Origin of the sequence: Bacillus sp. FJAT-49736, assembly GCF_018343615.1 — a bacterium.
Classification (GTDB): domain Bacteria; phylum Bacillota; class Bacilli; order Bacillales; family Bacillaceae_C; genus Margalitia.
In genome coordinates this window covers 1-115343 of record NZ_JAGYPI010000005.1, presented here as the reverse complement: position 1 = coordinate 115343, position 115343 = coordinate 1, and the positions used below count along the sequence as shown (strand labels likewise).

The window sequence follows — 115343 nt, the reverse complement described above, 5'->3', positions numbered from 1 at the left end:
TCGGTCCGGAAAAGAGGTAATAAAAGCGGTCGATATTTCTAAAAGCTATGGAGATAAAGTGATTTTAAGGAACGCCAATTTAATGATTCATTATGGTGAAAGAGTGGGGCTAATCGGTCCGAATGGCTGTGGGAAAACTACCTTTTTGAAAATACTCTTAGGGGAAGAAGTACCTGATACTGGCATCGTAGAACTTGGCGCTAATGTAATGTCAGCCTATTTACCACAGAAGATCACCTTTAAAAATGAGGAACTCACGGTGTTGGAAACGTTTAGAGAGGATATTTCCATGTTAGAAGGTAAAGCACGGGAATATCTTGCAAAATTTATGTTTTATAAAGGTAGCGTCTTTAAAAAAGTAAAGCAATTATCAGGGGGTGAAAGGATTAGGCTTAAGCTTGGAATGCTTTTATACCATGATATAAATTTATTAATTTTGGATGAGCCGACTAATCATTTAGATATTGATTCCATAGAAACATTGGAAGCAGCTCTGGAAGAGTTTAAAGGAACGATTTTTTTTATCTCTCATGACAGATATTTCATTAATAAAATGGGAGAAAGAGTAATTGCGGTCGAGGATCACTCTTTTAAAAGCTATACAGGAAATTATGACTACTATAAAAATTTACAAATAGAGCAATTTCCGCAAAATACGAAGACTATCCAACAAACTGCTAGACCACCACAGGAGCAACATATGAAAAAAGAAAACTTGGGGCTAGAAAACGAAAAAGCGAAGGCGCTCAAAAGGATTGAACGCCTTGAAAATGAAATAAAAGAGATAGATATAGCGATGTCTACAGAGGAAACCGATTATGAGGAACTAAATAAGCTTTATTCTATGAAACTAGACTTGAACAAGGAATTGGATTCTGTTATGGAATGGTGGCTAAGTATGGCTAATTAATTTCAGTTTCATGCTACTTAGACGTGAAAGCTACAGAACTATTAATATTTTTGAGGTGAATAGGATGGGCGACAAACAAATAGATATTAATTCTTTAACTTATCTTGATAATTATACGAATGATATTTCCAAGCGGGAGAGGTTATATCCGCTGTTTGAAAGAGTTTTTGGTATTCATACTAGTACTCTAAGAGATTTTTCTAATAAGGGATTGTGGAATGATAAGTATATTCCTTTTACTTTTTTTGATGGTGATCGGGCGGTAGCGAATGTATCTGCTTTTCCGCTTTCTATGAATATAAATGGGAAGTTTATCAACTGCTACGGAATTCAATCGGTGATGACAGACCAGGACTATCGAAGCAAGGGTTTGATGAAAAGATTGTTCCAAATGATGCTGGATGAGATGAATAGCCTTTATGAAGGTGCGATTTTATTTACAAATAGCCCGGAGCTTTATACGCCATATGGATTTAAAACAATTAAACAGTATTACTTTAAAAAGAAGCTAAAATTAAACAAGTTTAAACCTGAATCATCCTTATTGAAGCTAGACCCATTAATAGAACTGGAACATTTAGAAATAATCAATAAGGTTTTTGATAAAAAGCAACCATTATCCAATGTATTTGCTCCAATTTCTTATTTAAAGTGCTTATACTTTAATTTTTATAATCCTTGGATTTATGAAAAACTTTTCTTTATTGAGGAGATAGAAACAATCCTTGTATTTGAAGTATCAGATGGGATATTAAAGATTTTCGATGTTATGGGTGAAAATATGCCATCGCTTGAAATTTTGTGTTCCTATATACCATACGATTTCCATTCAATCGAATTTTATTTTCATCCGGATATGTTTGATGTGGTTGATGGAGAGGTAATCGAATATCAGACTCAAAATAAATTAATGGTAAGAGGATCCTTTGATCTAGAAAACCAACGATTGATGATGCCGTTAACTGCTGAATTTTAAGGTAAAAAGGACATAACTTAGTTTCTATTTAATAAGTTTTTGCGATACGGTTTCTATGCTGTTAACATAATAATGTGGAATGAAAAAACACGATTCGGTTGGTAGTCCGAATGCATCGTATATAGTAGGATGTCAGTAACCTTCCCCTCCTCGGGATGTCCTTCATTCCATGATTTCAAAATAGAGGGGGGAATCGTCATGAAATTGACGATTTATTATGATGGCCAATTTTGGGTTGGCGTCATTGAAATTCAAGAAAAGAGAAGATTAAAGGTTTACCGCTATGTCTTCGGATCGGAGCCAAAGGATGTTGATGTTTTAGAATTTGTTAACTGTCGGTTGCTCGCTATTCTCCACAATGGAATGCAGCGTGGAGTTGAAACTGGCAAAAAGCAAAGGAAAGCAATTAATCCAAAACGCCTTCAGCGGAAGGTAGCCAAAGAATTAAAGCAAAAAGGCATTTCGACAAAGGCTCAAGAAGCAATAAAAGAAGAAATAGAACAGCGGAAAGTGCAAGCGAAAAAGTTAAGGAAACAACGAAATGATGCTTGCAAACAAAAGAAGTGGGAGCAAAAACAGCAAAAGGCTAAACAAAAACATAAGGGACGATAATTCCTTAATCCAAAATTTTTGGACCGGTGTTCAATGGAACGCGGTCTTTTTTATTTGTAAATGTCGTAAAGGAATAAAAACAAATTTTAAGAAGGGGATTGAAAAGGAATTTTTATGAGGGTGAAAAAACGAACGTGTGTTCTTTTTGTGGGTTCTGCAAATAGGAAAGTTATTTACCTTATTTTCCATATTAATAGTATAAAAGAAAACAAAATATAAGTCTATATTTAATTGAAAAAATATTCTATATTTTATTAACCGGCCGGTAATCGTGATTAATTTAAGAAAAGGGGTAAAAGGATGAATGTAGTTAAAGCGAAACAAAGGGATAGTGGAGCTACATTTTTTCAACTTTTTAAACAGTCGCCACAGTTTACTGCTTTATTATTAGGACAGATGTTTTCTTTGTTAGGGAGTTCGATTACGAATGTGATTTTGCCGATTATCGTTTTGCGTGAATCAAAATCAGCAGCCATGATGGGAACGGTTATGGCCATTTATATGGTGCCATTTATTTTCCTCTTGCCTTTTTCAGGAGTACTGGTAGATAAAATGAATAAAGTGAGAGTGATGATTTTTGCTGACCTGGTAAGATTCGGCTTAATGCTAACCCTAGCTTTGATTACTTTTTTTGATCAATTTCATATGCTCACTATATTTATTATCATGTTTTTCATGGGGATTATGGAGAGCTTTTTTCAACCAGCTTATTCAGGCGTTAGAGCAAAAGTTTTTATAAAAGAGATTCGTAATGCAGCAAATTCCATTACACAAGTGATGATGCAGAGCTTGAAATTACTTGGTCCCATTATAGGTGGTATTATTGTCTCTGTATTCTCGGCATCCTGGGGATTTGGGATAGATGCTGTTACTTATATTATTTCATTTATTTTTTTGTTAACACTGAGAAGCATAAGTTTTCAGCGGGATAGTAACCAAACACAAGCTAAGAGCTCAATAAGAAAAGATTTTCGTGAAGGAATCGAGGTCATCAAGCAACAGTCATGGCTTTGGATAACCATTCTTGTCTTTTCGTTTATTAACATTTTTTGGGGAGGTATTATCAAGGTATTACTTCCTTGGTTGATTAATATCCATTACAAATTTGAACCTACCGTGTTTGGTCTCGTTATTTCTGCTTCTGGCGCTGGAGCGGTTGTCTGCGGGGTTATTTTCGGCATACGGAAAAAGTGGAACAACAGAGGAATTCTTACTTATACTACTGTCGCTATAACCGGCTTATCTCTCCTCCTTTTACCTGCTTTTGCGAGTGTTCCTTTCATCATGCTGTTGATGTTTATAAATGGAGCCTCCAATATGCTTGGTGGTCTCATATGGGAAACAAGTCTCCAAGAGCTTGTACCGGAAGAGAAATTTGGTAGAGTCGCAAGCTTAGATATGTTAGGTACCGTTGCATTGTTGCCAGCTGGATATCTTTTAACCGGATGGATAGCGGAAGGTATTGGGGAAATTACGACATTAATTGCTTTTAGTTCGGCCATTGCCATGATTGGAGTAGTGGTTCTTCTCAATAAAAGTATTCGGGCGTTTGATTAATGGTTTAAGGTAGAAAAACAGTGAGTAACATACTGTAAAATAAACATGTTTTTATCCAAGGAATACGGGTATAAGAATAGAAAGTCAGAAGAGGAAAGGAAGCTAAAAAATGTATAAGCATATCCTTGTTGGTTTTGATGATTCACAGGATAGCATGAAGGCATTAGAAAGAGCTGCCCAAATATATTCCGTGAACTCTGACTGCAAGATTACAGTAGTACATGTTATTCAACAACATACGAATGAACTTACTTTTGATCATTATCATTTAAATTACCCAATCGGTCCAAGACCGGACGGAGGTGTCTATCCTGCTCGAATGATATTGAGAGAAGATGAGCTCCCCCATAATGTACCGGAGCATATACATGACCCTAATGAGGATGTTATGGGTCACGCGAGAGTATTTTTAAATCATCGAAATGTTACTGCTGAATACAAAACATTGGATGGAAAGCCTAGTATTGATTTATGTGAATTTGCTTTAGACCATCAGGTTGATTTAATTATTGTCGGGAATAGCGGAAAAGGGCTGTTAAAAAAACTAGTTGAAGGCAGTGTAAGTGAAACAATCATGAAAAATGCTGAGATGGATGTTCTTGTTGTAAAATAAGCATCTGCTTTTCGGAATATCCCATAATAGTAGACAACGGATCTACTATTATGGGATATTTTTGTGTTTAACTTTTAATTATGTCTTGTGTGGGTCCTTGTAAGTAAATTAAGAAGGATTACATGCTTTTCAGTAGAAAAATATTAAGTGAATGGAAGTTTATTTAGTCTCGGGCTTTTTCCTTGTAGAAGTGATTATGTTATGACTATGGATGAATACTTGCCTCACTAAAAAGATATAAAATTAAAAATTCCCTCCAATTAATATTCTTCTTAAAAAATTATTTCCGGCAATGGAACGAATTAAAAATTTTTAATGTCTAATAAGTGTAAAGACAATATCCTATATTTTAAAAAGTTAGTTGAAATTTCCTTAAAGGGGGGAGAAGTTATGGAAATCTTTCAATCTTTTCATAATGCTTCAGAGGATAATTCCTTTGACAAACTAATCCGGGCAGAACAAGAGAAACTTTACAGAGTTGCATACTCCTACGTTAAAAACGAACAAGACGCTCTTGATATAGTGCAAGACACAATTATTAAGAGCTATAAATCTTTTCATAAATTAAGCGAAATAGAATATTTTTCAACTTGGATTACTCGAATATTAATAAATACAGCTCTGGACCATTTGAAAAAAAATAAAAATGTTATTCCATTAGACCTGGCCCCTTTTATTTCTGGATACAATGAGGAGGATTTTTCCATTACCAAAATGGATATTTCAAGTATATTTGAAAAGCTTAAACCTCAACAAAAAACGCTAATAATACTTCGATTTTATTACGGTTATTCTATACAAGAAATATCGGAGCTTATGGATAAGCCAGAAGGAACCATAAAGTCACAATTGCATCGTACTCTGAAGAAGTTTGGAGATTTTTTAGGAGAAGGAGGAGATTTATATGGAGAAGCTCCAACAAGATATTAAAAATATGATAGACAATATATCAGTGCCTATGGATGAACTTAATAAAACAGTTGAGAGAGCGATATTTATAGGGCATAAACACCGACATAGAAACAACCATAAATGGAAGAGGAAATTAACTACAGCCTGTATTTCTGTTGGGTTAACTGCAGCCACACTATTCGGTCTTTCCTTTACAACATTTGCAAAAGACATTCCCATTTTGAGCAGCATATTTAATTTTTTCAATGGCGACGGACTTTATGAAAATTACCATGAAAACGCTAAGAATCTTGGGATAACGCAAGAAGATAATGGAATAAAAGTAACGGTTAAGGAAGCCGTTTTTGACGGACAAAACATATTCATTACCTATGATATTGAGAGTCAAAAAGATTTGGGGAAATCTCCGTTTTTATCTGGCATACCACAAATTAAAGGTGCCTTTTCGCAAGTGGAATCTACTACCCATAAAATTATTAAAAAAGATAAAAATCATTACGTTGGAATTACCATTGGCCATCTTTATTCTGATGAAGAAAAGGGTCATTTCGAGTTTAATTTGGAGGGCTTTATGCTGCATCCGGAAACACACAAAGTAGATATAACTGGTAACTGGAATTTTAAATTTGATTTGAAGGCTACAAAAAATAGTAATCAAGTTGTGAATCAAAAAACCGAGAAGAAGGGTGTTACGGTTGCTGTTAGGAACATAACTTATACCCCGATGTCCTTTAATATTTATTGCGATGGATTTGTATCCAATGAGATATATGGCAAGTGGGATTTTGTATTTGTAGGTATTGAAGTGAAAGATAATTTAGGAAATATTTATAGAAACAATTTTTATGGCGGAGATACCAATTCAGACATATTTATTCAGCCTTCCAATTCTTTTGAAAAATTGAACCCAAAAGCAACCAGTTTAATTATCACTCCAGTAGTACGGCTATTGGATGCTAATAAGGGATCTAAAGGGCGATCACGAGATAGCAATGCTCCAAAGGAAGAGTTTAAGTTAAAAGAGATTGTCGTTAAAATTAAAAAATAACAAAAGCTACTTAATTTGTAGCACAATATAATGACACCCTTCCGTTAGGATAGGCACGAAGGGTGTCAAATTCTTTTAGTTCTTTACAAATAATGACCGTAATTCCTCCGGAACATCCCGGCTTTTTCGTGTTTTGGCATCCATTGCAACACTTGTTACAAGTGCATCGGCACATTTTTCTCCATGTTGATTATAAATTTCCTGACGCAAAACATAACTGCTTCCACCAACCTTTTCAGGCTTCGTATGTATCGAAAGGCGGTCATTCTGACGACATTCTTTCCGGTAATTAATATTAATGTTAACCGTTACTGTCTGAATGCCCATCTCAAGAAAACGGTCATAAGGCAGGACGGCATTCTCATACCAATTTTCCCGTCCCCATTCGAGGTATTCCAAATACTTTGCATTGTTCACATGTCCGTTTACATCTATTTCAGTGGAGCGGACAATGATTTCTAAGATATCTTCCATTATACGGTTCCTCGTTTCCATTCATTTTCTTTATTGATCACTACTGCTCATTTATTCTTATCCGTATTATACAATACTATTTCTATTACAGTTGTAATGTTGTTACGAAGTAATGGAACTGCCTTCCAAAGAATTCGGGTAGGGAATGTAGTTGCAAATGTGTAAAACATCCTCCATTATCTTTGACATTTTTTTTAGTTGTTGAACTCCTGAAATTGCTAATAATAGCGGTTGAAGTAGTTTTTAATCAAACGTTTGATTAAGAACATCTTTAGTTGTATAAAGTCGATAATTGAAATATCTTGTTCTTTTTTTGTGTGAGTCGTTCACTTAACCAATCACTTCTTATTCACCATTTTTTTATGTTCCATTATCACTAACTAATTAGGTAATTACTCAACTTTTATGGTGTATAAAACGTATTTCTTTTTAAGTGAATCCAACGGTGTAAGGGTCCAATGTATAACTAGAAGTTAGGCAGTCAATAACATAATATTTTTTAAAACCAGGGGCGGTTCTCTTGATTCCAAATAGGAAACAAGAGAACCGTTCTTATGTTTCTGTATATGTTTCTGAATAGCAAAGGAGCAGCCAACTCAAAATAACATTAGGATAAAATTTATATGAGAATAAAGGTGAAGCAATGGCTGAAAATGTGAAAAAGTGGGCTAGGTTTAAAAAAAAATCTGAAAGAAGACTGAAAAAGGAGGATATTACCATTGTTGATGCAGATACTGCAAAAAAAGCGGTGTTTGCTACTGCCCTAGGTAATGCGATGGAGTGGTTTGATTTTGGAATTTACTCTTATTTGGCTGTGACGATAGGAAAGGTGTTTTTTTCTGGCGTTACCGGACCGCTTCAATTAGTGTTTTCGTTTGCTACCTTTGCTGTGGCTTTTCTTGTTCGTCCTTTTGGCGGGATGTTTTTTGGGATGTTGGGTGATAAGTTAGGGAGAAAAAAGATATTAACCATTACTTTAGTATTAATGTCGCTTGCTACTTTAAGTATGGGGTTAATACCGAGCTATGCAAGGATTGGAAATCTGGCTCCAATACTTTTGCTGTTAGCAAGATTGATTCAGGGATTTTCTGCAGGCGGTGAATATTCAGGCGCCATGACTTTCATCGTGGAATCTTCACCTGATAAAAAAAGAGGGTTTCTATCGAGTGGGTTGGAAGTAGGAACATTAGTTGGTTATATTGCTGGATCTGGTATCGTGACGATTCTCAATTATATGCTTGGACCAGATAAAATGCTAGATTGGGGATGGCGTATACCGTTTTTCATTGCTGCCCCGATAGGTCTAATTGGTCTTTATTTGAGGAATAATCTCGAGGAGACTCCTGTCTTTGAAGCAATGAATGAAGAGAAACAGAAAGAAAATGAAAAAGGGCTAATAAAAAAAGTTTTTGTCTTTCATTGGCCACAACTGCTTAAAGGCATGGTTTTAGTTTTATTTTTTAATGTTGTGGATTACATGCTGTTATCGTATATGCCATCTTATTTAAATGTTGTCCTAGGTTATGGAGAAACGAAAGGCCTTTTGTTCATTCTCATTGTTATGTTTATCATGATTCCAATTGTTTTACTTATGGGTTATCTTAGTGATCGAATTGGAAATAAACGCCTTATTTTAGGAGGCTTGATTGGAATAATTCTCCTGTCCATCCCTTCATTCAAAATGATTGGAAATGGGAGTAATGTAATGGTTTTTTTGGGCCTTATGATATTAGCTATTCTATTGGCCACCTTCGAAGCAACGATGCCATCTATGCTACCTTCCTTGTTTTTTACGGAAGTACGATATGTAGCGCTGGCGATTACTTTTAATATTTCAGTTTCCATATTTGGCGGAACAACTCCGTTGGTTTTGTCGTGGCTTATAGAAGTGACAGATAATAAGATGGTTCCCGCCTATTATATAATGGCAGCGTGTTTAATTGGCGTTATCACAATGATTTTTGTAAAGGAGACCACTGGGAAAGCACTGCGGGGATCTGCGCCAGCAGTAGAGGAAAAAAATGAAGTTGCAGAGATTTTAGAGAACCCTCAAGAGGCAATTTGGTGGAAAGAAGAAAAAATAAATATAGATGAAAAAATCGCCGAGTCAGAAAATGAATAAAACACAAGGGGACGGATCCCGGTTTCCTAAAAAGGAAACGAGAACCGTCTCTCTTGTTCAGTAAACATAAAGATATAAAGGTTAATTCTTTTTTAAACGCAAATCTTAGAAGATGTTTGCTTTATAATTTGCAGTTGTATATCCAATAGGCTTTAGGGATTTATCATAAAAAATAACCAAATTATAATAAGTGTTCTTTTTCCATTGCCATTGTTCATCTACAGTTAAATATCCTGTTGGAATCAATGAAGTACTGTAATTGCCATAAGGAAATATATCAGCATTCATATTCAATGCTTCCTTTACACCAAATGGTGATAGACTAGTATGATAACTCCAATAAGCAGCTTTTATTTTTTGCTTAAATGGGGTGAATACGATATTTCTTTCTAATTTATTCTCCTTCATCACTTTGTTAGTCAGTTTTTTTACTGGCTGGAATGGAATAATTAATTTTTTTACAGTTATCTTTTGCTGTTGATAGGCAAAAGCTCGTTTTTTCTTATCAAAATAGACAATGGTTGCATATACATCCTTCGCAAGCTCATTATCCTCGAAGCTAATCCCCCAACCAGCTTTTTTTCGAGTGCCTCTATAGTAAATTAAATTATTATCATCTTTTTTTATTTGGTTAATAGGTTTGTCAGAAACGTTAAACATGAAGTACCAAACCTTCTTATCTAGTCCATCACCTAGTTCATGATTCGGTTTCTTATTTTCGAACTGAATATATCCACCATTTAATTTTCCAATAGTACTACTTATTTTCATCCAAGAAACTTTCTCCCTGAGATTATGGACCGTCTCTGCTGATGATGTATGACTGAAACAAACAGAAAATAGAAGAACCGTTAGTATTGTCAATGTCCTATATTTATATTCTCTCATTTGCATCCCCCGATAGTGAAATTGATAAGTAATATAGAGCAAAAATATCATAAATTTATTCACTTGAATAATTTTTTCTTGAATATTTTTTTGCGCAGAAGGATTGTTTTAGAAAATTAGAAAGCTTTTTAAATATAACCGTTAATTTTTTCTGAAATTTCGAATATTGTCGAAGGAATTATTACTAGGTCTGTAGAACTATTGGTTATAAATAATTTATTTAGCTTAAGGGAGTTGGCAAATGTGCAAAACAATTTAAAGGTTTTAATTTGTGATGATTCCACTTTAATAAGAAAAAAATTAAAGGATATTTTAAAAAGGTGTAAATGCGAAGAAGTATTTGAATCCGAAAATGGGAATAAGGCAGTCGAAATGGCGAAATTATATAGCCCTGATATCGTGTTTATGGATATTATTATGCCTGAAAAGGATGGGATCGAAGCTTTAAAAGAAATTAGAGAATGGAACCCAGATGTAAAAGTTGTAATGGTATCGTCCGTTGGAACAAATCAGCATCTTAAAAGGGCACTTGAAAATGGCGCGATAGATTTTATCCAGAAGCCCGTTACCTTAGAGGCGGTTACAAATGTACTGACAAAGGTGCTTGAGGAGGGTAATGTGAATGTTTAATCAGTACTTCGGCCAGTATTTACTTAATCGAGCATTTATTACAAGAGAACAACTAATGGATGCTTTGGATTTGCAAAATAAGGTTTATGTCAAGTTTGGAGTTCTGGCAGTCGATGAAGGATATATGACTTCATTTCAAGTCGAAGAGGTTCACGAGAAACAAAAGCAAGTAGACAAACGCTTTGGTGAAGTTGCTGTTGATTGTGGCTATTTAACGAATGAACAAGTAGAAGTACTTGTTTCGAAGCAAAAGCAAAACCATTTATTTTTAGCTCAAGCACTTGTGGATCGTGGATACATGACGATAGAACAATTTGAATTAGCTCTGCGTGATTATAAAAAGGAAAATAGCTTAACAGATACTCAAATGGAAGCGATGAAAAGCGGCAACGTTGAAGAGTTAGTAAACCATATCGTCGACGTGCAGGATGAACGAATCCGAGCCGAATATGGAAAGTATGTTTCGCTCTTTGTGAAAAATATGATTCGTTTTATTGATCATCAAGTTTATATTGATGCCTCATCACCAGAGGTGTCCGAACAAGGTAAATGGTTAGTATATCAGGAGATTACTGGGGAACATCCACTTTTTACGGCAATGAATGTAAGTGATGATGTTTTTGTATTCCTCGCATCTAAGTATGCTGAGGAAGAATTAGCTGTGGTGGATGAACTCGCCAAGTCATCAGTCAGTGAGTTTTTGAACCTGCAAAATGGTATATATTTAGTAAATATGTCTAATTCTGGAATGGAATTAGAAATGAAGCCACAGGAGGTATTAGAAAATGCCGTAGTAACAGGGGAATCCTTCCGCGTTACAGTTCATACCTCTAAGGGCCCTTTTCAGCTAATTCTTTCCACGCAGCCTGTAAATATTTCTTTTGAAGTTAAAAACAAAAGTAATCAGGGAGCAGCTTTAAGATAAACGAAAAGATGCTAAAAGAAAATTAGTCCAATCCCTTTCAAATATGCTAATTTTTCTTTATGATTAGAGAAATGGTGTAATTGGGGGATTAGGATTTCATGTTATCGAAGTTGCGTATCTGGCTGGAAAAACGGTCTCCATTTCAAGTAATAGCAGGTTATTATTTACTAGCAATTATGGTTTCCATTATTTTATTTAGTCTTCCGGCAGTTCATCGTCCGGGAGTTAAGGTGAGTTTTATGGATACTGTTTTTACTGCTGTCAGTGTGGTTAGCGACACCGGTTTGACTGTGTTTAATGTTTCGGAGACATACAGCCACTTCGGTTATTTTATTATAATGATTGTTTTGCAATTCGGCGGAATTGGCATTATGGGAATGAGTACATTTTTCTGGCTGATTTTAGGTAGAAGAATTGGTTTGCGTGAACGCCGTTTAATAATGGTTGATAATAATCAATTTGCTTTGTCCGGTCTTGTTAAACTGGTAAGGGAGATATTAAAAATCATTCTCTTAACGGAGCTGTTAGGAGCAGTAATTTTTGGATTTCATTTCTTAAAGTATTTTCCGACATGGAAAGAAGCGTTTCTACAGGGGCTTTTTGCATCCGTAAGTGCAACAACAAATGCCGGAATGGATATTACGGGTGAATCCCTTGCGCCTTTTGCGGGAGATTATGTTGTTCAATTAATAACCATTATTCTTATTATCTTTGGTGCTATTGGCTTTCCTGTATTAATCGAAGTGAAGGAATATCTATCTAGGAAAAAGAAAAGACCTGCGCAGCCTTTCCGTTTTTCATTATTTACGAAGCTAACAACATTGACTTATGGAATACTATTTATTATAGGAACAATCCTAATTTTGATATTAGAATGGCAGCATTATTTTAAAAATATATCATGGCATCAAAGCTTTTTCTACGCGCTTTTTCAAGCAGCTACAACTCGAAGTGCAGGGCTTACCACAATGGACATTACGGAGTTTTCAATACCAACATTATTGGTGATGAGTGTTTTTATGTTTATTGGAGGATCACCTAATTCTGTCGGGGGCGGAATTAGAACGACAACCTTTGCGTTAAATATGCTATTTCTTTATCATTTTGCAAAAGGAAATCGTGAAATTAAAGTCTTTCATCGCGAGCTTCACCAGGATGATGTTATGAAATCAATGGCCGTAACATTATTGGCCATTATTATGTGCTGCATATCGGTTGTAGTGATAAGCATTACGGATAAACAGCAGGAACTAATCGCAATCTTATTTGAGGTTTGTTCTGCCTTTGGGACTGTAGGATTATCCTTCGGTATTACTCCGGATCTCAGTATTCAGGCTAAGTGCATTCTAATGTTGTTGATGTTTGTTGGTAGAATCGGTTTGGCTTCCTTCTTATATATTATGGGAGGCGGAAGCCATAAAACAGCAAAATATCATTATCCAACGGAAAGGGTAATGACCGGTTGACGGTAAAGGGACGTTTCTTTCGCTTAAATAGAAGCAATCGAAACGTCCTTTGCTTTTTCGTAAAAAGAACAGAAGGTAAAAGCATGTTGCTAGGCGCCAATCGAGAGGGGCAGCCCTTTACTATTAAGGAAATTTTCTTGTTAGTTTTAAATTCTAAATACAAACATATTCAAGTGAAAATTCATGTGATATTATTTTATTGGAACATACCTACTTTTGAGGGGTATCATGGAATTATTTAAACATTTATCCATCTTGAATTAATAACCTGTGGTAGATTAGGAGATATATATGCACGTTTTCAAACAATTAAAATCAAGAAAGTATCGTGAAATATTTCTTTTTCTTGTTCTTGCTGGTTTAATCGTATTTAGTTCAAGCAACAAGTTAACGGTTGTTTATGGAATTACTTTTTCTTTTACTAGTATCTTCTTATTTTTGATGTTTCGGATATTTGGGATGCGAATGGCCATATTTTTCGGGATAGCGTCACTATTCTTTGTTCCGGAAAGTTTTACAAGCATAGGCTATGGATGTCTTTCTATAATAGAGGTACTGTTTGTTGGGGCTTTTTTCTTCAAAGGAAGAAAAGCAAAAATGTTTTACGTGGATGCTCTATTTTGGGTTTCTGTCGGTATAGCGGGCCTATTATTCCTTAATTGGAGTTCCCTATCAGGTAATGCATTATATTTTCAAGTATCGAAGGACATGATCAATGGGTCTTTTAATGTTCTATTAGCGGACATGCTACTCGCATATTTCCCTTTTTATAGAATGTGCAGAGTGAATAAAAACAATGTTTCCTTCCATCAATTCTTATCTCATATTACATTCATCTCCATTCTTGTTCCCTTTTTCTTAAATATTGCTACGAATGCATGGAATGTGCATGATTTTACCATTGAGAATGCAGAAAATCTGGCTAGAAACAGCGTGAATCGAGTGGAAAAGGACATAGTTTTGTGGAATAAAGATGATATTCATAAGTTGTATGATCCTGTTCAAATTAGTCATTTAAATGAGACTGTAATGAAGAATAAGGAGCAGGAGTACGATTTAATTATTACAGATAATCGTCAGCACGTGGTTGCTTCCAGCACAGATAGGATTAAAGCAGATCAAATATACGATTTGCAGAGAAATTTTTATTTAAACGAAATATCCGACCATTTATACGAGGCATTGCCAAAGGGGCATAGCGGGGTATTGCCTATTATTCAATGGGGTGGCGGATATTATGTTTATATGGAAAACATAGATGATCTATCGATGAAGATTTTGATTCAATTTCCCATTTTACAGTATCAGGAAAAAATATACAGAAACTTTATAGACCAATTGAAATATTCAATGCTCTTTGCAGTTTGTATAGTGGTACTTGTACAGGTTGTAAGCAGAATTTTTATGAATAATTTAAAACAATTAATTATAGCTACAACAGGGCTTCCTCAGAAGATTCATCATTTCGAACAGATTAAATGGCCACAAAGCTATGTGTCTGAGCTTCGGTTGCTGACACTAAATTTAAGAAAGATGGCGGATAAGATAAGAGAATTATTCAGGGAAAGCCATGATATGAATGAGAAGTTAACAGAGCAGACGGTAAAATTGAAGGAGTCGGAGGATCGCCTTCATCAATTGGCCTTCTTCGATGTTTTGACAGGTTTGCCTAATAGGCTTCATTTTCAAGCACATGTAAGAAATGAAATTAAAAGTAATCCGACGGGCAAAATAGCCGTAATATTTATTGATATTAATCAATTCAAGCAGATTAATGATACATTGGGACATGATGCCGGAGATGCATTGCTTCAATTAGTTGGAACGAAATTAGGACGTTTGCAAAATGATTCAATAGAAATCTTTCGTCTGAGCGGTGATGAATTTGTAGTTGTCCAAAATGTGAGTGATAAAGGATTACAAAATACAATCAAGCAAATACTACATACTTTTTCCCACCCATTCCCAATCATGGGGCATATGTTTTATGTTTCGGCAAGTGTTGGTGTCAGTATGTATCCTGAGGACGGTGAGGATCTGGATACGCTTGTTAAATGTGCAGACATTGCTATGTACATTTCGAAGGAAAATGGGGGAAATAAAGTTCAATTTTTTAATGAGACAATGAGAAATAAATTTCAAGAGCGCCTAATGATAGAAAATGCGTTGCGAAATGTAGTGGACAATGGCGGTTTCGAGCTCTATTACCAGCCTAAAACCTGTTTAGATGAAGTAACAAGTATGGAAGCATTATTGCGTTGGAAGGATCCGAAGCTTGGATTTGTTTCTCCGGCAACTTTTATTCCAATTGCAGAGGAAATCGGGTTGATTTTTCAAATTGATGAGTGGTCCTTAATTGAGGCTTGTAAGCAAAATCAGAGATGGCAAGAGGAAGGTTTGCTGAAGGTGCCAATTTCCGTTAATATTTCGGCAATACACTTTCAACAGGATTCATTAATCCCTTTAGTGAAAAAGGCACTAGAAATATCGGGCATGGAACCGAAATATTTAAAGCTTGAAATAACAGAAAGTGTGTTTATTAAAAATCCAATACAAGTGGCTGAGGTCATTTATAAATTAAAAAAATTAGGAGTACTCATCTCGATTGATGATTTTGGAACGGGTTATTCCTCCATGTATCAATTATTGCAGTTGCCATTTGATGAGGTTAAGATTGATCGTCAATTTGTGATTGATATTCATCAAGATGAGAAGAAAGCCCTTTTAGTGAAATCGATTCTTGATATAGCCCACGGACTTCAATTAAATGTTGTGGCAGAAGGAGTAGAAACCACAACAGAAAGGGACTTATTGATGAAGATGGGTTGCGACGAGATCCAAGGATATTTATTCAGTCCTCCTGTAAACAAAGAGGCAATGAGAAAGTTCCTTGCCGCTAAGGGAGAAGAATTTGCTTTAAGTGAATAATCTGATGTGTAAATTCGATGGTGCTTGGCACCATTAGGTGAGGAATCCTTTGTGGATTAATAAGGATATCTTGAATATAAGCTTGCCTGATCTTTGATTGCGGTTTTTGTATGACTGCATCGAGGCTCAGGCATTTTTAATTATATTAGTATTAAATAGAATTGTATTCTGAAAAAGTATAATATAATTCCAAAAGGTATATCTGTATTTTCTGAATTTAACAAAGTGGCTGAGATGTGCTCGAGATAAACATATTGCATGAAGGGGGAAGGGAATGGGCAAATTAAAAATCGTCATTTGGTTTATTTGTTTATTGATTACAGTGGGTACATTCTACATTATGATTGTAGGAACAGCGTCTCCAGATAAAGCGAATGGAAATGGGAATCCTGCATTATTTGTCCTGTTTACAGCTTATCCGGCAATGATTAGTTTCTATTATTTAACCATTAACATTGGCGTTAGATTGATCTTAAAAACAAAAAATAAGAGATTAGCTTGGATCCTTTGCTCGACTAGTTTGATAGTTTGTGTAGCACTATATTTTCCTATAAGGTCGAATGCTGAAGCTGTAAAATTAGGATTAGAAAAATCTATAAATAAAGATTATAGTAAAGGCTGGAATCAATTCACAAACACTATATACTTCAATACTTACACATTCCTACTCGCCCTCTTCTTATGCATAGTAATAGCAACCGTTATTTCCAATATAAAAATCACAAAGGAAATGAGAAATTAACTGGTGCCAGGCACCATTCGAAAAACAAAGAGGAGGATAAAAAAATTCCTCCGTTCATTTAAAAGTATTTTCTTAACTTCTCGTACGTTTCTTGGCTGAATTCTTTATATGGTGTTCGCGGTAGATTGGTGAAGTTGTCCATTGCTGTTTTTGCAAAATAGTGTGCTTCGTTTTTGTGCCCTAATTCCCAATAACATAATGCAATGTAGCAATCCTTAACATAATACAATGACAAATCAAAGGGATGATGGACAGTAGATGGAATTTCCGCTTTTTCAAAACTGTTAATTGCTTCTTCATAATGACAAAGCCCAAATAGTGCTTTTCCACGCTCAAGAAAATATAAGTTATTTAAAATTTTGTTCTTATCTGAGGAGGAAAAATACCTCTCAATTTTATCAAGTGCTTTAATATAGTCATGTTTATCAGAAATGAGAGACATAACATCATTCAATTCGTATATTTTGAGTGACAGTGAATCATCGGCGAATTCACCATATTGTTTTAATTTATTTAAATAAAAGGACTTCTCATCGTCATTTTTATCCATCATTGCTTGGCCGGCAGCTAGTCTATATAAATCATCAATAAGGTAAAAAATTCTCTGTTCTTTTGAAAATTGAATTGCATTATTCATAACAAATTTAGCAGAGTTGTTATCACCAACGGCGAAATGCAAAATAGCTTCATGATAATCAAGATTTAATCGTGACATAGGATCAATATAAGCATGCTTTTTTTCAATTTCTTTTCTCTCCTGCAGAAATATGCCTAATGCATGTGCATAATTATGCTCTTTAAATTTAACATTGGAGCGGAAAATTCCGATGTTTGCACGATTTGCTGTAAGGTTTATTTGATCGTATAAATCTGCTGCACGATCTAAATAATACTGCCAATCTGTCCCTTTGTTGTAATAAAGTGCACGGCTGTATATGTCTAATAGTCGAGCAGACTCATATCCTTGTTTAAGGTTATCAATATATGGGCTAATAAGGGCTATTAACTGTTCATACTGATTTGTTCTTTCTTTCTCGCTCATATTATAAAGATTTTCAGCTCTCTCTAAAATCTCCCTTAATTCTTGAGAACTTACTTCCTCTAACAGATCTGTAATATCCACCTCAAGTTGCTTAGCAATGAAAGCCAAACTTTCCATCGAAGGCTGGGCCTTATTATTTTCAATTAAGCTTAGCATTCCTTTAGTAAGTTCATTTCCTGCGAGTGTTTCCAAAGTCATTTTCTTTTGTTTTCGTAATTTGCGTATTCGTTCTCCAAGCATTTTTGCACACACACTCCTAAATTTAGCGGATAGTTAAATTATATTAAACTTTTTCTTGTAGTCAAAGTAATTCCATGTTATGATTTGTTTAATAAAATTAAACTTTTGGGGTGAAGGATTAACATGGATAGTGAATTAAAGTTGAAAAAGGCCACTTATCATCTTTGGACCTTTACAATTAGTAAACTTATTGGTTCCTTTGGTGCACAAGTATATTCTTTTGCCATCAGTTTTTATATTTTACAATTAACCGGATCTGCCACTAATTTTGCAGCAAATCTTCTATGTAGTATCCTGCCTCGTACACTGGCAGGTCCTTTTGCAGGATATGTTTCCGATAATTTCCCCAGAAAGACAATTGCTATCACTTCCCAGATTGTTCAGACGGTGGCGATCGGTGTTCTACTTACAGTGTGTTTAACCTCGGATCTTTCTTTAATTGCTATTTATATTACTACTTGTGTTTTATCCTTAACATCAACGTTTTCCGGAGTGAATTTCACTTCCTCTATTACTGGACTAATTGATGAGGCAAGAATACAGAAAGCAATGTCTTTAAATCAAATGTCTATTTCATTTGCAGCCATTGGAAGCCCAGTTGTAGGAGGATTGTTGTATGGTATTGTGTCTATGCCGGTATTTCTGATTATATACATGATAGCATCGGGCATTGCAGTAATTCTCGAGTCAACAATGAATTTTAAGCTATTTGCAAATCGAAAAACAAATGGAGAAGGAAAAAAGAAGGAACCAATCTGGCAGAGCATGAAATCCGGAATTGCGTATTTAAAATTGAATCCGCTTATTACCACGGTTATATGGATAGCTTTATTAGTGAATTTCTTCTTCGGTGCACATCAGGTAGGATATTCATTCATACTGATTGATAGGTTAAAAATAGACTCACAGCATTTCGGATTAACAGAAGGGGCGTTTGCAATTGGAATGCTGATACTATCTTTCTATTTTTCATTCCGTAAAGAGGTGAAGTATCCACTCCTATTATCAAAACGCGGCATAATTGCCTTAGGAATTTTAATGTCCGGGATAGCCTTGCCACTTATTATAAAGATGTCCTACTCTTGGCTGATCATTTTCTATATGGTACTGATGATAGGGTTTGGCGCATTAATTATTTTAATAAACACACCAATGCAAGTAATGCTTCAGAAGCAAATCGATGATGATTATAAAGGACGAGTTTTTTCTATAATAGAAACAATGGCGCAAGCACTTTCACCACTAGCAATGGTTTTATATGGCTTCCTATACGATTTCATCCCTGCTCAATGGATACTCATGGTCTCCGCACTTTTCCTAATAGGTGTAGTAATGATACTTGCTAGACCATCCGTTATTCGCAAGGCACATCCTGAATGGGGAGAGAATGGCATTATTAAGGAAAAAGCTCCTGCTATCCATTAAGGGGGATCTAAAAATTTCGATTGCTAATTTATGACTGAAAATGGACAGTTGAAGCTACCTTGTTTAAAGGAGCTTCAATTTTTTATGTCACTTTTAGGGACTGACACCATCATTTTGGAATATTCGTTATGCAACTTCATTTTTGGATTTTATTTGTGAAGAAATTTGCAAATACTAGTTCAGAAAGAGCTTATTGTTTGGGAAGAGAGTGGTATTAACCTGTAGCTTAAACAAGGATATTGATTTTAAAACTCCATAAATAGACAGGCTATTAAATGAATTTTATGGATTAGTAAGAGATTCATCTTTTGAACGGTAACTCTCATTAAACTTTGATCCTTACTTTGGTTAAGTATCAAAAATCATCTTAAGAAAAGATGCCTCTTGCAAGACTATATTAGGATGGAAATCTATAAACGAAAAACAACCAATTAAAATCGGCTTTTAGAATTTAACAATATGTGCGAAAACAGCTATTAATAAAAGGGAGATGAATGAATATGTCTAAAAAAAACTGTGACTTTTCTCCAATGAAACAGAAGTTGATAGTCGAAATTCAACATTTAATTGCTCATCTTCAATCAAATGTTGCAAAGCTTGATGGGGAAGACTACTGCCTCCTAAACTGTTTGGAAGAGGCTAAAAATCAATTGGTGGATATTGAAGCCATGGCCGCATCCTTTTATTTAAACTGTTATTTATCCACATTTACAGATACCTATGAGGATTTATCTGCATCTGTACAGCATCTATCTAAACAAAGACACGGTGCATTGATTGTGGTAGAACGAAGTCAATCTATAGATTCCATTATACAAAAAGGAACCCCAATGGAGGCAGTCGTTACTTCCAAATTATTAGAGGCGATCTTTTATCCCGGAAATCCTCTTCATGATGGCGCTGTTGTTATTAGGGGTAATATTGTAGTTTCAGCGTCGAATGTTCTTCCTCTAACAAAAAGAAAAATAGGAAAAGAAAAAGTTGGAACCAGGCATCGGGCAGCTCTTGGTGTAACGGAGCTAAGTGATGCACTTGCTCTTGTCGTTTCAGAGGAAACGGGGAAAATTTCTTTTGCACTGGAAGGTAATTTATATCCAATTAATATGTTCGATTCAGTTGCTGTGGATGAGCGCTAAATATTTGTTAGAGAGTAGTTAAAAAATATTTTACAGAAACCAAAGTATATTCATGTAAAAAAATATTTATTAGGGATGTCCCTCCTACCCTTCATCGTATATATATTAGTGTTTACTAGTGTACGGGAGGGGAATAAGATGTTTATTCATATAGTTCGACAGGGAGATTCATTATTTAAGATTAGCAGGATGTACCATACTTCACTTAACAGATTAAGATTGGCGAATGGTTTGGGTGACTCTAATCTTGTACTTGGCCAAGCGATACTGGTTCCAAGTTATACCTATATTGTGCAACCAGGGGATTCCTTTTTTGAAATTGCCAAAAAGGCAATGGTAAGTATGGACGAATTAAGAAAAGCAAATCCCTCTATTAATCCTGCTTCCATTCATCCGGGTATGGAAATTAAAATACCCGATATATCCAACTATATTGCTGGTACTTTGCAATATTATCAAGTTCGAAGTCCTGAGCAAGATGCTCAATTAATTAGTCAATTTGCCCCCTATTCTTCTTCCATTGCGATCTTCGAATATCATTTTGGTGATAACGGTGATATTATTAACGTTCTAAATGATGAAGTGGCCATTCGTACTACTTGGCAGCATCGAGTAATACCCCTTGTCACAATAACAAACATAACCTCCCAAGGATTTAGCTCCGATCTTGTAAGTAACGTATTAAATAATCCGACAGCACGCACTAATTTAGTAAACAATATAGTTTATTTGGTGAAAAGAAATGGCTACGGTGGCGTTAATATTGATTTTGAACGTGTGAAAGCTGGGGATAGGGATTTATTTACTGGGTTTTTAAGAGAATTAAAGGATCGCTTAAGACCGGATAGGTTGCCGGTAACCATCGCGGTTCCTGCCAAAACAAGTGAAGATATTCCATGGTTGAGGGGATATGATTATGGAGGAATTGGAGCAGTCGTGGATTAATTGTTCATTATGGCATATGATTGGCATCATGCTGGGAGTGAAGCAGGTCCCGTAGCTCCAATAACGGAGGTAAGAAAATCCATAGAATTTGCCCTTCATACCGTTCCCAGCAAAAAAATTATTTTAGGCGTACCTTTATATGGATATAATTGGATTATCCCATATAACCCAGGAAGAATAGCACCAGGTATATCTAACCAAGATGCAATAGAAACAGCCATGCGTTATCAATCTCCTGTCCAATACTCGGAAGAATACCAGTCACCTTATTTCCGATATATGGATGAACAAGGACAGACACATGAAGTTTGGTTTGAAGACGTAAGAAGTATGAGTGCAAAAATGCAATTAGTTCGCAGCTATAACCTACAATCTATCGGTGCATGGCAGTTATCACTTGGGTTTGCACCAGGCGTTTGGTTATTGAGGAAATTTTTTACAATTAGGAAGTTCTAGGGCGAATAAAGGGCAGTTTTTCTATGAAACTGTCTTATTTTATTTGAATAATTAAACCTTTTGACAAAAATCAACAATTTTCGTAGATTGATAGCGTATTCAATAAATTGTGCTATAATGAAAATAAAAAACCAACAACTAAGGAGTAATAGTGATGTTGAAAGATTTTTTTATGGGCTTATCCAAAAACCAATTTCTTAATACAGCAGCAAAAAAATACGGCCTTAAATTAGGTGCGCAAAATGTTGTAGCTGGAACAAATATTGAAGAAACAATCCAAAGTATAAAAGAGCTTAACTCTCATGGAATTTCCTGTACGGTAGATAATTTGGGAGAGTTTGTTTATAAAGAAGAAGAGGCTACTGAGGCAAAGGATCAAATCCTTGCTGTTATTGAAGCTATTCATGAAAATGGCGTTGATGCTCATATATCCTTAAAGCCTACACAGCTTGGCTTGGATATTGATTATACATTCTGTTTAAATAATTTGCGTGAAATTGTAGACACTGCAAGCCGTTACGATATTTTCGTTAATATTGATATGGAAGATTACGGCCATCTGCAGCCTTCCTTTGATATTTTAGATGATCTTTCACTAGAATATGATAATGTTGGAACTGTTATTCAGGCTTATTTCTACAATGCTCAAGAAAACCTTGAAAAATATAAAAACTATCGTTTACGTATTGTAAAAGGTGCATATAAAGAACCGAAGGAATATGCATTCCAAGAGAAAAAAGAAATCGATGCCAACTTTATTAAACTAATTGAATGGCATTTGTTAAACGGAAAATTCACATCAATTGCAACTCATGACCACCATGTCATAAATCATGTGAAGAAATTTGTAAAAGCACATAATATACCAAATGATAAATTTGAATTCCAAATGCTTTACGGATTCAGAAGAGATATGCAGCTTGCTCTAGCGAAAGAGGGCTATAACTTCTGTACGTACGTACCTTTCGGGAAAGATTGGTATGGATATTTTATGAGACGTCTTGCAGAAAGACCACAAAACGTAAATCTTGTAGTTAAGCAAGTATTTAATAAAAAAACCAATACAATGATTGGTTTAGCTGCAGGGGCATTCGTATTAGGTAGAATGTCCAAGAGAAATAAGGATAAATAATAGATTTTTAGCAGGAACCTTAGCTTGTTCCTGCTTTTTATATTAATTTAGTAAATTTGTACATATATACATAATTCTAGTTTATTTTATTGCAAGTATTTAGATAGTAATGTTAAAATAAGGGTGGCTAATGTCTTGCAGTCATTAGTTTTTTATTCAGATTAGATAATAATTAATAGTACATATATATTCGCTCATCGTATATAGTTTGGTAAATGGAAGAAACTATGAATATAGTCGTCTTAACCGTGGCCTAACTTCTTTTTAGAAGTTAGGCCTTTTTATTTTTTTGAGAGGAGATATGAATGACTAGATCGATTCAAGAGGAACTGCTTTTATTTAAGCAGAGGAATTTCGTAAACAGCATATGCCAAGTAATAATAAATTGGATAAAGGGGAAGTTTTTAAAACCATTACAGGCTACATAATTGATGGCGACGAGAGAACGGTAGTGTGCATACACTATATTGGACTTTAAGGATGAGGAGTGGGGAAAATGAAATTAAACCGCCTTGTGTTTTTCTTTCGATACTATCCAACCAGGAATTATAAAAGCTATTTGGGCGTTCTCTTAGGAATAGCAGGTGCAATTATTGGTTTCTGCATTTGGCAAGCACTGTATTTTCCGTACTCCGAAGAATATAAGAATAATATAAAGCTTGAAATTACAATATTTCTTTTTATTCCGGCTTCGATAGCATTTATTGCAGCTATTTGCCAAAGGTCATATATCATGTGGATCGCTTTTTTAATAAGCTTACCTGTATTTCACTACCTATTTTTGAATGTGCAAAAGGATCTTTCTATTTCCAACTTTGTTTATGTACCCTCCATTTGTTTTTTTTTATCTGCCCTTTTTATCCATCAAACATCCTTAAGCAGAAAGGAAAAAGTGGAGCTGGAGAAACTGATTTTAGAAGAAGTGAAGTTTATTGAGAAAGAAGTAAATAAACGTTGGAAGGATATTACTTTAGGGGAAGAGCCAATTTTAAATAAAGATAAAAAGGAGTTAAACACATTCTTAATTGCGAGAACCTATCAGCTTAACATTCGTTTTGCAAAAGAACTAAAAAGAAATTATGAAAAGTATGTAGAATCTAAAGGTCATGCTTTTGCCAATACGTATAGGCTAGGAGTATTTTACTATATTACAAGATCGTATGGAATATGGGACTTAAAGAGAATTATCGGGGATAATACCGTCTATATTTTTCAAGGCAGGGAAAAAAACGGTGAGTATATTGGCAACCATCATTTCGGGTATATGGGGGCAGCAGCAGGATTCAGCTGCAAGGTCCTTAGAATCTCGGCCGGAATGTATCAAGTATATTCAGGAACGTCTAATTGGAAATATCTGTTCTCTTATTTTGACAATCCCGATGATTCAAATGCAATAGCTGATGGATGGACGGATTATCATAATGGGTATCGGTTTTAACGGATGATTTCTAACCTTCCATTCTTTAACAAGGGCTCGCGATAAAAATGAACAGCGGGAAAAATAAACGTCCATGGCATACTCGTTTCAGGTTTAATGGGTACAGGGAGAGTGAAGGGATGAGCAGCGGTGATTTCCTCGTTCTCCCGGTATTGAAGCAATTTATTGTGAAAAGTAAGTTCCTCGCTGTCAAAGTTATGTATAAGAACGGTCACGAGTAATGCCCCTTTATGATTTATTGCTTCCCATAATCGGGTGAACTCCAGTTGTGAATTGTGAGGAATACTTGTTTTGTGGAAAGCTTCACGAATTCGCTCTCGGTCTTTTTCGGAAATAGTTTTATCCCATGCTGATTCAAAATACAGTTTTTGCATTGGTGACACACTCCTTCTTACACTTCATTCTATCATAATTTGCGGAAAAGCTCTCTTCATGTAATATAAGAAGGAGAAAAACCGTTTTTGAGGTGAATGACCAATGGAGTTGCCAAAAGAATTCCTTAACAAGATGCAAGAGCTACTGCAAGATGAATATACTGATTTTCTAAAGAGTTATGATGAACCGAAAAATCAAGGCTTACGTGTGAATACGTTGAAAGTACCTATAGATGAGTTTTTAACCATAAATCCTTATCACCTAGAAAAAATACCATGGGTGAAAGAGGGGTATTTCTATAAAGAGGATGACCGGCCAGGAAAGCATCCATATCATGAAGCTGGCCTGTATTATATACAGGAGCCGAGTGCAATGGCTGCTAGTGAGCTAGTAGATCCGAAGCCGGGAGAGAAGGTATTGGACCTGTGTGCAGCCCCGGGAGGAAAAACCACTCATATGGCAGCGAGGATGAACCAGCAGGGGCTTTTAATAGCAAATGAGCTCTATCCCGCACGGGCAAAAATTCTATCGCAAAATATTGAGCGAATGGGGATTAAAAACGCCGTTGTAACAAATGAAGCACCAGGCCGATTAGCCGATCGTTTTCCAAGCTTCTTCGATCGTATTTTGGTAGATGCACCATGCTCCGGTGAAGGGATGTTTCGAAAGGATCCAGAGGCACGAGAGGAGTGGAGTGTGGAGAATGTAGCAGTGTGTGCGGAAAGGCAATTGGATATTCTAAAGCACGCAGCACAAATGCTTCGGCATGGAGGGAGACTTGTGTATTCAACATGCACCTTCTCACCAGAAGAAAATGAAGGGGTTATCAGTGCATTTTTACATCAAGATGATCGTTTTGAAATAGAAGATATTCATGTGTACGAGGGATTTAGCAAAGGGCGGAAGGATTGGGTATCTGCAGGAGCAGAAAATATCGACAAGACCATCCGAATCTGGCCGCACAAAGTGCCAGGTGAAGGGCATTACATAGCCGTTTTAAAAAAAGTGGGCGAGGAAGATGCTCTGAAATGGAAATATGCAGAAACCTTAAAGGAACAAAAGCAATTGAAGGATTTTCTTGAATTTGCGAAAGAAACCTTATATGAGATTCCTAAAGGTAATTATGTGATATTTGGCGACCAATTATATATTATTCCAAATGAAATGCTATCATTGAAAAATTTAAAGGTTATTCGTCCAGGATGGCATTTAGGCACTTTGAAGAAAAATCGTTTTGAACCATCCCATGCATTAGCTCTATCTTTAAAAGGGCGTGAAGTAAAGAATAAATGGAACCTAGATAAAAATTCTCCTGATATTATTGCCTATTTAAAAGGTGAATCATTAAAAGCGGATGGTCCAAAAGGCTGGTATCTTATTCAAGTGGATGGGTTTTCGATTGGATGGGGAAAGCTTGCCAACGGTATGTTGAAAAATCATTTTCCAAAAGGTCTACGTTGGATGGGGAATATACAGTAGAGTTTATCTAATCAGATAGACTTGTAAATGATTGACACACTTTAAGATAATATGTTATTAAATAAATTGTTAGCACTCAATGCGGGGGAGTGCTAAAATTATGAATATACTCTAGTAAAAAATGTACAGTCGAAAGGGGATATCATAATGGCTAAAAAAGAATTTAAGGCCGAATCCAAAAGATTGTTGGAAATGATGATTAACTCTATTTATTCTCAAAAGGAAATATTTTTGCGAGAGTTGATCTCTAACTCCAGCGATGCAATCGATAAAATTTATTACAAAGCATTGACGGATGATTCATTAACATTTAATAAAGATGATTACTATATAAAAATCGAAGCAGATAAGAATAATCGATTATTGAAAATTTCCGATACCGGCATCGGGATGACGAAGGAAGAGTTGGAAAATAATCTTGGTACCATTGCAAAAAGCGGTTCCCTTGCTTTCAAAAATGAAAATGAATTAAAGGATGGCCATGATATCATCGGTCAATTCGGAGTTGGTTTTTATTCTGCATTTATGGTAGCGGATGTTGTTACGGTTATAAGCAAAGCCTTAGGAAGTGATGTAGCGTACAAGTGGGAGTCAACTGGAGCCGACGGATACAGCATTGACCCTTGCGAAAAGGAAACAGTTGGTACTGAAATCTTTCTAAAAATAAAAGAAAATACCGAAGATGAATCTTATGACGAGTATTTAGAAGAATATCGTTTAAAATCCATCATTAAAAAATACTCTGATTTCATTCGCTATCCGATCAAAATGGAGGTTACTGGCAGAAGACCGAAAGAGGGCAGTGAAAACGAATTCGAGGATTACAAAGAGGAACAAGTGATTAATAGTATGGTTCCGATTTGGAGAAAAAATAAAAGTGAGTTAACCGACGTGGATTACGAAAACTTCTACCAAGAAAAGCGTTACGGATTTGATAAGCCGCTTAAACATATTCATATTAGCGTAGACGGTACAGTGCGCTATAATGCGATTCTTTTTATCCCTGAGAATATTCCGTTCGATTACTATTCAAAGGAATTTGAAAAGGGATTAGAGTTGTATTCCAGCGGTGTTTTAATTATGGAAAAGTGCGCGGATCTGCTTCCGGACTATTTCAGTTTTGTGAAGGGTATGGTGGATTCAGAAGACCTATCCTTAAACATCTCTAGGGAGATTCTGCAACAGGATAAGCAATTAAAATTTATCGCAAAAAACATTAAAAATAAAATTAAGCGCGAATTAGAAGGTTTGCTTAAAAATAATCGCGAAAAATATGAAGTTTTCTTTAACTCTTTTGGCAGACAATTAAAATTCGGTGTATACAATGATTTTGGCCAAGATAAAGACGTATTGCAGGATTTGTTGATGTTCTATTCATCGAAAGAAAAGAAATTGGTTACATTAGATGAGTATGTATCCAGAATGCCGGAAGAGCAAAAATATATTTATTATGCTACCGGTGAATCTATTGAAAGAATTGAAAAGCTTCCGCAAACGGAGTTAGTAGCGGACAAAGGTTATGAAATTCTTTACCTTACAGACGATATCGATGAGTTCGCGATAAAAATGCTGATGAATTATAAGGAAAAGGAATTTAAATCAGTATCCAGCGGTGATCTTGGTATTGAAGAAGAAAACAAAGACAGCGCAGATTCCGAAGAGAAGGACAACAAAGAGCTGTTTGATTTTATGAAGGAAGCTTTAGCAGGAAAGGTGAAGGATGTAAAAGTTTCTAAGCGACTTAAATCCCATCCTGTTTGTTTGACAGCTGAAGGTGAGTTGTCTATTGAAATGGAAAAGGTACTCAATATGATGCCAAATAACCAAAATGTTAAAGCGGAGAAAGTACTGGAAATTAACGTTAACCATGATGTATTCCAATCCTTGAAGAATGCATTCGAAAACGATAAAGATAAGTTGAAATTGTATACAAACCTACTATATAATCAAGCATTATTAATTGAAGGCTTGCCAATCGGCGACCCTGTTGAGTTTACCAACGATATTTGTAAAGTGATGGTATGAAGATGATGTGACACTCGATTTATTCGGGTGTCTTTTTAATAGCTCTTTTTTTAAACTTTGTTGCTAATATATAAGGAAACTTTGGCAATAATCCTAATGAATTAAGAAAAGATGCCATGAAACCTAGCCTACTTAGATTTTATAACTAATGATGAAAAGCAATAATCAATACGAAAACGACCTTTTAAAAGGAGAGCCCCTTATGAAGGACAAATATTTTGATGCACTATTGAATATAAAAACAAGGGAAGAGCAAAAAGGGTTTTTAAAGTCTATGCATTATCATCGTTATGAGCCTACTCCTTATGAAGCTCTAGAGACTTTATTTCAAGAATATGAGCTAACAAGCAAGGATAGGATTGTTGATTTCGGCTGTGGTAAAGGAAGGCTGAATTTTTACATACACCATTTCTTTCATGCAGCAGTGACAGGTATTGAAATGAACGAGCGTTTCATTCGCGATGCGATGGCTAATCGGGAGAGCTATTTGAAAAGGAATCTACATGGATCGAATAAAATTCATTTTCATTGTTGCCTTGCCGAAGACTATGAAATAAACCCCAGGGATAATCGCTTTTATTTCTTTAATCCGTTTTCCGTGCAAATATTTATGAAGGTGGTTAACCATATACTTCAATCTGTAGAAAAGATGCAGCGGGTGGTCGATCTGATTTTATATTATCCGTCAAATGAATACGTGTATTTTTTAGAAAACCAAACCTCCTTTACCTTATTACAGGAGGTATTATTACCAGACTTATTTGAGCAAAATCCGAATGAGAGATTTTTAATCTACCGATTAGACTGGTGACCGCGTATGCATTATTATCTATATATAGATAATATTTTGAATAGGAGTCAGGATGATGAGCGAAAAAAATTCTTTACTAGAAGCTTTTAAACGAACAAACTTTCAGGTTGCCGGGAATGGAAAAAGAAATGTTCAGGTGATGAAAGACTTATTATCCGAAGTAGACGGAGCACTTGAAAGTGATATATATGGAAAGGGGGCTGTAATCGAGGATTTTCAAGCGAAGATGGCAGCGTTTTTAGGAAAGGAAACGGCTGTATTTTTTCCGAGTGGAACAATGGCTCAACAAATTGCATTAAGAATTTGGTGTGATGAGAAAGGGCTAAAAAAGGTGGCTTATCATCCGTTATGCCATTTGGAAATACATGAGGAGGACGGCCTGAAGGAATTACACCATATAGAGCCTATATTACTCGCGGATAAAAATAGAGTAATAGAATTAGAAGATGTTGTGAACATCAATGAAAAGATTGCTTGTTTGTTACTAGAGTTGCCACAACGGGAAATTGGGGGGCAATTACCTAGTTATGATACCCTGCTGTCGATTTCCTCATACTGCCGTAAAAAAGGGATTAAGCTCCATCTAGATGGTGCACGGCTTTTTGAAATTCTCCCCTATTATCAAAAGACAGCTGCAGAAGTTTGCGCTTTGTTTGATAGCGTGTATGTTTCCTTCTATAAAGGAATTGGGGGAATCGCAGGAGCAATCCTGGCCGGCGATAAGGATTTTACCGAGAAATCGAAGGTTTGGAAAAGACGTCACGGTGGAGATCTAATTAGCCTATATCCTTATATTATAAGCTCCGATTATTATTTCAATCAGAGGATTCCTAAAATGGAGCAATACTATAATGATGCGAAGGAGCTTGCTGCGTTTTATAATCAGTGCAATTCTGTGGAGACAAAGCCAATGGTGCCGGTATCGAATATGTTCCATGCTCATTTTAACGTAGCAAAAGAACAACTCGAGCCAATTTTAATAGAAATATATAATGAAACAGGTGTTGGTTTAACTAGTTATTTACGGGAAACGGGTGAAACGTCCTGTTATTTTGAGGTAAGTATTGGGGATCAATACGAAAAAGTCCCGAAAGATACACTTAGGAAAGTATTTGATCTCTTAAATGAAAAAATAATTAGTATGAAGTGAAACATATGAATACAGGGTACTTATGTGAAACAACGCTCAAGCAAATAATGCTTTGAGCGTTGTTTTGTCTTAGGAGGACATAGAATCTGCTATTTTGTATAAATAACCTGATTTTCATGGCTAAGCGGACCAGAGTACGTTATCTACTAAAATTCATAGGGAATTCACCGTATTTTTACTGAATAACGGAACCCTGTCGGCAAACATAAGGAAATAACACATCTTGTTACACATAACGAACCTTGTGTCCATTTACACTAATCATTTATCTATTTCTCCTGGAAACGGTACCTTACGGGAAAATAAAATGTTTGAATTTTCTCACATGTGCGTATAAAATAACCCTAATTACACGAATTTGCCGGAGTGATGTCATGATTGTCATTAATCAAAATCAAGTCGAAGAGTTATTGCCAATGGATACTTGTATTAAGGTAATAGAAAATGTACTAAAGGATTTAGCTGCAGGAGAAGCAATACAGCACCTGCGGTCGGTTATACCGATCGAACAGGAAAATTTAATGGGTCTCATGCCGGGATATTTGCGCAGAGAAGAAGTAATAGGGGCGAAGGTGATTACTATTTATCCTAAAAACCATAAGCAGGGTTTGCCTTCTCATCAAGGGGTGGTTCTATTAAATGATGCTAATGATGGGAGTATAAAAGCGATTATCGACGGCACGAAGATTACAGCACTTCGAACCGCTGCAGTAAGTGCGGTTGCAACAAAAGTATTATCAACAAAGGATTCCAAGATTCTCAGTTTATTAGGTTCGGGTGAACAAGCGAGAACTCATTTAGAGGCAATTGCTGCAGTTCGTCCAATTACAAAGGTACATATTTGGAGCAGAAATGTAGAAAAAGCAACAGTATTTAAAGAGGAAATGGAACGAAGAATTTCTATTCCGATTCAAGTTTTTGAAGAAGCAGAAGATGCTGTGTGTGAAGCGGATATTATATGTACATTAACTGCAGCGACAGAACCAATTTTACATAGGGAGTGGGTAAAAGAAGGAGCCCATATCAATGCAGTAGGTGCTTGTAAAGCAACAGATCGGGAATTAGACTCAGACATTGTGAAAAGATCGCTGTTCTATGTTGATAGAGTGGAATCGGCTGTTAATGAGTCCGGAGATTATCTTATCCCACTTAAAGAAGGGAAAATCGGTCCAAATCATATTATAGGGGAACTTGGTGAAGTTTTGACTAGAAAAGTCCCTGGTCGGCAATCCAATTCGGAAATTACTATTTTTGAATCACTTGGATTAGCTATAGAGGATTTGGCTGCAGCTAATTTTATCTATCAAGAAGCTGTCAAACAAAAAAAGGGGACCGTAATTCCGATGTAAGGCTCTTTTCTTGAAATTTGTTTTTTCGAACTATAACCTTTGCTGCAACCTAATTTTAGGTAATGTGTGAATAGATTTCTTAAGAAAAGATGCCCCAAGGTAAGACTATATAAGGATTTATAATAATTTATGAAAAACAACAATCTAGACGAAAACAGCCTATTGTAAAAGGGGAGAGGCGTTATGAACAGTTATTTAAATCAAACTATTTTCCATTATTATTGCGCTGGAGTATATGAAGGGAAAATCCAATTTAAAGAAAAACAAATTATGCATAGCAAAGTTGATAGCCGCAGGAGAACACAAATGCAGGAAAATGTCCTTGCGGCAGATATAAAGGCAAATATTCCTTTCCACAAAATCCATGAAAATCTTTCCGTGTATTCCAATCAAAAATGGACAGAGAATGAGGTGTACCTCGAAAATGGCGATTATTATCAAAAGCATCTGCAGTATCAAGCCGAGGTTGATGGAAAACACCTTACTTCACAAGTTTGGGCTTATCGAAATGATACGGCTCTAGATATAGTCACCGTGGAAGGGGAAGTGATTGCTTTTGTCTGCCCAAATCGCAATGGAATGGAGGTCATTGTGAGGGAAGGCTATGAAAAGCTTACTCCACTTGTGGTATATGATGATCCGCTTCTTTCTAAATCAGAATATGGCATCAATGATCTAGGGACCTATTTAATCCCGATGAGAGATGGTGTTAAATTAGCTACGGATGTATTTTTACCGGAGGGGATGGAGAAGGGTCAAAAGGTACCAACGGTTTTAGTGAGGAGTTGTTATGATCGGAATCGGAAAAAGGAGTCTCTTATCAAATGGGTGAATAAGGGATACGCCGTTGTATCCCAGGATGTAAGAGGCAGGGCGGATTCAGAAGGAGAATTGGTTCCCTTTTATTATGAAAGAGATGATGGATATGACACCATTGATTGGATTATTTCACAAGAATGGTCAGATGGGAACGTTGGCATGTGGGGAGCTTCCTATTTAGGATATGTTGTTGTTGCGGCTGCCACAAGCGGACATCCCAATTTAAAAGCGGTTGTAGATGAAGTAAATGTTGGCTCTCCATTTGTTGATACGGTGAGAAGAGGGGGAACCGTTTGTTCTTGGCCACTGCTAAGCTGGACCCTCGCCCAGTCTGTTGGCACCCGTACCGATTTTGATATTTTTGCTGGGTTAACTGTAAGCGTAGAAGAAGCGGTGGATGCTAGGCCGATCAAAAAGATACCTCAGAAAATAATTGGCAGGGAATCAGGGCCTTGGACTCTGTGGAGTCAGCATCCGGAATATGATGATTTCTGGAAAAATTGTACCTTTTCTGAGCGGGGAAGTAATGTAAAGGCACCAATGTTTGTGATTTCCGGCTGGTATGATGGCGATAGTCCTGGTGTATCGGAAACGTGGCGTATGTTGACCGACCATGATGTTCCTAATCGGAAAATTTGGCTAGGGCCATGGGAGCATAATCCGAATCGAGCTAGGGATTTTCAAGGGGTAAGCTTTAGCAATGACTCTGTTGTATATGATTATGATGTGAAAATATTGCAATGGTTCGATCGCTTTCTTAAAAATATCCCCAATGGAATTGACGAGGAACCGAGGGCAACGTACTACCTTGTAGGAGAAAACAAGTGGAAAACTTCCGCTGATTGGACGCCAAGTGAAGCAACTGTTACGAACTTTTACCTAGGTAGTAATGGATATGCAAACTCAAGTAATGGGAATGGTGCTTTGCAGCGTGAAGCGGATGAAATTTCGCCTAATGATTCCTTTATTTATAATCCAGATGAACCATTTCATTTTAGCGGGGAAAGGGAACCGGAGAATCTCCGAAAGCATGAATTGAGAAATGACATTCTTGTTTATACGAGTGATGTATTGCAGGGGGATATAGGTATTGCGGGAGAGCTTTCTGCAGAAATATACGCCGCAAGTAGCGGGCTTGATACAGATTGGGTTGTCTCTTTAAGTGATGTAGATGAAAAAGGCAATTCCTATTTGTTATCCAATTACATAATGCGGGCAAAATATCGGAATGGGTACGATACACCTGAATTGCTCGTTCCAGGAAAAATAGAAAAGTACTCCATATTCATGCAAAATCTTGCGCATACTTTTCGGAAAGGGCATCGGATTCGTTTTTCGATTACATCCTCCAGCAAATTTGTAGCCTTTCCAAATACAAATACCGGAGCTAATCCGTATGAAGAAACAGAGTCAGTCATTGTAACCCAAAGCATTTATCATGATAAGAAGTATCCTAGCCATCTAAAATTACCTGTTTTATATGGGGAAATTTAGATTTCTTTTGCATATTCTTTTTATAAGGGAATTATTAAGAGTGCTTAGTTATTAATCGATTAGGAGAGATTCAACATGACTCATCCTTATTTAACAGAAGACCATGATATTTTTCGAAAATCATTGCGGAAATTCTTGGAGAAGGAGGCTTACCCATATTACGAAAAATGGGAAAGGGACCGCATGATTCCGCGGAGCTTTTGGAGAAAGATGGGAGAGCAGGGGTTTCTTTGTCCGGATGTTGATGAAAAGTACGGGGGCTTTGGTGCTGATTGGGGCTTTTCCGTAGTAATAAATGAAGAACTGGAACGGGTAGGATCAAGCATGATTGGCATTGGGCTGCATAATGATATTGTAGTTCCCTATGTACATTCTTATGGTACAGAGGAGCAGAAGCAAAAATGGCTGCCAAAATGTGCAACAGGGGAAATTATTACAGCAATAGCTATGACGGAGCCTGGCACTGGATCAGACCTTTCTAATATTCAGACGACAGCCAAGCTTGAAGGGGATTATTATCTTTTAAATGGACAAAAGACGTTTATTACAAATGGAATTCACGCAGACTTAGTAGTAGTTGCGTGTAAAACGAATCCCCTGGCTGTTCCAAAACATAGAGGTATTAGTCTCCTTGTAGTAGAACGAGATACACCTGGTTTTATTCGGGGAAGAAAACTGGATAAGGTTGGGCTGCATGCGCAGGATACAGCAGAGCTGATTTTTGAAGATTGCAAGGTTTCAAAGGAAAATCTGTTAGGTGAGGAAGGAAAAGGTTTTGTTTACTTAATGGAAAAACTACAGCAGGAAAGGCTGATTGTGGCGATTGCAGCCCAAATTGCATCAGAAGAAATGTTGCGAATGACGATAGAATATGTGCAGAGCAGGCAAGCGTTTGGACAGCCGATTAGCTCCTTTCAAAATACCCAGTTCAAAATCGTAGAAATGGCTACGGAGATTGAAATGGGGCGGAGCTTTTTGGACCAACTGATAGCCGATCATCTGCATGGAGAAAATATTGTGACAAAGGTTTCCATGGCTAAATGGAAATTAACTGATATAGCAAGGAAAATCGCAACAGAATGTATGCAATTACATGGCGGTTACGGTTATATGGAAGAATACGAGATTGCGAGACGCTATCGCGATATACCGGTTGCCAGCATTTACGCCGGAACAAATGAAATTATGAAAACAATCATTGCAAAAAGCATGGGCCTTTAATAGGAAAGGATGAATGTCATGAGGGATGTTGTCATAGTAGAAGCAGTGCGGACCGCTGTCGGAAAACGAAATGGATATCTAAAGGATTTTCGTCCTGATGATTTGGCAGGAGCAGTACTAAAAGAGCTTGTAAAACGAGCAGGACTGAATCCATCCTTCATCGAGGATGTAATACTTGGATGTGTATCACAAATTGGGGAGCAATCAGGTGATATTGCAAGACTTGCAGCTTTAATTGCCGGATATCCAATAGAGGTGCCGGGAGTAACGATTGATCGCCAATGCGGCTCTAGCCAACAGGCAATTCATTTTGCCTCACAAGCTATTCTTGCAGGAGACATGGATATTGTAGTAGCTGGCGGGGTGGAGAATATGTCCCGTATACCGATTGGTTCCAGCTATCAAGGTGTACCTTATAGCGATCGACTGAAGGAACAATATGAAATCATTCATCAAGGCCAATCAGCAGAAAGAATCGCCGAAAAATATGGTTTTACACGAGAGGAATTGGACCGCTTTTCATTAGAAAGCCACCAAAAGGCAGTGCAAGCTCAAGATAGTGGTTATTTTTCAAAGGAAATAATGCCCCTTGAAGTACAACTAGAGGATGGGAGCCACGTAATCTTTAAAGAGGACTCAGGTCCGCGAAAGGATTCAAGCCTTGAAGCATTAGGAAAATTAAAACCAGCCTTTCAGGAAAATGGAGTTATCCATGCAGGGAATTCTAGTCAAATTAGTGATGGTGCGGCTGCCTTATTACTTATGTCGAGTTCAAAGGCGATGGAGCTTGGTTACAAGCCTAAATTTCGGATACATACTCGTGTTGTTATCGGTTCGGACCCTACCCTAATGTTGACTGGACCGATTGCTGCAACAGAAAAGGCCTTGAAAAAAGCAGGACTTACGATAGATGATATAGATTCTTTCGAGGTGAATGAAGCCTTTGCATCTATTCCGCTAGCATGGTTAAAAGAGACGGGAGCAGATCCTAGAAAGCTTAACCCTAACGGAGGAGCTATTGCATTAGGACATCCATTAGGGGGCAGCGGTGCTCGGCTTATGGTAACTATGCTACATGAACTCGAGCGAACGGGCGGAAGATACGGTTTGCAGACAATGTGTGAAGGTTATGGCATGGCAAATGCGACGATTATTGAGAGAATAGCAGAGTAGATTGGGGTTTTAAGAAAAACATAATAATATAGATGCAGTAATGTAATGATATTATAGGATGGTTATTTTTCAAGTAACCATTCTGTTTTTCTTTTCCTCATAAAAATAATATACTTCTTTTAAGAGTGGATGGGGAGGAACAAGTATGGGACAAGCAAGCGCAAGATGGGGAATGATTGCCACGTGGGTTATGTCATTTGATGGCGTCAGAAAGGCCACAGAGGGCTTGAAAAATAACATGAGCGCCGCGGATGCATTAGAGAAGGCGATAATAGAGGTAGAAAATCATCCATTCTATAAATCTGTTGGTTTCGGAGGCTTGCCGAATGAGCACGGAATTGTTGAATTGGATGCCGCCTTTATGGATGGAGATAATTTTAATATTGGGGCTGTAGCGGGAATTCAGGATGTAAAGAATCCGATTTCGGTTGCCCGCAAATTGAGTGAACAACAATTTAATCGTTTTCTCGTTGGAAATGGAGCTACAGCATATGCACAAAAAATGGCTTCGAAAGAATGAATATGCTGACTGAAGTGGCAAAATCAATATGGGAGAAACGCTTGGATGAAGTGAAAAACAGAGATTTAAGTCCATATGATGGCCATGATACCGTAGGGGCTGTATGTCTTGATGTAAATGGATCCATGACATCTGGGACATCGTCGTCTGGGTTATTTATGAAAATGCCAGGTCGTGTAGGGGATTCTCCTTTATCAGGATCGGGATTTTATGTGGACAGTGAAATTGGAGGCGCAGCCGCAACTGGCTTAGGGGAGGATTTAATGAAAGGCTGCCTGAGCTACGAAATTGTCCGTTTGATGGGAGAGGGAATCTCGCCGCAGGCAGCAGTGGATAAAGCAGTATATGCATTTCATGATAAATTAATCAAAAAAAAGGGAAAAGCAGGTGCCATGTCCCTAATTTGCATGAATGTGAAGGGAGAATGGGGGGTTGCTACAAATGTAGAATTTCCATTTGTTGTTGCCACCGATACAGAAGAGGCAAAAATTTATGTTGCAAAAAAGGGGGAAGGCCATTCTACTATAATAGAAGAAGCAACAACCGAATGGCTCGATAATCACGAGGAATAGGAATAATACTGACTCCTCCAATAGCAGGTGATGATATGTTAAAAGAAGTTTGTGTTGAAAATTTCACGTCCATTCCAAATGCGATTGAAAAAGGAGCAGATCGTATTGAATTATGCGATAATCTCTCTGTTGGCGGTACAACGGTTAGCCACGGTGTTGCGTTGAAATCCATTCACTACTGCAAAAGCAAAAATATTAAGGTAATGGCTATTATTAGGCCAAGAGGCGGAAATTTTATCTATAGTAATGATGAATTGAATATTATGTGTGAGGATATTCTCCATCTTAAAGAGTTGCAGGTCGATGGGGTTGTTATGGGCTGCCTGAACAATGACGGCTGGATAGATACAAAAGCAATGTCTGTTTTAATGGAGGCGGCTAATGGACTAGATATCACCTTTCATATGGCATTCGACCACATCAAGCAAGAGCTCCATTATGACGCGATGGATTGGCTGATTGAACATGGAGTGAGCCGAATTCTGACTCACGGGGGACCTTTGGAAACTCCCATTGAAGAAAACCTACTAGTACTGCAAAAATACATGGAATACGCAGATGATCGTATTATTGTAATGCCCGGTGGGGGAATTACAAATAAAAATATAGATTTTCTCGCTGGAAATTTAAAATTAAGAGAAGTACATGGAACACGTATTTTAGGAGCGATTAGTTAAATGGAGTGAATTAGTCGCTTTGTTATAAATAGACTATAGGAAAAGGCACCGGTATTGGTGCCTTAAGAATGAAAAAGCATTGTGAGCAGATTTCTTTTTTTATGTTTTTGATTTACTTCTATATTCATGGCTTTAAAGGGATAATCAGATTGCCAATCTACACCATTAACTGAAAGCTTTTCTTCTAATAACTCTATTTTTTCATGAAGTCGCTTTATTTCACTCTCTAATTCCTCTATATCTTTACGATGGGTTAATAATTGGTAGGAGACAACTTTATCGGCCTTTTCATTTATTCTTTTTTCCAATGCATCTATTTTTTGAAGAAATGTCTCAGTAGTGGTTGTTTTTCCTTTGCGGACTTTACTTTTGGAAATGACAATATCTTGAAGAAAGGTACCATTGTGAATTTGCTTTTGAATTTTTTTTAGAATAGTAATATCCTCCTCGTTGAAATCAAAATGCCCCAGTTCATTACGATTCACATCAAGATCCAATTCTTTGATCCAACGCTTTAAGGTGCTTTGTGAAACACCAAGTAAATTAGCGACGGTACTTGAGTTCAAAAAAATCCCTCCTTTAATAATTATTTGAAAAGCAATGTAAATTTGGGCTATAAAAGAGTATTCTTCTTTTAATTCCAGACTCCTTTCCGTATGACAAAACAAGTATCGCTTCGGCAAAGAAAGTGCGAATCTTACGTTATTTTTGTATATTTGTCGAAAAGGGTATTTGTATACATGGAATGCAAGGCATTGAAGTTGGATAGAGTATAAAAGATTAGCTTGAATAGGGGAAAGTGCAATTGATTTCTTTTCTGACATATTGACTGATTATTGCTAAAATGAAATAATAGAAAATACAGAAAATATTACTTTTTTCGACAAAATTCATTGGAGTTATACTCCACTAATTGTTAATGAAGGAGAAATTCATGATGTATCCTTTTAGCAATAAGGGAAAGCAAACTATAGACAAACACTCGCAACATTCTAATAATGATTGGCTTCATAATTTAGATAATACATATAAATCGCTTTTGGATAACCATCCTGATCTTGTGTTTACTTTAGACCTTTCAGGTAATATCATCTCTTTTAACCATATTGCCACTAATTCATTTGGTTATTCGGCTAATGAACTGACAGGATCATTTAAGAAATTTGTTGCGGAAGACTATATAGAGCGTGCCATTCATTATTTTCACCAAATTTGTAATGGTAAGCCTGATAATTATGATCTTTGTTTACTACATAAAAACGGGAAACGAGTAGAGGTTAATATTACAGGTATTCCAATTGTTGTAGATGGAATCGTAACGGGCTTTTTCGGAATTGCAAAAGATATGAGCTTAATGAAGGAAAAAGAAGAAGCATTAAAAAAGGTTCAAAAAAATTTAAATGATGCTCAGCGGATTGCTAATATTGGTAGCTGGGACTATGACTTTTTGAAAGATGAGGTCTTTTGGTCCGACCAGATTTATCGGATTTTCGCTATCGAAAAACAGAGGGGTTTTATACCGACATTTCAAAAGGTCTTAGACATTATTCATCCAAAGGACAGATATTTATATCGGAAAATAGTGGGACAAGCTGTGGAAAAGTATGAGGATTATTCTGTTGAGTATCGGATTATACGTCCGAATGGGGATGAACGTACTGTTTTTGAACGAGGTACTATTATTCTTGATGAAAACGAATATCCTATGAGATTGATTGGTACCATTCAAGATATCACGGAAAGAAAGCGTATAGAAAAAAAACTGAAGGAAAATGAGCAGCAATTTCAAACCATCTACAATAACCTTGAAGTGTGTATTTGGTCTCTAGATATTAAGACTAAGAAGATACTATTTATTTCAGAAGGAATATCCGATATATCTGGATATTCAAAAGAGGATGTAATTAACCGTATCATTTCATGGAAAGACTTGATTTTAAAAGAAGACCTTACCAATTATGAGAAAAAAAGAAGCAAGGTATTAAAAGGTCAGACAATTAATCATCAATATCGAATCTGCCATAAAGATGGCAGTATCCGCTGGGTACAAGAACAAACACTTCCGTTTAAAAATGAGGAAGGTCAAATTAAACGGCTTGACGGAATTATCACAGATATTACGGAACAAAAAAGCGCTGAGGAAAAGATTACCTATCTTGCTTATCATGATTATTTGACAGGTTTGCCAAATAGAGTGAAATTCGAAAAAGTCCTCAAAGAATTAATTGAATTCTCAAAAGAAAATAGTAAATCATTTACGGTCATTTTTTTAGATATGGATCGATTTAAACATATTAATGATTCATTAGGTCATGGGATTGGTCATAAACTATTGGTTCAAGTTGCAGATAGATTGAAGGAGATAATTCCGAATAGTAGGCTCATTTCCAGAATTGGAGGCGACGAATTTGGGATTCTGCTAACAGAACATTACAATCAGAAGGATTTAGCTGAAATAGGTGAGAAAATTAATCTGGGAATTCGGAAGCCTTTTATTGTAAATGATTATGAGCTTTATATAACAGCCAGCATTGGTATCTGTCAATATCCTTTCGATGGTGAGGATGCGGATACACTTTTACAAAATACAGATAGGGCCTTATACAGGGCCAAGGATCTTGGGAAAGATAATTTTCAAATTTTTTCACTTTCAAAAAGCAATGATTCTTCTAGATCATTTCTTCTCGAAAAAGATCTCCGAAAGGCTTTGGCTGAAGATGAATTTTGTATTCACTACCAACCACGTATAGATGTAAAAACAAGGAAAATGATCAGTGCAGAGGCATTAATTCGGTGGGAACATCCTGAATGGGGGCTAATTTATCCTGGAGACTTTATTCCGTTAGCAGAGGAATCAGGATTAATTATCGATATTGGAGATTGGGTCGTCCGGAATGTATGTCAACAATTAAAAAGGTGGCAAAAGAACGCCTTGCAGGTTGTTCCAATATCGGTTAACATCTCACCAAAAAGCTTTTTAAGAAGTAATTGGAGTAAATCTATATCCGTTATTTTACAACAAACGGCTGTTGATCCTTCTTATCTTGAATTTGAGATTACAGAGAATATATTAATGCAAAATGAAAAAGTGGTAATTGATTCGATAAAAAGTTTTAAAGAACGTGGCATTAAATTTGCATTAGACGATTTTGGAACAGGGTATGCCTCCATTACGTATCTAAAAATGTTTCAATTTGAATATGTGAAAATTGATCGCTCCTTCATCCAAAATCTTGAAATTGGTTCGGTGGATGCTGCAATTGCCAAAGCAATTATTGATTTGGCCCATGGATTAAACATGAAAGTGGTTGCGGAAGGAATAGAGACAACAAAGCAACTGGATATTATTAGAAAATTTAATTGCGATGAAGTTCAAGGATTTTTATTTAGTAAACCCGTAGATAAGAATCAATTTGAATCCTTCTTAATTAAGGGAGCACTTCCTTTTTCATCTTAACCATTATAGTCCTTTAGTTAATGACTGTTGCATGCTACGAAATATGCAGCAAGACATGAAGAAAGTCTATGCTATACTTAAATAAAAATTGTCCGCAATGTTTTTGAGAAAGAGGGAAGTAAGTTGAAGGAAGATGTACTGCAAATGATTGAGTATGAAATAGCCCTTCTTGTTCGGCTGACTACAGCACATAGCCCGCGGCTCGGAAGTCTGGATCGATCAGAATATCTATTGTTAAGTGAACTGGAAATATCAAGCCCGTTAGCAATAAATGCACTTGCAGATAAATTGCTCTTGAATCTTTCCACAGCTAGCAGACAAGTGGCTGCACTGGAAACAAAAAAATATATTAAACGATTCCCGGATTCGCAAAATGGGAGAATAAGTCTTGTAGAATTGACAGACAAAGGGAGAGAAATCCTACATAAGGTTCAGCAGGCACGCTATGAGGCATATGCGGAAATGCTGCATGAATGGTCACCTGAGCAGTTGACACAATTAGAGGGAAACTTGACTAGATTAAATCAAGATTTTAAGAAATGGAGAAAATGATGTGAAATGCTGTCTAATTTGAATGGGACAGCATTTGCTGTTTAGAGAAATTATTCGCTTGGAAAAAAGGCTTTCTTACAAGGATAAAGCCAGTTTGTAAGAATATACTTGGATATTCCCAAAAGTTCAATTAGAAAACTCTAAAATAGGAATTAAAGGAAATTGAAAAGAAAGGATTGCTATTTTGTATTTAAGTTGTATAATACATATTGCATAATACAACTTAATACACAGTACTTGAATTTCCTATTTGGAAATTCTTTTTATTTGAGAAAGAAACTTTTGGAAAGAAAGGAGGAACTTATTTGAGTCAGGAAAAAACGGAAAAATCCAAAGGGATTATGAAAATTCCTGGATTTTTAATCATTTCCTTTTTGACCATTTTTGCCATTGGGCCGCAATACTTTGCTAATCTTTCCTATACTATGAATCAAGAAATTGTGCAAAATGGCCTAAGCTTAGGATCAGAGCATTTGCAATTTCCATCGACCCTTTCCAATATAGCATTTGCTTTAGGTGTTCCACTCGGCCCGGTTTTTACAAGGATATTAGGTGTTAGAAAGAATTATTTAACTTTTATAGCTTTATTTTTATGTGGGTCTATTATTAATCTTTTTGCACCGAGTTTAGTCATTCTTATCATAGGCAGAGTTATTCAGAGTGTAAGTGCGGGGGTTCTGTTTTTAACGATGCTGCCAGTTAGTTTGAAATCATTTCCAAATAAAATACGCAATACTTATTTATTTTTTATCATTACTGGGTTATTCGGAGCAACAGCAGCAGGCGCATTCTTCGGTTCCTTATCTTTAAGCGTGGATTCATGGCGCTGGTTGTTTATATTAAATATTATCTCAGCTGTCCTATGCTTGATAATTGGAGCTATTGAATTGCCAAAGATAAAGGAAGAACATGAGCATCAGCCGATTGATAAAACGGGATTGTTTTTGTTAATCCTTCTAATGGTAGTGATAAGTATACCTCTTTGCAATTTAATGGAGAAAGGATTTACTTCTTATCTAGTTTGGCCGTTTTTAGTTGTTGGACTTATTGTTTTAATTTTATTTGTATTAGTTGATTTAAATGCAGAAACACCAATAGTGGCATTCCGAACATTGAAAGCTGCAAAACCAATATCGGGAACCGTTATGGCGGTGGCGTCGCATGTTTTACTAGTATTAGCCTTAGCGGGGATAAATGGTTTTCTAAGGCATAATAAAGATTTGCCATTTCACTATTTATTAATCTTCTACTGCTGGTTTTTTGTTGGAATTGTGTTTACGGCTATTTTTAAAACACTATTGTATGGCGCCTTAGGAGCTGGTAAATTAGGAATTATTGGATCCGTGGCTGTTATGTATGTCAGCTGGAATTGGAGAACAATGACACCGGATGTATCATTGCCTGTGCTGTACTTTGAAATAGCTCTTCTAGGAGCGGGGGTAAGTATGGTGCTCGTTAGCGGTGCCTTGGGAACCGCATTTGCAGGCAATCTACATTTTGCCTCCATGCGTTCGGGTACATTGCACTCTATCCGTAATTTTACTGGGGCAGTTATTACCCCAATTGTAGCCTGGTCTATCTCCACACAAAATAATATTCAATATGAAAAAATTAGAGATCATTTAGGTGAATTTGATCCAGAAGCAAAGCTGGAGCTTGCTGATTTGACCAGAAAATTCGTGAGTATGGGGTTACCTGCCAAGGATGCTCAAAGCATGACCTCCTATGAATTAATTGTTAATACGAAAAAAGCAGCAATCCTAATGGCATATCATAATCTATTTACGGTTATGTTTGGAGTCGGTGTGGTTATGTTAGCTGCGTCGATTGTAAAAGCGACAACTGGTAAAGGGATTGGCCTTGTGAAAAAGGAGAAGAAAGTTAAAGTGGCTCCCTGAGAAAGCTGTGGAGCAAATTATTTAATAGAAGAAAAAAGATAATCTTTGAGAGGAGAACTGTTATGGCGCGTCGTTTAATATTTGCCAATATTATTGGGGTTATTATTGTATTTCTATTAGTTGCTGCATGTGCATATTTCTATTATGAGCATGAGCACTATGTAAAAACGGATGATGCAATCGTTTCGGCTGATATGATGCCAGTTATTGCATTAAAATCAGGTGTATTAAGCGCTTGGTCTGGATCAATTGGAGAGGATGTAACTAATGGAGACAATATCGGAAATATCTTTGACGGTAAAAAGCTTACACCAGTAAGTGCAAGAATGGATGGAAAAATAATAAAAAACGAAGCAAGAAAGAATCAAATGGTACAAGCAGGTCAAGTTCTTGCTCAAGAAGCAGATATGGATCATTTGTACATTATCGCAAACATTAAAGAAACAGATTTAAAAGATATTGAGAAAGGTGACAGTGTGGATGTTACCGTAGATGGAGATTCCGATACGGTATTTGATGGTACTGTGGAAGAAATAGGATATGCTACAAATTCTATATTCTCAGTCCTTCCATCAAGCTCGTCTGGAAATTATACAAAGGTAACCCAAAAAGTACCCGTAAAAATTTCCGTTGAACACCCCTCCTCCAAAGTGTTACCGGGCATGAACGCGGAAGTGAAAATCAGGAAATAATAAAAATGGTACTAGACATCCTATTTGCAGTGTCTGGTACCATTTTTTTAGCTATTATTTTCCTGTATTAATGCAGCGTGTCTATTTCTGAAGGAGTGGTTTGTCCGTACGATATACTGCTGCCATTTGCTAACTATGATGATCGCCGGCAAGGCAATTTGTGGTGATGATAATGGAAAATCCAAAATGCCGGTCAAGCCTAGAATAGGTAAGGAAAAGAGAAACCAGTCAAAAATACTTTTACTGCGATTATATTTTAACAACTTAAGAAAATGAAACATGAATACAGCTGTAATGCCGGCAAATATTACCCCTGCTAGCACTCCGAAGTCTGTAAAGAATGCTAGAAAGATATTGTGGGCATGGGCTGCATGATGTCCTGTTTGGTTAAGATATTCAGCAGGAAACCCAAGCGGTGTTAAACCGAATCTAGGATATTCCTTCACTAAATTAATGCTGTTTTTCCATATGAAAATGCGAGTCTCAAAATTTTTCATAATATCATAGTTTCTTGGAACAAAACGATATAGCCAAAAACCATTTGCCAAAACAAAAGCAGAGAGGAAAAGCATCCATTTCCAACTAATTCTAAATAAAAAAATCCCGAACAAGATAATCATAACTCCAAATCCTGATCGTGAACCGGTCGCAATAATACCTGCCACAATGAAGATTAATAAGGCACAATAGAGCAAAATCCGTCTGTAGTTTTTCATTTTCACTGCCTTTAAGAATTCAGCCAATAAAAATCCCATTGCAAAAACTAATAAAAAGGCGGAATAATTTGGATTATAGGCAGAACCATATAGGCGTTGATGGCTAAGAAAGCCCAATAACTCGCTCCCTGTTAAATAACCAAAAAGTTTGTTGCTCCATCCTGAATGAAACAAAAGCAGGCTAATGCTTCCAAATAAATATTGATAAACTCCTCCGAAAATAATAACCCAACTAAAGTATTTCATTTGCGTCATTTTGTTTTGATTCATACTATATAAATAAACTCCATAAAAAACAACTATGCTTAAAGATACAGAAAGATAACTCCACTGCTGCTGCTGAATTGCTGCCCCAATTGTAGAAATGAAAAGAATCAAAAACAGAACACTGATGATATCGAAAGGAATATCTTTCTTCCCTTTTAATACCCTTATAATTTCCCTTGCTCCGAGAATGAACATATATAAAATGCCAACCGGCGGAAAGACAATTAATAACGATAAAGCAACTGCCAATGGTTGCTCTTGAAAGGAATGGAATATAAATTCCCTTAATTTTTTCATAGATATCCCCTTTCCGTTAACCATGTTACTCTATCCTCTCATACTTAATTTTCGCTTAAGGAATTATTAGAAATAGATTAGAAATGGAATTAGAGAATTTGAAAAATTGGTACTGAAAGTGTATGTGTAAAAACAGTATCCTTTTTTTCTAGATTAAAATCCTTTATTCTAAAAATACATGACATCCAGTACAAATGAGGGATAAATAATGAAGCAAGTATACAGTGAAATAATTCAATTTCGCGGTTCCCATTATGATTTTGGTTATATGCAGGGAGAAAAGTTAATAGATTCTTTTGCGATTAAAAACCGCGAAAATCAATGGAAGGTTAGGAAGCCGAGATTCACTATAGATGTCGGAGAAGTTAAACACGCCATATTGAGATTTGCACCAGGAATTTGGGATGAACTGCTTGGGTTGCAAGAAGCGCTTAAGTGGCCAATGGAAAGGGTACTGCGGGAATTTGGAGGCTACCGTTTGGATTATGTCCGGTCGGGCTGTTCGATATTAACGGGAGATTACTATTTAATTCGAAACTATGACTACCATCCAAAAACCTATGAAGGACGCTATGTGTTTTTTCAACCAACAGACCAAGGATACGCGATGGTTGGTCCAAGCCAACGGGTGACGGGTAGAATGGATGGTATGAATGAACATGGATTGGCGATAGGATATAACTTTATGCATCGGAAAAATCCAGGTAATGGATTTATTTGCTGTATGATTGGAAGAATTATTTTAGAATCTTGCGCGAGTGTAGAAGAAGCAGTTGTTATGTTAAAAGAAATACCTCATCGTCATTCCTTTAGCTATGTTGTCTATGATCGGAGCGGGGAAACGTTTATCGTTGAGGCATCTCCGCGAAGGGTTAAAGTTCGTAAGGCCACTGCGTGTACAAACCATTTTGAGATTATGAAACATGAAAATCGCAATCATTTGGAGGACTCAAAACGGCGTTTGGACATTTTAGTGGAACACGGAAGCGGTATAAAAGATGCATTTGAAGCCTTTCGCTTATTAAATAGTTCTGAAAAAGGTGTATTCTCCAATTTATACAGCAGCTGGGCCGGAACTATCCACACATCTGCTTATCTGCCGAGGGATATGAAGGCTTGGTTTACTTTAGGAAGTGACAGTGATCCAATCCAGTTTGACTTCAGCCTTTGGCTAATGGGGGAAAATATAGAAGCTGAAAAAATAACAGGAGAAATTGATACAGAGCTTCCATTTCTTCACATGGATCCTGGAGCAGATTGGTTCCGTAAATAAAATGTTGGTGCCAGGAAGAATTTATCACTTTTAAACCTGAGCTGAATATGATGGAGAAAAAGTTGTAAATCCTTTATTAAGAAGGAGGTTAATGATTATCTTTTGCCTTTTTAATAAAGGATTTTTTTGGATTATATTTTGTCTCACTATCAAAATGTTTCCTTAGGGAAAAATTATTTACACAGAAAAAATTACGTGTTATCATCTTTATATATAAAGGAACGCCTAAATTTTTTTGTATTATTTTTTGCCCTGAGGAAAATTAATTTCCCTTGTACAATAAAAAGGAGGATGACTTATGAGTGTTCAACTTGAACGCACAAATGAAGAAAGTGGCTGGTTAAAAAGAAGCTCAAATGTAAGTTTGGAAGAAGTGAACAATTCCGTTAAGATTCCTAACAAAGCTGGGACCTTACGGAAATTCCTTGCATTTGCAGGACCAGGATCATTGGTAGCGGTTGGTTATGTGGATCCGGGGAATTGGGCTACTTCCATTGCTGGAGGCGCACGTTTTGGATACATGCTATTGTCTGTCATATTAATATCTAATTTGATAGCAATATTGCTTCAAGCTTTATCAGCAAAGTTAGGAGTGGTAACAGGAAGAGATCTAGCACAGGCAACAAGGGATGCAACAGGGAAAAAAACAGCATTTTGTCTTTGGATTTTATCTGAGCTTGCCATTATTGCAACGGATTTAGCAGAAGTAATTGGATCGGCGATTGCCTTAAATTTATTATTTGGCATTCCATTATTAATCGGAATATTAATTACAACTCTTGATGTAGTGCTATTATTGTTGCTGCAACAAAAAGGATTTCGAATTATTGAATCCATTGTAATAGTCTTAATGACAATAATCTTTGCTGTTTTTGCCTATGAAGTGATTATTTCAAAACCGGAAATATCCGCTTTATTAGGAGGATATGTGCCAAAGCCTGAGATTGTAATGAATCCTGAAATGCTATTTATATCATTAGGAATTTTAGGGGCGACGGTTATGCCACATAATCTCTATTTGCATTCTTCCATTGTGCAAACGAGGCAGTATAAACGCAATAGAGAAGGAAAACGGGAGGCTCTAAAATTTTCATTATGGGATTCTGCTCTATCATTGACTGTAGCGTTTTTGATTAACTCTGCTATTTTAATTTTAGGGGCAGCTGCGTTTCACGGAACTGGATTGGATGTATCTGAAATTGAAGCTGCTTATGAAATGCTGAGCCCAACATTAGGTGTTGGGATTGCGAGTACATTATTTGCTGTTGCATTACTTGCTTCCGGTCAAAATTCAACCATTACTGGAACATTGTCAGGACAAATCGTGATGGAAGGGTTTATGAATCTAAGAATCAAGCCATGGCTGCGCCGTCTAGTTACTCGCTTAATAGCTGTTGTACCTGCCTTTATTGTTACATGGATAGCAGGTTCTAAAGGAACTGGGGAACTTCTTTTATGGAGTCAGGTTATTCTAAGCTTGCAGCTCCCATTTGCGGTTGTACCATTAGTCGTATTTACAAGTGACAAAAAGAAAATGGGCGAATTTGCAAATAAAAAGTGGTTACAAGTATTAGCATGGCTCTGTACGGGTATCATTATTGTTTTGAATGTTTTCTTGGTAGGCTATATCTTCATAACTGGTCATGATTTAGGGTAACAAATAAAAGTGTCATGTAACATCAATTAATAGATGTGTGCATGACACTTTTCTTTATAAAAATAAATGAAAAACAAGGTATTTTTCACTAGAAAATAAATTAGGTTAAAATAAAGGTAATCATCTATTATTTTAGGGTTTTGTATAGATTGTTGCTTTAGCTAATCCCATAACTCTTATTTTTCTTATAACAAAAATAAGGTCGTTTATTAGGTTCAAGAATGTAACAGAGTTTAACAAAATAGCCTTTGGAAAAGAGGGATTCTATGAGTTTTTCTGGCAAAGTTGTTGTAGTAACAGGTGCAGGTAATGGAATTGGAAAAGCAATCGCCGTGACATTTGCAAAAAAAGGTTCGAAGGTAGTGATTGCGGAGATTGATCAAGCAGCAGGTCAACAAACCGCCAATCAAATTATTCAAAATGGCGGGGACGCTCTTTTTATCGAAACGGATGTAAGAAATCCTGAAGAGATTGAAAATCTATTTTCGCTCGTTAAGGAGAAATTCGGAATTATTGACATCGTCATCAATAATGCTGGTATATCAAGATGGAAGGATCCTCTTGAATTAACGGTGGAAGAATGGGATGACATTATTCATACTAACCTTCGAAGTGTGTTCCTATGTACGAGAGAAGCTGCAAAATGGATGCAAAATGGTGGAGCGATTGTCAATATGGCGTCAACTAGAGCGTTGATGTCAGAGCCCCATTCTGAAGGATATGCAGCTAGTAAAGGAGGCATAGTGGCATTAACACATGCCTTGGCCGTTTCACTTGGGGAAAAAAGAATTCGGGTTAATGCCATTAGTCCAGGATGGATAGAAACAAAGAACTATGCTTTGCTCAGCGAAGCAGACCACGCTCAGCACCCAGCTCAGCGTGTCGGAAAACCGGAAGATATTGCCCGGGCTTGTCTGTACTTAACAGACCCCGACAATGATTTTATTACAGGACAAAACATAGTCATTGATGGAGGCATGACCGTGAAAATGATTTATGAAGAATAATGATGAAATAGAACAATGTTGAAAAGTAATATGTGAATTATTGCACAAAAGATTCCCAACAATGTCAATGATGGAACAACACTGTATGGTGCCAGGCAGCATGTTCACTTTGTGAATGATGGGTGAGGATTTGAGAAACAATAGGTTTGTCAAGGGTCATGCGACAAAGTTAGTTTTCTTCTTTGTTGAATGCGGTTTCATTGTCGCTTACCATTAGTATTGTAGAATCTTAACGAAAGGATGAGAGCGAATGGCTCAATCAAATATAAAAGTAGCGGTTCAGAAATTCGGTAACTTTTTGAGCTCGATGGTCATGCCGAATATCTCGGCCTTTATTGCATGGGGTTTGATTACTGCATTTTTTATACCTACTGGCTTTACTCCCAATGCAAAACTTGCCGCGATGGTTGGCCCAATACTTACCTATTTGCTGCCGATTTTAATTGGTTATACAGGTGGTAAGCTCGTACATGATCAGCGTGGTGCTGTTGTTGGTGCAATTGCAACGATGGGGGTAATCGTTGGAGAGCCAACTGTTCCAATGTTCCTTGGCGCGATGATCATGGGACCACTTGGTGGTTATGTAATTAAACAATTTGATAAGTGGGTAGAAGGAAAAATCAAAGCCGGTTTTGAAATGCTTGTTAATAATTTCTCCGGTGGTATTTTAGGAGGGGCACTGGCCATCCTTGCGTTCTTGGCAATTGGTCCAGCTGTCAAAGTATTAACTGGCTGGCTTGTGCATGGTGTAGATTGGCTAGTAGCGACAAATTTATTGCCACTGACAAGCATCATTATCGAACCTGCAAAAATCTTGTTCCTTAATAATGCAATTAACCATGGTGTATTGTCACCAATAGGTATTGAGCAAGCAAAAACTGCAGGTAAATCGATTCTATTCTTACTCGAAGCAAATCCTGGCCCAGGTATAGGATTATTACTTGCTTATTGTATTTTTGGAAAAGGTACAGCAAGACGCTCAGCACCAGGTGCTGCCCTAATCCAATTCTTTGGTGGTATTCACGAAATATATTTTCCATATGTGTTAATGCGTCCAATGTTGTTTATCGCTGTAATCCTTGGTGGTATGAGTGGTGTATTTACATTGGTGCTTCTAGGCGGAGGGTTACTTGCTCCAGCATCACCGGGCAGTATTATCGCTGTTATAGCGGTTACCCCACACCATGCTAGTTCTTATATAGCAAATATTGCTGGGGTACTGGTTGCAGCAATTGTATCCTTTGTTGTTTCTTCCTTCATATTAAAAACAGGTAAGCAACAGGATGAAAATATTGAAGAGGCTGCAAGAAAAATGCAAGAAATGAAAGGGAAGAAAAGCTCAGTTGCAGATGTATTTAAGGCAGATCAAGGGAAAATGCCTGAACAAGTAAGCAAAATTGTATTTGCCTGCGATGCAGGAATGGGCTCTAGTGCTATGGGAGCATCCCTTCTTCGCAAAAAGGTAAAAGAAGCGGGATTAGATATTTCTGTAACGAACACAGCAATCAGCAATCTACCTCCCGATGCACAAATTGTCGTAACACAGGAAGAGCTGACACCAAGAGCAAGGAATAAGGTTCCGAATGCTTATCATATTTCAGTAGATAATTTCTTATCTAGTCCAGAATATGATAAATTAATGGATCAGCTGAAAAATGGTGATACAAATGAGCTTCAGGAAGTTGTGGAGGATGCAGAATCCAATGCTCCAAGACCTGAAGATACACAACAGGCAAATGATGGATTATTATTGGAAAAGAATATTTTCCTCAATAAACAATTCGTTAATAAAGAAGAAGCAATTCGCTTTGCGGGAAGAGCATTAGTCGAGTCTGGATATGTAAAAGAAAGCTATATCGACGCAATGATTGCCCGTGATGAAATGACCTCAACCTATATGGGTAACGATGTGGCGATCCCTCACGGAACGGAGGAAGCGAAGAAGGATGTACTTCAGTCCGGCTTTACAGTGATTCAGGTACCAAATGGAGTAGATTTTGACGGCCAGAAGGTCCGCTTAATCTTCGGAATCGCCGGCAAAGACGGCACACATCTTGAAATCCTGTCCGGTATCGCTGTAACATGCTCTGATATGGAGAACATTGAGAAATTGGTTGCTGCTAAAACAGCACAAGAGGTTATGGATATTATTAACGATAAAAAATAAGCTGTATTCTGAATAGAAAAGCGATCCTTTCGCTTTTCTATTCGCTATTTACTGGGCCTACTTCCACTATACTTTGTCCAATCGGACAAAGAAGGAGAGTCCTTTTATAAATTTCCTGAAATGAGATGATAGCATGTTTATTACCTCAAGGGAAAAAGCCATCATCGAGTTAATTATTAAAACATCCGGGAAGCATACCGCTTTTTCTATTGGTACATTTTTAAATGTAAGCGTACGAACGATTCAACGTGATTTAAAAGCAGTTGAAAAAATCTTAGAGCAATATCACCTTCGTTTAGAACGAAATACGAATGATGGTTTAATAATTGAAGGAAAGAATGAGCAAATTTTTCGCTTGGTTCAACAATTGACAAGCAGTCAGCCAGTAGATCAAACACCTCAAGAGCGAAAGCTGCTGCTGCTTCTAACATTATTGAAAGATGTAGAGTCGTTTAAAATTCAAGCTCTAGCAATGCATTTAGGGGTTAGCATTAGCACACTTACTACATATCTTGATGAACTGACAGAATGGCTTGGGAATTTCGATCTACAGCTCACTCGAAAAAGAGGGGTAGGAGTAGAATTTCATGGAAATGAAGAAAATAAGCGTAAAGCATTGGCAAGTTACTTTTTGCTTTATTTTAGTGAAGAACTAATCGAAAGCTTATTTTTGCTGGAAAAGGAAAAAGCCTCACAAGATAAAATATTGCATTATTTTAATCCTGATTATTTACTGGAAATCGATCGGACGGTAAATGATCCATTTATTTATCGACATTCACAGCTTGCGGACAGTGACTATATTGGTCTAATTGTTCAAATATATATCACTATTCAAAGGTTACAAGCAGGTTTTTATCTAGAGACCGGTGGAGAGTATGAAAAGGCATCAGAAGAATACTTGCTTATGGAAAAAATCTGCAACAGATTAGAAAACACCCTATCTGTTCGATTTACAGATGCGGATAGAAGCTTTTTAACAGCTATTTTAAAAGGGTCCAAGCTTCAAGCAGTGGAAACTGTCTCATATGACAGCATATTGCTCGGTCAAATGATAAAAAATATGATCCAATATGTCTCTACGCAACTGCATGTAGATTTGACGAAGGATTTTTCCTTATTTCAAGGGCTTCTTTCCCATATGGAGCCATCTATCTTTCGTATAAAACAGAAAATGAGGCTGTTCAATCCATTAACGGATGAGATCAAAAGGAAATACCCAGTTCTTTTTCTGACTGTTAAAAATAGTGTAGAGAAGGAATTTAAAGATATAGATCACTTTCCTGAGGATGAAATCGCTTTTATCGTACTTCATTTCGGCTCAGCACTAGTCATGCGGGAGGAAGAAATGAATATTCAGGCATTAGTCGTTTGTCCGACAGGTATTGGTACATCGAAAATGCTCGCGAGCAGAATAAAAAAAGAAATAGCAGAAATTGATTCGGTTGAAATAAAATCCATTAAAGAAATTCAGCGGTTAGAGAGCTTGAATAAATTCGATATCATCCTATCTACCGTCCGTCTTCCGTTTATTCGTTCGGAATATATACTGGTCAATCCACTTCTTAGTGATGATGATATAAAAGTGATTAGAAGCTTTTTACAAAAAAACATCGGTAATTTCACGAAGGATAAGAAATATCAAATAAAAACGGAACCGAAGGTATCAAGAAAAACACAGCCTACGCTTAAAGGTATGCTACAAGAACTAAAGGATATGGAACAAGGGATCGAATGGATTATTCAGCATTTCCGTGTATATCGAAATCTCCGATTGAATGGATATGAAGAAACAATTATAGAAATGCTAAGAATTGCAGAGAGAGAGAGCTTAATTTCTAATGCTAATGATGTAATGGAAACACTGAAGGATCGCGAACGAAAAGGTGGCCTTGGCATCCCTGGTACTGGGATGGCTCTATTTCATTGCAGAAGTGAAAATGTACATGGGCTTATCTTCCAAATAGCTCATTTGGATAAACCATTCTTTGTAAAAGGAATGGACGGTAACGAAATGCTTATGAAAAACTTGCTGCTTATGCTTGCCCCAGAAAATTTAAGTGCCAGAGAGCAAGAAATCATTAGTTTGCTTAGTACAAGTTTAATTGAAACGAATGAATCCATTATGATTTTTTCGTCTGCGAACGAGGCGGCTATTCGTTCAAAATTAGAATCCATCTTCTTAGAATATCTTCAAACTAATATAGTAAAGGAATGATTGACATGAAACAGGCAGTTCATTTTGGTGCAGGAAATATAGGGAGAGGTTTTATAGGTGCTCTCTTTTCCCAATCAGACTATCATGTAACCTTTGTAGATATTGCAGATCAAATTATTGATCAGTTAAACAGGGATAAACAATATCAGGTAAAATTGGCTACTGATCAACAGGAGTCTATGACAATAAAAAATGTCTCTGGTCTAAACAATATGAAGCAGGAAAACGAAGTAGTGGAAGCTATTAAAAATGCAACTTATTTAACCACTGCAATTGGTCCAACTATTCTTCCGCGTATTGCTCCATTAATTGCAAAAGGGCTAACGGAAAGAGTGAAGGAAAGCAGTGAAAAATTATATGTAATTGCTTGTGAAAACCAAATTTCAGCAACAGATTTATTAAAGGGCTACATATTTGAACATCTTGATGAAGATACGAAAGCTAATATAACAGATAAGGTTTACTTTTTTAATTCAGCAGTAGACCGCATTGTTCCGATTCAAAATAATAATGGTTCGCTTGATGTTTTAGTAGAGCCTTACTATGAATGGGTTGTGGAAACGACAGAGGATATCCCGCATGTGGAAGGAATGAAAATTGTTGCAGATTTAGCTCCTTATATTGAAAGAAAGCTATTTACCGTCAATACAGGTCACGCTGTTATAGCTTATCTTGGGTATTTAGAGAATAAACCAACCATTGATCAAACATTAGCAGATGACTCAATCGAAAAGCAGGTTCAGAATACACTCGGCGAAACAGGAGCTTACTTAATCAATCAATATGGATTAAATTCAGATGAACATCAGCAATATATACAGAAAATCATACGACGATTTAAAAATGCCTATTTAAATGATGCTGTAACAAGAGTAGGACGTTCTCCTATACGTAAGTTAGGTCCAAATGATCGACTGGTACGTCCGGCAGTTGAAGCAAATAAGGCTGGATTACCCTATACAAATCTTGCAAAGGCAATTGCTTCCGCCCTGCTATTTGATTATAAAGAGGATGAAGAGGCAGTAAAATTACAGGAAATGATACATCTACAAGGGGTTAAGCATGTTTTAAAGGAAATTAGTGGACTAGATGAAAATAGTGAAATAACTTCAGAGGTACTACGGCATTACGAGGATCTAAGGAAGTAACTTTTTATGCACATGAAGATTTTCCCGGTCTTCATGTGTTTTATTTTCAAGAATCATTCAAGATACTCCGCTATTATCCGACTTAAAAATAATTATCCATTCAACCCCATTCGGTTCCTTTTCATCTCAAAATGATATCAATTACATGTTAATTATATATTGTTCATATGATTAATTACATATATTATAGTAAAATAGAAATAAAAGCCCTTTCATAAATTAAAATATACAAATAATAAGCAAAGGAGAATGACAACATGAAGAAAATCAGCTTAGGATGGCAAATTCTGATTGGACTTGCCCTTGGTATACTGGTTGGCGCGATATTTTTTGAAAACCCTGTTTTACCGCAAATTTTAAAGCCGATTGGGGATATTTTTCTGAGATTAATTAAAATGATTGTCGTACCAATTGTTTTATCAAGTCTGATTATCGGAGTATCTGGCGTTGGAGATATGAAGTCTCTTGGAAAAATTGGCGGCAAAACCATTCTCTATTTTGAAATAATAACGACGATTGCAATTATTGTGGGTCTTTTTGCAGCTAACTTGTTTCACCCTGGTACAGGAATCGATCGGTCCCATTTGGTAAAAACCGATATCTCAAGCTATGTAACCACAACGGAATCAACAAAAAGTCACTCATTTGTAGATACTATCGTTAATATTGTTCCGACGAATCCTATTCAGGCATTAGCAAATGGGGATATGCTTGCAATCATATTCTTCTCCGTTTTGTTTGGATTAGGAGTAGCAGCAATTGGGGAAAGAGGAAAACCAGTAATCGGATTCTTTAAAGGTGTAGCAGATACCATGTTCTACGTTACAAATCAAATAATGAAGGTAGCGCCAATTGGTGTATTTGCCTTGATTGGTGTAACCGTTTCTACGTTTGGAGTGTCATCCCTATTTCCACTCATTAAATTAGTAACTGTGGTATATGGTGCAATGGTCTTCTTTATCATTGTCATACTGGGGATCGTTGCTAAAATTGCAAAAGTTAACATTTTTAAACTGCTTCGCTATTTAAAAGACGAGCTATTATTAGGATATTCCACATCCAGCTCTGAAACAGTACTTCCAAGAATAATGGAGAAAATGGAGAGAATTGGATGCCCGAAGGCCATTACTTCATTTGTTATCCCTGCAGGATATTCCTTTAATTTGGACGGATCTACCCTATATCAATCCATTGCTGCGCTATTTATCGCTCAGATTTATGGTATTCATATGAGTATTGGACATCAAATTACACTTGTTTTAGTTTTAATGATTACCTCAAAAGGAATTGCAGGAGTTCCGGGAGTTTCATTTGTAGTGCTTCTTGCAACTTTAGGAAGTGTTGGTCTTCCGGTAGAAGGCCTGGCTTTAATTGCAGGAATTGACCGAATCCTTGATATGGCACGTACTGCAGTCAACATCGTAGGAAATTCTTTAGCGGCAATTGTCGTTTCTAAATGGGAAGGGCATAAGGTAAGAGACGAATTAGAAAATCAGACTGTATAGAAAAAATTCACTTGAATAATGAGTAACCTAATGTGAACGCTTGGAGCATTTTATCATCCAGGCGTCTTTTTTTCTTTTTTTAACTTTTATCTAAACCTGGAAAAGGAACTATAAAAACTATTTGAGAGTATAACAGCGTACCTATAGGGATAATAGAATTAGTGAACTTCGATTTAAGTCCGAATTTTTCTTTTATTATTCTGCTTTTGTGTAGTATAGTACTACTAATCTATTTTTCAAGGAAGTGGTATTAATGTTTTTGAAAATTACTAAGGAACAAAGACAACAAATGATAACAGAAATTCAGGAATTTTTTTTGCATGAGAGGGATGAGGAGATAACGGAATTTGCCGCAGAAAGTGTTTTAAACTTTTTTAAGGAATCATTGGCACCGCATTTTTATAATACAGCCCTTCAAGATGCAAAGCACCTAGTCGAACAGCAGATCCTATCATTAGAAGAGGAAATTGCTGCTTTGGAACGCCCGGTTAAAAAATAATATTATTTTTTATACAAAGATGAAGGACATTTAGGTAAAAAAACGAATAGAAGTACTCGTTATATGTAGCTTATAGACCACTTGACAGGAAAGAATATCCCGATGTCTTCATTATGATGAATAGGGAATTTTTGTTTGGGGGAGACAAAGGTATGGAATATATTTTGAAAAGTGGAGAAGTAATTAAGTTCCGACTATATAAGGATGAAGATTTTGTACAAGTCCATCAATTAAATATACAAGAAGAATGGAATAATCTTGTAGAAAAAAAGGAAGATGCACGACAAGCATGGGTGAATTCAAATGTAAAGTTTGTTGCTATTCTCAATGAAAAAATTATAGGTTATATTAGGGGAATTACAGATGAGAATATAACCTTGTTTGTTTGTGAATTATTGATAGGCAGCGATTATCGCGGACTCGGGATAGGAACAAGTTTATTAAAATTTGCGCATCAAAAATTTCCAAAAACGAGAATGGAACTATTGGGGTCTAACACTTCCTATACCTACTATGAAAATCTTAAATTTAGAAACTTTCAAGGCTTTAGGAAAACGCTTGTGGAATGGTAATGAACAAGGGAGAGTGTCCTAAAATGAAAAAGATAGTATTAGTCCCGCATCTAGAAGAATATGCGAAAAAAATGTCTAGTTTATCCTCTATGCCGGAAGTGAAAGACGCACTCGGGTTAAGTGATGAACAAACATCTGTTGCGGGAACAATCGATTTCATTCGTTATATTCAGGAAGAAGAAAGATTAGGAAAACAATATTCCAGAGTAATTATGAATGAAGAAGAGAAATTGGTAGGGGTTATCACACTAAAGGAATTAGATTTTGACAATAAAACATGTCATATCGGAACTTGGATCGGTTACCCTTATTGGGGAAAAGGGTACAATCAACTGGCGAAAGCAGAAATGTTAAATATTGCATTTCGTGATTTAAATTTAGATTATGTTTTTGCGGGAGCCAGAAAAATAAACCTGCGCTCCCAACAGGCTCAGATAAAGCTTCCGTATATGAGTATTGGGGTAGAAGAAGAGTTTCCGGAAGAACATCAAAAACTGGAGAGGCAAGAGGGAATGCCGTGTGTATTAAATGTGGTAAGGAAGGAACAGTTTGTGGAGTGGTATGTACGTTTCTGCTCGTAAGTGGTCTATATACGTTTTGGATGAAGGTAATTAGAATTTTATGTTGAATTTTTATAAAGAAACATACATGGGGAATGTTAGATAACGGTAGTAGGGGGTACATGATATGAATAAAATGACAGTAACAGGGTTAATGGGGACAGGAAATTGGCTAGGTATACTTTCAACAATATTTATTGTATTAAGCTTTTATTTTGGTCTTTCTTTTTTTCAATACTTAAAATTAGGTGATGAACGACTCATTAAACAGTCTAAAATTGCAGCAGTCATTTGCCTTGCATTCGGACTGTTGATTCCAGTGTTTTATGGGTTGTACCTATATAATCAAATGATGAAATAACATCATTTATGAACGGAAAATTGGAAAATCACCTATAGAAAACGGAGATGACGTGTAGTCATCTCCGTTTATTTAGTATTAGCCTATATCAAAAAAGGTGAGCAATAATTTCATTCGATCCGAGTATACTTAGAATGAATTACTTTCCCTCCAGCAAGGAAGCTCCTGCAATACCAGGATGCGTCATTTCGTATGGATCCAAGATTAGATTTAGCTCTTCTTCTGTCAATACATCATATTTCAAGCATAGCTCGCGAATTGGTGCACCAGTTAAAATGGCTTCTCTTGCAATTCGAGCTGCAACTTCATATCCAATGTGAGGATTTACCGCGGTAATAACTCCAACACTTTTCTCAACATATTCCTTTAATCTATCTTCATTTGCTTTTATATCTTTTAAGCAGTGATCTGTAAAAGTACGGAAAGCATTATTCATAATGCTGATCGACTGCAATAAATTAAATACCAGCACTGGCTCCATTACATTTAATTCTAATTGGCCTGCTTCGGAAGCAAGACAAATCGTATGATCATTACCAATAACTTGGAATGCTACCTGATTGATTACCTCTGCCATCACTGGATTCACTTTTCCAGGCATAATGGAGGATCCAGGCTGCCTTGCTGGTAGTGTAATTTCTCCTAAACCAGCTCTTGGGCCAGAAGCCATTAGTCGCAAATCATTTGCAATTTTGGACATATTGATCATACAAATTTTGAGAGCGCCTGACACTTCCGTATAAGCATCTGTATTTTGAGTTGCATCGACAAGATGTTCAGCACCTACAAGAGGAAGGCCGCTGATGTCTGCAAGATGCTTCAGCACTAATTCAATATAACGTGGGTCAGCATTTAATCCAGTTCCAACTGCAGTTGCCCCCATGTTTAATTCATATAGATGCTGGCGTGATTGTTTAATCCGTTTGATGTCACGTTCCACTACCCGGCTATATGCTTCAAACTCTTGTCCAAGTCGAATTGGGACAGCATCCTGAAGATGAGTACGCCCCATTTTAATAACATTATTAAATTCTTGAGCCTTTTGATGAAAAACAAGATGCATTTCTTCCATTGTTCCAAGCAATTTTTCTAAAAGTCTAAGCACGGCAATATGAATAGCAGTAGGAAAGGCGTCGTTAGTAGATTGAGACATATTAACATGAGTATTTGGACTGCAGTGAAAATAGTCGCCTTTTTCCTCTCCAAGTAATTCAATGGCACGGTTAGCAATAACTTCATTGATATTCATATTAATGGAAGTTCCAGCTCCGCCTTGGATAGGATCAACAATAATTTGATCATGCATTTTTCCTTCCAACAATTCATCGGCAGCCTTAACAATCGCCTCTCCAATACCTGAATAAAGACGTTTTACTTCCATATTAGCAAGAGCAGCGGCTTTTTTAACAATCGCCATTGCATTTATTAATTCTTCATGAATTCGGTATCCTGTGATTGGAAAATTTTCAACAGCACGAAGCGTTTGAACTCCGTAATAGGCATCAGCAGGAACTTCCTTTGATCCTAAAAAATCCTTCTCTGTACGCATTTGGCTTTTGGTGATAGTCATAATTATTTGCTCTCCTCTATATGCGAAATTATATTAACTAGTCTAATTTAATATCCTGGAACAAGTTCTTTTTTTCTCAACCTTAAGCAAAAAATATTCTTCCAATATTATTTTCTAAAAAGAAAAAATAGTATTTTCCTCAAAAAACGTACTTTCATAGTTATTATAGAACGTAGTAATAAAAAAGCAATATATAGTATTCAAATCTAGTACATTTTTCTAATATAGATTAATGGAGTTTGAGTGTTATTTTGCCAAAATGAAGAAATAAGGTGAAAGGTATCCGTCCAGGACGGATAAATATGTTATCCTTATAAAAAATCATGCTGCCTGGGGTGAATAACATGAGTGGGATCGTTGGATATATAGGAAATGCTTCGGCTGAGTCCGTTCTTTTAGATTGCTTGACCCATTTAGACTATCGTGGCTACGATTCTGCAGGGATTGCAATTTCCGACTATGAAAACATCGAAATTCGTAAGGAAACAGGAAGAATTGAAGATTTAATAGCACTTTTGGAGATGGAGCCAATAAAAGCCGGCCATCTAGGGATTGGCCATACAAGATGGGCTTCACACGGATCCCCCACAATCTCCAATGCTCACCCTTTGTGTGATGATCAAGGACAATTTTTTGTTGTTCATAACGGAATAATTGAAAATTACCGGCAGTTGAAAAATGCCTTAATAGAACAGGGGCATCAATTCAGTACAGATACGGATACTGAGGTGATTCCTCATCTACTTGTCCAATATGATACTGGAAACTTTGAAGAAACAGTTCGTAAAGTTCTGCCTTTGTTAAAAGGCTCTTTTGCACTTGCGATTATGTCCAAAAATCAGCCGGATACAATTATAGGGATCTCACAGGAAAACCCATTGATTATCGGATTTGGACAAAAAGAAGCTTTTTTGTCCTCCGATATTTCAGCTCTCCTTTCCTATACAAAGGAAATATATCCGATTAAAAATGGGGAAATTGCTGTTTTAAAAACAGATGGAATAAAGGTACAAACGATTCAAGGAGAAACCATTCATCCGGAGAAAAAAATTATCGAATGGACGGAGGATGATTTTAGCCTTCATGGATATGAGCATTATATGCTAAAGGAAATAATGGAACAGCCGAGGGCGATTAAAAATACACTTGAAGGGCGATTAACTGGAGAAGGGGTTAAAATTTTTGAGCTGGAGGCTTTCTTAAATAAAGTATTTGATTATCGAAAAATTGATATTGTTGCTAACGGAACCTCCCATCATTCAGGAATGATTGGGAAAAAAGTGATGGAAACGTTGCTTGATATTCCCGTAGAGGTCTCGATTTCTTCTGAATTTCGATATGAACATGGACCTCTTAACGAAAAAAATCTGGTTATCGTAATTAGCCAGTCCGGTGAAACTGCCGATACTTTATCCGCCTTAAAGGAAGCGAAGCTGCATGGCTGTACCACCATTGCGATTACTAATAAGAGAAGGAGCAATATTGCCAGGAAAGCAGATTATACTATTTGCACAAATGCGGGACCGGAGTTGGCCGTTCCGGCTACGAAAGCATATACAACGCAAATTATTGCATTATATCTGTTAGCGATTGTTTTAACAGAAAAATCAAATGGCCATGGAAAAGATCGAATTCCGGAAATGCTAAAAGAGCTGCACCAGCTTCCGGAAGAAGTAGAAAAAACACTTATTATGACCCAGGATGCGATCGATCAATTTGCGCAAGTGACCGAAGACCAGGATAGCCTTTTTCTGATTGGCCGTGGTCTTGATTATGTTCTCGCTTTAGAGGGGGCACTTAAGCTCCAAGAAGTAGCATACCTACATGCGGATGCTTATGCAGCAGGAGAAATGAAGCACGGAACAATGGCGCTCATTACACCAGGGGTCCCTGTGATCGCACTCTCTACTCAAAAGCACCTACGTGATAAAACAATAAGCAACATTAAGGAAATCAAAGCCCGAGATGCTTTTGTGGTTGGTGTTACTACCATTGGGGATGATGATGTTGGTGAAATTGTAGATGAAGTAATGTATATACCAGAGGTTCATCCGTTCCTAATGCCAATAATTGCAGCAATCCCTCTGCAATTATTAGCGTACTATGCTGGAACCGTTCGCGGATATAATGTTGACAGACCAAGGAATCTGGCAAAAAGCTTAACAGTGGAATGAATGTTTATTCCACTGTTTTTTTTGTGTAGTTTTTATAAAAAAGATTGATCATTTAAAACAAAGTTCGATTATTTAAAATAAAGATTAATAATTTATAATAAAGTTTGATTAAAATCCTGCTTTTACAGGATTTCTTTCTTTAACTATACGGGCAGGTTCACTAAAGAAGGTATTCTTTTATATGAATAGAATAAATGATAATAGTGAATCTATTTAAGTGTTGATGTTCCTATATAACAATCACTATGTTTTTATATGCTACTAGATCTATTAAATGGAGGATTATTAAGATGGACATAATGAGTGTTACATTTATTATTTGTATTATAGTCTTTGGACTATTAGTTATTAGTTGGGTTATTGAATCTGCAGTAAAAAGAGGTATAAACAATTCATTAGTTGGTCAATATCCCGAAGAGAAAGGTTATAAAGTTCATACAAAGGAACATAAGAGGAAATCTTTTTAGACAGTGATTTAGATAATGACAGATGAAATAAACGCTTAAAAGTTAGACCTAATATGGGTAAGAGTTAAAGCTTAATCTGCGAGTTTGGTGGCTTTTTCTTATTCAGCTAAAGGGGGAGTATAATTCAATAAAGTTTATAGTCCCTTATGGTAAAATAATATAAAACTTGTGCTGATAATTAGGGGGAAGTTATGTCTTATAATGCTGTTTTGATAGCAATTGTTGCAGGGGTTTTTACATATATTATTATGAGTACACCAATAAACCCAATATTAATAACAAATATATTATTAGGGCTTATAGCAGGACTACTGATAGACAGAAAGAAATCTTAAACCTTTGGGTGCGTTAATCGAAGAAAGATTAACGCCTTTTTTGTTGAAGTTATTGTGCTAAAGGGGCAGCATAGTTCAACAAATAAATGGGATATTTGATAAAATATCGTTCGAGGAAGGGATAGTTTTGAAAGAAAAAAACCAGCTCTGTATTTCAATATGTTTTTGGGTACAATCGGAGCCTTGCTCATTGCTTTAGCCGGAATGAGGTATCTGGTTAAAGTAAATGATAATATAGGGCATGCATTTATACTTTTTGGTTTTATATCTATGAATGGATATATCAATTACTTAGAAAAAAGAGCAGGAATAAGTAACAAATTAACTTGGATTAAATTTATTGTAGTTTTAATTTTGTTTATTTCTTTTTCATATTTCTTATATTTCTAGTTACTTCTTTTATAAGTAACGAGTGCTTTACTTCAATAGGGGTAAGGTATTATTCTTGTTCAACTAACGGGATCCTTGTCCCAACCAGCCTGAAACATGTTTATACAAGTAGGGGGTGAACAGTTTAGTTGACGGGATCGAGTCCCACGGGTGCGACATTCTACCCCGACTACCGTTATAATAAGACCATATAGAAAAAGGTCAACCAGAAATATCTGGCTAACCTTATATTACGAACGGTGGCTTTAGTTGAAGAGGAAATAATCAAACTTTATTATAAAAATTAAACTTTAATCAAACAGTAAACGGTCATTTTGATCAATCTCATTTCAAAATAACAGTTTTCTATTTGCTATTGTATATGGGAGAGAAGAGAGTTTTTTATCAATCTTTATTTTAAACCTACATTTTGTGGTCATTTTTGGAGAAGTCGAAACTTAATTGATTAAAAAGCCCTAATGAGTGGTTAAAGTTTACCAAAGGGGTAGTTCTAGATTTTCGTATGCTGTCTTGCGAACTGACTGGTTAGCATAAGAAGGTAAATTTTCATTTAAAGAGAATTTAAAAGTAAACCAGATTTTCCAGTTGGGGGAAGGAGAGATTAGGTATCGTTATAGGGTCAAAAAATAATAATCTATTTACAAGGAATAGAAGAGATGGGACAAAAGATGCAGGTTAATTAAAAAACTATTATTAATTTGTGGATTTTCAACTTTTCAAAGGAAAGTGCAAAGAGAATAGAGGGGGAGTGAAGAAAATTTACGAGGCAAGTAACCATATCATTCAGATTAAGCCTTGGGAGGATAATGATCTTGATTTACTTTTTCGTATAAATGCTCCAGAAATGATGCAACATCTAGGAGGTCCAGAAAGTAAAGAGCAGATCTTAAAACGACATAAACGCTATCTTGGGCTTGGAAATAGAGGACGCATGTTCAGCATCATTTTGTTGCCAGATTTAGAACCAGTAGGTTCTGTGGGGTATTGGCAAACTACTTGGAATAATGAAAGTGTATATGAAACTGGATGGAGCGTTCTACCATCCTATCAAGGGAAAGGAATAGCTACAAAAGCAGTAAGGCTAGCAATAGAAGAAGCTTCTAATGAGAAAAAATATAAATACATTCACGCTTTCCCGTCGGTCGATAACCCTGCTTCTAATGCGATTTGTCGGAAGCTTGATTTTCAGTTTATCTCCGAATGTGAATTTGAATATCCTCTGGGGAACATTATGCGGTGTAATAATTGGCGGTATAGCATAATTGGACAGTAGCTAACTTTTCTAAGCACAAAACAGTTATCAAAATGTATGAAGAAATGATCTAAAATGGGAACGTTTACTTAAAAGGCAGCTGAATGATTAATGTATTAAAGGAAAAAGTACTATAATCAGGGGATATGAGTGAGAATCCAAAAAATCGAATGGCTAATTTCTAATTTTGAACAAACAGTGCAATTTTATGAACAAATTCTACAATTCAAGATTTTATCAGCTGATAATTTGAAATAGGCTAGAGTGTACTGGAATTTATCAAAGATGATAATGAAAATTATCATTATTATCATTTTGCTTTTAATATCCATTCTAATATGTTTAAAAAGGCAAAAGAATGGCTATCTAAGAGAGTTGTGTTATCAATGGAAGATGGCATGGACGAAAATGATTTTGATGGACGAACTCAAGCAAACGCTTGTTATTTTGAAGTCCCAGCCGGCAATATAGTGGAGTATATTGCTTGAAGAGAAACTTCACCTATTTCTGGAATAATTCTCTAGCAAAAATGTCTTATCTATAAGTGAAATAGGCTTATCCACAAATAATTTTGTTGAAGAAGAAAAAAAGCATTTGTAGTACCATTAAATGTGGGTTATTTACGAAAATAATTATCACAATTCTTTGGGGAGTTCAAAACATGATAGAATTAAAAACCACTTTAAATAAAGAAATACATAAGAAATTGGCAATAGATTTATTTAATCATACATGGGACTTAATAGAGAAAACGGACAGAAGTGAATTAGATGATGAAACCATGATGAATTCAGCGCATGCCTCACGTTTTCATTGGGGGTTGGTAGGTACACCATTGCATTTTGCAAGAGGTGAATGGCAAATTTCACGTGTATATTCGCTTTTAGGTAGAGCAGAACCTGCATTATTCCATGCAAAAAAATCTTTGGAACTTTGTCTGAACAACAATCTTGGGAATTTTGATTTGGGCTTTGCATATGAAGCATTGGCACGTGCATATGCCACGATGGGGGACATGATGCAACGTGACGAAAATATGAAACTTGCCAAACTGTCAGCAGAACAAGTACAAAAAGAAAACGATAAGGTATGGTTACTGAAAAATGTTAATACAGTTATCTCACTTTCTCTTCCAAAGTGGGAGTAACAGCTATACTAATAGGTGCTTTAGCTGTACGATTTCAAAAATAAACGACCCACTAAAAAAAGAGCATGCTTTGATCAGGTTTTAATCAAAACACGCTCTTTATATTTTATGCTTGGAAAAACTGTAGATAAATTAAACTTCAATTCAAACATACAATTTGGATGAATTTAGGCACCTAAATTTATTATTTCTTTCGCAACTTTTCCATTCGTTTGCCCCATTCTTCCACTTTTTTTCGTATTTTGGCAAGTTCTCGATCCTCTTCCTCATTTTTTGATTGCGCCAATTTTTTCATTTCCTCTACTACATTTTGTTGATGGTCCCCCACCAATTTCCTTAGCTGCTCAAGCTTTTCATTGGAAAGCAGATTATTCGAGCTCATCAAATCAATGGCTTGAGATAACCTATCTTTTTCATTATAGCTTGCATATAGTATACGATCTGCAAGGGCGCTTCGTTCTGTTAAGTTGGTCCAAGTTCTTCCCCAATTTTTCAGGAGTGAGTTATGCTTTTCCATCACATCATATATGCTAGGCACCCATTTCTTTGTTATGGAATGATCTAAATCATCCGATGTATTTGCAGGAATGTACTCACCATTTCCTGCCTTCGCTACTTTTTTTAGCTGACTTTCCGACTTTTGATCTACATCAAATCCAATAATATTTACCTTGCGATGATTATTTTCTTCAGCGAATTTCTTTGCTTCTTTGACTGGGTCTCCACCACATGTCTCTGCTCCATCGCTAACAATATACAATGTGATTGATCCATCTATTGCTGCAGTCTTTTCACGCGCAGTCTTTATCGCTCCTGCTAAAGGAGTCCATCCTTTCGCTTGAATTCCTTCTACCGCATTAGAAAAACGTTTCGCATCATAGTGCTGAAGTGGGTAGACTTCCTCGATGGATGAACAGGACAATATTTTATCCTCATCTGCTTGTGTTCCTTTGTGTCCGTATACATATAAAGAAATTTCATTTTGTTGGCCGATTGTACTAGCGAATCGTCCAACGGCTGTTTTAGCAATTTTCATTTTTTGCTTACCATCCACATTCAGAAGCATACTAGAGCTCGCATCAAGCAAAATCAATGCCTTGCTAGGAGTAGATGGATGGTTACTATTTGTCTTAATATCATTAGGGTCAGGCAGATACGGTTCATATAGCCCACCTTTATAATCTCTTAATGTCTCGATAGATTGAGGGTAGCTGTTACTTCCTAAATAATATAGCATGCCTTTAAAAATGGTCTCGACATCATCTGTTTCTGCTGTAAGGGCCTTTAATTTTTCTACGGTGGCATCTTTGTAATCGCCCATATCAAAATTGCCCCATACTTGTGAAGTCTCTTTTTCGTATGGGACATCCTTGGATAATAAGCCTGGAGGCATTTTCATGAGGTCTTCTAATGTTTTTGGTATAGTATAAGCCTTGATTTTCTCGAAGTCACTGTATGTGGCTAGAGTGTCTTCGTTTTTATTTTCATGAACTTTTTGACTTGGTGGTGTTTTATCTATTGTTCCTGCCTTTTGTTTCGTTGCATCTTTTGTTCCTGAACAACCTGCCATTAAGAGTAAAACGAAACAAACGATCATGGAAATCCGTTTGTACATCCACTCACTCTCCAATCTGAAAACGTAATTTCTTCCAATCAACACCATCATAACATGGTTGCAGTCCCTTATAATATCATACCTTTGTCCTATTAAGGATTTTATTAAACAGATATTAAATTAGAGGAAATACAAAGGATTTCAATCATAATTATGGAATTATTAGTATAACGGAAAAAAATCATTTATAGGGGGAAAAGAGTGAGAAGCGAGAAGGAAATGTTTGATCTGTTATTAGGAATAGCAAGGGAAGATGAACGAATTCGTGCTGTGTATATGAATGGTTCCAGAACCAATCCCAATGTTCCAAGGGATATTTTTCAAGATTACGATATTGTCTATGTAGTGACGGAAACGGGCTCTTTTATAAATGATGCAAACTGGATTCAAATTTTTGGAGAGTTGCTGATCATTCAAGAGCCAGATAAAAATGATAAGCTATTAGGAAGGAATACGAATTTTGATAAGTCTTACGGTTATTTAATGCTCTTCACAGACGGAAATCGTATTGACCTTCATATTGAAACAAAGGAATCCATGCTGGAGGGATATACTAAAGACAAACTCACTGTACCGCTATTAGATAAGGACGACATTCTACCTCCCATACCTGCACCCAGTGATATAGACTATCATGTAAAAAAACCAATAGAGCCTATGTTTCTGGGCAGCTGTAATGAATTTTGGTGGTGTCTGCAAAACGTTGCGAAAGGGATTTGGCGTGACGAATTGCCGTATGCTAAGCAAATGTTTGAATATATCATACGTGGTGAATTAGACAAGATGGTTTCTTGGTGGATTGGCACAAAAACGGACTTTCAGGTTTCTGCAGGAAAAATGGGGAAGTATTTTAAAAAGTACCTACCAGCAGCGTATTGGGACATGTATGAAAAAACGTATTCTGACCACGACTATGATAACTTCTGGGATTCCATTTTTATAGCTTGTGAGTTATTTAGAACTTTAGCAAAGGATGTAGCTGATTATTTTTCATATTCATATTCCGTGGATGATGATAAAAATATGTCCCAATATCTTATGTATATAAGAAATTTACCTTCGGATGCTAGTGAAATATTGTAAAAAGCGGTCACGTTTTTGGCTGGTAATGTAGTAGCATTTCATTTCGATAATATCATTATTAAATTTAATAGTTTGAAGAAAAAAGATTTTGGCCGAAATGTCGAAGTCTTTTTCTGCTTTTGTTTGCTCCATTTTCACTATTATTCAGTTAAGAAAAAAATTTTCAAAAAAGTATTGATGAAAGAAATTTTCTTTCGTATAATAAGCTTTAGAATTGAAAGTGCTTTCATTTTAAAGTTTCCACTACTGGTAATAATGAAAGTGAAGTCAATGTCTGTTTGTATTAGAAAGAGGAGGGGGAAAATAATGACACATTTAGTTGTAGCACTTCTATCTATTATTATTGTTATTATTGGAGTTACATGGTTTAAGTGGCATGCATTTATTAGTTTAACCATTGCAACCTTGTTTTTGGCTATTTTTTCAGGATTATCCCTAGATAAGATTGTTTCTGGAATCGAAACAGGGGTAGGGGGCACCTTAGGTCACTTAGTTGGCATTTTAGCCCTTGGTACGATTTTAGGAATGCTAATGGCTGAGTCAGGAGCCGGATTACAGGTTTCTAATTTCTTTGTCCGTACTTTCGGTGTGAAGAGATTACCGTGGGCAATGCTTCTTGCGGGATTTATTACAGGTATTCCGGTGTTTTTTGAAGTGGGAATTTTAATTGTTCTTCCATTGGTTATTTCAATGTACAAAACATCCAAGCAAAACCTTCTGCTTATTGGGTTACCAGCTGTAGCGGGTTTATCGATTACACATGGTTTAGTTCCACCACATCCAGGTGCTGTAGCAGCGATTGGTATCTACAACGCAAATATGGGTAAGGTTCTTTTATATTCACTTATCATTGCGATTCCATCTGCTATTATTGCGGGACCATTATTTGCAAAATGGATTAGTAAGCGTATTATACCGGAAAACGAACCAGAACTAATTAAAGTGGAAGAAAAGAAGAATCTTCCTGGAACTGGAACATCTTTTTTTGTAATCTTACTTCCAGTTATTCTTATGGTTTTTTCAGCAATTGTTCCATTTTTCGGTTTCTCAGATGGTATGAAAAAGTTCTTCACTTTTATCGGAAGTCCATTAATTGCTTTATTGATTTCCGTGTTTGTAGCTATGTATTTCCTTGGCTTCCGTCAAGGCTTGAATAAAAATCGTATGAAAACCTTGGTTGAGGAATGCTTCCTACCAGTTGGTTCTATCATTGCTATTATTGGAGCCGGCGGTGGATTTAAGCAAATATTGATTGATAGTGGCGTAGGTAATACAATCGGTGAAATGGCACAGCATTTTTCGTTATCACCATTAGTCCTTGCCTTCATTATTGCCGGTTTAATCCGTATTGCTACAGGTTCAGCTACTGTTGCTCTAACAACAGCGGCAGGAATTGTTTCACCGATCATTCAGCATATGACTGGAGTTAACCTTGAATTATTAGTAATAGCAACCGGTGCTGGTTCCTTAATGTTCTCACATGTTAACGATGCCGGATTCTGGATGGTAAAAGAATATCTTGGCCTAAGTGTTCCGGAAACATTAAAAACATGGACAGTGTTAGAGACTATTCTATCATTTGTTGCTTTTGGTCTTGCGTTAGTACTAAATGCAATTATCTAATATGTTTATACTGGCTAAGGTTAGTTTATACCTTAAGCCAGTTTTTCTTGTTTAAGATAGAAAAAATTTTTTATTTTGCAAAATATAATTGGATGCTTTTATAGGAGGAGTAAAGAAATGGGTTCAAAGTATGTCATCGGTGTAGATATCGGAACTACCAGTACAAAATCAGTGTTATTTTCTGATAAAGGAGAAATTATTTCGAAATTCGGCGTTGAATATCCGCTTTATTCTCCTACTCCTGAAACTGCCGTGCAGGATCCGGAAGAAATAATGAGTGCAGTTGTTAAGACGATTAAAGAGGTTGTAGCTACAAGCAAAGTTTCTTCATCCGAAATTGTCTGTGTTTCCTTTAGTTCAGCGATGCACAGCTTAATTGCTGTTGACAAGGAAGGAAAGCCTCTGTCACCATGTATTACTTGGGCTGATAATCGCAGTACAAAGTGGGCGGATAAAATAAAGGATGAAATGAATGGACATCAAATTTATCTCCGTACTGGCACTCCCATCCATCCAATGTCCCCATTATCCAAGCTACTTTGGATGAAAAATGAACAGATTGAGTTGTTTAATAGTGCTTCAAAATTTATTTCCATAAAAGAATATGTTTTTTACAAACTTTTTGGCGAATTTGTCGTGGACTATTCTATAGCGTCCGCAACTGGTTTATTTAATCTGGAAAAATTAAATTGGGATGATGAAGCCTTACTTGTCGCTGGAGTTACTAGGGAACAATTGTCCAAACCTGTTTCTACAACGTTCAGCCTGACAGGAATGAATTCATCATATGCTGATGAAATAGGAATTCAGAATGATATACCTTTTGTTGTAGGTGCAAGTGATGGAGTTCTTTCCAATCTAGGTCTCAATGCAATAGAGAAAGGATCTATCGCCGTTACGATAGGGACGAGCGGCGCGATTCGTACAGTTACAAATAAGCCGGTAACGGATCCAAAAGGACGGATATTTTGCTATGCTTTAACTGAAAACCACTGGGTAGTTGGAGGACCAGTTAATAATGGAGGAATGATATTCCGATGGTTAAGAGATCAGCTTGGTGCATCAGAAATGGAAGCGGCAAAAAGATTAGGAATAGATCCATACGATTTATTAACCGAAATAGCAGCAAAAGTGAATCCAGGGGCAGACGGGTTATTATTCCACCCTTACCTTGCTGGTGAACGAGCTCCTTTATGGGATGCACATGCACGAGGCTCTTTTTTCGGACTCGGCCTGCATCATAAAAAAGAGCATATGATTAGGGCAGTACTTGAAGGTGTTATTTTTAACCTATATACAGTTCTTCTTGCTTTGAAAGAGTTGATTGGGGAACCGAAAAAAATACAAGCCACTGGAGGATTCGCAAGATCTCATTTATGGAGACAGATAATGGCTGATATTTTTAACCAAGAACTATCCGTACCGGAAAGCTTTGAAAGCTCTTGTTTAGGAGCAGCAATTTTAGGATTATACAGCCTTGGAATGGTCGATTCCCTTGAGGTTGTTTCCGAGATGGTAGGAGAAAGTCATTATCATAAGCCTATTGAGGAAAATGTTCTTGTTTATCAAGAATTAGCACCTATTTTTATTCATGTATCAAGAGCTTTGCATGAGGATTATCAAAGGATAGCAGCTTTTCAAAAGAAATGGGTGCAGTGACTCGGCTATAAAAGTTTGCAGGGAATTTGTCTTTCATCCAGGTGATGAAGGACATTTTTAAGGATATTACAGAGATTTTGTCTTTCATAAGGGTGATGAAGGACATTTTCAGAGGATATCACAGGAATTTTGTCTTTCATGGAGGTGATGAAGGACATTTTCAGAGATATTACAGGGATTTTGTCTTTCATAAGGGTGATGAAGGACATTTTCAGAGGATATCACAGGAATTTTGTCTTTCATGGAGGTGATGAAGGACATTTTCAGAGATATTACAGGACTTTTGTCTTTCATCCAGGGAATGAAGGACATTTTCAAGGTTTTTACAGGGATGTTGTCTTTCATGCAGGTGATGAAGGACATTTTTCAAGGATATAGTAGGATTTTGTCTTTCATGCGGGCGATGAAGGACATTTTCCAAGGATAAAGCCGGAATTTTGTCTTTCATCTAGGTAATGAAGGACATTTTCAGAGGATATCACAGGAATTTTGTCTTTCATCCAGGGAATGAAGGACATTTTCAGAGGTAATCACAGGAATTTTGTCTTTCATGCAGGTGATGAAGGACATTTTTCAAGGATATAGTAGGATTTTGTCTTTCATGCGGGCGATGAAGGACATTTTCAAGGATTTTACAGGGATTTTGTCTTTCATCTAGGTGATGAAGGACATTTTCAGAGGTAATCACAGGACTTTTGTCTTTCATGCAGGTGATGAAGGACATTTTCAAGGATTTTACAAGGATTTTGTCTTTCATGCAGGTGATGAAGGACATTTTTCAAGGATATAGTAGGATTTTGTCTTTCATGCGGGCGATGAAGGACATTTTCAAGGATTTTACAGGGATTTTGTCTTTCATCTAGGTGATGAAGGACATTTTCAGAGGTAATCACAGGGATTTTGTCTTTCATGCAGGTGATGAAGGACATTTTCAAGGATTTTACAGAGATTTTGTCCTTCATCCGGGTAATGAAGGACATTTTTAAGGATATTACAGGGATTTTGTCTTTCATGCGGGTGATGAAAGACATTTTCCAAGGATAAAGCCGGAATTTTGTCCTTCATCCGGGTAATGAAGGACATTTTCAAGGATTTTACAGGAATTTTGTCTTTCATGAAGGAGATGTAAGCATTTCTCCATAAGAAAAAGCCGAAATAATGTCTTTCACCCGGTGGGTCAAGGACATTATTGCCGGCAAAATATGTCACTAATCAGATATGAAATCCTATCTAGAAGTCACCTCAAATTTTTCTTCGGTGAACTACTAATGTATGAGGGCTACTAACGATTCTTATTCATAAGGGAAACCACATTCATATAAAGAGCGTCTAGCAACACTAGTTGGGCACTTCTTAACGTAAGCATTCCTGGTTCATTTATTTCATTTGTAAAGGAATATAGAGCAACGTCCGCATTTGAGTTAATAGGTGATTTGGAAGAATCTGTTATACTGATAATGGCAGCACCAGTTTTTTTAATAGTCTCGAATATATCTATAGCTTCATGATTATCTTCTGCTTGTGAAATAACAACTGCTGCATCATATTTAGATAAGTGAGCAGCGGTTGTTAATTGAAATTGAGTTTCTATGAAAGCAGAGGAATTAATTCCGGCACGGGAAAATTTATAAAATGAATCTAGTGCAAGGTTAGCGGAGGATCCTGTTCCGAAAAATTGTACTCTTTTTGCGTGAAGAATTATATCGACTGCCTTAGAAATGGAACCATGATCCAATAGTTCATAGGTATTATTAAGCGCAGCAATAGTCGCTTTAAATATTAATTCGGATGGATTACTTATTTTCGAAATAGTATTTTTAGGCTCGGAATTAATAATTTCCGACGCGAGTGCTATTTTCATAGCCTGAAAACCTTTAAAGCCGACTCTTTTGGAGAAGCGAAAGACAGTTGCATCCGCAAGAGCTAAATGATCCGCCACTTCATTAATAGTTTGATGAATGACAGACTCCGGGCTTTCAAGAATATAATCTGCGATTTTCTTTTCTTTTTCACTAAGCTTGGAATAGATAGACCTAATGGTCGGCAAACAATTTTGATTCATTATTATTTCCCTTTCTAGCATTCCTACTTGGAGTATAGCATAATTAAGATGTTAATAACATTTTTATTGTAAACGTTTGCGTGAGGTAAGCAATAATGTTGTTGAAGGAGGAAAAGAAATGACTAGTAAGTATGTATTAGGTGTGGATATCGGAACCACTAGTGCAAAAGCAGTTTTATACTCAAAGGATGGGACAGTAGTTTCCAATCATAGTATCGAATATCCAATGTATTCGCCTACTCCCGAAACAGCGGAACAGGACCCTGAGGAAATTTTTAGAGCCGTTATTAATGCAATTAAAAAAGCAATTCAAAAAAGCAGCGTTCCAAAGCAGGATATTCTGTGCGTTTCCTTCAGTTCGGTTATGCATAGTGTTATTGCTGTGGATAATAAGGGGAAGCCATTAACAGAATGTATAACATGGGCGGACAATAGAAGCTCTGAATGGGTAGACAAAATAAAATCAGAAATGAATGGGCATGAGATTTACCTTCGGACAGGCACCCCTATTCATCCAATGTCCCCTCTTTCCAAATTAGTTTGGTTAAGAAACGACTTTAAAGAATTATTTAGCAGTGCGGATAAATTTATTTCCATTAAGGAATATGTCTTTTATAAGTTATTTGGCAGATATGTGATTGATTACTCTATTGCCTCCTCTACAGGTTTGTTTAATATACATACATTGAGATGGGACAGTGAAGCACTATCCGTTGCAGGTTTGACCCCGGAAAGGCTTTCCGAACCAGTATCGACAACATATCAAATGATTGGTTTGGATGAGGCTTATGCTAATGAAATGAATCTTTTGCCTTCCACTCCATTTATAGTAGGAGCAGGTGATGGAGTTTTATCTAATCTGGGTGTGAATGCTATTGACCCAGGTGTAGTTGCTGTTTCCATTGGTACTAGCGGAGCGATCCGTGCAATGGTGGATAGGCCGATTACGGACCCAAAGGGCAGAATCTTCTGTTATTGCTTAACAGAAAACCACTGGGTGATTGGAGGACCGGTTAATAATGGAGGTATGATTTTTCGATGGATTCGGGACCAGCTTGCTGATTCTGAGGTAGCAACAGCGAATAGACTCGGAAAGGATCCATATGAAGTCTTAACTGAAATTGCAGATAGGGTAACTCCAGGATCTGATGGACTGCTTTTCCATCCTTACTTAGCAGGCGAAAGAGCTCCGCTTTGGAATTTTAATGCTCGTGGGTCCTTTTTTGGATTGGGGATGCATCATAAAAAAGAACATCTAATTCGAGCAGCACTAGAAGGCGTTATTTTTAATTTGTATACTGTCCTCCTAGCATTGTCTGAGTTAATAGGAGAACCCCATAAAATTCAAGCTACCGGAGGCTTTGCAAGATCGGAGCTTTGGAGGCAGATGATGGCAGATATTTTTAATCATGAGGTATATATCCCGGAAAGCTTCGAAAGCTCCTGCCTTGGTGCAGCCATACTTGGCTTGTATAGTCTTGGAGAAATCAATTCATTTAAAGTTGCAGATGAAATGGTTGGTGCCATCCATCATCATACGCCTAATAGTGAAAACGTCTCTATATACCAGGATTTAACTCCTATTTATATTCGCCTGACAAGACTGATGCAGGAGGAATACGATAGTATTTCAGCATTCCAAAAGAAATGGGTCTAAGGTGAATTATGATTGATAACTCGATTAAGTGGAAAACACTAATTTTTGATAAGGAAGGTGCTGCGTCCAAGTGATGCAGCACTTTTTTTGTTTGGTTAATAATTAAATTTAAATAATAATAATTATCATTTTCAACTGAAATGAAAAATAGGCGTTTTTGGGATTTGTTGAAAGTGGTATTAATAATCATTCTCAGTTAGGTGAAAATATTCTCAATTAGTATTGACATTTCAGTAACGGTTATATAGTATGTATTATATAATAATTATTATAAATAAGTTTTAAAGAAAACAATGATAATCAAGATAAAGAAAAAACTTTAATATGGGGGTGTAATATGTCACAAAGTCAGCTTGCAACAACACATAATGAAAAAGTGTTAGTTTCTTCCTCCCCGCGATTTGAAAAAGTTTTTATTCATATGGAGCTCATTGCGGCAATTTTAAGTGGTCTTTTGATTTTGTCAGGGTGGTTGCTTTCCAAATGGAATCATGAAGCACTTTCGATTGCTTTTTATCTAGCTGCCTTTATTATCGGCGGCTATGCGAAAGCAAAGGAAGGGATCGAAGAAACAATTAAAAATAAAGACTTAAATGTTGAACTGCTCATGTTTTTCGCTGCCATTGGCTCTGCGATAATTGGATATTGGACGGAAGGAGCCATGTTGATTTTTATCTTTGCATTGAGTGGTGCTCTTGAAACTTATACAACGAATAAGAGTCAAAAGGAGATTTCCTCTTTATTAGGAATGCAGCCGGAAACAGCAATTAGGGTTGTGAATGGTTACGAAGAAATAGTTCATGTATCTGTGCTCCAAGTAGGAGATATGATTTTAGTCAAACCAGGTGAGCGAGTTCCAGCAGACGGAAAAATTAATAAAGGTACTACTACTATTGATGAATCTACTATTTCTGGTGAATCGATTCCGGTGACAAAAGGCGTCGGAGCAGAAGTTTTTGCAGGAACGATTAATGTGAATGGTTCGATGACGGTTGAGGTAACTAAGCCAGCAAGTGAAACAGTTTTTCAAAAAATTATTCAGCTTGTACAGTCCGCACAAAGTGAAAAGTCACCATCACAGCTTTTTATTGAACGGTTTGAAGGAACTTATGTGAAAGTTGTGCTTCTTTTAGTTGTTTTAATGATGTTTATTCCTCATTTCGTATTTGGATGGAGCTGGAATACGACGTTTTATCGAGCGATGATTTTATTAGTGGTAGCTTCTCCATGTGCACTTGTTGCATCGATTATGCCTGCAACCTTATCGGCAATTTCCAATGGTGCACGAAAAGGGATCCTATTTAAGGGTGGCGTTCATATTGAGAGCCTAAGTCATGTGCAAGCTATTGCCTTTGATAAAACTGGAACTTTGACAACAGGTAAACCGGAAGTAACAGATGTAATTGTGCGTACGGATATTAATGAACAGGAACTATTGCATTTAGTTGCATCTATTGAAAATCAATCTAATCACCCATTAGCCACTGCAATTGTTCGATTTTGGAAATCGCACAATCATGCGATGCTCCTACATCCTGAACAAATGGAAGATGTACCAGGATGGGGCATTAAGGCTAGACTAAATAATGAAGAATGGCTGATTGGCAAAAAGGATTTCGTTGGAAAGTCAGAAGCATTAGATTTCGAAAACGGTATTTCCAGAAAGCTTGAGATGGATGGGAAGACTGTTGTGTATGTGAAGGATTCAGTTGGTATTGCAGCCGTAATTTCCCTTCAGGATATGGTACGCAACGAAACGAAAAATGCTTTAAAAGAGTTAAGGAATGAAGGAATACGCACTATTATGCTAACAGGGGATAGTGAAAATACTGCTAAAAACATCGCCAGTCAATCAAACATTGACGAATACATTGCCGAATGTTTACCGGAAACCAAAGTTTCCTCTTTAAAAAAGGTTAAAGAGCGGTATGGAAATGTAGCCATGGTTGGGGACGGTGTAAATGATGCCCCGGCACTTGCAACGGCGAATGTGGGCATTGCAATGGGAGAAGGCAGCGATGTAGCAATGGAAACTGCTGATGTTGTTCTGATGAAAAATGACTTATCCCGAATTGCAGAAGCCATACGTCTATCCAGAAAAATGAATAGGATTATCAAGCAAAATATCATTTTTTCTATTGCAGTAATTATTATTTTAATTGCATCTAATTTTTTTGAATTCCTGAATTTGCCGTTAGGAGTTGTAGGACATGAGGGAAGTACAATTTTGGTTATTTTAAATAGTTTGAGATGTCTTAGCGGTGGAAAAAAATAAAGTTAAAAAGGCTGGAGGTATTACCTCCAGCTTTTTGAATAATACTAGTGAATTATTTCTGATTCTTTTTTAATTCCCATTTGAACATACCATCTACTGCTTCTGTTCTATTCATTTTTAATTTTTCTAGCACCTTTATAGAAGCATAATTATCAATAAGGCACTCTGCTACTACTTTTTCTACCTCATCATTTGTGAATGCCCAGTCGATAATTTTTCTAACTGCTTCCGTCGCATATCCCTTGTTTTGAGCAGAGGGAACAATTCCATATCCAACTTCCACTGTATGTTCAGAGTTTGGTTTTCCTTTAAAACCGATGTCTCCAATTATAGTATTCTCCTCTTTATTGACTACCAGCCACACACCCCAGCCAAAAAGGGAGTAGTCCTCTTTAAGTTTGTCTAGGTACTTATAGATATGCGGGCCAATGTCGTATTGATCTGGTGTAATAATTGATATTAATTCGTCTGTACAAGGGATAATTTTTAGCCTTTGTGTTTGTAATTCCATTTTGTTGCTCCTTTTTATAAGTTTATGATTATGTATAGAAAATCACTGATTCTATAAGATATAGAGGAATTTCTAACAAAGAGAGTCAGTCTAAAGGTATAAAATTGCAAATTATTCGTAATTTATTTAAAAATATATTACATTAGTATGGACTATTATGATAGCAGTTTTTTTACTCAATGGACTGGCCGTTAATAAAACAATACTGGATGAATAAAATATTATTATCTTAAGAGAGGGAGTTTTAGTTAATATGGACGAACCGCTGATGTCGAGACAGAAGGAAAAGATATGGACAAAGGATTTTGTTCTTATTGTACTGGCTAACTTTTTTATTTTTCTTGGCTTCCAAATGACGCTGCCTACGATACCCCTTTTTGTAGAAAATTTAGGCGGTAATGATCAATTAATTGGGTATGTAGTTGGAATCTTTACATTTTCAGCTTTACTACTGCGCCCGTTTGCGGGAAATTTGCTGGAAGCAAAGGGAAGGGGATTTGTATACTTAATTGGTTTAGCGATATTTGTTCTTTCTGTTGGATCCTTTGGGTTTCTTGCAAGTATTTCCATGCTGTTTTTAATGAGGGTAATTCAAGGGGTTGGCTGGGGATTTTCGACTACGGCTTCTGGTACGATTGCAACAGATTTAATTCCAGCATCCAGAAGAGGAGAGGGAATGGGTTATTTTGGCTTATCCGGAAATTTAGCACTTGCATTCGGTCCATCCCTCGGACTTGCCTTGGCAGCATCGGACATAGTATCATTCGAATATTTCTTCTTAATTTGTGCAGGATTAGGTCTAGTTGCTTTAATGCTATCCTCTAGAGTTAAGTATAAAAAAGTGGAAAGAAAACAGGAGAAGGCGAAAATGAAGCTAGACCTTTATGAAAAAAGCGCATTAAAGCCTGCTATTTTATTGTTTTTCCTTACCATCACATTTGGCGGAATTGCTTCTTTTCTACCTTTGTATACGGCTGAAAAACATATAGAAGGAATTCAAGTATATTTTCTTTTATATGCCCTTGCATTAATGGTCACAAGAACCTTTGCCGGTCAATTATATGACCGCAAAGGACATCAGGCTGTATTTATACCAGGGACTTTATTAGTATTAGCTGCCATGCTCTTGCTGTCTTGGCTTCCTAATAGTATGGCTCTTTATACGGCGGCGGTTTTATACGGTCTTGGCTTCGGTTCTGTTCAGCCTGCCCTTCAGGCGTGGTCGATTGAAAAAGCACCGATAAACCGGAGAGGAATGGCGAACGCAACCTTTTTTTCATTTTTCGATCTAGGTGTTGGCGTAGGAGCCATGGTGTTTGGTCAAATCGGACACTTGTTTGGTTACAGTAGCATTTATATAGCCGCCGCGATAGCTGTTTTCATCTCCGTGCTTCTTTATATCTTTTTCTTATTAAAAGAAAAAATGGGACTGGTTGAACATGGATAAATTGTTACTATCAGTGACGCCATACGTAGGTACCCTAACCTCTCTTTTTCCATACTAGGGCAAACAAAAGCATATTTTGAGTTTGCGTGAATAGGATTTTAATAGGAAAAATCCTTGATTGGAAAAAATTTAATGGGGGTTGCATATGGCTAAAGTGGACAAGAGAAATAAGGAAAACTTTTTAGGCTATGTTGTCTTAGTAATTGCGGTCATTTTTATCATTAGTTTTGTCTTTTTCGCCCATCAACAAAATAAAATAATTATGGAGAATAATATCAACGAGGCTTTAAAGCAAGAAAAGACAGAGCTTGCCTCCTATACTTATAAGCAAAAACGATATGATTATCAAGAAAAACAAGGCATGTTTCCTTTAGATAATAATCACAATTCCTTGTATAAAACTTTTTATAATATGTTGAATTTTAATTCAGAATTAGGAAACAACAGAATATATGAAGTAACAGGAACGAATAATGAAAAGTATGAAGTTAATATGGATAAGAAATTTGAAGTAATAGAATGGTATAAAAATTAAAAGTATCGAGATAGATTATATTTTGGCAAGGAGAACTAATGAAAGCTGCCTTTTCGGCAGCTTTTTATATATCCTAAGCTTTGTATCTTAAACTAAACTGCTTTTGGAGGAAAACTTTATGAACAACCAAACTAAGGTAGGTTAAGTTCTTTTAACAAAAGATGCTTTAGACTAAGTCTATATTAGAATATATAAAACAATCTTTAGGTAAAAAACGCTTATCCAAAAGGAATCCACAACTTTGTAGAAAATAATGAATTAATCAGAGAAGGGGGAAAGCGAAATGGACATTGCCAAAAGGCTAAAGCCTATTGAAGCTGCTACCTACTTCATAGACCAGCATTTTCCTAACTGTCAAGGAGCCTTATTGGCGGGAAGTGTAGTCAGGGGAGAGGAAACGGACACGTCAGATTTGGATATTATTGTATTGGATAATAGCATTTCTTCATCTTATCGAGAATCACTGATTAAATATGGATGGCCTATAGAGGTATTTGTTCATAGTATTAGCTCTTACAAACAATTTTTTGAGATGGATTATCGAAGAGCTAAACCATCTATGCAAAGAATGATAGCGGAAGGAATTATACTTAAAGACGATGGAGTAATATCTCCAATTAAAGAGGAAGCGAAATTGGTGTTAGACAAAGGACCAGAAGAATGGAGCGAGGAAACTATTAGAGTAAAGCAATACTTTATTACAGATGTATTGGACGATTTTATTGGGTGTCATGATCGGGCAGAGGGAATCTTCATTGCCAATACGCTTAGTAATCTTATTCATGAATTTGTGCTAAGAACCAATAGGATGTGGATAGGCACTTCAAAATGGATTGTCCGTGCACTAAAACATTATGATGAAGGTTTTACTAACGATTTTGTTGAGGCATTTGATATGTATTATCAAACGGGAGAAAAAGACAGGGTAATTCAACTAAGCCAAAAGGTATTGGAGCCATATGGAGGTCCATTATTTGATGGGTTTTCGATCGGAAAGGCTGAGTAAAAAGGGGACAGGGTCTTGAACAATATATTAGAAAAAGCTGTATTAAATAACGTATCATGGTGTGGAACCATTTGTGAAACACACGGTATTCAACATTTTTTAAAAGAAAATATATGGAGTGTTCGGCAAAAGGCTCCAACCTATTATCCTGAAGTCATAACTGTGAGTAGAATCACTGCATTAGAAGTAATAAAGGAAGTTGTAGGAAAAGGAAATGTGATCAGCATTAAAGATAGTTATGCAAAGCTTGACATGACAACACTAGGGTTTGAGCTATTATTTGCGGCTGAATGGATCTTTCATGCTCCCGTTTTAGAAAAGGATTCTCTCTCTGTAGGATGGAAAGAAATCACGTCTGAAACGGATTTGAAAAAATGGACGGCAGCATGTAGCCTTACAAACATAATAAGGTCAGATCTTTTAAGAAAGGATAATGTGAAGATTTTTTTACATGAAAACAATGATGGGGTATCCGGTTTTATTGCTAATTTCAATGCTGATGTTGTAGGGATTAGTAATGTTTTCTCAAATAATTATCACGATAAAAGCTTATGGAGAGAGATTCCAATAATAATTTCCACTTTATTTCCTGGTATTCCTATCGTAGGTTATGAGCATGGAGACGATCTTTTTTCAGCAAAATTATCAGGATGGTCATCGCTCGGGCCACTTCTGGTTTGGATAAAAAAGTAACTCTACATAATAAAGAGCAGGGAAAAACATCTTCCTGCTCACGTTGTGGATCCAATAAATACCAATAACACTCGCTTGCAATGGACAAGGCAATTTCCTGAAGATATTCCTCTATGGCTTTTTTGTGAAATAATGTTTTATTGGATTCTAAAATGGTGATTATATAAAATTGGCTAATGAAACTAAGAGGAGAGTTTAAGTGTGAGAAGGGATCGTTTGTCATCTTACAAATGTATTAATGCCACCACTTTTAAAGCTCTATTTCTTTTATCACTTTGGCAGGATTTCCACCAACCACCACATTATCTGGAACATCCTTGGTAACAACTGCACCTGATGCAATGACAACATTGTCTCCAATTTTCACTCCTGGATTAATTACTGCCCGGCCGCCAATCCACACATTGTTTCCAATCGTGACAGGTATTCCATATTCATTTCCTGAATTTCGCTCAAAAGGATTTACTGGATGAGTGGCCGTATATATATGTACGCCAGGTGCCATCATACAATTATCTCCAATTCGAACCTCACAAACATCTAGTATTACACAATCAAAATTAGCGTAGAAGTTTTCCCCGACATGAATGTTGTATCCATAATCGCATTTAAAAGCAGGCTCGATTACAATGTTTTTTCCAACCGTTCCGAATAGTTTTTTTAAAAGTTTTTCGCGACCAGCTATATCGGATTCTAAAGTTTGGTTATACATTCTTGTCAATCTTCGCGCGTTCTCCCGTTCGTTTATTAATTCAGGATCTGCCGCAATATACATTTCCCCTTGCAGCATTTTTTCTTTTTCAGTCATTATGGAGCCCCCTTTTACAATATATTCTAGTCCCCATTTTAACATAATTTCATCGGTGATTATTGCTATTTGATTTTTAAAATGCTTTTAATGACGTCTTTTATCCGCATTGTTTAACATTTCACCTCCATCTGCAGCCCGATATGAATACGACTAAAGTTCGAAAAAACTTCAATCAATGTGTGGATTCCTTTTTATCGGGTAAAGATTAATATAGAGCTTAGAAAAGAAACAAAATATATCTAACTTAAATATGCAACTGAATATATACAAAAAATTTAATGGAGGTTTTAAAAATGTTATTTACACATGAACAATTAGAAATTAGGAAATTAGTCCATAAGGAGATGATAAAGAAAAACCGTCGCTTGTGGGGGCATCGAGAAAAAACGAAGAAATAATAAAGATATAAAGAGGTTGCAAGCGGACAAAATTTTGTAGACATATATAATCGGTGGAACCTACAGACATAAGAAAGAAAATGAAATTAATCAAACGTTTAATGAAAGAATATGGTAGAACTATGTTAGCGGACAGTATATTACTTGTTCGCTAACTTTCTTTTTTCATATGTAAATGAATCATATCCTCTGCAAGAGCATGTATCCTTCTCAGAACATCTTTTTCCGTAATTTCACCAGTTTCTATGTCGAACCAGTCATTATGAACGAAAACATCTTTTGCAACAACGATTGCCTCCAAATAGTGCAAAATAGGCTTTAGTTGATATTGTGTAACTAGAAAATGCTTAAATGATCCGCCATTGGTTATACAACCAATTACTTTTGATTTAAATGCACGAATAGGTAAAAGGTCAAATAAGTTTTTTAGAACACCTGAAATGGATGCTTGATAAATTGGTGTTCCAATTACTAAAAGGTCTGCCTGTAGCATTTTATTGACAACTGTTTGAGTATCGTCATTGTAATAAGATAGGGGAGTACCGCGCATAAATTCTATTTCATATTCTCGTAAATCAATTAATTCGGATTCAATGGCAGGGTGGATATTTTTTGCAGCAGCTAATACTTCATGAACGGTTTGTAAAGTTTTACCTCCTGCTAAAGCGCCTGATATACCAACGATTTTCATCTTCTTTCCTCCTAGAGCAAATAAAATACAGGGAGAACGGTGGCTCTCCCTGTATTCTAATCATTATTTTACAATTAATACTGGGCAATGAGACATTTGGGAAACTTTGTGGCTAACACTTCCCAACATCATTTCTTTTATGTTGTTTAATCCTCTGCTACCAATAATAATTAATTGGTAGTTATCTTTTTCTGCTAAGTGGATAATTTGGGAAGCAGGGTCACCTTGAAGATATTCCGTTTTAGTGTGTACACCCTCAGCAACAGCGTTTTTTTGCATCTCAATTAAAAGATTTTCGCCTTCCTTTTTAATGGTTTCATAAATAAAGTCAACAGAGGCAGTTTCCATTCCCATTGGTATATTTATATTTCTTTCCACATGTACTAAAGTAATCTCAGCCTTCTGTTCCTTCGCAAGGTGAATAGCTGCGTCGATTGCTTTTTTACTCATTTCAGAGCCGTCTACTGCTACTAATATTTTTTGGAACATAAGACATCCTCCTTTAATAACTAACTCTACTATTATTATATACCTTCTATATTCGATGACTAAGCATTTAGCTTGTGAAAATGGAGCAAGGCACATATGAAAATCAGTAGAAAATAGCCAGGTAGCCATTCCCTACTGATTCGCAAGCAATGCACAAATTTTGTCCTCGATATCTTTGCCTTTTGATTCGTCGACTATATTATTGATAAGTATAGAAAAAATCAGCTTATCACCTTTTTGGGTTTTTACATACCCTGATAAGGAGCTAACAGTGGATAACGAGCCAGTTTTAGCGAAGACCTTTCCTTTTAAGGAAGCTGCTTTCATCCGGTACCGCAATGTTCCTCCAACCATCTTGTCCATTTCTCCTGATACAGGAAGTGATTGCATATAGGATTTGAACCATTTTTTATCCTGAACTTCGAATAATAGCTTGGAAATTTCATTAGCTGGCACTAAATCGATATGAGAGATTCCAGAACCATCTCTTAACACAAGGGTATCTGGATGTACTCCCAGTTTTGATAATTGACCTTTCATCACCTCGAGCCCTTTATCCCAACTGCCTTCATTCTTTATTGCTTTTCCCATTTCCTTTACCAATACTTCGGCATGTCCGTTATTACTCAATTTCATAAACGGAATAAGTAACTTTTTCAAGGGCATAGAATGATGTTTTGTTATTATATGTGCATTAATAGGAGATACACCTGTTTTTGTCTTTCCGATTAATCTTATTCCTTTAGACGATAACGATTCTTTGAATAAGCGGAGGGCGTAGCCAGTTGGCTCCCAAACTGCTACCCATTCTTTTGAAACTGCAGCTTTAAAAGGAATTACCCCTTCAATGGAAATAGTATTGGAACCGTGTTTTCTTACAATTTTTATTTCTTTTATACTATCTGGAGAAACGGTTACGGCATTGTTGACAATGTTCACATAGTTTGAACGAGGTGTGATGCTTATGATTGCACGGGAGCCAATTTTGTTCCCTGGTTTTACCTCGATAAGCACTGTTCCTGCATCATAATCTTCATCAGGTGAAGCCGTTAAAGCGGAAATCTGTGCCCCATAATAGCTTGATTCATCACTCCACATGAGATCAGTAGACAGACGAATATCGTCATACCATGTGTCATCGCCTATGAGATCACCTTGAATTACTTTTATTCCCTTTTTTTGGAGACTATCTGCTATAGAGTCAAAATCCCTTTTCAAAAGGGTAGGATCACCTTTCCCTTTTAAAATAAGATTTCCTTTTAACATATCACCTTTCATCTTGCCATCAGTAAGAACTTCTGTCGTAAATTGATAGTTTTCCCCTAAGGATGAGAGGGCTGCAGCAGCTGTTAATAGCTTCATATTAGATGCGGGACGTAAGCGAATATTTCCATTATGCTCATATACAATTTGACCGGTTGTAGCTGAGCGGATACTAACTCCGGCAATGGCACCCTTTAAACTTGGCTCACTATTAAGGAAATGAGCAAGCTGATTCTGTAGCCCGCCATTTTGTTCCATTGCTTGAACATGAGCTTGAGCCGGTGGGGCTTTTACATGGATATTTGGGAAGAATACAAGAAAAACTCCGATGAGAACACTTATATATTTTTTTCTTTTCAAAACGGATATCACCCCATTCGTATAGTATGAGCATTTTTCAATTTTTACACTCTATTATTTTTATATTCGGGAGAAAGAAAAAATACTCTTTTATAAGGGGAAAATGAATTTTTTTTTAAAATGAAGGTCTACACAATATCTGTCAAATGCAAAAAAGCAGCGCATAAAAAGCGCTGCTAATAATATCATCCATCCAAACTACTTTCTCTGATTCATTAATTCTTTTATTAAACTACCTATCGTTTCTCTGCTAATGAAAGGAGCAAGCATTGCAAGTGTATCAGGATTCATATTTTCTATTCCAATTTTCTGTAATAATGTTTCTATATTTTCTCTCCCTAAAAAAGGTGCAAGGGTCATAATTTGATTGATATCTAGCTTTCCATCGGCAACTTGATTTACTAAGTCACTTAACCGCTCCCTACTAATGAACGGAGCTAATGCTTGAACATAACTCCAGTTGATGGATCCTTCCTCGGCCATTTGTACCAGTTTGTCAACATAATCCTTTTCAAGGAATGGAGCAATTCTCGTTATTTCTTGGATAGGTAAAGAATCTACGATTGTTTTATCCACTAACTGCTGCAAGGCAGACTTACTTAAAAATGGAGCGATACTTGTAACGATATCCCAGTCCATTTCACCTGATGACATTTGCTGAATTAACTCATCTAAAATGTCCGATCCAACAAATGGGGCAAGTCTCATGATCATGTCTAAATTAAATACACCAGTATCCAAATTTTCCGTTACCTTATCGAGAATACTAGCCTTGACCAAAGGAGCAACATCTACGAATTCTTCTAAGCTAACCTTCCCGGAATTAACCATCTTCGCTACTTCATCTGTTTTGCCAACAGAAATTTCACCAAACATTTCACCGATATGCTGATATTTACGATGTTCCACCGTTTCTCCAGCATTCATAATGTTATCTACGGTCACATTGAAAATCTGCGCAAGCATCGGAAATGTTCCGATATCTGGTAGTGATTCCCCTCGCTCCCATTTGGATACTGCCTGATGACTTACATTTAGTTGATCTGCTAATTCCAATTGTGTCATATCTTTCTTTTTCCGTAGTGTTGAAATATATACCCCAATCTTACGAGTGTCAAGCATCCTTATCTCCTCCACCTGAGTCAATTGACAGTGCGCACTGCTTAATATGATGGTAACATTTTCACCTCTTTTAAACTATCAACAGATGGTTGAATGCCATTCAACTAGTGATTGAGTGGCATTGTTTTTCTGCTTCAATGTGGTGCTAGGCACCAGACTAAAAGAGATATGCTGTTACACTGTATGGTGCCAGGCACTATAACAAAAGCAACAGTACACAACGCAGTTGCTTCAGGTGCTCTTAAGTAGGAGGTAGCTTACAAACAGGCTATTCCGCTTTTTCTTTAATTTGAATAATAGACCATATCCCCAAACTATTTGGAATAATACTCCATAATAAGAACTTCCAATTTTGTGTTACTAAGGACATGGTAGTGAAAATAATAATGGATATTGTAATGATGGTGACCCCTAATACAATCTTGGTTGCTTTGTTAACAGGCTTCGGAATAACGTTCATTCTAAAATTCATCACCATCCCAATTATCGCCCAGCTTCCTAAGTGAACTAACAACAATACACCAAGAACCATCGGGACCTTCAATGGAACTCCTAAAGCAGAGATGGAAAACAAAATATATATGGCTGCTATCGTTGCAAACCATGAATAGGATCTGGCTTTTTGCCAAATATGGTGATATAACTCATCTATTCCACGATTTTTATGAGCCATCTTTCTTCCGAACCACCAGCCAAATCCGCCGATTAATAATCCCCCGTATAGGCCTACTAAGCCTCCAACTGAAATTTCCATAATCCCATCCCCCGTTCTCTAAAATAAGAATACATCCTCAATTTTACATTGAAAGGTCTTGGCAATTTTGTAGGCTAATTCTAATGATGGATTGTATTTTCCTGACTCAATAGCAATAATCGATTGCCGAGATACTCCCACCTTCTTCGATAAATCCTCTTGGGTCATGCTGAATAGTTTACGTAGTTCTTTAATTCGGTTATCCATGGAACCTCCTAAAGAAAAAGAATCTGTAAAGTAAGCTTTACATATTTTGAGTAAAGCTTACTTTACATTGGGGTAAGATGTCAAGGAAGCTTTACAAATTTTCCGAAAGAGGAATATCCATTTTGTTTATCGAATTTTTTTTAGAAAGGAGATTTTCATATGTTACGACAGGATTTAGCTGTAAGAAAGATTGTGAAAAGTTTGAAGCAGGATGAATTAGTGCAAGCTATTTTTCTGAAAGGTTCGATGGGGCGAAATGATTATGATGAGCATTCTGACATTGATTTGTATTGCTTAGTTAATCAGGAGGATGAAGAAGCTTTTTTAGAAAAGCGTTTGGATCACTTATATACTTACAGGGATATCCTTTTTTACGACGATATTTTCATTATTGCACCGCAAATTATTGCAGTGTATGATGATATGCTACATATTGATATGTTTACTGTTACCCTTGATTCATTCGTAGAAAAGGATTACTTCAGAGTATTGTATGACCCAAATCATCTTTTGGAAAGATTCACGGAAACGCAGACGCTAACACTTTCTGATAATGAATATCGTGATGATGTTAATGATGTCGCTTGGTTTATGTTTCAATATTCAAAAACGGCTGCGAGGGGCAATGACATTTGGGCGGTGAAAATGTTAACAAATGTCATGCATCATTTAGCAAGGGTGCTTTTGCATAAGTACGCACCGAAACGGGCGCAGTTAGGGCTGAAGACAGTAGAACTATCGCTTCCGGCAGAATTGGTTCTGGAGTTACAACAAATTTTTGAACATATCACACCAGATAAACACAAAAATGCTGTGAAGCAAATCCAAACTCTTGTTTCAGTGGAACTAGATTGGATAAAGGGGAATCTCTCACAGGGAAATCAGATTATTCCTCTTTTGGAGAAGATGCTTGAACAGTAGCAAATGGGGATTGCGTAGCAGTATAGATAAATGCCACTCTTGTCAGTTAAATAAATAATATTTATCCAAAACAGAAACCAGAATCCGGTTAATACGTATAAAAAGTATAAATATTTATTAAAGGGGATTGGGAAATGACTAAAAATTATCTATCGGGTTCTATTATCTTTTTTGGGGTTTGTTTGCTTATAAGTGCATGGTGGATTTCAAGTGGATTACGGGATATCCAATTTTCATCTGGGACAGGTGAAGTGACGGTTTCTCAGCAAGAGCAAGCTAATTATGAATTAATTATCGCAGATAAGAAAAATCTCATCTTATTTAATAAAGAAGTTGGTGAATATTGGATAAAATCCATTGATAATACAGGTACTTCTAATGGTTGGGTTCATCAGCCGGCACCAGGGTGGAGCGAATAGTTTTTGTAGTTTGATATAGCATAAGTGAAAGTACTAGTGTATTTAGATGTCCATTCGCAAGCGGATAATTGAAAAGATTAAATCGGTTGCCTGTGGAGAAGGTTAGAATAAATTCGAAATATACATTTGCTCTCCTACCTAGAAGAAATAACATTAACATGATTAAAATGACACCTCCAGAGAACAATAATAGCAAACAGCAAGGAGGTTTCTTTTTTATGAAAAATAACGATTCATTTACAGTAGCCGGAACGAACATTGATGAAGTAAAGAGGAAAAATGCACAGTCAGGGATGTCCTACAATGAAGTAAAAGAATGGCTGGCAAGTACGACAGGCGGACGCGAAACGGCAATCTATAGCGATACGAATGTAGATGAGGTCAAAAGAAAAATTAACAGTATGAAGAACGAATGAGCCACCGTTTTTGACGATGGCTTTATTTGTATGTATCTATGGCATTTTCGTAATCACTGTCGGTTCCTTCCAACTTGCATTTGGGGTTCTCTGCGGTTTTAAGGTGATCGGCATTGATTTAACCTTATTTTCTTCTATTGGACGTGACGTATCCACGGAGATCAGAATGATAAATTTTCACTTTGGTAGCTTAACAGCCCCTCCTTATAATGGAGTTTTGACTGATGTTCACAACCAATTAAGTTAAAGGCAACAAAGGCAGTGGACCCGCATTCTAAGTTTTCAATCGGTTTGATATCCTGTAAAATGATTGAAGGCTTATCAAACGAGGAGGAAATATTTTGGAAGGAAAAAGTAAGCTGCGTATGGTTGGCGGAATTATTATTAAATTAGTAATTTCTCTAATTTTAATGCTTGTACTGACTACAATCCTATCAATTCCGGCACTAATTTATGCCATTGTTACTTCAGATGCTCCATTAGAAGCTGTCGCCGACCTTTCATTGGACGATCCAATTACAGGGTTATTGTCGGGAGCAGCATCTTTTTTTGGAGTGCTGTTAACCGTTTTAATTATGACAAAATTCAACAAACAAGCCATGAGAGCGATGGGATGGACGGATTTTTGGAAGAGTAAGAGAGAACTTGGTTTTGGTCTCATTCTAGGATTTGCTTCGATTACAATTGTTTTCCTTATTTTATGGGCTACAGGGCAAATTTATTTTGATCATTTCGAGTTGAATTTTTCATGGTCACTGCTTTTGGGACTAATTACGTTTATTTTTGTCGCCTTGAATGAGGAATTATTTTTCCGTGGATACATCATTTCAATATTAAGGCCCACTCATTCAAAAATTGTCATATACATCGTTTCAGCAGTTATCTTTAGCTGTGCTCACATTTTAAACGATAACGTCAAGCCCCTGGGCCTCATTAATATAGTATTGATTGGACTGTTGTTTGCGTATATGTTTTTAAAAACAAATCGTCTATGGATGCCAATGGGATACCATCTGACATGGAATTTCTTTCAAGGTAATGTCTGGGGATTTCAAGTAAGCGGAACAAACACCTCGAGCATTTTTCAGCCGAAAATTCACGACACAATTTTAACTGGAGGGGCATTTGGGCCGGAAGCGGGAATTTTAACAACGGTGATAATCATCGCTGGTTTTTTCGTGACGAAGTTCTTTTTACAAACGGAAAAAGAGGGTTTAATAAAAGAAATATAATCTGAACTATCAATTTAGCGCCTTGTCAGGTGCTTTTTTTTATAACATAAATGGTGCCGAGCACCATGTGGTAGGCTGTCACAAATGTCGATATATGTTATTTTTTAAAGAATTCTGTTGAATGAACCTAAAGTAGATGGTACTATATACTTATAATAATTTTGAAAATTTATAAAATGATGACTTTTTTGTAAAAAACATCGATATTAATTTTCAGCATCTTTTTTTGAAAAGGGGGAAAGACAATGAAGTTCATTCATTCTATTAAATTTAAGCTACCGGCACTAATGCTCCTTCTATTGGTTGTTCCACTTGTAATTGTAGGATTCATGTTTTATCAAAAGACTAGTATTTTGGAGCATGCTGTAATTCAAAAGGGGGATATGGAGAAGTTTTCAACAAAATTTAAAAATATTTTTATTGAACATGAAGATCTAATAAAAAATTTCAGTTCTAAGTCACAAGTACAGTTTCAAACATATAATTTTACTGCTTCCTCCGCGCAAAAATTTACAAACATGCCAACTGTAAATGATCCAGTTAAGGAAGTGTTCTATCAAAAGTTTTTTAAAGATTTTGAAAACAAACATGAATATCTCTTAAATACATATTTAGCTACAGAGAATGGAGAATTTTATTTATCTAATATCCCTCCTGAACAGGTGAATTTACAACAATTTGATCCACGACAAAGGGATTGGTATATACAAGCAAAAAAGGCGAACGGAAAAGTCATTTGGACAGAACCATATATTGATACCGGCACTGGGAAATCGACTATTACTTTGGCGAAAGCAGTTACTGATTCAAATGGTCAAATTATTGGGGTTGTCGGTTTCGATTTTGATATGCAAAAGTTAGCGATTTTAATAAGGGATGGTGTTCGAAATACTACTATTATAGTAACGGCTATATTCTTATTAATCGGTATTGCTGCAATCACCCTATTCATTCGCAACTTTAATAAAATACTGACATCCTTGCGGAACGGAATGGCAGTAGTAGCAGATGGTGATTTGTCGATTGAAGCCATAAGAGAAAATCGGAAGGATGAGATGGGAGAACTTACAAAAAGCTTTAACGCAATGGTTTCTAATTTAAAAAATCTTGTAAGAAGAGTAATTGACACGTCCCAACAAGTTGCAGCTTCATCTGAGCAACTTAGTGCTAATGCCGATGAAACCTCGAAAGCTTCTGAACAAATTGCTGATTCTATACAAGAGGTTTCATCTGGCGCAGATTTGCAGTTTGGAAGTGTCAAGCAAGCGAATCAGTTAGTTAGTAAGATTTCAGAGGATATATATGATATATCATCCCGTGCTGAAAAAGTTGCCCATTCTTCGCAAGAGATGTTTGGAAAAGCACAGGTGGGCAGTGATATCGTTGGTAAAGCCATTGAACAAATGGAAAATATCACAACGAATACGGAGAATACAGCCAAAGTCATTACCATGTTAAGTAAAAAATCTGAGGAAATTGAGGAAATTGTTACGATTATTAATGGAATTGCCGACCAAACTAATTTACTAGCTTTAAATGCAGCGATTGAAGCAGCCCGTGCAGGTGAACACGGAAAAGGCTTCGCAGTTGTGGCTGACGAGGTTCGTAAGCTTGCGGAGCAATCCAGCCAATCAACAAAGCGAATTGGAGAAATCATTCAAGAGATTCAAGCCAATACTCTTAAGGCTGTTGAATCAATGAACTTCGGCGGGAATGCAGTGCATAAAGGAACAGAATTGGTAGGGGATGCAGGAACATCATTTGCAGATATTTCATTGGCCGTTAATGATGTCACCGAGCGAATGCTGGAGGTATCTCAGTCAATTGAACAAATTCATCATCATACAAATTCACTAGTTGAATCCATAAAAAATGTAAGCAACATAACTGATCAAACAACTGAACATACTCAGGAGGTGGCGGCAGCAACGGAAGAACAAACCGCTTCTATGCAGGAAGTAAGTGCAGCAACTAAACTACTAGCAAATATGGCTCAGGAACTTCTGGATGTTGCAAACCAATTTAAAGTATAGAGAAATGAATGTAAAGCAATATATATAATAGAAACTAGTCCTTTGCTTGGTGGAGGGCTAGTTTTTCTTTGCCGTTTTTTTGCGTTTTCTACTAACTATTCGCAGTTCAATAGAAGTAGCAATCATAGAAAGATGATATTATCCATTAACAACTTGAAAGTATCCATGGGTACATCACATCTGGGCGTATTCGAATTAAGGAGATTCTTAAATTTATCAATTTTACATTCTTATTATTCTTTCTTTATATCCTAGAGAGTGAACCCAAATCAATTACCCTTCCACTTATTACTCCTATTGGGTTAATTAGGAAACCCCTTTATTATAAATTCTGTTTACCAAATTCCTTTTATTCACTATAATTACACTTGCTGCTTAAAAAATAATGAGATTATTTCTGGGGGGAATAATTAATGAAGAAAAAATTATTCATCGCAATAATGATACTTTGTGTGTCATTTGGATTATTAGCTGGGTGTGGCGGACCAAAGCCAGAGGAGACAGTTAATGATTTTTTAACTTCTATTAAAAATGGTGATTATAAAAAAGCAATTACCTACGTCCATTTAAGTTCCTCAGATCAGGAATTTAATTTGAAGAATTTTAACGAAGATAACGATGGAATTAATGGTAAAGTTTTATTTAAAGCATTGGCATCAAACTATAAATTTGAAAAGCCTGTAGTTGTATCGACTAATGATAATTCCGCGAAAGTGAAAGTGAAGATTACATCTGTTGATATGCAAATGGCTATAACAAAGGCACTAGGAGAAGTAATGCCTATGGCTTTTGCTAGTGCATTTAGCGAGAGTGAGAATTCTGATGATGAAATGACAAAATTAATGGAAACAACTCTTGTTAAGGATATGACGGATAAAAATGCAACAATGTCCACCCGTGAAGTAACACTGAATCTCAAGAAAGATAAAGATGGTAATTACAAAATTGTTTCAGATAATAACTTAATGGAAGCAGTAATGGCAAACGCTGATGCTCTAAACAAAATGTTTAATGAATAATAGTGTAATCAAGCAGTGTTAGAGATTGGCAAAATCTAATATAACCTCAGACAAACTGGCGCCTGTTTTGGAATAAGATTAATTCAAGTAGAACTTGGAATGCTAAGAAGTCATAAAAAACTCATTCTTATTAGAATGGGTTTTTTATCCATGGGGAAATCATATTGGTTTATTTGAGTACAAGGATGGAGATGAGAAGAATGGAAAGATGAAGGCATTGAAAAGGTAACCGACATAGACGAAATTAATTTCGATGTTATATGAATGAGAATATTTAAGCCGTGTCTTAGCAGTGATACATGGCTTTTATTTATTTTTACAATTATGTTAGGAAATCGCTAACTAGTGTTTTCACCATTTAGTGAGCTTCATCAAAGAACTCTATATTCATGAAAAAGGAATATCAAAAAGATTGTCGAATGAATTATTTTATAGTATCAAAGAAAAAGGAGTAATTCTGTTGAATAAAATAAAAGCTTTATCTATTAAAGATCAGTCCCGAATCATCGTAATCTCCGACATTCACGGAGAATTAGAGCTTTTTAAAGAGCTTTTAGATAAGGTGCAATTTAGTAAAGAAGACTATCTTATCATAAATGGTGACCTTTGTGAAAAAGGTGCAAATAGCACGGGGGTTGTTCGTTACGTGATAGAGCTTGCAGCACAGAATCCAAGGGTTCATGTAATAGAAGGCAATTGTGATGCGTTAGTAGAAGAGCTTCTTAATGAAAATCCGCAGCTAATAAACTATTTATGTGCCAGAAAGCATTCGATTATGAACGAATGGCTAGAGCAGATTGAATTTTCTATTACAATTGACACTAGTATACAAGAAGTTAAGGAGCAATTATTAACACATTTTTCTGAGGAAATCATGTGGTTGTCCGAACTGCCGACAGCAATAGAAACGGATCAATATATTTTTGTTCACGCCGGACTGGAGGATATTGATAACTGGAAAGATACAGATAGGGATAATGCCATATCTATTCCGGAATTTTTATATAAGTCCCATCGTGCAAATAAAAACGTTATAGTAGGCCATTGGCCTGTTGGGAATTATTCTAGCAAAATACTATCCAACAATCCTATTATCGACTTGGAGAAAAAAATAATTGCCATTGACGGCGGTAATAATGTAAAAAATTCAGGGCAATTAAATGCCTTTATCATTCAACCAAGTTCTTCAGAGAATATTTATTCTTATACATACGTCGATCATTTTCGAAAAATCAATGCTGTAATTGATTTTGAGGCTGATACTGTCATGACTGGGTCCATTTCTTATGTGGACTATCGCATCTTACCTCTGGAAAGAGGAGATTATTTTACCTTGTGCCAACAAGTAGAAACAGGTGAACAGGTATATGTAAAAAATGAATATATCCATCAAACAGACAATGGTTTTGAAGTAAAAAAAGAAGTATCCTGTGCACAAATAAATGTAAAAAAGGGAGATATCATTTCTGTACTGGATGATACTTGTGCAGGATATGCATTAATAAAGAATAACGGAATCGTAGGATGGGTTCCTAAGGAAGTACTACAGTAAAAATATAGTCAAGCCCACAGACAACCGGGTTTGGCTTATTTCATCTTAATAAAGTGTTGCTTGGAACTTCGGAGAGGAGCAACACATGAATATAGAAAATTTATTTCCATCACTCCTATTTTAAGCATATTTATAAAACAAGAAACAAAATAGGAGGATTGTCCATGTACTATCCCTCAAATCAAAAACCATACAGAAATAAGGCTCCCCGAATAATGACTGTGATAGGGACTGCAAATCTTCTCTGCAGGCCAGATACAGTACGGATTCATTTAGAAGTTATGACAGAAAATGAATTATTATCTCAGGCTCAGCAGGAAAACGCTGCGAAAATGAACCAGGTTATTCAAGCCCTTTTACAAACTGGCTTCCCTAAAGATAATATACAAACAGCATCTTATAATATTTTCCCTAAATATGATTACATGGAAGGAAAACAAGTTTTTAGAGGCTACCAAGTAAGTAATGCCATTATGGTAAAAATAATAAATGTCACTCAAGCGGGTAAAATTATTGATTTAGCTGTTAATAATGGAGTCAATCACGTCTCGAATATACAATTTTCTTTAGAAAATCAGCAGGTTTATTACCAAGAAACCTTAAGTAATGCTTTAAGAAATGCTTTAGCAAAGGCGAAGACGATATCCGAGACGCTAAATATTGATTTTGACACAATTCCTCTTAAAATTACGGAAGAGATAAGTGAATTGCCGCATCCCCTTCAAAAATTCGCCACTGGTACTTCTACACCGATTGAACCAGGGGAGATTGAAATTCATGCACTTGTCAAAGTTCAATTTAGATATAATATTTAATTGTATATTTCGAATTTATTGACAACGCCTTAAACATATGAAAACATCAAAGGAAAAAAGCATAATGGAGGGATAAAAGATGCAATACAATTTTGACCAAGAAATAAATCGATTAAATACAAATTCTGTGAAATGGGATGAAACAGAAAATATTTTTGGAGAAAAGGATCTTATCCCTTTGTTTGTGGCAGACATGGACTTTAGGGTACCAGAACCCGTAATAGAAGCGATTAAAAAGCGGGCAGAGCATGGTGTTTTTGGCTATACAGCTAGGGATGACTCTTACTATGAAGCAATCGTTGGTTGGATGAAAAGAAGACATCATTGGGAGATAGAAAAAGAATGGATTATTCATGTACCTGGTGTTGTTCCAGCCCTTGGGATGATCGTTAATACCTTTACAAAGCCGGGAGATAAAATTATTATTCAGCCTCCGGTTTATCATCCGTTTGCCAATGTAGTGGAGAAGAATGACAGAGTGATTGTACCGAACCCGTTAAAATTTGAAGATGGGCGGTATGTAATGGACTTAGAAGATCTTGAAAATAAAATAGATTCTGATGTAAAGATGATCATTATTTCCAGTCCTCACAATCCAGTTGGAAGGGTATGGACAAAAGAGGAACTGATGCAGTTAGGGGAAATCTGCCTTAAACATAATGTTCTTGTCGTATCTGATGAGATCCATTTTGATTTGCTTTTAAAGGGAAATCAGCATACACCTTTTGCCTCTATTTCTGAGGAATTTGCAAATCACTCGATTATTTGTACAGCACCCAGTAAAACCTTTAATCTTGCTGGGTTGCAAACCTCGAATATTATTATCCCGAATAACAATTTTCGAGAACAATTTACCAACACACTAGAATCACTTTTAATTGGCATGACAAGTACTTTTGGACTTGTTGCTACCGAGAGTGCTTATCTCTATGGGGATGAATGGTTGGAACAATTGCTTGACTATTTAGGCCATAACTTAGACTTTGTAACCGACTATATTCAGAAAAACATCCCTGAATTAAAAGTAATTCAAACGGAAGGCACATATTTAGTTTGGATTGACTGCAGAAAGCTAGGCTTTGATAGGAAAACATTAGAACAATTTATGCTTAAAGAAGCAAAGGTAGCATTGAATCAAGGGTATATTTTCGGGGAAAGCGGAGATGGCTTCGTTAGAATGAATATTGCATGTCGGCGTTCTATTTTGGAAGAAGGGTTAACGAGAATAGAGAAAGCTGTAAAGAATATTAGAGGTGTGAATTCAAAATAGCAGGAAGGGCAATTGTATAATCCGAATGAAGGATTCTGAGTGCTAGGACTCGGAGTCTTTTTATTATATTAATAAGGTTTTTGTCCGTATAAGTTGTTGCAATTCTTATAATGCTATAAATCCTGATTTAGCCTTATTATGGGGCATCTTTTGTTAAGAACGTTATTCATTCTCTGTTATAAAGATTGTCTTCTATAAAAGAAACAAAGCTTATGAAAGGAGTTTTAATAAAGCAAACATCTTCTTAAATAATAGAATTAACATTTGTAAAAATTAGAATTTTATTATATTTTGAATCTATAATAATATGCTAAATAAAATTGCAAATGGAATCTCCATTATGAAGGAGTCATTATGAATGAATCAGTTTTTACCATATTAATTTTATGTGGTTTAGGAATACCGATTGCGAGCTATGTCATATTGCTATTATTAGGATTTTTCGGAAAAGAGTTTGATTATTTACAGATAGAAAATAAGAAAATTGAAATGGAAAAGGAACTGCATCGTGTTGAGTATTTACAGTTAAGCCAACAGATTCAGCCACATTTTTTATTTAACTCGCTAAATTCCATGTTGTCGTTAAGTCGTTTAGGGAGAATTCAAGATGTAAGTCATGCCTTGGAAGAGTTTTCGCAGTTTATCCGCTACAAATATGTGGAGAAGGAATCGCTTGTTTCCTTTGAAAAAGAATTAACCTATACATCTCATTATATTTCCATCCAGAAGATTCGATTTGGTAATCATTTGCATATTCAGTACCAAATTGATGAAAAAGCAGAATCTACTTGTTTACCGCCGTATATTTTACAGACACTTGTTGAAAATGCGTTTAAACATGGGTTAGAGAAAAAAAGCGGGACGAAGCAATTAGTCATCTCCCTAGCGAGAAGTGGAAGTTGGGTCACTTTATCTGTGAGTGATAATGGACCTGGAATAGATGTAGAAAAGAGTGGCCATTTAGGAGTAGGTTTAGAGAATATTAGAAAACGCTTATCTTTACTTTTTGATTTATATACGGACGTTTCTTTAATAAGAAAGAATAATATCACGATTGCTAAAGCGGTTTGGCCATATACGCCGGAGGGATAAAGATGAAAATATTAATTGTAGATGATGAACAGTTAGAATTGGAACAATTACATTTTTTAATACATGAAAGATATCCATCTTGGTCCGTTATTAAGGTAGAAGATGCTGCACAAGCAAAGAGAGTTCTTGAAAATCAATCTATTGATTTAGCACTTTTAGATATACATCTACCAGGTGAATCCGGCTTAGATCTTTGCTTGTACATTAGGGAGCATTATGAGACAGAATGCATGATGATTACGGCTTATGAGACTTTTCAATACGCAAAGCAGGCAATTCGATTACATGTCTTTGATTATATCGTGAAACCTGTTATTAGTAAGGAGTTTTATCAGGCGTTGGACCGATTTAAGGAGCAATTTGGATATCTAGAAAAGGTTTCGCCGGTGGTCCAACAAGTGTTGAATATTATACATAAAAACTATGGTTCAAAATTAAATTTAAAGGATCTCTCGGAAGAAGTTCATATGTCCCCTACTTATTTAAGCAGAAAGTTTTCAGAAGAATTGGGGATGAGTTTTCAGGAATACCTTGTTTCCCTTCGCATTGAAAAAGCAAAAAAGCATTTAAAGGAACATCCGGATTGGACAATTCAAAAAATCTCGGAGGAAGTTGGATTTACTAGTCTGCATCATTTTAGTTCTACGTTTAAGAAGATGGTATTATTGTCCCCACGCCAATATAAGGAGAGTTTTTCTCATGATTGATTGGTATAGTATTTTATTTTTAGCCGCAGGAGTTATTATTTTTAATTTAAATAGGGTGGCAGAGCATCGTTCGCCACTCGAGTTTTTTATGATTGGAAAAAAATATGGTATGAAGCACGCTACGGTATTGTTGTGGGTTTCTTTCTTTGGAACATCTTCTTTATTTATGCCTATTTATTTTTTATTTCATTTTGGAATGCTTATTAGCATTGGATACTATATGTTTTCTTTTATATGCATGTATCTACTTTTGTCTTATTATTTGAACGGATTTCAAGTGAAAAATATTCATGAACCTATATTGATTCGATTTTATCAGAAGAAATTCACAAAAATTGGATTTAGCTATTTTCTACCACTCTTTATCTTTGCAAATTTAGAAGGTTTATTGTTCCAACTTTCATTGGCCAATAATGTGTTTAGAGTATGGTTTCCTCAACAACCATTCATTTTTGTTGCTTTATTACTTCTTTTTTGTGTTATTTTTGCTGGATTAGGTGGAATGTTCACTATCTATCGAACGGTTTATATCCTTTTATTGCTATGTGGGTTTGCTTTTTTATTCGTACCTTTGTTTTTATTTTTGAAGGATGGAATTCATCCCATTTTCGAATCCTATCTTACATTTGAGAAACATCACACGTTACAATTGCAAGAAATGATAATAATATTTATTGCTATCCCAATTGTTTTTAACGGTATGCTTTTAACCAACTCATTTCAATGGCAGGTATTACGGTCTATTAAAGAAAATTATCGTAATCCGTCTCTTAAATTATCACTTTTTTGCTCCGCCTCTATCCCAGCCTCTGTTTTAATATACGGAATTTATATTGTAAGTAAACATCATCCCGGTACATTCCTTTTGTTTAGCAAAGGTTTATTACAAATTCCATCGCGGTTGATTATACTCATGATTGTGTTAGTTTGGCTTGTTAGTGCTGCGCATTCAGTTGCCATCTCCATATATTCAATGGCATCTATTTTTCTTCAATCTCTTCATACTAAATGGCAACCATCAAAGAAAATAAGGGTAATGTACTTATTAATTATTGTCCTCACAATACTAGTTTTTGTTAGCCAATATTGGCTCGTAAGCTATATTAAAATGATTTTTATCGGTTATCTTCTCTTTTATATAACCATTTCCTTTCCTTTACTGGCCATATGTAGAGGGGATAAGAAATATACTTATTGGCTTGTTATATGTTTATTTGCTTTTTGGATGAGTGGTATTTTTGTATATCTTGTGAGCCATAGTCTTTTATTAGCAGTTAAAGTATCGATAATATCTTCTATTTTCAGCATGATAGGTATGTATTTATATAATATTTCGAAAATAGGCAACATATCACAAAAATAAGTCAAGATAACGCAACTCCATTATCCAAATTTTCTTATAATTAAAATATAAGGAGGATGATAATGATGGAGATGCTTACACGTGAATCTTATATCTATGAAATGAGCAGCAAACACAAGCCTGCTATTCGGGTAAAGTCAGGTAGTAAAGTGATTATCGAAACATATGATTGTTTTTTAAATCAAATTACATCTGAAACCACGAACTATTCCTCGATTGACTGGAATCAAATTAATCCCGCAACAGGTCCGGTTTTTGTAGAAGAAGCAGAGCCGGGAGATATTCTTGCTGTGCATATTCAAAAAATTGAACTAGCTGAAAAAGGAGTTATGGTGACAGGTCCTGATTTAGGGGTTATGGGCAAACGAATTTCGAATTTTTCTATTAAAGTGGTGCCAATTAAGGACAATAGAGCGATATTTAATGAAAACATACATTTGCCGCTGAATCCAATGATCGGTGTAATTGGCGTAGCACCAAAAGAAGGAGAAGTGTCCTGTGGAACACCTGGTGATCATGGCGGAAATATGGATACTATTTTGATCAAGGAAAATGCAACGGTTTATTTTCCAGTTTTTCAAAAGGGAGCATTATTTTCTCTAGGAGATTTACATGCAGCCATGGGGGATGGCGAAGTGGGGGTATCAGGAATTGAAATCCCTGCAAAAGTAACAGTAACATTATCCGTTATCAAAGGGGAGTCTCTTCGTACACCGTTTGTTGAAAATGAGGATGGCATTGCCTTTTTAGTTTCGAAGAAAACACTGGATGAAGCTGCAGATTCAGCTGTAGAAGAAATGGTGGATTACTTGCTAAAAAGAACAGATATGACGATAGAAGAAACAGCTATGCTTTTAAGTGCTGCTGGTCAAGTGCAGGTAAGCCAAATAGTTGATCCTTTGAAAACGGCAAGATGCTATTTATCCAAAGAGGTCTTAAAGAGTCTGGGCATAGAGAAAGTTTTCTAAGGGGGAAATCAAATGGAAGCAAAGAAACTTGCAACTCCGATACAAAAGCCACACTATAAGCAAGAATTAAAACGCTCTCTTTCGTTTTGGGATTTATTAATTTATGGAATGGTTTTTATGGTTCCCATTGCGCCATTTGGGATTTACGGATCTGTAGCTCAAGGCTCTAATGGAATGATTGCACTTGCTTATTTAATTGGGATGGTCGGAATGATTTTTACCGCTTTTAGTTATGCGCGTATGTCTGAAGCATTTCCAATTGCCGGCTCGGTCTATTCTTATGCTCAAAGAGGGATTAATGATTCAGTTGGATTTATTGCAGGCTGGCTCATCTTACTTGACTATATTTTTGTTCCGGCACTTTTATATCTAGTTAGTGGATCTGCCTTGCATGATATGGTTCCAGGAATCCCACTTATTGTCTGGGTGTTGCTTTTCATCGCAATTAATACAGTGATTAATATACGTGGAATTGAATTTACTGCTAAAGCAAATAAAATTATTGTTATCCTAGAATTAATTGTACTAGCTATCTTTGTCATTGTTGGCATCGTTGCAATTGCAAAAGGTGTAAATGGTGCTGAAATAACCATCAAACCTTTGTATGATAAGAGCCATTTCAGTATGAGTGTTGTAATGGGTGCAGTTTCGATTGCTGTACTTAGCTTCTTGGGATTTGATGGGATATCTACATTAGCAGAGGAAACGAAAGAAGGCAGTAAAGCCATTGGTAAAGCATGTGTATACGCATTATTGACGGTTGGAGCCTTATTTATCATTCAGACCTGGGTGGCCGCACTCATTTGGCCGGATTTTAAAAGCTTCAAGAATCCAGATGTAGCTTTTTATCAAATCGCAGAAGTAGCAGGGGGAACTTGGCTCAAATATTTAACAATCTTGGCGACCGCACTTTCATGGGGAATTGCTAACTCGTTAGTTGCCCAAGCAGCAATTTCAAGGATTTTATATAGTATGGCAAGAGACCGGAAATTACCTGGGTTCTTAGCGAAGGTTCATCCCAAATATCGAACTCCTTATTTAGGGACCATTGCCATTGCGATTTTATCCGTTATCGTTACCGCTGTATTTGCTTCACAAATAGGGATGCTGTCATCGGTTGTTAACTTTGGGGCATTATCCTCATTCCTATTTTTACATGTATCCGTCATGTATTACTTTTTAAGAAAAAGCGGAAGCAAGGATTATATGAAGCACTTGTTCCTGCCATTAATAGGGTTCATTATTATTGGGTATGTATGGCTTAATCTTGATCCGCTTTCAAAAAAATTAGGATTTATTTGGTTAGGAATTGGAATTATTTATTTAATTGTTCTGAAGTTAATGAAGAAAGACACTGGATTAAAATTAGACTAGAAGAATGATTAGTTTTGTTATACCAATAAAAAATCCCGTTCAGAAAAGTTCTGAACGGGATTTTTCATTGGTAGCCATATAATGCGACAGTATTTATTTTGACTGGTTTTTTCAAAGGAATAATAAAACATAGTGTTTCGAATGATAAAAATGGAAAGGAGAATATAATAATGGAAAATTTCTTTATCGTCCTACTATTATTGGCAATAATTGGACTTTCTAATGTATTGAATCATCTTGTTCCGTTCATTCCTGTTCCGCTGATTCAGATTGCCCTTGGGGTAATGATTGCTATCATTCCATTCGGAATCCATATTCCAATGGAAACCGAGTTATTTTTAGTATTATTTATTGCTCCTCTGCTATTTAATGATGGAAGAAATGCATCGCGAATTACTTTGTGGAAACTGAAAACGCCTATTTTGTTAATGGCACTCGGTCTTGTATTCATTACAGTATTTATAATAGGGTATTTTATTCATTGGCTTATTCCAACGATTCCTCTACCTGCATCCTTTGCTTTAGCAGCACTCCTGTCGCCGACAGATGCGGTGGCAGTAAGTGCGATGTCAAGTCGGGTGAAAATGCCAAAAATTATACTGCATATCCTTGAAGGAGAGGGACTAATGAATGATGCATCTGGACTTGTTGCTTTTAATTTTGCCATTGTTGCAATGGTAACGGGAGTTTTTTCATTGTTAAATGCCAGCATAAGCTTTGTTATTATTGCGATTGGCGGTTTCATAGGCGGAGCCTTTCTGGCATATATCATCATTAGGATCAGGGTGCTGTTACGACATTTTGGGATGGAAGATGTAACGGTACATATGCTTATTCAAATTCTTACTCCATTTGTCATTTTCCTGATTACAGAACATTTCCATCTATCGGGTATATTAGCAGTTGTTGCTGCCGGTATTGTCCATGCTATAGAAAAGGATCATGAAAAGTCCCCTAAAGTGGATCTACAGATAGTTTCCAAAAGTACTTGGACTGTCATTCTTTATGTTTTGAATGGTTTGGTATTTGTTTTACTCGGAATTCAGATTCCGAGTGTTGCAAGTACGATCATTAAGGATCCGTTATTTAATAATTTTGTAGCAATAAAATACATAGTTCTAATTACTGCCGCATTATTAATCCTACGTTTTGTTTGGATTTTTTTATCGGGATCCATTAGCTTGAGGATTCAAAAACGAAGGATTGCAAAATTAAGCTTCAGACAAATAGCCCTTACAACATTAGGTGGTGTAAGAGGGGCGGTTACACTGGCCGGTGCTTTTTCGATTCCGTATGTTTTAGAGGATGGTAGCCCGTTTCCCGAACGGTCTCTTATACTTTTTATAGCGGCAGGTGTTATCCTTTTAACACTGATTATTGCAAGTATTTTCTTACCTTTGATTGCGAAATCCGATGGAGATAAAAATGAGGTGGAAAAGGAAAAGATAAAGAATTGGGCGCTTATACAAATGAGTATTGCAGCAATACGTGCCATAAAAAATAGTATGAATGATGAAAATCGTGCATCTGCTTTGTCCATTATTACATCTTATAATAAAAAAATACATCAGCTTCGATCTGGAAATGAAGAAGAAAGCTCAAATGCTGTCAAAAACTCAGAAGTACAAATTCGGCTGAAGGCATTAGAGGCTGAGTCTCAATACATTGCAAAACTAGGAAAAAATAAAGAAATTGACCGGGAAACAGCGTATCTTTGCCAAGAACATATTCACCGAAGGGAAATGGCGATTACAAACCAAATGAAATATAGAGCTTTGGTAATTGGGAATACGATAAAAAGAATCTTGATCCGTATCTTACATGTTTTATCTCCACAAAAAGAAACGATGCTACAAAAGCGCAGGAAGCAATATCAAAAAATGGTGGAGTTAAAAATAGAAATGGCAAAAGCAGCAATCAACCAATTGGTGAAAGAGATGTCCTCAGAAAATAAAGATATCCTCTATTTAGTGATTGGGGAATATAACGAATGGATATTGATTTTAAAGAAAATAAAAGATAAACACACTTCGAAAATTAATGAGCGTTATGAACGAGAGTTGAAAAATAAAGCATTCCAAGCAGAAAGAGATGCACTCCAAGAAATGTTTGAAAAGGGAAAGTTACCTGTTGAACTTGTAAGAAAGCTTCGGCAGCAAATCAATATTAGGGAAGTATATTGGATTGAAGGGAAAGGTTTATAGTCTATGAAGTTGTTCCTTTCAAAAACAACCCGAGTTTTGTGAACGAACCACCTCACAATAATGCACCGCGTTTTTTTATGGGTGGAACAAAAAATGGAAGCGTAATAAGATATCGAAATACCCTTGATGTAAAGGTGATAAAAGAATTAGAGCAAGTTATTAATACAGGTCACATTCCTTCAATAGCTGATATCATTCGGATACTTAACAAAAGTCAGGAGTTAAGCACAGTGTGGATAGGACCCGCATATATTTTTCAGAATGTGAAAGATAGGGAAACAAGAGCGATAAAAGTTACTCCTGAAAATAAAAATATTTTATTGTCCAATTTCCCATTTACATATGAAGAATTTGAGTTGAAGCAACCATGTTATGCAATCGTCCAAAATAATAAAGCTGTTTCTATATGCTGTAGCGCAAGGCAGACTTCAAAGGCAGCAGAGGCAAGCTTATATACATTGGAAGAATTTCGCGGAAATGGTTTTGGAATGGAGGTAGCAAATGCATGGGCAAATGAGGTCCAAGCTCAAGGGAAAATAGCATTATACAGCACCTCGTGGGACAACTTTTCATCCCAAGCTGTTGCCAAGAAGCTGCAATTAATGCAGTATGGAACAGATATTCATATGACCTGATTTTTTCGACTCAATAGATAGATTGATGGCAGCGAACTTGGCCATAGCCAAAGTAAGAAACGGGAACGATCAGAGGTTGAATGTGCCCGGAAAAGAGGATGAATTGGGAAAGCGGGAATGAACAAAGGCCGATTCTGCCCGAAACGGGCATAGACAATAATCCAAATTTTATTCTTTTAATTTCAGGCCCGGTTTGCGGGGTTTTCACCAATATCATTATGGAGCAGCAAATGTTTTCGAGACAAACGAATAGACCTAATCATGTTATCAGCTCCTTTGCATGATTAAACACAATATCAAGAAGTGAAGCCTGATGAAACAAAAAATAACTCCTCGTTTGAGAAGTTATTTTTTAAGGACATTATTAAATGACACGAAAAGTCGGTCAAGTCCTATCTATATGTGATAAAGAAGAAATAACCGAAACAGTATCCATGTATATTTTGTGCCTTACTGGATCTTGCAGGAAGTGGGCAGTGATTCGGTCTATTAAGAATAACGCACTTAGGTCTAGTCCTGTTGAGAAATAACCATTTCGGATTGGATGAACAGTCCATAATACTTCATGTGATAATGTTGTTAATGGGGTGTCTCCGTAAGCAGTGAAAGAAACGATTTTCGCTCCATTTTCTTTTGCTCTTACGACTGGAATTAATAAATCTCTTGTTTGACCGGAGCGCGAAAATGCAAGTAATAGGTCTCCTTCCTGCAGAAGGGCACTCCTTATAATCATTAAGTGAGGGTCGGTCACTGCCTCCGCAACAAATCCCATCCTACTCAAACGATAATTAAGTTCCTGTGCAGCAAGTCCCGAGCTCCCTAACCCATATATGAAAATTCGATTCGCCTCTTTAATCAAGGATAGAACACGAGAAAGGGACTCTTTTCCAGATAAAGATTGGATATCATGGAACATTTCAATATATTGATGATGTAATGCTTCATCTATATCTGAACTTTCATCTACATGATTCTCTCTGGCTAGCTTTAATTTTAACTCTACAAAATTACGGCAGGAAACTTTTTTAGCAAATCTAGTAATGGAAGCGACAGACACTCCCGTCTTCTCTGCAATTTCCTTGATATGACTTTGAGAGGCTTCCTCAGGTGAGGAGAGCAAATAATCTGCTATTTGTCTTTCTTTATCTGAAAAAGATGAATATCTAGACTGAATATCCTTTAAAAGTGATGCCACTTATAACTCCTTTCTCCTTCTAAACGGTCATTAGTTATCGCGAATCATTGCTGTAAAACGGGCGGTAATTTGCTGTGGTCTGGATATAGCACCACCAACAACGACTGAATGTGCCCCTATATCAAGGACCTGTTTTGCCATTTCGGGAGTAATAACATTTCCTTCTGCAATTACAGGGATAGACACAGTTTGAAGGATGCTTTTCAAAAACATAAACTCATTATCATATAGTTTACATCCTTTTGTTTCATTTGTGTATCCGTATAGAGTAGTTGAAACGCAATCAAAGCCTAATTTTTCTGCGTTTACAGCATCTTCAATTGTAGAAATATCAGCCATTAATTCTACTTCCGGTTTTTTTGCTCTGATATGATCTACCAACTCTTCAAGAGTTTCGCCATTTGGTCTAGTTCTTAAGGTTGCATCTAATGCAATCATTTCACATCCACTTTCAAGCAATTCATCTACTTCTTGTTTTGTAGCTGTAATGAAAACCGCACTATCTGGATAATCTCGTTTTACTATTCCTACAACAGGAAGCTCAACTTCTTGTTTAATTGCAATAATATCCTCTTTGGAATTTGCGCGAATCCCAACAGCACCACCAAGCTTTGCTGCTAGAGCCATTTTTGCCATAATAAATGAGCTGTGAAGTGGTTCATCTGGAAGTGCCTGACAAGAAGCGACTAGCCCTTTTTTTATGGTCTTTAACATTTTTATCCACCTACAATTTCTTCAATTTCGTTTTTAATAATCGTCACGTCCGGTCCGTATATTACTTGAATGCCTTTTCCTTTAGAAACAACACCCTTAGCACCGGTTTTCTTTAAAATATCTTCATTTACACTTTTCTCATCTTTTACTGTAACCCGCAAACGAGTTGCACAGCAGTCAACGTTTTCTAAGTTGTCTGCTCCGCCCAATGCACCGATAATAGTTTGAGCACGTTCACTCTTATTGGTAATTGCAACAGTTTCCTCTCCTGCTTCTTCGCGTCCAGGTGTCTTAAGATTGAACTTCTTAATGAAGAAGGTGAAGGAGAAATAATATAGGAAGAACCAAACAACTCCAACGATTGGAACCAGTACCCAGTTTGTTTTCGCATTACCTTGTAAAACTCCAAATAATATAAAATCAATAAATCCACCAGAAAATGTTTGTCCGATAGTAATATGGAGTATATGAGCCATCATAAATGCTAAACCATCAAAAAATGCATGTAATACATAAAGTGCTGGTGCGATAAATAAGAATGAAAATTCAAGTGGTTCTGTAATTCCTGTTAAGAAAGAAGTTAATGCGGCAGAACCCATTAAACCAGCGATCTTCTTTTTGTTTTCAGGCTTTGCAGTACGATAAATCGCAAAAGCCGCACCGATTAAACCAAACATCATCGTGATGAAGCGTCCGGACATGAAACGTGCAGTTCCGATATAAAAATGCTGCGTATTTGGATCTGCTAATTGTGCAAAGAATATTCGTTGTGTACCTTCCACTAAATGACCACTGACAACAGCAGTACCACCTAAGCTTGTAGTCCAGAATGGCATATAGAAAATATGATGGAGACCGAATGGACCAAGCAATCTAAGAATAAATCCATAAAAGAAAGTACCAATATAACCTGTTGATTGTACAATACCACCCATTTTAAAGATCACGCTTTGGATGAATGGCCAAACTAAAAACATAACGGCACCTAACAGGATAGCCGCAAAAGAAGAAATAATGGGAACAAATCGTGATCCGCTAAAGAATCCCAAGAACGGCGGAAGCTGAGTTTTATTATATCGATTGTGTAGCCAAGCTGCTAAAATACCGACTACAACCCCGCCGAACACACCTGTTTCTAACGTTTGAATTCCAAGAACCATTCCTTGTCCTGCAGCGGCAGGGTTTTCAGTATTCATTTTATGCGTAATAGTAAGTAGAGCTGACATAGTTGAATTCATAACTAAAAACGCTAAAACACCAGCAAGACCTGCTGTACCTTTATCTGATTTTGCTAATCCTACTGCAATACCTACAGCAAATAGTAAAGCAAGATTGGCAAAGACTATATTCCCTGCACTTGACATAATTGTGAAAATCGACTGTAGCCAAGATACATCTAAAAATGAATAAGCTTTTATGGTATTTGGGTTAGATAACGCTCCCCCAATCCCTAATAAAAGACCAGCAGCTGGCAATACTGCAATCGGTAACATGAAGGATTTACCAAACTGCTGAGCTTTTTCGAAGAAACTACTCATCAAATTACCCCCTAACATGAAAATTATTTACACGTTTAGTATAATACCGACTTCGACGAAATTCAACAAGAATTTAAAGCGTTTTCAAAAAAGATATGAAATTTCATTTGGATAGTGGAAAAAGGGCAGAAGATAGTAATACATATATAAGATTTTTTTGCGAATGTTAATGTATAACATTTTTCAAATTTGATTTTATACGTTAGAATAGGAATCGTTTTTTATATCTTGTGCGAATGATTGGAGGAAGTTACATGTTTAAATCACTATTTAAAAAAAGCGAACAAGCGATAACGATTATGGCACCATTATCCGGTGAGGTAGTTTCCTTAGAAGAAGTTCCGGATCAAGTCTTTTCAGAGAAAATGATGGGGGATGGGGTAGCGATCATTCCGTCGAAAAATACACTGTATTCCCCAATCGATGGAGAAGTAGTTAATGTTTTTCCAACAAAGCACGCTATTACGTTACGTTCAAAAGAAGGGGCGGAAATATTAATTCATATGGGTCTGGAAACAGTCAATCTAGGTGGAGATGGGTTTGACATTAAGGTTTCAGATGGAGACAAAGTAAGTAAAGGTAGTGTACTGGCTGATTATGATGTGGAAAAAATTAAAGGTTTAGGATATAAAGTCATTACACCGATTATATTAATAAACGGTGAAAAATTCGCAATGAATCAACCTTCAACCCATCATCAAGTTACCGGTGGTATGGATATATTGTTGGAGATTACGAAAAAATAAAGGATATATACAGAGTACCTTTGCCGCCTGGTAAGGGTACTTTTTTTGTATATTTGTAAAGGGTAGGTAAGCGCAAAAACGTTTTGGCATATAGCCCCTTAAAAATATTTTTTAATAACATATTGTAATTGCTTTTTATAATTGTTATATTTCTTGTATAACAGATAAAAATTTGGGGGTAGAAGAAATGGAAAACATTAACTGGGGTCTAATTGCACCAATTGTTGTCATTCAAGTTTTATTAATGGTAATTGCTTTAGTGGATATTATTCGTATAGATCGCACAAAAGGGCCCAAGTGGCTTTGGGCACTTATTGTTATTTTTATTAACCTATTAGGACCGATTCTTTATTTTGTTATCGGAAGGAAACAAAAATAAATGAAGGTCATAGATGTACAGAATCTTACAAAAGAATTTAAAGGGAAAGTTGCAGTTAAGGATGTAAGCTTTTCTCTTGAAGAAGGAAAATGCACAGCATTACTTGGCCCAAATGGGGCGGGTAAAACAACAACATTGCATATGATTGCGGGATTAATCAAACAGAGTAAAGGAACGATTCATTCTCCATTAAAAAAATCAGGAGATGACATTAGGGGAGTAATAGGTTTTTTGCCCCAATATCCTGCCTTCTATGAATGGATGACGGGTGAAGAATATTTAACTTTTGCTGGACAATTAGTTAATATCGATGCGTCTACCATAAAGGTAAGGGTGGAGGAGCTAATTGAGCTTGTTGGCCTTCAAGATGGATACAAACGTAAAATAGGTGGATATTCAGGAGGAATGAGGCAAAGACTTGGTATTGCACAAGCTCTTATTCATCAGCCGAAGCTTGTGCTCTTGGATGAACCAGTTTCTGCTTTAGACCCATTTGGAAGACGAGAAGTTTTAGAGCTAATGAGAAGATTGAAAAGAGAGACGACCATCCTTTTTTCAACCCACATACTAAATGATGCGGAGGAAGTATGTGATTCTGTTCTTTTTATGAATGATGGCAGATTGATAGAGGGTGGAGGATTGGAAGAGGTTAAGGAACGCTATACCGATAATGTAATCAGGCTTTCCTTTTCAAAAATCCCGAAAGATTTCTTGCTTCAATTGGAAGGGATGAAATGGATAGGATCCGTAGATATCGATGATAATAATGCTTTCATTGCCGTTTCTGAAATGGAGAAGGTAAGAGAGCAAATATTTCAGCTAGCCGCTAATGAAAGTTGGCCATTGGAAAAATTTGAAGTGAACCAATTGACATTAGAAGAGGTGTTTACAAAGGTGGTGAAGGGATGAAACAGTTTTCTATTTTTTTGAAAAAAGAATGTGTTGAATCATGGAGGAATTATAAATGGATTTGGATGCCATTAGTGTTTCTTCTACTTGGTTTAACTCAGCCAATAACCACTTATTATTTACCGGAAATCATTCAGTCTGGTGGGAATCTTCCGGAGGGAGCCGTTATCAAACTGCCGACGCCATCCGCCTCAGAAGTGTTATTTGGAACAATTGATTCGCAGTTTAATGTGATTGGAATTTTGGTGGTTGTACTAGCTTTTATGGCCTCTATACCGGGGGAAAAGAAAAGTGGAAGTGCATCTCTAATTCTCGTTAAGCCTGTTTCGTTTATCGCATATATTCTAGCAAAATGGACATCTGCAATGCTGGTAGTTTGGGTATCCTATTTCCTTGGTATGCTGGCAAATTGGTATTATACTTATCAATTATTTGAAAAGGTTGATGTGAGCTTGGCAGTAAAAGCCTTTTTCTTTTATGGAATTTGGTTAACCTTCGTCGTTACGTTAGTTTTTTTCTTTGGAAGTATAGTTAAATCCTCTGGATTAAATGCTTTTTTAACCTTAGCATCAACAATTATTCTAAGCACAGGTGCATCCTTTTTTGCCAATAAGCTCTTATGGCTGCCATCTCTTCTGACAAAATATACAGGGGAATTGTTAAAAACAAAAGCAATCCCGGAGGGGCTGTATGGGGCATCTATCATAACAATTCTATTGATTGGCCTTTTTCTAGCATCTGGAGTATTTATTTTTAAAAGAAAAGAATTGGTATAGATTCGTACTTAAGAAAGAACGCTAGAAAATTCTTGAGGAGGCAGCATATAATGTTGAATGAGAAAATTGTGATAGGTGCGGGAACTAAGTACCCCCTTAATGGGATATTGACCATCCCAAATGAAACTAATAGATTGTTGCCCGCGGTGGTGCTGGTTCAAGGATCAGGTCCAAGCAACATGGATGCAAAAGTAGGTAATAATGTTCCTTTCAAAGATATTGCGGAAGGTCTGTCTGAGAAAGGTATTGCCGTGTTACGTTATGACAAGAGAACCTTCGTATACCGCAAAGAAATGAAAAATCACACTGGAATTTCGGTGAAAGAAGAAACAATCGAAGATGCCGTACTTGCAGCTGAATTCTTACGAAGAGATGAACGTATAGACTCTAATAAAATATTTATTATTGGTCATAGTTTAGGTGGGATGTTGGCTCCTCGTATTGATGCAGAAGGTGGGAATTTTGCCGGTATCATTATTTTGGCTGGTTCACCGCGCAATCTGGAAGAAATTATGATGGATCAAAATGATGCTGTATTAGACTCCCTAAATAAATTTTTGAAGATAATTGCGAGGAAGCAAATAGCAAATTTATCAAGGAAGTTTGAAAATATCTATAATCTAAGTGATGAAGAAGCGAAATCAACATTAGTTATTGGAAAACATGTAAGTGCATACTACTTTAAAGAAATGGGTGTACACCAATCTATTCAATATCTCAAGTCATTGGATAAACCGGTTTTCATTTTGCAGGGTGAGAAAGATTTTCATGTATCTATAGAAAAAGATTTTAATGGGTATAAAAATATTCTAGGTCAAAAGCCGAATGTAAAATTTAAGCTTTATCCAAACTTGAATCATATGTTTATGCCTTCCGTGTATGGAGCGATATTAAAAGCGAAGAAAGAGTATAATGTTGCTCAGCATGTGGACAAACAAGTGATAAATGATATGGGTAATTGGATTCTGTCCGTTTAGGAAAATAAAATAAACGAAATAGAAATATTTAAATGAATGTAGCCAAGAAAAAGATATAAAACCTCCATTTCATTGGAGGTTTTATATCTTTTTGCTGTTTTAGTAAATCAATAGTGTAAATGAGGTTTATAAAACAACTTAAACAAGTATTACCCACAAAATCATCGTAAAGATAATTGTAACGACACCCTGCAACAATGTAGCCATTGTTTGCGCCTTATAAGCATCAGTTACCTTCATACCACTAAATTGGGTAACAACCCAGAAGAAGCTGTCATTTACATGGCTGACTGCCATTGCGCCTGCTCCTACTGCCATTACTACTAAAGCAAGTGGTACCGCCCCTGCAATTCCCATCACAGGAAGCAATGGAGCGATTAATGACGAAGTAATGACTAACGCTGCAGTAGAAGATCCTTGTGCTGTTTTTAAGGCAGCAGCAATAATAAATGGAATCAATAAGAACCATACGCCACTGAAAGCATTCGCAAGATCCCAACCTTGAATCGCATCGGCAATTCCTGTATTTTTAATTACAGTCCCAAACGCACCACCAGCTCCGGTAATTAGAAGAATGGGAGCAGCATCTAAAAGCCCTTGACCAACCCATTTTGTTAATGTTTCTTCGGTATAATTTGGCAATAAAGTAAAGGCTGCAATAACTCCAGCTAATAAAGCAATAACAGGTTGTCCTAGGAAAATAAAGAAGGCGGAAATATTTCCCTTACCGCCTAAAACGGTAATGATCGAACCAATTCCTATTAGAATAATTGGTAGAATAATAGGTAAAAAGGCTTGGAATGCAGATGGCATTTTACCAAACGATTTTACGATTTCATCATAATCCAATTCCTCATTTCCATCGTCTGGAACCTCAATTTTTTTTGCGACCTTTGCTGCCCAAAAATATCCGACAATCGTTGCAGGAATAGCGACAATTAGTCCAATTAATATGATTGTCCCTAAATATCCTTCTGCACCGATATTTCCAGCCGCTGCAATTGGACCAGGTGTCGGAGGTACAAGCGTATGTGTCGCGTACAAGCCTGTTGCTAAAGCTACAGACATTGATGCTATTGTTACTTTTGCCCGTTTAGCCAAGGCTTTCTTTAAGCTTGATAGAATAACAAATCCGGAATCACAGAATACAGGAATAGATACAATATATCCAATTAAACTCATCGCTAGCTGCGGTCTTTTTGGCCCAACTACACGAAGAACCACTTCTGCCATCCGTAAAGCAGCGCCCGATTTTTCTAAAATGGTTCCAATAATTGTTCCGAAGACGATTACAAGTCCAATACTTGTCATTAAGCCCCCGAAACCACCGTTTATATTTTCAACAATTTTAGTCAAAGGCATTCC

The 115343-nt window shown here is 36.4% G+C and carries 101 protein-coding genes and 2 pseudogenes (1 of these 103 running past the window's edge); 82 read left to right on the top strand and 21 right to left on the bottom strand.

Features of this window, described 5'->3' with window-relative positions; genetic code table 11:
- The 7 genes from abc-f to KHA87_RS20275 form a co-directional block, all read left to right on the top strand.
- Positions 1-910: the final stretch of a ribosomal protection-like ABC-F family protein gene (gene abc-f / locus KHA87_RS20305; protein ID WP_213095967.1), read on the top strand. The gene continues 1019 nt to the left of window position 1, outside the view; the window shows 910 of its 1929 coding nt (coding positions 1020-1929); its start codon lies beyond the left edge, outside the window; it ends in the stop codon at positions 908-910.
- Positions 911-974: 64 nt separating this feature from the next.
- Positions 975-1886: a GNAT family N-acetyltransferase gene (locus KHA87_RS20300; protein WP_213095966.1), complete on the top strand. Its 912-nt coding sequence runs from the start codon at positions 975-977 to the stop codon at positions 1884-1886.
- A 198-nt stretch (positions 1887-2084) separates the two neighbouring features.
- Positions 2085-2498: a YjdF family protein gene (locus KHA87_RS20295; RefSeq protein ID WP_213095965.1), complete on the top strand. Its 414-nt coding sequence runs from the start codon at positions 2085-2087 to the stop codon at positions 2496-2498.
- Between the two features lie 300 nt (positions 2499-2798).
- Positions 2799-4055 (top strand): MFS transporter, encoded by a 1257-nt coding sequence (locus KHA87_RS20290; RefSeq protein ID WP_213095964.1) that lies wholly within the window; start codon positions 2799-2801, stop codon positions 4053-4055.
- Positions 4056-4164: 109 nt separating this feature from the next.
- Entirely contained in the window at positions 4165-4668 is a 504-nt protein-coding gene (locus KHA87_RS20285; protein ID WP_213095963.1) for a universal stress protein, read from the top strand.
- Between the two features lie 390 nt (positions 4669-5058).
- Entirely contained in the window at positions 5059-5598 is a 540-nt protein-coding gene (locus KHA87_RS20280; protein ID WP_213095962.1) for a sigma-70 family RNA polymerase sigma factor, read from the top strand.
- Positions 5573-6628: a DUF4179 domain-containing protein gene (locus KHA87_RS20275; RefSeq protein WP_213095961.1), complete on the top strand. Its 1056-nt coding sequence runs from the start codon at positions 5573-5575 to the stop codon at positions 6626-6628. Before KHA87_RS20280 ends, KHA87_RS20275 begins: the two co-directional genes overlap by 26 nt.
- Positions 6629-6703: 75 nt before the next feature.
- Here KHA87_RS20275 and KHA87_RS20270 read toward each other — a convergent pair whose 3' ends face one another.
- Complete coding sequence (locus tag KHA87_RS20270; RefSeq protein WP_213095960.1) at positions 6704-7102, bottom strand: acyl-CoA thioesterase; 399 nt, start codon at positions 7100-7102, stop codon at positions 6704-6706.
- Between the two features lie 643 nt (positions 7103-7745).
- Here KHA87_RS20270 and proP point away from each other — a divergent pair.
- Positions 7746-9224 carry a glycine betaine/L-proline transporter ProP gene (gene proP, locus KHA87_RS20265; RefSeq protein ID WP_213095959.1) on the top strand — a complete coding sequence of 493 codons (1479 nt, stop codon included), beginning with the start codon at positions 7746-7748 and terminating at the stop codon, positions 9222-9224.
- Between the two features lie 105 nt (positions 9225-9329).
- Here proP and KHA87_RS20260 read toward each other — a convergent pair whose 3' ends face one another.
- Positions 9330-9995, bottom strand: coding sequence for a hypothetical protein (locus tag KHA87_RS20260; protein WP_213095958.1), 666 nt, complete (start codon positions 9993-9995; stop codon positions 9330-9332).
- A 360-nt stretch (positions 9996-10355) separates the two neighbouring features.
- Between KHA87_RS20260 and KHA87_RS20255 the strand changes: the two genes are divergently transcribed.
- The 5 genes from KHA87_RS20255 (at position 10356) to KHA87_RS20235 (ending at position 16803) form a co-directional block, all read left to right on the top strand.
- Positions 10356-10742 carry a response regulator gene (locus KHA87_RS20255; protein ID WP_213095957.1) on the top strand — a complete coding sequence of 129 codons (387 nt, stop codon included), beginning with the start codon at positions 10356-10358 and terminating at the stop codon, positions 10740-10742.
- Positions 10735-11667 carry a cyclic di-GMP-binding domain-containing protein, MshE-related gene (locus tag KHA87_RS20250; RefSeq protein ID WP_213095956.1) on the top strand — a complete coding sequence of 311 codons (933 nt, stop codon included), beginning with the start codon at positions 10735-10737 and terminating at the stop codon, positions 11665-11667. Before KHA87_RS20255 ends, KHA87_RS20250 begins: the two co-directional genes overlap by 8 nt.
- A 98-nt stretch (positions 11668-11765) precedes the next feature.
- Entirely contained in the window at positions 11766-13133 is a 1368-nt protein-coding gene (locus KHA87_RS20245; protein WP_213095955.1) for a TrkH family potassium uptake protein, read from the top strand.
- 291 nt (positions 13134-13424) lie between these two features.
- A complete protein-coding gene (locus KHA87_RS20240) occupies positions 13425-16061 on the top strand; it encodes a putative bifunctional diguanylate cyclase/phosphodiesterase (protein ID WP_213095954.1) in 2637 nt (878 codons plus the stop codon).
- 274 nt (positions 16062-16335) lie between these two features.
- Positions 16336-16803 carry a hypothetical protein gene (locus KHA87_RS20235; RefSeq protein WP_213095953.1) on the top strand — a complete coding sequence of 156 codons (468 nt, stop codon included), beginning with the start codon at positions 16336-16338 and terminating at the stop codon, positions 16801-16803.
- A gap of 58 nt (positions 16804-16861) precedes the next feature.
- On the opposite strand, the gene KHA87_RS20230 is transcribed toward KHA87_RS20235, so the two are convergent.
- Complete coding sequence (locus KHA87_RS20230; RefSeq protein WP_213095952.1) at positions 16862-18085, bottom strand: helix-turn-helix domain-containing protein; 1224 nt, start codon at positions 18083-18085, stop codon at positions 16862-16864.
- A 123-nt stretch (positions 18086-18208) separates the two neighbouring features.
- Between KHA87_RS20230 and KHA87_RS20225 the strand changes: the two genes are divergently transcribed.
- The 5 genes and pseudogenes from KHA87_RS20225 to KHA87_RS20205 all read left to right on the top strand — a co-directional run bounded on the left by KHA87_RS20225 (position 18209) and on the right by KHA87_RS20205 (position 24617).
- The gene (locus KHA87_RS20225) at positions 18209-19510 is read left to right on the top strand and encodes an MFS transporter (RefSeq protein WP_213095951.1); all 1302 of its coding nucleotides are present in this window, start codon (positions 18209-18211) and stop codon (positions 19508-19510) included.
- A 500-nt stretch (positions 19511-20010) separates the two neighbouring features.
- Positions 20011-20646 (top strand): sporulation-specific diadenylate cyclase CdaS, encoded by a 636-nt coding sequence (gene cdaS / locus KHA87_RS20220; RefSeq protein WP_213095950.1) that lies wholly within the window; start codon positions 20011-20013, stop codon positions 20644-20646.
- 138 nt (positions 20647-20784) lie between these two features.
- A pseudogene (locus KHA87_RS20215) lies at positions 20785-22047 on the top strand (glycoside hydrolase family 18 protein).
- A 151-nt stretch (positions 22048-22198) separates the two neighbouring features.
- Positions 22199-23179 (top strand): proline dehydrogenase family protein, encoded by a 981-nt coding sequence (locus KHA87_RS20210; RefSeq protein ID WP_213095949.1) that lies wholly within the window; start codon positions 22199-22201, stop codon positions 23177-23179.
- Between the two features lie 496 nt (positions 23180-23675).
- Positions 23676-24617: a polymorphic toxin type 44 domain-containing protein gene (locus KHA87_RS20205; protein WP_213095948.1), complete on the top strand. Its 942-nt coding sequence runs from the start codon at positions 23676-23678 to the stop codon at positions 24615-24617.
- Here KHA87_RS20205 and KHA87_RS20200 read toward each other — a convergent pair.
- Positions 24614-24991 (bottom strand): SLAP domain-containing protein, encoded by a 378-nt coding sequence (locus KHA87_RS20200; RefSeq protein WP_213095947.1) that lies wholly within the window; start codon positions 24989-24991, stop codon positions 24614-24616. The two genes, KHA87_RS20205 and KHA87_RS20200, sit on opposite strands and share 4 nt — an antisense overlap.
- Before the next feature lie 103 nt (positions 24992-25094).
- Here KHA87_RS20200 and KHA87_RS20195 point away from each other — a divergent pair, with 103 nt between their 5' ends.
- The 11 genes from KHA87_RS20195 to KHA87_RS20150 all read left to right on the top strand — a co-directional run bounded on the left by KHA87_RS20195 (position 25095) and on the right by KHA87_RS20150 (position 38282).
- On the top strand, positions 25095-26471 hold the full coding sequence (locus tag KHA87_RS20195) for an RsmF rRNA methyltransferase first C-terminal domain-containing protein (RefSeq protein WP_213095946.1): 1377 nt from the start codon (positions 25095-25097) through the stop codon (positions 26469-26471).
- A gap of 147 nt (positions 26472-26618) precedes the next feature.
- Positions 26619-28496, top strand: a complete 1878-nt coding sequence (gene htpG / locus KHA87_RS20190) for a molecular chaperone HtpG (RefSeq protein WP_213095945.1) — start codon at positions 26619-26621, stop codon at positions 28494-28496.
- Between the two features lie 202 nt (positions 28497-28698).
- A complete protein-coding gene (locus tag KHA87_RS20185; RefSeq protein WP_213095944.1) occupies positions 28699-29307 on the top strand; it encodes a methyltransferase domain-containing protein in 609 nt (202 codons plus the stop codon).
- A gap of 55 nt (positions 29308-29362) precedes the next feature.
- Positions 29363-30457: a threonine aldolase family protein gene (locus tag KHA87_RS20180; RefSeq protein ID WP_213095943.1), complete on the top strand. Its 1095-nt coding sequence runs from the start codon at positions 29363-29365 to the stop codon at positions 30455-30457.
- A gap of 374 nt (positions 30458-30831) precedes the next feature.
- Positions 30832-31806, top strand: a complete 975-nt coding sequence (locus KHA87_RS20175) for an ornithine cyclodeaminase family protein (RefSeq protein WP_213095942.1) — start codon at positions 30832-30834, stop codon at positions 31804-31806.
- Between the two features lie 183 nt (positions 31807-31989).
- Positions 31990-34119: a CocE/NonD family hydrolase gene (locus tag KHA87_RS20170; protein ID WP_213095941.1), complete on the top strand. Its 2130-nt coding sequence runs from the start codon at positions 31990-31992 to the stop codon at positions 34117-34119.
- 75 nt (positions 34120-34194) lie between these two features.
- The gene (locus tag KHA87_RS20165; RefSeq protein ID WP_213095940.1) at positions 34195-35340 is read left to right on the top strand and encodes an acyl-CoA dehydrogenase family protein; all 1146 of its coding nucleotides are present in this window, start codon (positions 34195-34197) and stop codon (positions 35338-35340) included.
- Positions 35341-35358: 18 nt separating this feature from the next.
- Positions 35359-36513 (top strand): thiolase family protein, encoded by a 1155-nt coding sequence (locus KHA87_RS20160; RefSeq protein ID WP_213095939.1) that lies wholly within the window; start codon positions 35359-35361, stop codon positions 36511-36513.
- Positions 36514-36658: 145 nt separating this feature from the next.
- Entirely contained in the window at positions 36659-37033 is a 375-nt protein-coding gene (locus KHA87_RS22485) for an isoaspartyl peptidase/L-asparaginase (RefSeq protein ID WP_283249472.1), read from the top strand.
- A 2-nt stretch (positions 37034-37035) separates the two neighbouring features.
- Entirely contained in the window at positions 37036-37605 is a 570-nt protein-coding gene (locus tag KHA87_RS20155) for an isoaspartyl peptidase/L-asparaginase (RefSeq protein ID WP_283249471.1), read from the top strand.
- 35 nt (positions 37606-37640) lie between these two features.
- The gene (locus tag KHA87_RS20150) at positions 37641-38282 is read left to right on the top strand and encodes a copper homeostasis protein CutC (RefSeq protein WP_213095938.1); all 642 of its coding nucleotides are present in this window, start codon (positions 37641-37643) and stop codon (positions 38280-38282) included.
- Positions 38283-38344: 62 nt separating this feature from the next.
- Here KHA87_RS20150 and KHA87_RS20145 read toward each other — a convergent pair whose 3' ends face one another.
- Complete coding sequence (locus tag KHA87_RS20145) at positions 38345-38848, bottom strand: MerR family transcriptional regulator (protein WP_213095937.1); 504 nt, start codon at positions 38846-38848, stop codon at positions 38345-38347.
- 368 nt (positions 38849-39216) lie between these two features.
- On the opposite strand from KHA87_RS20145, the gene KHA87_RS20140 reads away from it, so the two are divergent.
- From KHA87_RS20140 to KHA87_RS20125, 4 genes are all read left to right on the top strand, one after another.
- The gene (locus KHA87_RS20140; RefSeq protein WP_213095936.1) at positions 39217-41739 is read left to right on the top strand and encodes a sensor domain-containing protein; all 2523 of its coding nucleotides are present in this window, start codon (positions 39217-39219) and stop codon (positions 41737-41739) included.
- Positions 41740-41862: 123 nt separating this feature from the next.
- Positions 41863-42291, top strand: coding sequence for a MarR family winged helix-turn-helix transcriptional regulator (locus tag KHA87_RS20135; protein ID WP_213095935.1), 429 nt, complete (start codon positions 41863-41865; stop codon positions 42289-42291).
- A 305-nt stretch (positions 42292-42596) separates the two neighbouring features.
- Positions 42597-44189, top strand: a complete 1593-nt coding sequence (locus KHA87_RS20130; protein WP_249310685.1) for an MFS transporter — start codon at positions 42597-42599, stop codon at positions 44187-44189.
- 62 nt (positions 44190-44251) lie between these two features.
- Positions 44252-44881 carry an HlyD family secretion protein gene (locus KHA87_RS20125; RefSeq protein ID WP_213095934.1) on the top strand — a complete coding sequence of 210 codons (630 nt, stop codon included), beginning with the start codon at positions 44252-44254 and terminating at the stop codon, positions 44879-44881.
- A gap of 47 nt (positions 44882-44928) precedes the next feature.
- Here the strand turns inward: KHA87_RS20125 and KHA87_RS20120 are convergent, their stop codons facing one another.
- Entirely contained in the window at positions 44929-46161 is a 1233-nt protein-coding gene (locus tag KHA87_RS20120; RefSeq protein ID WP_213095933.1) for an O-antigen ligase family protein, read from the bottom strand.
- 208 nt (positions 46162-46369) lie between these two features.
- On the opposite strand from KHA87_RS20120, the gene KHA87_RS20115 reads away from it, so the two are divergent.
- The 11 genes from KHA87_RS20115 (at position 46370) to KHA87_RS20065 (ending at position 59128) form a co-directional block, all read left to right on the top strand.
- Positions 46370-47434: a C45 family autoproteolytic acyltransferase/hydrolase gene (locus tag KHA87_RS20115; protein ID WP_213095932.1), complete on the top strand. Its 1065-nt coding sequence runs from the start codon at positions 46370-46372 to the stop codon at positions 47432-47434.
- A gap of 298 nt (positions 47435-47732) precedes the next feature.
- Positions 47733-49091 (top strand): Nramp family divalent metal transporter, encoded by a 1359-nt coding sequence (locus KHA87_RS20110; RefSeq protein ID WP_213095931.1) that lies wholly within the window; start codon positions 47733-47735, stop codon positions 49089-49091.
- A gap of 266 nt (positions 49092-49357) precedes the next feature.
- A complete protein-coding gene (locus KHA87_RS20105) occupies positions 49358-50098 on the top strand; it encodes an SDR family oxidoreductase (protein ID WP_213095930.1) in 741 nt (246 codons plus the stop codon).
- Between the two features lie 250 nt (positions 50099-50348).
- On the top strand, positions 50349-52265 hold the full coding sequence (locus tag KHA87_RS20100) for a PTS mannitol transporter subunit IICBA (RefSeq protein WP_213095929.1): 1917 nt from the start codon (positions 50349-50351) through the stop codon (positions 52263-52265).
- A gap of 133 nt (positions 52266-52398) precedes the next feature.
- The gene (locus tag KHA87_RS20095; protein ID WP_213095928.1) at positions 52399-54483 is read left to right on the top strand and encodes a BglG family transcription antiterminator; all 2085 of its coding nucleotides are present in this window, start codon (positions 52399-52401) and stop codon (positions 54481-54483) included.
- 5 nt (positions 54484-54488) lie between these two features.
- Positions 54489-55631, top strand: a complete 1143-nt coding sequence (locus KHA87_RS20090; protein WP_213095927.1) for a mannitol-1-phosphate 5-dehydrogenase — start codon at positions 54489-54491, stop codon at positions 55629-55631.
- A 257-nt stretch (positions 55632-55888) separates the two neighbouring features.
- Positions 55889-57136, top strand: a complete 1248-nt coding sequence (locus tag KHA87_RS20085) for a cation:dicarboxylate symporter family transporter (RefSeq protein ID WP_213095926.1) — start codon at positions 55889-55891, stop codon at positions 57134-57136.
- Positions 57137-57389: 253 nt separating this feature from the next.
- A complete protein-coding gene (locus KHA87_RS20080) occupies positions 57390-57635 on the top strand; it encodes a DUF2164 domain-containing protein (protein ID WP_213095925.1) in 246 nt (81 codons plus the stop codon).
- A gap of 152 nt (positions 57636-57787) precedes the next feature.
- Complete coding sequence (locus tag KHA87_RS20075) at positions 57788-58207, top strand: GNAT family N-acetyltransferase (RefSeq protein WP_213095924.1); 420 nt, start codon at positions 57788-57790, stop codon at positions 58205-58207.
- A gap of 23 nt (positions 58208-58230) precedes the next feature.
- Positions 58231-58788: a GNAT family N-acetyltransferase gene (locus KHA87_RS20070; RefSeq protein WP_213095923.1), complete on the top strand. Its 558-nt coding sequence runs from the start codon at positions 58231-58233 to the stop codon at positions 58786-58788.
- A gap of 106 nt (positions 58789-58894) precedes the next feature.
- On the top strand, positions 58895-59128 hold the full coding sequence (locus KHA87_RS20065) for a hypothetical protein (RefSeq protein WP_249310681.1): 234 nt from the start codon (positions 58895-58897) through the stop codon (positions 59126-59128).
- 139 nt (positions 59129-59267) lie between these two features.
- Here KHA87_RS20065 and aspA read toward each other — a convergent pair whose 3' ends face one another.
- Complete coding sequence (aspA, locus tag KHA87_RS20060) at positions 59268-60698, bottom strand: aspartate ammonia-lyase (protein WP_213095922.1); 1431 nt, start codon at positions 60696-60698, stop codon at positions 59268-59270.
- 344 nt (positions 60699-61042) lie between these two features.
- Here aspA and glmS point away from each other — a divergent pair, with 344 nt between their 5' ends.
- The 5 genes from glmS (at position 61043) to KHA87_RS20035 (ending at position 66463) form a co-directional block, all read left to right on the top strand.
- A complete protein-coding gene (glmS, locus tag KHA87_RS20055) occupies positions 61043-62872 on the top strand; it encodes a glutamine--fructose-6-phosphate transaminase (isomerizing) (RefSeq protein ID WP_213095921.1) in 1830 nt (609 codons plus the stop codon).
- A 290-nt stretch (positions 62873-63162) separates the two neighbouring features.
- Entirely contained in the window at positions 63163-63339 is a 177-nt protein-coding gene (locus KHA87_RS20050) for a hypothetical protein (protein ID WP_213095920.1), read from the top strand.
- A 191-nt stretch (positions 63340-63530) separates the two neighbouring features.
- Positions 63531-63674: a hypothetical protein gene (locus KHA87_RS20045; RefSeq protein WP_213095919.1), complete on the top strand. Its 144-nt coding sequence runs from the start codon at positions 63531-63533 to the stop codon at positions 63672-63674.
- A 1138-nt stretch (positions 63675-64812) separates the two neighbouring features.
- Positions 64813-65337: a GNAT family N-acetyltransferase gene (locus KHA87_RS20040; protein ID WP_213095211.1), complete on the top strand. Its 525-nt coding sequence runs from the start codon at positions 64813-64815 to the stop codon at positions 65335-65337.
- A 640-nt stretch (positions 65338-65977) separates the two neighbouring features.
- Positions 65978-66463, top strand: a complete 486-nt coding sequence (locus KHA87_RS20035; RefSeq protein ID WP_213095212.1) for a hypothetical protein — start codon at positions 65978-65980, stop codon at positions 66461-66463.
- 184 nt (positions 66464-66647) lie between these two features.
- Here KHA87_RS20035 and KHA87_RS20030 read toward each other — a convergent pair whose 3' ends face one another.
- Entirely contained in the window at positions 66648-68078 is a 1431-nt protein-coding gene (locus tag KHA87_RS20030; protein WP_213095213.1) for a VWA domain-containing protein, read from the bottom strand.
- A 201-nt stretch (positions 68079-68279) separates the two neighbouring features.
- Here KHA87_RS20030 and KHA87_RS20025 point away from each other — a divergent pair, with 201 nt between their 5' ends.
- The 3 genes from KHA87_RS20025 (at position 68280) to gntK (KHA87_RS20015) (ending at position 72443) form a co-directional block, all read left to right on the top strand.
- Positions 68280-69161: an aminoglycoside 6-adenylyltransferase gene (locus KHA87_RS20025; RefSeq protein ID WP_213095214.1), complete on the top strand. Its 882-nt coding sequence runs from the start codon at positions 68280-68282 to the stop codon at positions 69159-69161.
- Between the two features lie 306 nt (positions 69162-69467).
- The gene (locus tag KHA87_RS20020) at positions 69468-70784 is read left to right on the top strand and encodes a GntT/GntP/DsdX family permease (protein ID WP_213095215.1); all 1317 of its coding nucleotides are present in this window, start codon (positions 69468-69470) and stop codon (positions 70782-70784) included.
- Positions 70785-70901: 117 nt separating this feature from the next.
- Positions 70902-72443 (top strand): gluconokinase, encoded by a 1542-nt coding sequence (gene gntK, locus KHA87_RS20015; protein WP_213095216.1) that lies wholly within the window; start codon positions 70902-70904, stop codon positions 72441-72443.
- 1282 nt (positions 72444-73725) lie between these two features.
- Here the strand turns inward: gntK (KHA87_RS20015) and KHA87_RS20010 are convergent.
- The gene (locus KHA87_RS20010; RefSeq protein ID WP_213095217.1) at positions 73726-74505 is read right to left on the bottom strand and encodes a MurR/RpiR family transcriptional regulator; all 780 of its coding nucleotides are present in this window, start codon (positions 74503-74505) and stop codon (positions 73726-73728) included.
- A 118-nt stretch (positions 74506-74623) separates the two neighbouring features.
- On the opposite strand from KHA87_RS20010, the gene gntK (KHA87_RS20005) reads away from it, so the two are divergent.
- Positions 74624-76162 (top strand): gluconokinase, encoded by a 1539-nt coding sequence (gene gntK, locus KHA87_RS20005; protein ID WP_213095218.1) that lies wholly within the window; start codon positions 74624-74626, stop codon positions 76160-76162.
- Between the two features lie 337 nt (positions 76163-76499).
- The gene (locus KHA87_RS20000; protein WP_213095219.1) at positions 76500-78437 is read left to right on the top strand and encodes a heavy metal translocating P-type ATPase; all 1938 of its coding nucleotides are present in this window, start codon (positions 76500-76502) and stop codon (positions 78435-78437) included.
- A 52-nt stretch (positions 78438-78489) separates the two neighbouring features.
- Here KHA87_RS20000 and KHA87_RS19995 read toward each other — a convergent pair whose 3' ends face one another.
- On the bottom strand, positions 78490-78948 hold the full coding sequence (locus tag KHA87_RS19995) for a GNAT family N-acetyltransferase (protein ID WP_213095220.1): 459 nt from the start codon (positions 78946-78948) through the stop codon (positions 78490-78492).
- Positions 78949-79201: 253 nt separating this feature from the next.
- Between KHA87_RS19995 and KHA87_RS19990 the strand changes: the two genes are divergently transcribed.
- The 4 genes from KHA87_RS19990 (at position 79202) to KHA87_RS19975 (ending at position 82629) form a co-directional block, all read left to right on the top strand.
- Positions 79202-80395, top strand: coding sequence for an MFS transporter (locus tag KHA87_RS19990; protein ID WP_249310540.1), 1194 nt, complete (start codon positions 79202-79204; stop codon positions 80393-80395).
- A gap of 145 nt (positions 80396-80540) precedes the next feature.
- Positions 80541-80930 carry a hypothetical protein gene (locus KHA87_RS19985; protein ID WP_213095221.1) on the top strand — a complete coding sequence of 130 codons (390 nt, stop codon included), beginning with the start codon at positions 80541-80543 and terminating at the stop codon, positions 80928-80930.
- A 283-nt stretch (positions 80931-81213) separates the two neighbouring features.
- Complete coding sequence (locus tag KHA87_RS19980) at positions 81214-81936, top strand: nucleotidyltransferase domain-containing protein (protein ID WP_213095222.1); 723 nt, start codon at positions 81214-81216, stop codon at positions 81934-81936.
- Positions 81937-81951: 15 nt separating this feature from the next.
- A complete protein-coding gene (locus tag KHA87_RS19975; protein WP_213095223.1) occupies positions 81952-82629 on the top strand; it encodes a hypothetical protein in 678 nt (225 codons plus the stop codon).
- Between the two features lie 250 nt (positions 82630-82879).
- Here KHA87_RS19975 and KHA87_RS19970 read toward each other — a convergent pair whose 3' ends face one another.
- The 7 genes from KHA87_RS19970 to KHA87_RS19940 all read right to left on the bottom strand — a co-directional run bounded on the left by KHA87_RS19970 (position 82880) and on the right by KHA87_RS19940 (position 88724).
- Entirely contained in the window at positions 82880-83437 is a 558-nt protein-coding gene (locus tag KHA87_RS19970; protein ID WP_249310542.1) for a sugar O-acetyltransferase, read from the bottom strand.
- Between the two features lie 552 nt (positions 83438-83989).
- Positions 83990-84529: an NADPH-dependent FMN reductase gene (locus KHA87_RS19965; RefSeq protein WP_213095225.1), complete on the bottom strand. Its 540-nt coding sequence runs from the start codon at positions 84527-84529 to the stop codon at positions 83990-83992.
- 63 nt (positions 84530-84592) lie between these two features.
- Positions 84593-85018 carry a universal stress protein gene (locus KHA87_RS19960; RefSeq protein WP_213095226.1) on the bottom strand — a complete coding sequence of 142 codons (426 nt, stop codon included), beginning with the start codon at positions 85016-85018 and terminating at the stop codon, positions 84593-84595.
- A 132-nt stretch (positions 85019-85150) separates the two neighbouring features.
- On the bottom strand, positions 85151-86641 hold the full coding sequence (gene dacB, locus KHA87_RS19955; RefSeq protein ID WP_213095227.1) for a D-alanyl-D-alanine carboxypeptidase/D-alanyl-D-alanine endopeptidase: 1491 nt from the start codon (positions 86639-86641) through the stop codon (positions 85151-85153).
- Positions 86642-86839: 198 nt separating this feature from the next.
- The gene (locus tag KHA87_RS19950; RefSeq protein WP_213095228.1) at positions 86840-87763 is read right to left on the bottom strand and encodes a helix-turn-helix domain-containing protein; all 924 of its coding nucleotides are present in this window, start codon (positions 87761-87763) and stop codon (positions 86840-86842) included.
- 268 nt (positions 87764-88031) lie between these two features.
- Positions 88032-88517, bottom strand: a complete 486-nt coding sequence (locus KHA87_RS19945) for a hypothetical protein (protein WP_213095229.1) — start codon at positions 88515-88517, stop codon at positions 88032-88034.
- A gap of 18 nt (positions 88518-88535) precedes the next feature.
- On the bottom strand, positions 88536-88724 hold the full coding sequence (locus KHA87_RS19940) for a helix-turn-helix transcriptional regulator (protein WP_213095230.1): 189 nt from the start codon (positions 88722-88724) through the stop codon (positions 88536-88538).
- Between the two features lie 159 nt (positions 88725-88883).
- Here KHA87_RS19940 and KHA87_RS19935 point away from each other — a divergent pair, with 159 nt between their 5' ends.
- The 19 genes and pseudogenes from KHA87_RS19935 to KHA87_RS19850 all read left to right on the top strand — a co-directional run bounded on the left by KHA87_RS19935 (position 88884) and on the right by KHA87_RS19850 (position 107028).
- Positions 88884-89645, top strand: coding sequence for a nucleotidyltransferase domain-containing protein (locus KHA87_RS19935; protein ID WP_213095231.1), 762 nt, complete (start codon positions 88884-88886; stop codon positions 89643-89645).
- A 134-nt stretch (positions 89646-89779) separates the two neighbouring features.
- Entirely contained in the window at positions 89780-90064 is a 285-nt protein-coding gene (locus tag KHA87_RS19930) for a hypothetical protein (RefSeq protein WP_213095232.1), read from the top strand.
- Positions 90065-90282: 218 nt separating this feature from the next.
- The gene (locus KHA87_RS19925) at positions 90283-90480 is read left to right on the top strand and encodes a gamma-type small acid-soluble spore protein (RefSeq protein WP_213095233.1); all 198 of its coding nucleotides are present in this window, start codon (positions 90283-90285) and stop codon (positions 90478-90480) included.
- 10 nt (positions 90481-90490) lie between these two features.
- A complete protein-coding gene (locus KHA87_RS19920; protein ID WP_213095234.1) occupies positions 90491-90727 on the top strand; it encodes a hypothetical protein in 237 nt (78 codons plus the stop codon).
- Between the two features lie 94 nt (positions 90728-90821).
- Positions 90822-91712, top strand: coding sequence for a CPBP family intramembrane glutamic endopeptidase (locus KHA87_RS19915; RefSeq protein WP_213095235.1), 891 nt, complete (start codon positions 90822-90824; stop codon positions 91710-91712).
- A 245-nt stretch (positions 91713-91957) separates the two neighbouring features.
- Positions 91958-92803: pseudogene (locus KHA87_RS22730) on the top strand (PDC sensor domain-containing protein); the annotation flags it as partial.
- A complete protein-coding gene (locus KHA87_RS22725) occupies positions 92798-93745 on the top strand; it encodes a methyl-accepting chemotaxis protein (RefSeq protein ID WP_481748387.1) in 948 nt (315 codons plus the stop codon). The pseudogene KHA87_RS22730 and the gene KHA87_RS22725, both read left to right, overlap by 6 nt.
- A 413-nt stretch (positions 93746-94158) precedes the next feature.
- Positions 94159-94764, top strand: coding sequence for a DUF4878 domain-containing protein (locus tag KHA87_RS19905; protein ID WP_213095237.1), 606 nt, complete (start codon positions 94159-94161; stop codon positions 94762-94764).
- A gap of 460 nt (positions 94765-95224) precedes the next feature.
- On the top strand, positions 95225-96316 hold the full coding sequence (locus KHA87_RS19900) for a metallophosphoesterase (protein WP_213095238.1): 1092 nt from the start codon (positions 95225-95227) through the stop codon (positions 96314-96316).
- Positions 96317-96480: 164 nt separating this feature from the next.
- On the top strand, positions 96481-97131 hold the full coding sequence (locus KHA87_RS19895) for an SIMPL domain-containing protein (protein WP_213095239.1): 651 nt from the start codon (positions 96481-96483) through the stop codon (positions 97129-97131).
- 79 nt (positions 97132-97210) lie between these two features.
- Positions 97211-98401 (top strand): MalY/PatB family protein, encoded by a 1191-nt coding sequence (locus tag KHA87_RS19890; protein WP_213095240.1) that lies wholly within the window; start codon positions 97211-97213, stop codon positions 98399-98401.
- Positions 98402-98755: 354 nt separating this feature from the next.
- A complete protein-coding gene (locus KHA87_RS19885) occupies positions 98756-99493 on the top strand; it encodes a sensor histidine kinase (protein ID WP_213095241.1) in 738 nt (245 codons plus the stop codon).
- Positions 99494-99495: 2 nt separating this feature from the next.
- Positions 99496-100200 carry a response regulator transcription factor gene (locus tag KHA87_RS19880; RefSeq protein ID WP_213095242.1) on the top strand — a complete coding sequence of 235 codons (705 nt, stop codon included), beginning with the start codon at positions 99496-99498 and terminating at the stop codon, positions 100198-100200.
- The gene (locus KHA87_RS19875; protein WP_213095243.1) at positions 100193-101563 is read left to right on the top strand and encodes a hypothetical protein; all 1371 of its coding nucleotides are present in this window, start codon (positions 100193-100195) and stop codon (positions 101561-101563) included. The genes KHA87_RS19880 and KHA87_RS19875 overlap by 8 nt, the downstream gene beginning before the upstream one ends.
- Positions 101564-101628: 65 nt before the next feature.
- Positions 101629-102531 (top strand): acetamidase/formamidase family protein, encoded by a 903-nt coding sequence (locus tag KHA87_RS19870; protein ID WP_213095581.1) that lies wholly within the window; start codon positions 101629-101631, stop codon positions 102529-102531.
- Positions 102532-102543: 12 nt separating this feature from the next.
- Positions 102544-103905 carry an APC family permease gene (locus KHA87_RS19865; protein WP_213095244.1) on the top strand — a complete coding sequence of 454 codons (1362 nt, stop codon included), beginning with the start codon at positions 102544-102546 and terminating at the stop codon, positions 103903-103905.
- Positions 103906-104075: 170 nt separating this feature from the next.
- Entirely contained in the window at positions 104076-106109 is a 2034-nt protein-coding gene (locus KHA87_RS19860) for a Na+/H+ antiporter (protein ID WP_213095245.1), read from the top strand.
- A 230-nt stretch (positions 106110-106339) separates the two neighbouring features.
- On the top strand, positions 106340-106744 hold the full coding sequence (locus KHA87_RS19855) for a GNAT family N-acetyltransferase (protein WP_213095246.1): 405 nt from the start codon (positions 106340-106342) through the stop codon (positions 106742-106744).
- A 98-nt stretch (positions 106745-106842) separates the two neighbouring features.
- Positions 106843-107028: a hypothetical protein gene (locus KHA87_RS19850; protein ID WP_213095247.1), complete on the top strand. Its 186-nt coding sequence runs from the start codon at positions 106843-106845 to the stop codon at positions 107026-107028.
- Positions 107029-107129: 101 nt separating this feature from the next.
- On the opposite strand, the gene KHA87_RS19845 is transcribed toward KHA87_RS19850, so the two are convergent.
- Genes KHA87_RS19845 through ptsG form a run of 3 tightly spaced genes read right to left on the bottom strand, consistent with a single transcriptional unit; the run spans position 107130 to position 110191 of the window.
- Positions 107130-107939, bottom strand: a complete 810-nt coding sequence (locus tag KHA87_RS19845) for a MurR/RpiR family transcriptional regulator (RefSeq protein ID WP_213095248.1) — start codon at positions 107937-107939, stop codon at positions 107130-107132.
- A gap of 30 nt (positions 107940-107969) precedes the next feature.
- Entirely contained in the window at positions 107970-108653 is a 684-nt protein-coding gene (locus KHA87_RS19840) for an N-acetylmannosamine-6-phosphate 2-epimerase (RefSeq protein WP_213095249.1), read from the bottom strand.
- A 2-nt stretch (positions 108654-108655) separates the two neighbouring features.
- Positions 108656-110191 (bottom strand): glucose-specific PTS transporter subunit IIBC, encoded by a 1536-nt coding sequence (ptsG, locus tag KHA87_RS19835; protein WP_213095250.1) that lies wholly within the window; start codon positions 110189-110191, stop codon positions 108656-108658.
- A 254-nt stretch (positions 110192-110445) separates the two neighbouring features.
- Here ptsG and KHA87_RS19830 point away from each other — a divergent pair, with 254 nt between their 5' ends.
- The 5 genes from KHA87_RS19830 (at position 110446) to KHA87_RS19810 (ending at position 113978) form a co-directional block, all read left to right on the top strand.
- The gene (locus KHA87_RS19830) at positions 110446-110937 is read left to right on the top strand and encodes a PTS sugar transporter subunit IIA (RefSeq protein ID WP_213095251.1); all 492 of its coding nucleotides are present in this window, start codon (positions 110446-110448) and stop codon (positions 110935-110937) included.
- A 187-nt stretch (positions 110938-111124) separates the two neighbouring features.
- Complete coding sequence (locus KHA87_RS19825) at positions 111125-111316, top strand: PLD nuclease N-terminal domain-containing protein (RefSeq protein ID WP_213095252.1); 192 nt, start codon at positions 111125-111127, stop codon at positions 111314-111316.
- A complete protein-coding gene (locus KHA87_RS19820) occupies positions 111317-112225 on the top strand; it encodes an ABC transporter ATP-binding protein (RefSeq protein ID WP_213095253.1) in 909 nt (302 codons plus the stop codon).
- Positions 112222-113001, top strand: a complete 780-nt coding sequence (locus KHA87_RS19815) for an ABC transporter permease subunit (RefSeq protein WP_213095254.1) — start codon at positions 112222-112224, stop codon at positions 112999-113001. The genes KHA87_RS19820 and KHA87_RS19815 overlap by 4 nt, the downstream gene beginning before the upstream one ends.
- Before the next feature lie 50 nt (positions 113002-113051).
- Entirely contained in the window at positions 113052-113978 is a 927-nt protein-coding gene (locus tag KHA87_RS19810) for an alpha/beta hydrolase family protein (protein WP_213095255.1), read from the top strand.
- A gap of 138 nt (positions 113979-114116) precedes the next feature.
- On the opposite strand, the gene KHA87_RS19805 is transcribed toward KHA87_RS19810, so the two are convergent.
- Positions 114117-115343: GntP family permease (locus tag KHA87_RS19805; RefSeq protein ID WP_213095918.1), on the bottom strand; the 1227-nt coding region annotated here is incomplete at its 5' end.

Bases quoted from the DNA above. Each gene is read 5' to 3' on its own strand.
- KHA87_RS20300 (WP_213095966.1), top strand. From the start codon at position 975: ATGGGCGACAAACAAATAGATATTAATTCTTTAACTTATCTTGATAAT.
- KHA87_RS20295 (WP_213095965.1), top strand. From the start codon at position 2,085: ATGAAATTGACGATTTATTATGATGGCCAATTTTGGGTTGGCGTCATT.
- KHA87_RS20290 (WP_213095964.1), top strand. From the start codon at position 2,799: ATGAATGTAGTTAAAGCGAAACAAAGGGATAGTGGAGCTACATTTTTT.
- KHA87_RS20285 (WP_213095963.1), top strand. From the start codon at position 4,165: ATGTATAAGCATATCCTTGTTGGTTTTGATGATTCACAGGATAGCATG.
- KHA87_RS20280 (WP_213095962.1), top strand. From the start codon at position 5,059: ATGGAAATCTTTCAATCTTTTCATAATGCTTCAGAGGATAATTCCTTT.
- KHA87_RS20275 (WP_213095961.1), top strand. From the start codon at position 5,573: ATGGAGAAGCTCCAACAAGATATTAAAAATATGATAGACAATATATCA.
- KHA87_RS20270 (WP_213095960.1), bottom strand. From the start codon at position 7,102: ATGGAAGATATCTTAGAAATCATTGTCCGCTCCACTGAAATAGATGTA.
- proP (WP_213095959.1), top strand. From the start codon at position 7,746: ATGGCTGAAAATGTGAAAAAGTGGGCTAGGTTTAAAAAAAAATCTGAA.
- KHA87_RS20260 (WP_213095958.1), bottom strand. From the start codon at position 9,995: ATGAAAATAAGTAGTACTATTGGAAAATTAAATGGTGGATATATTCAG.
- KHA87_RS20250 (WP_213095956.1), top strand. From the start codon at position 10,735: ATGTTTAATCAGTACTTCGGCCAGTATTTACTTAATCGAGCATTTATT.
- KHA87_RS20245 (WP_213095955.1), top strand. From the start codon at position 11,766: ATGTTATCGAAGTTGCGTATCTGGCTGGAAAAACGGTCTCCATTTCAA.
- KHA87_RS20240 (WP_213095954.1), top strand. From the start codon at position 13,425: ATGCACGTTTTCAAACAATTAAAATCAAGAAAGTATCGTGAAATATTT.
- KHA87_RS20235 (WP_213095953.1), top strand. From the start codon at position 16,336: ATGGGCAAATTAAAAATCGTCATTTGGTTTATTTGTTTATTGATTACA.
- KHA87_RS20230 (WP_213095952.1), bottom strand. From the start codon at position 18,085: ATGCTTGGAGAACGAATACGCAAATTACGAAAACAAAAGAAAATGACT.
- KHA87_RS20225 (WP_213095951.1), top strand. From the start codon at position 18,209: ATGGATAGTGAATTAAAGTTGAAAAAGGCCACTTATCATCTTTGGACC.
- cdaS (WP_213095950.1), top strand. From the start codon at position 20,011: ATGTCTAAAAAAAACTGTGACTTTTCTCCAATGAAACAGAAGTTGATA.
- KHA87_RS20205 (WP_213095948.1), top strand. From the start codon at position 23,676: ATGAAATTAAACCGCCTTGTGTTTTTCTTTCGATACTATCCAACCAGG.
- KHA87_RS20200 (WP_213095947.1), bottom strand. From the start codon at position 24,991: ATGCAAAAACTGTATTTTGAATCAGCATGGGATAAAACTATTTCCGAA.
- KHA87_RS20195 (WP_213095946.1), top strand. From the start codon at position 25,095: ATGGAGTTGCCAAAAGAATTCCTTAACAAGATGCAAGAGCTACTGCAA.
- htpG (WP_213095945.1), top strand. From the start codon at position 26,619: ATGGCTAAAAAAGAATTTAAGGCCGAATCCAAAAGATTGTTGGAAATG.
- KHA87_RS20185 (WP_213095944.1), top strand. From the start codon at position 28,699: ATGAAGGACAAATATTTTGATGCACTATTGAATATAAAAACAAGGGAA.
- KHA87_RS20180 (WP_213095943.1), top strand. From the start codon at position 29,363: ATGAGCGAAAAAAATTCTTTACTAGAAGCTTTTAAACGAACAAACTTT.
- KHA87_RS20175 (WP_213095942.1), top strand. From the start codon at position 30,832: ATGATTGTCATTAATCAAAATCAAGTCGAAGAGTTATTGCCAATGGAT.
- KHA87_RS20170 (WP_213095941.1), top strand. From the start codon at position 31,990: ATGAACAGTTATTTAAATCAAACTATTTTCCATTATTATTGCGCTGGA.
- KHA87_RS20165 (WP_213095940.1), top strand. From the start codon at position 34,195: ATGACTCATCCTTATTTAACAGAAGACCATGATATTTTTCGAAAATCA.
- KHA87_RS20160 (WP_213095939.1), top strand. From the start codon at position 35,359: ATGAGGGATGTTGTCATAGTAGAAGCAGTGCGGACCGCTGTCGGAAAA.
- KHA87_RS22485 (WP_283249472.1), top strand. From the start codon at position 36,659: ATGGGACAAGCAAGCGCAAGATGGGGAATGATTGCCACGTGGGTTATG.
- KHA87_RS20155 (WP_283249471.1), top strand. From the start codon at position 37,036: ATGCTGACTGAAGTGGCAAAATCAATATGGGAGAAACGCTTGGATGAA.
- KHA87_RS20150 (WP_213095938.1), top strand. From the start codon at position 37,641: ATGTTAAAAGAAGTTTGTGTTGAAAATTTCACGTCCATTCCAAATGCG.
- KHA87_RS20140 (WP_213095936.1), top strand. From the start codon at position 39,217: ATGATGTATCCTTTTAGCAATAAGGGAAAGCAAACTATAGACAAACAC.
- KHA87_RS20125 (WP_213095934.1), top strand. From the start codon at position 44,252: ATGGCGCGTCGTTTAATATTTGCCAATATTATTGGGGTTATTATTGTA.
- KHA87_RS20120 (WP_213095933.1), bottom strand. From the start codon at position 46,161: ATGAAAAAATTAAGGGAATTTATATTCCATTCCTTTCAAGAGCAACCA.
- KHA87_RS20115 (WP_213095932.1), top strand. From the start codon at position 46,370: ATGAAGCAAGTATACAGTGAAATAATTCAATTTCGCGGTTCCCATTAT.
- KHA87_RS20110 (WP_213095931.1), top strand. From the start codon at position 47,733: ATGAGTGTTCAACTTGAACGCACAAATGAAGAAAGTGGCTGGTTAAAA.
- KHA87_RS20105 (WP_213095930.1), top strand. From the start codon at position 49,358: ATGAGTTTTTCTGGCAAAGTTGTTGTAGTAACAGGTGCAGGTAATGGA.
- KHA87_RS20100 (WP_213095929.1), top strand. From the start codon at position 50,349: ATGGCTCAATCAAATATAAAAGTAGCGGTTCAGAAATTCGGTAACTTT.
- KHA87_RS20095 (WP_213095928.1), top strand. From the start codon at position 52,399: ATGTTTATTACCTCAAGGGAAAAAGCCATCATCGAGTTAATTATTAAA.
- KHA87_RS20090 (WP_213095927.1), top strand. From the start codon at position 54,489: ATGAAACAGGCAGTTCATTTTGGTGCAGGAAATATAGGGAGAGGTTTT.
- KHA87_RS20085 (WP_213095926.1), top strand. From the start codon at position 55,889: ATGAAGAAAATCAGCTTAGGATGGCAAATTCTGATTGGACTTGCCCTT.
- KHA87_RS20080 (WP_213095925.1), top strand. From the start codon at position 57,390: ATGTTTTTGAAAATTACTAAGGAACAAAGACAACAAATGATAACAGAA.
- KHA87_RS20075 (WP_213095924.1), top strand. From the start codon at position 57,788: ATGGAATATATTTTGAAAAGTGGAGAAGTAATTAAGTTCCGACTATAT.
- KHA87_RS20070 (WP_213095923.1), top strand. From the start codon at position 58,231: ATGAAAAAGATAGTATTAGTCCCGCATCTAGAAGAATATGCGAAAAAA.
- KHA87_RS20065 (WP_249310681.1), top strand. From the start codon at position 58,895: ATGAATAAAATGACAGTAACAGGGTTAATGGGGACAGGAAATTGGCTA.
- aspA (WP_213095922.1), bottom strand. From the start codon at position 60,698: ATGACTATCACCAAAAGCCAAATGCGTACAGAGAAGGATTTTTTAGGA.
- glmS (WP_213095921.1), top strand. From the start codon at position 61,043: ATGAGTGGGATCGTTGGATATATAGGAAATGCTTCGGCTGAGTCCGTT.
- KHA87_RS20050 (WP_213095920.1), top strand. From the start codon at position 63,163: ATGGACATAATGAGTGTTACATTTATTATTTGTATTATAGTCTTTGGA.
- KHA87_RS20045 (WP_213095919.1), top strand. From the start codon at position 63,531: ATGTCTTATAATGCTGTTTTGATAGCAATTGTTGCAGGGGTTTTTACA.
- KHA87_RS20035 (WP_213095212.1), top strand. From the start codon at position 65,978: ATGATAGAATTAAAAACCACTTTAAATAAAGAAATACATAAGAAATTG.
- KHA87_RS20030 (WP_213095213.1), bottom strand. From the start codon at position 68,078: ATGTACAAACGGATTTCCATGATCGTTTGTTTCGTTTTACTCTTAATG.
- KHA87_RS20020 (WP_213095215.1), top strand. From the start codon at position 69,468: ATGACACATTTAGTTGTAGCACTTCTATCTATTATTATTGTTATTATT.
- gntK (WP_213095216.1), top strand. From the start codon at position 70,902: ATGGGTTCAAAGTATGTCATCGGTGTAGATATCGGAACTACCAGTACA.
- KHA87_RS20010 (WP_213095217.1), bottom strand. From the start codon at position 74,505: ATGAATCAAAATTGTTTGCCGACCATTAGGTCTATCTATTCCAAGCTT.
- gntK (WP_213095218.1), top strand. From the start codon at position 74,624: ATGACTAGTAAGTATGTATTAGGTGTGGATATCGGAACCACTAGTGCA.
- KHA87_RS20000 (WP_213095219.1), top strand. From the start codon at position 76,500: ATGTCACAAAGTCAGCTTGCAACAACACATAATGAAAAAGTGTTAGTT.
- KHA87_RS19995 (WP_213095220.1), bottom strand. From the start codon at position 78,948: ATGGAATTACAAACACAAAGGCTAAAAATTATCCCTTGTACAGACGAA.
- KHA87_RS19990 (WP_249310540.1), top strand. From the start codon at position 79,202: ATGGACGAACCGCTGATGTCGAGACAGAAGGAAAAGATATGGACAAAG.
- KHA87_RS19985 (WP_213095221.1), top strand. From the start codon at position 80,541: ATGGCTAAAGTGGACAAGAGAAATAAGGAAAACTTTTTAGGCTATGTT.
- KHA87_RS19980 (WP_213095222.1), top strand. From the start codon at position 81,214: ATGGACATTGCCAAAAGGCTAAAGCCTATTGAAGCTGCTACCTACTTC.
- KHA87_RS19970 (WP_249310542.1), bottom strand. From the start codon at position 83,437: ATGACTGAAAAAGAAAAAATGCTGCAAGGGGAAATGTATATTGCGGCA.
- KHA87_RS19965 (WP_213095225.1), bottom strand. From the start codon at position 84,529: ATGAAAATCGTTGGTATATCAGGCGCTTTAGCAGGAGGTAAAACTTTA.
- KHA87_RS19960 (WP_213095226.1), bottom strand. From the start codon at position 85,018: ATGTTCCAAAAAATATTAGTAGCAGTAGACGGCTCTGAAATGAGTAAA.
- KHA87_RS19950 (WP_213095228.1), bottom strand. From the start codon at position 87,763: ATGCTTGACACTCGTAAGATTGGGGTATATATTTCAACACTACGGAAA.
- KHA87_RS19945 (WP_213095229.1), bottom strand. From the start codon at position 88,517: ATGGAAATTTCAGTTGGAGGCTTAGTAGGCCTATACGGGGGATTATTA.
- KHA87_RS19940 (WP_213095230.1), bottom strand. From the start codon at position 88,724: ATGGATAACCGAATTAAAGAACTACGTAAACTATTCAGCATGACCCAA.
- KHA87_RS19935 (WP_213095231.1), top strand. From the start codon at position 88,884: ATGTTACGACAGGATTTAGCTGTAAGAAAGATTGTGAAAAGTTTGAAG.
- KHA87_RS19930 (WP_213095232.1), top strand. From the start codon at position 89,780: ATGACTAAAAATTATCTATCGGGTTCTATTATCTTTTTTGGGGTTTGT.
- KHA87_RS19925 (WP_213095233.1), top strand. From the start codon at position 90,283: ATGAAAAATAACGATTCATTTACAGTAGCCGGAACGAACATTGATGAA.
- KHA87_RS22725 (WP_481748387.1), top strand. From the start codon at position 92,798: ATGGTTTCTAATTTAAAAAATCTTGTAAGAAGAGTAATTGACACGTCC.
- KHA87_RS19905 (WP_213095237.1), top strand. From the start codon at position 94,159: ATGAAGAAAAAATTATTCATCGCAATAATGATACTTTGTGTGTCATTT.
- KHA87_RS19895 (WP_213095239.1), top strand. From the start codon at position 96,481: ATGTACTATCCCTCAAATCAAAAACCATACAGAAATAAGGCTCCCCGA.
- KHA87_RS19890 (WP_213095240.1), top strand. From the start codon at position 97,211: ATGCAATACAATTTTGACCAAGAAATAAATCGATTAAATACAAATTCT.
- KHA87_RS19885 (WP_213095241.1), top strand. From the start codon at position 98,756: ATGAATGAATCAGTTTTTACCATATTAATTTTATGTGGTTTAGGAATA.
- KHA87_RS19880 (WP_213095242.1), top strand. From the start codon at position 99,496: ATGAAAATATTAATTGTAGATGATGAACAGTTAGAATTGGAACAATTA.
- KHA87_RS19875 (WP_213095243.1), top strand. From the start codon at position 100,193: ATGATTGATTGGTATAGTATTTTATTTTTAGCCGCAGGAGTTATTATT.
- KHA87_RS19870 (WP_213095581.1), top strand. From the start codon at position 101,629: ATGGAGATGCTTACACGTGAATCTTATATCTATGAAATGAGCAGCAAA.
- KHA87_RS19865 (WP_213095244.1), top strand. From the start codon at position 102,544: ATGGAAGCAAAGAAACTTGCAACTCCGATACAAAAGCCACACTATAAG.
- KHA87_RS19860 (WP_213095245.1), top strand. From the start codon at position 104,076: ATGGAAAATTTCTTTATCGTCCTACTATTATTGGCAATAATTGGACTT.
- KHA87_RS19850 (WP_213095247.1), top strand. From the start codon at position 106,843: ATGAATTGGGAAAGCGGGAATGAACAAAGGCCGATTCTGCCCGAAACG.
- KHA87_RS19840 (WP_213095249.1), bottom strand. From the start codon at position 108,653: ATGTTAAAGACCATAAAAAAAGGGCTAGTCGCTTCTTGTCAGGCACTT.
- ptsG (WP_213095250.1), bottom strand. From the start codon at position 110,191: ATGAGTAGTTTCTTCGAAAAAGCTCAGCAGTTTGGTAAATCCTTCATG.
- KHA87_RS19830 (WP_213095251.1), top strand. From the start codon at position 110,446: ATGTTTAAATCACTATTTAAAAAAAGCGAACAAGCGATAACGATTATG.
- KHA87_RS19825 (WP_213095252.1), top strand. From the start codon at position 111,125: ATGGAAAACATTAACTGGGGTCTAATTGCACCAATTGTTGTCATTCAA.
- KHA87_RS19820 (WP_213095253.1), top strand. From the start codon at position 111,317: ATGAAGGTCATAGATGTACAGAATCTTACAAAAGAATTTAAAGGGAAA.
- KHA87_RS19815 (WP_213095254.1), top strand. From the start codon at position 112,222: ATGAAACAGTTTTCTATTTTTTTGAAAAAAGAATGTGTTGAATCATGG.
- KHA87_RS19810 (WP_213095255.1), top strand. From the start codon at position 113,052: ATGTTGAATGAGAAAATTGTGATAGGTGCGGGAACTAAGTACCCCCTT.